Source organism: Sinisalibacter lacisalsi, from assembly GCF_014640115.1.
In the GTDB taxonomy this organism is placed as follows: Bacteria; Pseudomonadota; Alphaproteobacteria; order Rhodobacterales; family Rhodobacteraceae; genus Sinisalibacter; species Sinisalibacter lacisalsi.
The window spans coordinates 223,361-333,908 of sequence record NZ_BMGI01000004.1; the positions used below are offsets into that span (position 1 = coordinate 223,361).

The 110,548-nt window shown below is 67.4% G+C and carries 107 protein-coding genes and 3 tRNA genes (2 of these 110 cut by a window edge); 61 read left to right on the forward strand and 49 right to left on the reverse strand.

The features are described from left to right. Positions 1 to 209, forward strand: the 3' portion of a protein-coding gene (locus tag IEW01_RS13030; protein WP_188528385.1) for a DUF7742 family protein. Its footprint begins 76 nt before the window's first position; the window shows 209 of its 285 coding nt (coding positions 77-285); its start codon lies beyond the left edge, outside the window; its stop codon occupies positions 207 to 209. A 66-nt stretch (positions 210 to 275) separates the two neighbouring features. On the opposite strand, the gene IEW01_RS13035 is transcribed toward IEW01_RS13030, so the two are convergent. Further along, positions 276 to 614: a TraR/DksA family transcriptional regulator gene (locus tag IEW01_RS13035; protein ID WP_188528387.1), complete on the reverse strand. Its 339-nt coding sequence runs from the start codon at positions 612 to 614 to the stop codon at positions 276 to 278. 81 nt (positions 615 to 695) lie between these two features. On the opposite strand from IEW01_RS13035, the gene cysE reads away from it, so the two are divergent. Both cysE and IEW01_RS13045 read left to right on the forward strand, forming a co-directional pair. Further along, complete coding sequence (cysE, locus tag IEW01_RS13040; protein WP_188528389.1) at positions 696 to 1,505, forward strand: serine O-acetyltransferase; 810 nt, start codon at positions 696 to 698, stop codon at positions 1,503 to 1,505. 396 nt (positions 1,506 to 1,901) lie between these two features. After that, positions 1,902 to 2,486, forward strand: coding sequence for a Tll0287-like domain-containing protein (locus tag IEW01_RS13045; RefSeq protein WP_229738250.1), 585 nt, complete (start codon positions 1,902 to 1,904; stop codon positions 2,484 to 2,486). A 54-nt stretch (positions 2,487 to 2,540) separates the two neighbouring features. On the opposite strand, the gene IEW01_RS13050 is transcribed toward IEW01_RS13045, so the two are convergent. The 4 genes from IEW01_RS13050 to IEW01_RS13065 all read right to left on the reverse strand — a co-directional run bounded on the left by IEW01_RS13050 (position 2,541) and on the right by IEW01_RS13065 (position 7,168). Next, complete coding sequence (locus IEW01_RS13050; RefSeq protein ID WP_188528391.1) at positions 2,541 to 3,887, reverse strand: pyruvate dehydrogenase complex dihydrolipoamide acetyltransferase; 1,347 nt, start codon at positions 3,885 to 3,887, stop codon at positions 2,541 to 2,543. A 13-nt stretch (positions 3,888 to 3,900) separates the two neighbouring features. Beyond that, positions 3,901 to 5,292 (reverse strand): pyruvate dehydrogenase complex E1 component subunit beta, encoded by a 1,392-nt coding sequence (locus IEW01_RS13055; RefSeq protein ID WP_188528393.1) that lies wholly within the window; start codon positions 5,290 to 5,292, stop codon positions 3,901 to 3,903. A gap of 19 nt (positions 5,293 to 5,311) precedes the next feature. Next, the gene (gene pdhA, locus IEW01_RS13060; protein WP_188528395.1) at positions 5,312 to 6,301 is read right to left on the reverse strand and encodes a pyruvate dehydrogenase (acetyl-transferring) E1 component subunit alpha; all 990 of its coding nucleotides are present in this window, start codon (positions 6,299 to 6,301) and stop codon (positions 5,312 to 5,314) included. A 153-nt stretch (positions 6,302 to 6,454) separates the two neighbouring features. After that, positions 6,455 to 7,168, reverse strand: coding sequence for a nitroreductase family protein (locus IEW01_RS13065; protein WP_188528397.1), 714 nt, complete (start codon positions 7,166 to 7,168; stop codon positions 6,455 to 6,457). A gap of 348 nt (positions 7,169 to 7,516) precedes the next feature. Between IEW01_RS13065 and IEW01_RS13070 the strand changes: the two genes are divergently transcribed. After that, on the forward strand, positions 7,517 to 7,993 hold the full coding sequence (locus IEW01_RS13070) for an MmcB family DNA repair protein (RefSeq protein ID WP_188528399.1): 477 nt from the start codon (positions 7,517 to 7,519) through the stop codon (positions 7,991 to 7,993). Here the strand turns inward: IEW01_RS13070 and IEW01_RS13075 are convergent. After that, positions 7,947 to 8,168: a DUF6324 family protein gene (locus tag IEW01_RS13075; protein WP_188528401.1), complete on the reverse strand. Its 222-nt coding sequence runs from the start codon at positions 8,166 to 8,168 to the stop codon at positions 7,947 to 7,949. The two genes, IEW01_RS13070 and IEW01_RS13075, sit on opposite strands and share 47 nt — an antisense overlap. A gap of 105 nt (positions 8,169 to 8,273) precedes the next feature. Here IEW01_RS13075 and IEW01_RS13080 point away from each other — a divergent pair. Next, a tRNA-His gene (locus tag IEW01_RS13080) sits at positions 8,274 to 8,350 on the forward strand. A 79-nt stretch (positions 8,351 to 8,429) separates the two neighbouring features. Here the strand turns inward: IEW01_RS13080 and IEW01_RS13085 are convergent. Then, positions 8,430 to 9,686: a M24 family metallopeptidase gene (locus IEW01_RS13085; protein WP_188528403.1), complete on the reverse strand. Its 1,257-nt coding sequence runs from the start codon at positions 9,684 to 9,686 to the stop codon at positions 8,430 to 8,432. Positions 9,687 to 9,757: 71 nt separating this feature from the next. Then, complete coding sequence (locus tag IEW01_RS13090; RefSeq protein ID WP_188528406.1) at positions 9,758 to 10,012, reverse strand: hypothetical protein; 255 nt, start codon at positions 10,010 to 10,012, stop codon at positions 9,758 to 9,760. A gap of 202 nt (positions 10,013 to 10,214) precedes the next feature. Between IEW01_RS13090 and IEW01_RS13095 the strand changes: the two genes are divergently transcribed. Next, entirely contained in the window at positions 10,215 to 10,916 is a 702-nt protein-coding gene (locus tag IEW01_RS13095) for a tetratricopeptide repeat protein (RefSeq protein WP_308418952.1), read from the forward strand. A gap of 366 nt (positions 10,917 to 11,282) precedes the next feature. On the opposite strand, the gene IEW01_RS13100 is transcribed toward IEW01_RS13095, so the two are convergent. Next, on the reverse strand, positions 11,283 to 12,269 hold the full coding sequence (locus IEW01_RS13100; RefSeq protein WP_188528407.1) for a cyclodeaminase: 987 nt from the start codon (positions 12,267 to 12,269) through the stop codon (positions 11,283 to 11,285). Beyond that, a complete protein-coding gene (gene eutB, locus IEW01_RS13105) occupies positions 12,259 to 13,263 on the reverse strand; it encodes a hydroxyectoine utilization dehydratase EutB (RefSeq protein WP_188528761.1) in 1,005 nt (334 codons plus the stop codon). Before eutB ends, IEW01_RS13100 begins: the two co-directional genes overlap by 11 nt. 227 nt (positions 13,264 to 13,490) lie before the next feature. Between eutB and IEW01_RS13110 the strand changes: the two genes are divergently transcribed. After that, entirely contained in the window at positions 13,491 to 14,675 is a 1,185-nt protein-coding gene (locus IEW01_RS13110; RefSeq protein ID WP_188528410.1) for a M24 family metallopeptidase, read from the forward strand. A gap of 55 nt (positions 14,676 to 14,730) precedes the next feature. On the opposite strand, the gene IEW01_RS13115 is transcribed toward IEW01_RS13110, so the two are convergent. Then, positions 14,731 to 15,039, reverse strand: a complete 309-nt coding sequence (locus tag IEW01_RS13115; RefSeq protein ID WP_188528412.1) for a DUF6476 family protein — start codon at positions 15,037 to 15,039, stop codon at positions 14,731 to 14,733. Here IEW01_RS13115 and IEW01_RS13120 point away from each other — a divergent pair. The 6 genes from IEW01_RS13120 to IEW01_RS13145 all read left to right on the forward strand — a co-directional run bounded on the left by IEW01_RS13120 (position 15,038) and on the right by IEW01_RS13145 (position 19,379). Further along, on the forward strand, positions 15,038 to 16,072 hold the full coding sequence (locus tag IEW01_RS13120) for an RluA family pseudouridine synthase (RefSeq protein ID WP_188528414.1): 1,035 nt from the start codon (positions 15,038 to 15,040) through the stop codon (positions 16,070 to 16,072). The genes IEW01_RS13115 and IEW01_RS13120 overlap by 2 nt on opposite strands. A 147-nt stretch (positions 16,073 to 16,219) precedes the next feature. After that, entirely contained in the window at positions 16,220 to 17,116 is an 897-nt protein-coding gene (gene rpoH / locus IEW01_RS13125) for an RNA polymerase sigma factor RpoH (protein WP_188528416.1), read from the forward strand. A 72-nt stretch (positions 17,117 to 17,188) separates the two neighbouring features. Then, positions 17,189 to 18,187, forward strand: coding sequence for a Gfo/Idh/MocA family protein (locus IEW01_RS13130; RefSeq protein ID WP_188528418.1), 999 nt, complete (start codon positions 17,189 to 17,191; stop codon positions 18,185 to 18,187). Positions 18,188 to 18,255: 68 nt separating this feature from the next. Beyond that, complete coding sequence (locus tag IEW01_RS13135; protein ID WP_188528420.1) at positions 18,256 to 18,702, forward strand: baeRF12 domain-containing protein; 447 nt, start codon at positions 18,256 to 18,258, stop codon at positions 18,700 to 18,702. 17 nt (positions 18,703 to 18,719) lie between these two features. After that, the gene (locus tag IEW01_RS13140) at positions 18,720 to 19,091 is read left to right on the forward strand and encodes a DUF4389 domain-containing protein (protein WP_188528422.1); all 372 of its coding nucleotides are present in this window, start codon (positions 18,720 to 18,722) and stop codon (positions 19,089 to 19,091) included. An 18-nt stretch (positions 19,092 to 19,109) separates the two neighbouring features. After that, positions 19,110 to 19,379: a DksA/TraR family C4-type zinc finger protein gene (locus tag IEW01_RS13145; protein WP_188528424.1), complete on the forward strand. Its 270-nt coding sequence runs from the start codon at positions 19,110 to 19,112 to the stop codon at positions 19,377 to 19,379. 61 nt (positions 19,380 to 19,440) lie between these two features. Here the strand turns inward: IEW01_RS13145 and IEW01_RS13150 are convergent, their stop codons facing one another. After that, a complete protein-coding gene (locus IEW01_RS13150; protein WP_188528426.1) occupies positions 19,441 to 21,276 on the reverse strand; it encodes a M3 family oligoendopeptidase in 1,836 nt (611 codons plus the stop codon). A gap of 315 nt (positions 21,277 to 21,591) precedes the next feature. On the opposite strand from IEW01_RS13150, the gene IEW01_RS13155 reads away from it, so the two are divergent. The 5 genes from IEW01_RS13155 to IEW01_RS13175 all read left to right on the forward strand — a co-directional run bounded on the left by IEW01_RS13155 (position 21,592) and on the right by IEW01_RS13175 (position 28,356). After that, positions 21,592 to 23,271 (forward strand): TadE/TadG family type IV pilus assembly protein, encoded by a 1,680-nt coding sequence (locus tag IEW01_RS13155; RefSeq protein WP_188528428.1) that lies wholly within the window; start codon positions 21,592 to 21,594, stop codon positions 23,269 to 23,271. A gap of 35 nt (positions 23,272 to 23,306) precedes the next feature. Beyond that, the gene (locus IEW01_RS13160) at positions 23,307 to 23,825 is read left to right on the forward strand and encodes a TadE/TadG family type IV pilus assembly protein (protein WP_188528430.1); all 519 of its coding nucleotides are present in this window, start codon (positions 23,307 to 23,309) and stop codon (positions 23,823 to 23,825) included. A 7-nt stretch (positions 23,826 to 23,832) separates the two neighbouring features. Beyond that, a complete protein-coding gene (locus tag IEW01_RS13165) occupies positions 23,833 to 24,453 on the forward strand; it encodes a TadE/TadG family type IV pilus assembly protein (RefSeq protein ID WP_229738252.1) in 621 nt (206 codons plus the stop codon). Between the two features lie 100 nt (positions 24,454 to 24,553). Continuing rightward, positions 24,554 to 25,465, forward strand: a complete 912-nt coding sequence (locus IEW01_RS13170; RefSeq protein WP_188528434.1) for a pirin family protein — start codon at positions 24,554 to 24,556, stop codon at positions 25,463 to 25,465. A 545-nt stretch (positions 25,466 to 26,010) separates the two neighbouring features. After that, a complete protein-coding gene (locus IEW01_RS13175; RefSeq protein WP_188528436.1) occupies positions 26,011 to 28,356 on the forward strand; it encodes a choice-of-anchor F family protein in 2,346 nt (781 codons plus the stop codon). A gap of 161 nt (positions 28,357 to 28,517) precedes the next feature. Here IEW01_RS13175 and IEW01_RS13180 read toward each other — a convergent pair whose 3' ends face one another. The 7 genes from IEW01_RS13180 to IEW01_RS13210 form a co-directional block, all read right to left on the reverse strand. After that, positions 28,518 to 28,937: a hypothetical protein gene (locus IEW01_RS13180; RefSeq protein WP_188528438.1), complete on the reverse strand. Its 420-nt coding sequence runs from the start codon at positions 28,935 to 28,937 to the stop codon at positions 28,518 to 28,520. A gap of 436 nt (positions 28,938 to 29,373) precedes the next feature. Then, positions 29,374 to 30,633 (reverse strand): hypothetical protein, encoded by a 1,260-nt coding sequence (locus IEW01_RS17785; protein WP_188528440.1) that lies wholly within the window; start codon positions 30,631 to 30,633, stop codon positions 29,374 to 29,376. A 651-nt stretch (positions 30,634 to 31,284) separates the two neighbouring features. Continuing rightward, positions 31,285 to 31,359, reverse strand: a tRNA-Glu gene (locus IEW01_RS13190). Between the two features lie 91 nt (positions 31,360 to 31,450). Next, the gene (gene recJ / locus IEW01_RS13195; protein WP_188528442.1) at positions 31,451 to 33,199 is read right to left on the reverse strand and encodes a single-stranded-DNA-specific exonuclease RecJ; all 1,749 of its coding nucleotides are present in this window, start codon (positions 33,197 to 33,199) and stop codon (positions 31,451 to 31,453) included. A gap of 106 nt (positions 33,200 to 33,305) precedes the next feature. After that, on the reverse strand, positions 33,306 to 33,869 hold the full coding sequence (locus IEW01_RS13200; RefSeq protein ID WP_188528444.1) for a cysteine hydrolase family protein: 564 nt from the start codon (positions 33,867 to 33,869) through the stop codon (positions 33,306 to 33,308). Next, the gene (glpX, locus tag IEW01_RS13205) at positions 33,866 to 34,846 is read right to left on the reverse strand and encodes a class II fructose-bisphosphatase (RefSeq protein ID WP_188528446.1); all 981 of its coding nucleotides are present in this window, start codon (positions 34,844 to 34,846) and stop codon (positions 33,866 to 33,868) included. The genes IEW01_RS13200 and glpX overlap by 4 nt, the downstream gene beginning before the upstream one ends. 289 nt (positions 34,847 to 35,135) lie before the next feature. Then, positions 35,136 to 36,428, reverse strand: coding sequence for a homoserine dehydrogenase (locus IEW01_RS13210; RefSeq protein WP_188528448.1), 1,293 nt, complete (start codon positions 36,426 to 36,428; stop codon positions 35,136 to 35,138). A 365-nt stretch (positions 36,429 to 36,793) separates the two neighbouring features. On the opposite strand from IEW01_RS13210, the gene IEW01_RS13215 reads away from it, so the two are divergent. The 8 genes from IEW01_RS13215 (at position 36,794) to IEW01_RS13250 (ending at position 44,673) form a co-directional block, all read left to right on the forward strand. Then, positions 36,794 to 37,657, forward strand: a complete 864-nt coding sequence (locus IEW01_RS13215) for a LysR family transcriptional regulator (RefSeq protein ID WP_188528450.1) — start codon at positions 36,794 to 36,796, stop codon at positions 37,655 to 37,657. A 181-nt stretch (positions 37,658 to 37,838) separates the two neighbouring features. Continuing rightward, entirely contained in the window at positions 37,839 to 38,255 is a 417-nt protein-coding gene (locus IEW01_RS13220) for a hypothetical protein (RefSeq protein ID WP_188528452.1), read from the forward strand. A gap of 94 nt (positions 38,256 to 38,349) precedes the next feature. Then, positions 38,350 to 40,332, forward strand: a complete 1,983-nt coding sequence (gene dnaG, locus IEW01_RS13225) for a DNA primase (protein WP_188528454.1) — start codon at positions 38,350 to 38,352, stop codon at positions 40,330 to 40,332. Positions 40,333 to 40,451: 119 nt separating this feature from the next. Beyond that, a complete protein-coding gene (rpoD, locus tag IEW01_RS13230; protein WP_188528456.1) occupies positions 40,452 to 42,455 on the forward strand; it encodes an RNA polymerase sigma factor RpoD in 2,004 nt (667 codons plus the stop codon). A 108-nt stretch (positions 42,456 to 42,563) separates the two neighbouring features. Next, positions 42,564 to 43,304, forward strand: a complete 741-nt coding sequence (locus IEW01_RS13235) for a DUF2971 domain-containing protein (protein WP_188528458.1) — start codon at positions 42,564 to 42,566, stop codon at positions 43,302 to 43,304. Between the two features lie 123 nt (positions 43,305 to 43,427). Next, the gene (locus tag IEW01_RS13240; RefSeq protein WP_188528460.1) at positions 43,428 to 43,697 is read left to right on the forward strand and encodes an HlyU family transcriptional regulator; all 270 of its coding nucleotides are present in this window, start codon (positions 43,428 to 43,430) and stop codon (positions 43,695 to 43,697) included. A gap of 160 nt (positions 43,698 to 43,857) precedes the next feature. Continuing rightward, positions 43,858 to 44,154, forward strand: coding sequence for a hypothetical protein (locus IEW01_RS13245; RefSeq protein ID WP_188528462.1), 297 nt, complete (start codon positions 43,858 to 43,860; stop codon positions 44,152 to 44,154). Between the two features lie 102 nt (positions 44,155 to 44,256). Next, complete coding sequence (locus IEW01_RS13250; protein WP_188528464.1) at positions 44,257 to 44,673, forward strand: secondary thiamine-phosphate synthase enzyme YjbQ; 417 nt, start codon at positions 44,257 to 44,259, stop codon at positions 44,671 to 44,673. A 7-nt stretch (positions 44,674 to 44,680) separates the two neighbouring features. Here IEW01_RS13250 and IEW01_RS13255 read toward each other — a convergent pair whose 3' ends face one another. Continuing rightward, positions 44,681 to 44,884, reverse strand: coding sequence for a dodecin family protein (locus tag IEW01_RS13255; RefSeq protein WP_188528466.1), 204 nt, complete (start codon positions 44,882 to 44,884; stop codon positions 44,681 to 44,683). Positions 44,885 to 45,112: 228 nt separating this feature from the next. Between IEW01_RS13255 and nrdR the strand changes: the two genes are divergently transcribed. Together nrdR and ribD are read left to right on the forward strand one after the other, a co-directional pair. Then, a complete protein-coding gene (nrdR, locus tag IEW01_RS13260) occupies positions 45,113 to 45,583 on the forward strand; it encodes a transcriptional regulator NrdR (protein ID WP_085527176.1) in 471 nt (156 codons plus the stop codon). Continuing rightward, the gene (ribD, locus tag IEW01_RS13265; RefSeq protein WP_368855198.1) at positions 45,580 to 46,671 is read left to right on the forward strand and encodes a bifunctional diaminohydroxyphosphoribosylaminopyrimidine deaminase/5-amino-6-(5-phosphoribosylamino)uracil reductase RibD; all 1,092 of its coding nucleotides are present in this window, start codon (positions 45,580 to 45,582) and stop codon (positions 46,669 to 46,671) included. Before nrdR ends, ribD begins: the two co-directional genes overlap by 4 nt. A gap of 10 nt (positions 46,672 to 46,681) precedes the next feature. Here the strand turns inward: ribD and IEW01_RS13270 are convergent, their stop codons facing one another. The 5 genes from IEW01_RS13270 to kynU form a co-directional block, all read right to left on the reverse strand. After that, complete coding sequence (locus tag IEW01_RS13270; protein ID WP_188528468.1) at positions 46,682 to 49,003, reverse strand: Hint domain-containing protein; 2,322 nt, start codon at positions 49,001 to 49,003, stop codon at positions 46,682 to 46,684. Positions 49,004 to 49,282: 279 nt separating this feature from the next. Further along, a complete protein-coding gene (locus tag IEW01_RS13275) occupies positions 49,283 to 51,499 on the reverse strand; it encodes a xanthine dehydrogenase family protein molybdopterin-binding subunit (protein WP_188528470.1) in 2,217 nt (738 codons plus the stop codon). Positions 51,500 to 51,501: 2 nt separating this feature from the next. Next, on the reverse strand, positions 51,502 to 51,969 hold the full coding sequence (locus IEW01_RS13280; RefSeq protein WP_188528472.1) for a (2Fe-2S)-binding protein: 468 nt from the start codon (positions 51,967 to 51,969) through the stop codon (positions 51,502 to 51,504). 95 nt (positions 51,970 to 52,064) lie between these two features. Next, positions 52,065 to 52,901 carry a tryptophan 2,3-dioxygenase gene (gene kynA / locus IEW01_RS13285; RefSeq protein WP_188528474.1) on the reverse strand — a complete coding sequence of 279 codons (837 nt, stop codon included), beginning with the start codon at positions 52,899 to 52,901 and terminating at the stop codon, positions 52,065 to 52,067. Between the two features lie 132 nt (positions 52,902 to 53,033). Further along, entirely contained in the window at positions 53,034 to 54,224 is a 1,191-nt protein-coding gene (gene kynU / locus IEW01_RS13290; protein ID WP_188528476.1) for a kynureninase, read from the reverse strand. A 121-nt stretch (positions 54,225 to 54,345) separates the two neighbouring features. On the opposite strand from kynU, the gene IEW01_RS13295 reads away from it, so the two are divergent. The 5 genes from IEW01_RS13295 to IEW01_RS13315 all read left to right on the forward strand — a co-directional run bounded on the left by IEW01_RS13295 (position 54,346) and on the right by IEW01_RS13315 (position 58,977). Then, a complete protein-coding gene (locus IEW01_RS13295; protein WP_188528478.1) occupies positions 54,346 to 54,813 on the forward strand; it encodes a methyltransferase family protein in 468 nt (155 codons plus the stop codon). Positions 54,814 to 54,940: 127 nt separating this feature from the next. After that, positions 54,941 to 56,512 carry a Re/Si-specific NAD(P)(+) transhydrogenase subunit alpha gene (locus tag IEW01_RS13300; RefSeq protein WP_188528480.1) on the forward strand — a complete coding sequence of 524 codons (1,572 nt, stop codon included), beginning with the start codon at positions 54,941 to 54,943 and terminating at the stop codon, positions 56,510 to 56,512. 13 nt (positions 56,513 to 56,525) lie between these two features. Further along, on the forward strand, positions 56,526 to 57,959 hold the full coding sequence (locus IEW01_RS13305) for an NAD(P)(+) transhydrogenase (Re/Si-specific) subunit beta (protein WP_188528482.1): 1,434 nt from the start codon (positions 56,526 to 56,528) through the stop codon (positions 57,957 to 57,959). A gap of 148 nt (positions 57,960 to 58,107) precedes the next feature. Beyond that, positions 58,108 to 58,290 carry a hypothetical protein gene (locus IEW01_RS13310; protein ID WP_188528484.1) on the forward strand — a complete coding sequence of 61 codons (183 nt, stop codon included), beginning with the start codon at positions 58,108 to 58,110 and terminating at the stop codon, positions 58,288 to 58,290. 129 nt (positions 58,291 to 58,419) lie between these two features. Beyond that, a complete protein-coding gene (locus tag IEW01_RS13315) occupies positions 58,420 to 58,977 on the forward strand; it encodes a helix-hairpin-helix domain-containing protein (RefSeq protein ID WP_188528487.1) in 558 nt (185 codons plus the stop codon). A 6-nt stretch (positions 58,978 to 58,983) separates the two neighbouring features. Here the strand turns inward: IEW01_RS13315 and IEW01_RS13320 are convergent, their stop codons facing one another. Continuing rightward, complete coding sequence (locus IEW01_RS13320; protein WP_188528489.1) at positions 58,984 to 59,526, reverse strand: pseudouridine synthase; 543 nt, start codon at positions 59,524 to 59,526, stop codon at positions 58,984 to 58,986. Positions 59,527 to 59,720: 194 nt separating this feature from the next. On the opposite strand from IEW01_RS13320, the gene IEW01_RS13325 reads away from it, so the two are divergent. Continuing rightward, positions 59,721 to 60,884: a type III PLP-dependent enzyme gene (locus tag IEW01_RS13325; RefSeq protein ID WP_438810825.1), complete on the forward strand. Its 1,164-nt coding sequence runs from the start codon at positions 59,721 to 59,723 to the stop codon at positions 60,882 to 60,884. A 15-nt stretch (positions 60,885 to 60,899) separates the two neighbouring features. On the opposite strand, the gene IEW01_RS17710 is transcribed toward IEW01_RS13325, so the two are convergent. Next, positions 60,900 to 61,694, reverse strand: coding sequence for a pentapeptide repeat-containing protein (locus tag IEW01_RS17710; RefSeq protein WP_229738255.1), 795 nt, complete (start codon positions 61,692 to 61,694; stop codon positions 60,900 to 60,902). A gap of 147 nt (positions 61,695 to 61,841) precedes the next feature. Between IEW01_RS17710 and IEW01_RS13335 the strand changes: the two genes are divergently transcribed. From IEW01_RS13335 to IEW01_RS13345, 3 genes are all read left to right on the forward strand, one after another. Next, positions 61,842 to 63,128: a DUF3422 family protein gene (locus IEW01_RS13335; RefSeq protein WP_188528493.1), complete on the forward strand. Its 1,287-nt coding sequence runs from the start codon at positions 61,842 to 61,844 to the stop codon at positions 63,126 to 63,128. Positions 63,129 to 63,277: 149 nt separating this feature from the next. Further along, positions 63,278 to 64,447: an acetylornithine deacetylase gene (gene argE / locus IEW01_RS13340; RefSeq protein WP_188528495.1), complete on the forward strand. Its 1,170-nt coding sequence runs from the start codon at positions 63,278 to 63,280 to the stop codon at positions 64,445 to 64,447. Beyond that, complete coding sequence (locus IEW01_RS13345; RefSeq protein WP_188528497.1) at positions 64,444 to 65,790, forward strand: NAD(P)/FAD-dependent oxidoreductase; 1,347 nt, start codon at positions 64,444 to 64,446, stop codon at positions 65,788 to 65,790. Before argE ends, IEW01_RS13345 begins: the two co-directional genes overlap by 4 nt. Positions 65,791 to 65,803: 13 nt before the next feature. Here IEW01_RS13345 and IEW01_RS13350 read toward each other — a convergent pair whose 3' ends face one another. Both IEW01_RS13350 and moaA read right to left on the reverse strand, forming a co-directional pair. After that, positions 65,804 to 66,100, reverse strand: coding sequence for a DUF2934 domain-containing protein (locus tag IEW01_RS13350; RefSeq protein WP_229738256.1), 297 nt, complete (start codon positions 66,098 to 66,100; stop codon positions 65,804 to 65,806). Positions 66,101 to 66,158: 58 nt separating this feature from the next. After that, positions 66,159 to 67,172, reverse strand: a complete 1,014-nt coding sequence (gene moaA, locus IEW01_RS13355; RefSeq protein WP_188528499.1) for a GTP 3',8-cyclase MoaA — start codon at positions 67,170 to 67,172, stop codon at positions 66,159 to 66,161. An 82-nt stretch (positions 67,173 to 67,254) separates the two neighbouring features. Between moaA and IEW01_RS13360 the strand changes: the two genes are divergently transcribed. Then, positions 67,255 to 67,719, forward strand: a complete 465-nt coding sequence (locus IEW01_RS13360; protein ID WP_188528501.1) for a D-galactarate dehydratase — start codon at positions 67,255 to 67,257, stop codon at positions 67,717 to 67,719. Between the two features lie 11 nt (positions 67,720 to 67,730). Here IEW01_RS13360 and IEW01_RS13365 read toward each other — a convergent pair whose 3' ends face one another. The 3 genes from IEW01_RS13365 to glmU are packed head-to-tail and all read right to left on the reverse strand — an operon-like array spanning position 67,731 to position 71,648. Beyond that, positions 67,731 to 68,411 carry a DNA alkylation repair protein gene (locus IEW01_RS13365; protein WP_188528503.1) on the reverse strand — a complete coding sequence of 227 codons (681 nt, stop codon included), beginning with the start codon at positions 68,409 to 68,411 and terminating at the stop codon, positions 67,731 to 67,733. Further along, positions 68,408 to 70,234, reverse strand: coding sequence for a glutamine--fructose-6-phosphate transaminase (isomerizing) (glmS, locus tag IEW01_RS13370; RefSeq protein ID WP_188528505.1), 1,827 nt, complete (start codon positions 70,232 to 70,234; stop codon positions 68,408 to 68,410). Before glmS ends, IEW01_RS13365 begins: the two co-directional genes overlap by 4 nt. Positions 70,235 to 70,292: 58 nt before the next feature. Further along, complete coding sequence (glmU, locus tag IEW01_RS13375; RefSeq protein ID WP_188528507.1) at positions 70,293 to 71,648, reverse strand: bifunctional UDP-N-acetylglucosamine diphosphorylase/glucosamine-1-phosphate N-acetyltransferase GlmU; 1,356 nt, start codon at positions 71,646 to 71,648, stop codon at positions 70,293 to 70,295. Positions 71,649 to 71,743: 95 nt separating this feature from the next. Between glmU and IEW01_RS13380 the strand changes: the two genes are divergently transcribed. Together IEW01_RS13380 and IEW01_RS13385 are read left to right on the forward strand one after the other, a co-directional pair. Continuing rightward, positions 71,744 to 72,406: an HAD-IA family hydrolase gene (locus IEW01_RS13380; RefSeq protein WP_188528509.1), complete on the forward strand. Its 663-nt coding sequence runs from the start codon at positions 71,744 to 71,746 to the stop codon at positions 72,404 to 72,406. 31 nt (positions 72,407 to 72,437) lie between these two features. After that, on the forward strand, positions 72,438 to 73,640 hold the full coding sequence (locus tag IEW01_RS13385; protein WP_188528511.1) for a DegT/DnrJ/EryC1/StrS family aminotransferase: 1,203 nt from the start codon (positions 72,438 to 72,440) through the stop codon (positions 73,638 to 73,640). A gap of 85 nt (positions 73,641 to 73,725) precedes the next feature. On the opposite strand, the gene ppsA is transcribed toward IEW01_RS13385, so the two are convergent. The 6 genes from ppsA to IEW01_RS13415 form a co-directional block, all read right to left on the reverse strand. Continuing rightward, complete coding sequence (ppsA, locus tag IEW01_RS13390; RefSeq protein WP_188528513.1) at positions 73,726 to 76,125, reverse strand: phosphoenolpyruvate synthase; 2,400 nt, start codon at positions 76,123 to 76,125, stop codon at positions 73,726 to 73,728. A gap of 146 nt (positions 76,126 to 76,271) precedes the next feature. Beyond that, positions 76,272 to 77,306, reverse strand: coding sequence for a glycosyltransferase family 2 protein (locus IEW01_RS13395; protein ID WP_188528515.1), 1,035 nt, complete (start codon positions 77,304 to 77,306; stop codon positions 76,272 to 76,274). Between the two features lies 1 nt (position 77,307). Continuing rightward, the gene (locus tag IEW01_RS13400) at positions 77,308 to 78,015 is read right to left on the reverse strand and encodes an FkbM family methyltransferase (RefSeq protein ID WP_188528518.1); all 708 of its coding nucleotides are present in this window, start codon (positions 78,013 to 78,015) and stop codon (positions 77,308 to 77,310) included. Positions 78,016 to 78,043: 28 nt separating this feature from the next. After that, positions 78,044 to 80,377 (reverse strand): glycosyltransferase family 2 protein, encoded by a 2,334-nt coding sequence (locus tag IEW01_RS13405; protein WP_188528520.1) that lies wholly within the window; start codon positions 80,375 to 80,377, stop codon positions 78,044 to 78,046. After that, entirely contained in the window at positions 80,377 to 81,009 is a 633-nt protein-coding gene (locus tag IEW01_RS13410) for a sulfotransferase (protein ID WP_188528522.1), read from the reverse strand. The genes IEW01_RS13405 and IEW01_RS13410 overlap by 1 nt, the downstream gene beginning before the upstream one ends. Then, positions 81,006 to 82,040, reverse strand: a complete 1,035-nt coding sequence (locus IEW01_RS13415) for a glycosyltransferase family 2 protein (protein WP_188528524.1) — start codon at positions 82,038 to 82,040, stop codon at positions 81,006 to 81,008. The genes IEW01_RS13410 and IEW01_RS13415 overlap by 4 nt, the downstream gene beginning before the upstream one ends. Positions 82,041 to 82,258: 218 nt before the next feature. On the opposite strand from IEW01_RS13415, the gene IEW01_RS13420 reads away from it, so the two are divergent. The 9 genes from IEW01_RS13420 (at position 82,259) to IEW01_RS13460 (ending at position 91,578) form a co-directional block, all read left to right on the forward strand. Beyond that, on the forward strand, positions 82,259 to 83,170 hold the full coding sequence (locus IEW01_RS13420; protein ID WP_188528526.1) for an AAA family ATPase: 912 nt from the start codon (positions 82,259 to 82,261) through the stop codon (positions 83,168 to 83,170). A 76-nt stretch (positions 83,171 to 83,246) separates the two neighbouring features. Beyond that, the gene (locus tag IEW01_RS13425) at positions 83,247 to 84,494 is read left to right on the forward strand and encodes a vWA domain-containing protein (RefSeq protein WP_188528528.1); all 1,248 of its coding nucleotides are present in this window, start codon (positions 83,247 to 83,249) and stop codon (positions 84,492 to 84,494) included. Positions 84,495 to 84,707: 213 nt separating this feature from the next. After that, positions 84,708 to 85,679, forward strand: a complete 972-nt coding sequence (locus IEW01_RS13430) for an XdhC family protein (protein WP_188528530.1) — start codon at positions 84,708 to 84,710, stop codon at positions 85,677 to 85,679. After that, positions 85,679 to 86,686: a molybdopterin-binding protein gene (locus IEW01_RS13435; RefSeq protein ID WP_188528532.1), complete on the forward strand. Its 1,008-nt coding sequence runs from the start codon at positions 85,679 to 85,681 to the stop codon at positions 86,684 to 86,686. The genes IEW01_RS13430 and IEW01_RS13435 overlap by 1 nt, the downstream gene beginning before the upstream one ends. A 107-nt stretch (positions 86,687 to 86,793) precedes the next feature. Next, the gene (locus tag IEW01_RS13440) at positions 86,794 to 87,279 is read left to right on the forward strand and encodes a (2Fe-2S)-binding protein (RefSeq protein ID WP_188528534.1); all 486 of its coding nucleotides are present in this window, start codon (positions 86,794 to 86,796) and stop codon (positions 87,277 to 87,279) included. Further along, positions 87,276 to 87,632 carry a hypothetical protein gene (locus IEW01_RS13445; protein ID WP_188528536.1) on the forward strand — a complete coding sequence of 119 codons (357 nt, stop codon included), beginning with the start codon at positions 87,276 to 87,278 and terminating at the stop codon, positions 87,630 to 87,632. Before IEW01_RS13440 ends, IEW01_RS13445 begins: the two co-directional genes overlap by 4 nt. Positions 87,633 to 87,728: 96 nt before the next feature. Continuing rightward, on the forward strand, positions 87,729 to 90,092 hold the full coding sequence (locus IEW01_RS13450; protein ID WP_188528538.1) for a xanthine dehydrogenase family protein molybdopterin-binding subunit: 2,364 nt from the start codon (positions 87,729 to 87,731) through the stop codon (positions 90,090 to 90,092). Positions 90,093 to 90,105: 13 nt separating this feature from the next. After that, positions 90,106 to 90,888 (forward strand): FAD binding domain-containing protein, encoded by a 783-nt coding sequence (locus IEW01_RS13455; protein WP_188528540.1) that lies wholly within the window; start codon positions 90,106 to 90,108, stop codon positions 90,886 to 90,888. Positions 90,889 to 91,014: 126 nt separating this feature from the next. Continuing rightward, positions 91,015 to 91,578, forward strand: coding sequence for a hypothetical protein (locus IEW01_RS13460; RefSeq protein ID WP_229738257.1), 564 nt, complete (start codon positions 91,015 to 91,017; stop codon positions 91,576 to 91,578). Positions 91,579 to 91,612: 34 nt separating this feature from the next. Here IEW01_RS13460 and IEW01_RS13465 read toward each other — a convergent pair whose 3' ends face one another. Beyond that, entirely contained in the window at positions 91,613 to 92,863 is a 1,251-nt protein-coding gene (locus IEW01_RS13465) for a tetratricopeptide repeat protein (RefSeq protein WP_188528544.1), read from the reverse strand. An 87-nt stretch (positions 92,864 to 92,950) separates the two neighbouring features. Beyond that, complete coding sequence (locus IEW01_RS13470; RefSeq protein WP_188528546.1) at positions 92,951 to 93,550, reverse strand: hypothetical protein; 600 nt, start codon at positions 93,548 to 93,550, stop codon at positions 92,951 to 92,953. Positions 93,551 to 93,794: 244 nt separating this feature from the next. On the opposite strand from IEW01_RS13470, the gene infC reads away from it, so the two are divergent. Beyond that, a complete protein-coding gene (infC, locus tag IEW01_RS13475; RefSeq protein ID WP_229738258.1) occupies positions 93,795 to 94,289 on the forward strand; it encodes a translation initiation factor IF-3 in 495 nt (164 codons plus the stop codon). Positions 94,290 to 94,375: 86 nt separating this feature from the next. Here the strand turns inward: infC and IEW01_RS13480 are convergent, their stop codons facing one another. Then, the gene (locus IEW01_RS13480; RefSeq protein ID WP_229738259.1) at positions 94,376 to 95,182 is read right to left on the reverse strand and encodes a ferredoxin--NADP reductase; all 807 of its coding nucleotides are present in this window, start codon (positions 95,180 to 95,182) and stop codon (positions 94,376 to 94,378) included. A 249-nt stretch (positions 95,183 to 95,431) separates the two neighbouring features. On the opposite strand from IEW01_RS13480, the gene IEW01_RS13485 reads away from it, so the two are divergent. Continuing rightward, positions 95,432 to 95,893, forward strand: a complete 462-nt coding sequence (locus IEW01_RS13485) for an Lrp/AsnC family transcriptional regulator (protein ID WP_188528550.1) — start codon at positions 95,432 to 95,434, stop codon at positions 95,891 to 95,893. Positions 95,894 to 95,902: 9 nt separating this feature from the next. On the opposite strand, the gene IEW01_RS13490 is transcribed toward IEW01_RS13485, so the two are convergent. Continuing rightward, entirely contained in the window at positions 95,903 to 96,406 is a 504-nt protein-coding gene (locus IEW01_RS13490) for a Hint domain-containing protein (protein ID WP_188528552.1), read from the reverse strand. A 150-nt stretch (positions 96,407 to 96,556) separates the two neighbouring features. Here IEW01_RS13490 and IEW01_RS13495 point away from each other — a divergent pair. Both IEW01_RS13495 and tig read left to right on the forward strand, forming a co-directional pair. After that, a tRNA-Leu gene (locus tag IEW01_RS13495) sits at positions 96,557 to 96,641 on the forward strand. A 344-nt stretch (positions 96,642 to 96,985) separates the two neighbouring features. Then, positions 96,986 to 98,317, forward strand: a complete 1,332-nt coding sequence (gene tig, locus IEW01_RS13500; RefSeq protein WP_188528771.1) for a trigger factor — start codon at positions 96,986 to 96,988, stop codon at positions 98,315 to 98,317. A 196-nt stretch (positions 98,318 to 98,513) separates the two neighbouring features. Here the strand turns inward: tig and IEW01_RS13505 are convergent, their stop codons facing one another. The 5 genes from IEW01_RS13505 to rpsF form a co-directional block, all read right to left on the reverse strand. Beyond that, positions 98,514 to 99,017 carry a lytic transglycosylase domain-containing protein gene (locus tag IEW01_RS13505; RefSeq protein ID WP_188528554.1) on the reverse strand — a complete coding sequence of 168 codons (504 nt, stop codon included), beginning with the start codon at positions 99,015 to 99,017 and terminating at the stop codon, positions 98,514 to 98,516. 93 nt (positions 99,018 to 99,110) lie between these two features. After that, complete coding sequence (locus tag IEW01_RS13510; protein ID WP_188528556.1) at positions 99,111 to 100,319, reverse strand: cytochrome P450; 1,209 nt, start codon at positions 100,317 to 100,319, stop codon at positions 99,111 to 99,113. 115 nt (positions 100,320 to 100,434) lie between these two features. Further along, complete coding sequence (gene rplI / locus IEW01_RS13515) at positions 100,435 to 101,055, reverse strand: 50S ribosomal protein L9 (protein ID WP_188528558.1); 621 nt, start codon at positions 101,053 to 101,055, stop codon at positions 100,435 to 100,437. Between the two features lie 11 nt (positions 101,056 to 101,066). Further along, positions 101,067 to 101,294, reverse strand: a complete 228-nt coding sequence (rpsR, locus tag IEW01_RS13520; protein ID WP_109810786.1) for a 30S ribosomal protein S18 — start codon at positions 101,292 to 101,294, stop codon at positions 101,067 to 101,069. Positions 101,295 to 101,311: 17 nt separating this feature from the next. Then, entirely contained in the window at positions 101,312 to 101,680 is a 369-nt protein-coding gene (rpsF, locus tag IEW01_RS13525; protein ID WP_188528560.1) for a 30S ribosomal protein S6, read from the reverse strand. 238 nt (positions 101,681 to 101,918) lie between these two features. Here rpsF and IEW01_RS13530 point away from each other — a divergent pair, with 238 nt between their 5' ends. From IEW01_RS13530 to IEW01_RS13555, 6 genes are all read left to right on the forward strand, one after another. Beyond that, entirely contained in the window at positions 101,919 to 102,542 is a 624-nt protein-coding gene (locus IEW01_RS13530; protein ID WP_188528562.1) for a hypothetical protein, read from the forward strand. Positions 102,543 to 102,632: 90 nt separating this feature from the next. Then, the gene (fabD, locus tag IEW01_RS13535) at positions 102,633 to 103,574 is read left to right on the forward strand and encodes an ACP S-malonyltransferase (protein ID WP_188528564.1); all 942 of its coding nucleotides are present in this window, start codon (positions 102,633 to 102,635) and stop codon (positions 103,572 to 103,574) included. Between the two features lie 78 nt (positions 103,575 to 103,652). Next, positions 103,653 to 104,390 carry a 3-oxoacyl-[acyl-carrier-protein] reductase gene (gene fabG / locus IEW01_RS13540; protein ID WP_188528566.1) on the forward strand — a complete coding sequence of 246 codons (738 nt, stop codon included), beginning with the start codon at positions 103,653 to 103,655 and terminating at the stop codon, positions 104,388 to 104,390. A gap of 196 nt (positions 104,391 to 104,586) precedes the next feature. Then, entirely contained in the window at positions 104,587 to 104,820 is a 234-nt protein-coding gene (locus IEW01_RS13545) for an acyl carrier protein (protein ID WP_188528568.1), read from the forward strand. 215 nt (positions 104,821 to 105,035) lie between these two features. After that, entirely contained in the window at positions 105,036 to 105,692 is a 657-nt protein-coding gene (locus IEW01_RS17715; protein ID WP_229738260.1) for a HigA family addiction module antitoxin, read from the forward strand. Between the two features lie 107 nt (positions 105,693 to 105,799). Then, positions 105,800 to 106,807, forward strand: a complete 1,008-nt coding sequence (locus IEW01_RS13555) for a fatty acid desaturase (RefSeq protein WP_188528570.1) — start codon at positions 105,800 to 105,802, stop codon at positions 106,805 to 106,807. 134 nt (positions 106,808 to 106,941) lie between these two features. On the opposite strand, the gene serS is transcribed toward IEW01_RS13555, so the two are convergent. Continuing rightward, positions 106,942 to 108,234, reverse strand: coding sequence for a serine--tRNA ligase (serS, locus tag IEW01_RS13560; protein ID WP_188528572.1), 1,293 nt, complete (start codon positions 108,232 to 108,234; stop codon positions 106,942 to 106,944). Between the two features lie 143 nt (positions 108,235 to 108,377). Beyond that, positions 108,378 to 109,700, reverse strand: coding sequence for a pentapeptide repeat-containing protein (locus IEW01_RS13565; protein WP_188528574.1), 1,323 nt, complete (start codon positions 109,698 to 109,700; stop codon positions 108,378 to 108,380). Positions 109,701 to 109,823: 123 nt separating this feature from the next. Here IEW01_RS13565 and yajC point away from each other — a divergent pair, with 123 nt between their 5' ends. Further along, positions 109,824 to 110,156: a preprotein translocase subunit YajC gene (gene yajC, locus IEW01_RS13570; protein ID WP_188528576.1), complete on the forward strand. Its 333-nt coding sequence runs from the start codon at positions 109,824 to 109,826 to the stop codon at positions 110,154 to 110,156. Positions 110,157 to 110,188: 32 nt separating this feature from the next. Next, positions 110,189 to 110,548, forward strand: partial view of a protein translocase subunit SecD gene (gene secD, locus IEW01_RS13575; protein ID WP_188528578.1) — the beginning only. The gene runs 1,302 nt beyond the window's last position; only the first 360 of its 1,662 coding nucleotides appear in the window; the start codon lies at positions 110,189 to 110,191; the stop codon falls past the right edge of the window.

The window sequence follows — 110,548 nt, forward strand, 5'->3', positions numbered from 1 at the left end:
CGCTCGTCGCCCGCATGCTGCGCGAGGCCGAGGCGGCGGACCGTTATCGCCTCGCCACCGGGCGGGCGCATCCGCTTTGGGGCAGCGGCAGCCTGATGTCGGCGGCGCTGGCGCGGCCGCGGGCGCATGAGCCCTATCTCGACGAGCCCGATTATGCGGCGTGCATGGCGATGGTGTTCGAGGCGCTCGTGGCCCGGGCCGGCGCCTGAGAGCCGGTCGATGGCCGGTGAAGGCCCCGCCGCTGCCGGCCTGCGCCGTAGCCTCGGGCGACCCCGTCAGCCGCGGGCGCAGGAAATGCAGGTTGGCATCGTCGGGTCGAGATCGAGGCGTTTTGGCGCGATTTCTTCGCCGCAATCGGTGCAATACCCGAATTCATCCTCGTCCATCCGGGCGAGCGCGGCCATGATCCGGCTGCGCCGGGCCGCGCGCCGGGCCTGCGTCGCCTTCGCCATCGCCTGGCCCTGCAGGGCATCCATCCGGCTCAGCCGCCCGACCGATTGCTGATCGAGTTCCACCGTCTTTCTGCCTTCCGCACCAAGGGCTTCTCCGGCCTCGATCTCGGCCAGTTCGGCCTCCAGCCGGGTGCGGTAACGGGCGAGGGAAATGGCTTCCATGGCATCGTCTCACGGCTTTGCGTTTGGAATTCCGAGTCTATCTGTCATACATGGGGGTGGCAACGAGACAGGAGGCCCGCCATGGCCAAGACGCGCACGAAACCCGTTCTTGTCGATCCGGTATGGGATCGGATCTCCGCAGAAGCGGAGGCGGCGGTGTCTCGCGAGCCGCTCATGGGCGGGCTGATCCATTCCTGCGTGCTGCATCACGCGACGCTTGAAAAGGCGCTGTCATACCGGATTTCGGCCAAGCTTTCGTCGAACGAGATGTCGATGCTGGTGCTGCGCGAAGTGGCCGACGAGGCCTATACCGCCGATCCCGGCCTCGCCGAGGCGGCGCGCGCCGATCTCATGGCGGTGCTCGACCGTGACCCGGCCACGCACCGGCTGCTCCAGCCGATCCTCTACTTCAAGGGTTTCCAGGCCATGCAGGCCTACCGCGTGTCACACTGGCTCTGGCAGGACGGGCGCCGGGATCTGTCCTATTTCCTGCAGATGCGTGCGAGCGAGGTCTATGGCATCGACATTCACCCCGGCGCACGGATCGGCCGGGGGATCATGATCGACCACGCCCATTCGATCGTCATCGGCGAAACCGCCGTTGTCGGCGATAACGTCTCCATGCTGCACTCGGTCACCCTCGGTGGCACCGGCAAGGAGGACGGCGACCGGCACCCGAAGATCGGCGACGACGTGCTGATCGGGGCCGGGGCCAAGGTGCTTGGCAATATCTCGGTGGGATGCTGCTCGCGCATCGCGGCCGGCTCGGTGGTGCTCGAAGACGTGCCGCCCGCCACCACCGTCGCCGGCGTGCCGGCCAGGGTCGTGGGCAGCGCGGGTTGCGAACACCCCGCCTCGGAAATGCGCCAGACCCTCGACGGCGGCTGCTGACCCCCGCTATCGGCCATTCTCCGCCCATCGGCTCACGGCCGCGTGACATCCCGGGCAAACTCGCCCAAGGTCGCCGGCATTGGCAGTTTGGGAGTGCGTCATGCTTCGTATGTGGATCGCCACCGTGGCCGGGTTCTCGGCCCTCTTCGTGATGGCGATAGTGGTCGTCTGACCGCGCATCATTCGTCCTGCCGGGGGCCGGAGACGGCCTCCGACGGGACCAACGGCCCAACCGCCGCCCGGCATCCCCCCCCCCCCCATCGTTGACTTAGAAAACATCTGGCGAAAGATCGCTTGCGCAATAAAATTACGCATTGCCCTCTTCGCGGTGTCATGAAGCCGTGGCAATCTCTCCTTACGCGAATGCGATTCGGCGATAACAAGATGGAGAGATTCATGAAGGTAATGACTTTGCGCGCGGCGATGTGCAGCGCCGCGCTTGCGCTGGCGGCCCCGGCGATGGCCTCGGACGCGGATGTCGAGGCGTTGAAGGCGGAAGCCGCCGGGCTGATGAAGGAGTTCGGCGATACCCTGCGCGGCGAACTGGTGGCGGCGATGCAGGCCGGTGGGCCGGTCAACGCGATCTCGGTCTGCAACGAGGAAGCCCCGGTGATTGCCGCCTCGATCTCCGATGCCTCGGGCTGGGACGTGGGCCGGTCGAGCCATCGCCTGCGCAACCCGCTGAACGCCCCCGACGCTTTCACCGCCGCCGCAATCGACGATTTCGTTGCGCGCGAAGCGGCCGGGGAGGCGGTCGACAGCCTCGTCAGCGCCGGAATCGTGGAGGAAGACGGCGAGCGGGTGTTTCACATGGTCAAGGCGATCCCGACGGGCGAGCCCTGCGTGGCCTGCCACGGCGGCGACAACGTGAAGGAGGAGGTCGTGGCCGCCCTCGCCGAGATGTATCCCGAAGACACCGCGCGCGGGTTCTCGCCGGGGCAGATGCGCGGCGTGTTCACGCTCTCGAAGGTTCTCGACTGACAAAAAAAGCCCCGGCCGCGAGGCCGGGGCTCGTTTTCCTTCGCGGCGCCCGGGTCAGGCGAGCATGGTCAGCGGGTTTTCGAGGTTGTCCTTGATCGCCGCGAGAAGCTCGGCACCGAGCGCCCCGTCGATCACCCTGTGATCGACCGAGAGCGTCACGCTCATCACCGTCGCGACGCCGATATCGCCATCTTCCTTGACCACGGGCTTCTTCACCCCCGCGCCGATCGCGAGGATCGCGCCATGCGGCGGGTTGATGACGGCATCGAAATTCTCGATGCCATACATGCCGAGGTTGGAGATCGCGAAGGACCCGCCGATGTATTCGTGCGGCGCGAGCTTGCGGTCGCGCGCCCGGGTGGCGAGGTCTTTCATCTCGGCCGACAGCGCCGACAGGCTCTTTTGCTCGGCATCCTTGATCACGGGCGTGAACAAGCCGCCATCCACCGCCACGGCCACCGCCACGTCGGAGGGCGTCAGCTTCAGGATCCGGTCGCCGGCCCAGACCGCGTTGGCCATCGGCACCTGTTGCAGCGCCAGCGCGCAAGCCTTGATGATGAAATCGTTGACCGAGAGCTTCACGCCGCGCGCCTCGAGCTTGGCGTTGAGCTGGCCGCGGAAGGCGAGCAACTCGTCGATCAGGATGTCGCGGCGCAGGTAGAAATGCGGGATCGTCTGCTTGGCCTCGGTGAGGCGGACGGCCACCGTCTTGCGCATGCCGTCGAGCTTGACCTCCTCGTAGTCGCGGCCCTCGTACATCTTGATGACCTGCGCGGCATCGGGGCCGGCGGGCATTGCCGACGGCGTCGGCTTCGCGGCAGCGGGCGCTTCTTCCTTCGCCGGGCGGGCGCTTGGCGTCGCGGCTTCCACGTCGGCCTTCACGATCCGCCCGCGCGGCCCGGACCCTTTCAGATCGGCCAGGTCGAGCCCCTTGTCGGCGGCGATCCGGCGCGCCAGCGGCGAGGCGAAGATGCGCGCGCCGCTGTCGTCTTTCGGCGCGGCCGGGGCGGCGCTGGCAGCGGGCCTGGCCTCGGTCTTGTTGGCTTTGCCTTCGTCTTCGGCCTTGTCGTCTTTTTCCTCGGCTTCGGACGTGTCGTCCTTCTCCTCGGGTTTCGGCTCTGCCTTTGCCGCCGGGGCCTCGATGTCGTCGGCGCTTTCGCCTTCCTCGACCAGAACCGCGATCGGGGTGTTGACCTTCACCCCCTCGCTGCCCTCGGCCACGAGGATCTTGCCGACGATACCCTCGTCGGCCGCCTCGAATTCCATCGTCGCCTTGTCGGTCTCGATCTCGGCGATGAGGTCGCCCGCGGACACGGTGTCGCCCTCCTTGACGAGCCATTTCGCCAGCGTGCCTTCCTCCATCGTGGGGGAGAGCGCGGGCATCAGGATTTCGGTCGCCATCTCGTCCTCCTCCTCAGCGGTAGGTTACTTGTTTCACGGCCTCGAGCACTTCCTCGACCGAGGTGAGCGCGTGTTTTTCGAGGTTCGCCGCGTAGGGCATCGGCACGTCCTTGCCGGTGACGTTGATCACCGGGGCGTCGAGCCAGTCGAAGGCCTCCTGCATCAGCACCGCCGAGATATGGTTGCCGATCGAGCCGACCGGCCAGCCCTCCTCCACGGTGACGCAGCGGTTGGTTTTCTTCACGCTCTTGATCACCGCGGCGGTGTCCATCGGCCGCAGGGTGCGCAGGTCGATCACCTCGGCGCTCACGCCGTCTTCGGCCAGCTTCTCGGCCGCCTTCAGGGTGTATTCCATGCCGATCCCGAAGCTCACCAGCGTCACGTCGTTGCCCTCGCGCCAGATCCGCGCCTTGCCGAAGGGGATGGCGTAATCGTCAAGCTCGGGCACTTCGAAGGAATGGCCGTAAAGCAGTTCGTTTTCGAGGAAGATCACCGGGGTATCGCCCCGGATCGCTGTCTTGAGCAGGCCCTTGGCGTCGGCCGCCGAGTAGGGCATGGCGACGTGCAGACCCGGAATGTGGGCATACCACGCGGCATAATCCTGGCTGTGCTGCGCGGCGACGCGCGCGGCGGCCCCGGAAGCGCCGCGAAACACCACCGGCACGCTCATCTGCCCGCCCGACATGTAGCGCGTCTTGGCGGCGGTGTTGATGATCTGGTCCATCGCCTGCATCGCGAAGTTGAAGGTCATGAACTCGACGATCGGGCGCAAGCCTCCCATCGCCGCGCCGGTGGCGAGGCCGGTAAAGCCGTGCTCGGTGATCGGCGTATCGACCACCCGCTTGGGGCCGAACTCGTCGAGCAACCCTTGCGAGACCTTATAGGCACCTTGGTATTCAGCCACCTCCTCGCCCATCAGGAACACGTTCTCGTCGGCGCGCATTTCCTCGGCCATGGCATCGCGCAGCGCCTCGCGCACGGTCATCTCGCGCATCTTCGTGCCCTCGGGGATCTCCGGGTCGTCCGGCACGGAAGGCGCCGGGGCCTGGCCGCCGGGGCCGGCTTCGTCCGCCACCTTCGCGGGCGCCGGGTGGCCCGCGCCCTGTTCATGCGTGGAGGCGTGGGCCTTCTCGACCGAGGCCGCGGCCTCGTCGGCGCTTTCGCCTTCCTCGACCAGAACCGCGATCGGGGTGTTGACCTTCACCCCCTCGCTGCCCTCGGCCACGAGGATCTTGCCGACGATCCCCTCGTCGGCCGCCTCGAACTCCATCGTCGCCTTGTCGGTCTCGATCTCGGCGATCACGTCACCGGCGGAGACGCTGTCGCCTTCCTTGACGTTCCATTTCGCCAGCGTGCCCTCTTCCATCGTCGGGCTCAGCGCGGGCATGAGAATTTCGGTTGCCATGTCTGTGTCTTCCCTCGGATCAGGCGTAAATGTCGGTCCAGAGCTCGTCGAGCGCGGGCTCGGGGCTCTCGCGGGCGAACTCGGCGGCCTCGTTGACGACCGCCTTGATCTCCTTGTCGATCGCCTTCAGCTCGTCCTCGTCGGCGTGCTTGCCCTGCAGCAGCAGCTCGCGCACGTGCTCGATCGCGTCCTGCGTCTCGCGCACCTTCTGAACTTCCTCGCGGGTGCGATACTTCGCCGGGTCCGACATCGAGTGGCCACGGTAACGGTAGGTTTTCATCTCGAGGATGTAGGGGCCCTTGCCCGCGCGGGCGTGGGCAACCGCGCGTTCCCCCGCTTCCTTCACCGCGAGCACGTCCATCCCGTCGACCGCCTCGCCGGGGATGCCGAGGGCCTCGCCGCGGGTGAAGAACTCGGGCGTGGAGGAGGAGCGGCTCACCGAGGTGCCCATGGCGTACTGGTTGTTCTCGATCACGTAGATCACCGGCAGATCCCACAGAGAGGCCATGTTGAACGCCTCGTAGACCTGGCCCTGGTTCACCGCGCCATCGCCGAAATAGGTGAAGGTGACGCGGCCGTTCTCGTTGTACTTGTCGGCGAAGGCGAGGCCGGTGCCGATCGGCACCTGCGCCGCGACGATGCCGTGGCCGCCGTAGAAGTGCTTCTCGACCGAGAACATGTGCATCGAGCCGCCCTTGCCCTTGGAATAGCCGCCCTCGCGCCCGGTCAGTTCGGCCATCACGCCCTTCGGGTCCATCCCGGCGGCCAGCATGTGGCCGTGATCGCGGTAGGAGGTGACGCGCTTGTCACCCTCTTCCGCCGCGGCCTCGAGCCCGACCACGACGGCCTCCTGGCCGATGTAGAGGTGGCAGAACCCGCCGATCAGGCCCATGCCGTAGAGCTGGCCGGCCTTCTCCTCGAATCGCCGGATCAGCAGCATCTCGCGGTAGTGATGCAGCAGATCTTCCTTGGATGTGTTTGATTTTTTTCTGCTTTTGGCGGTGGCCATCGGCATCCTCCTCACCGGCACGTGAATTGGTTTAATGTTAAACTATTAATTACACGAAATCGCCGCCGGATGCGAGGGGGTTTTGCCGGGCGCGGCATCGCGGCGGTGCGCAGCCGAAACCTTGCGGGCCGTGATGCGCCCCGGCCGGGGGTGTCAGTCCGCCCGCGCCGGCGCGCCCTCGTGGACGGCGAGAATCTCGTCCAGCGGCTTTTTCAGCTTCGCCACCGCCGGCACGGTGGCATGATCCGCCGGGTGCCCGACGGCGAGGATCATCACCGGCTTTTCCGAGGCCGGACGCCCGAGCACGCCGTTGAGAAAGCGCATCGGGTTCGGTGTGTGGGTGAGGCAGGCCAGCCCGGCCTGGTGCAGCGCCGCGATCAGGAAGCCGGTGGCGATCCCGACACTCTCGGGCACGTAGTAGTTCTTGAACCGGGTGCCATCGTCGAACGCGCCCCAGCGCTGGGCGAAGATCACGATCAGCCAGGGCGCGATCTCGAGGTGGGGTTTGGCGGCGTCGGTGCCGAGCGGTTCGAGCGCTTTCAGCCACTCGTCACCCGCCGCGCCATCGTAGAACCGCTTTTCCTCTTCTTCCGCCTCGGCGCGGATGCGCGCCTTGAGCGCCGGGTCCGAGATCGCGGCGAAGAACCACGGCTGGTGGTTGGCCCCCGAGGGCGCGCGCCCGGCGGTGGCGACGGCCGTCTCGATCACCGCGCGCGGCACCGGGCGGGGCGAGAAATCGCGCACCGAATGGCGCTTCTTCATGTGCTCGAAAAACGCCTCGACCCGCGCGCGCATCTCGTCGTCCGACAGCGCGAAGCGGTCGGGTAGGGGGAGTGGCTCGTGGGGCAGGTTCTTGCGAGAAAACATCGCGCCTCCGGGATGATCCCCGGAAGGCTAGAATGTGGCGGGACCGCGCGCAACCGTGGAGGCAACTAAATTCCCGAGAGCCTGCATGTACAGGTGGGCGCCAGGTAACCGAACCAGGGTCCGGACAGAGCCAGCTCCCTCGAGAGTCTTTAAGGCCACTGGAATTGGACCTCGTCACGAGAAGGGCAGACCGCCAATCCGCTATCTAGGCGTGATGAAGCCGGTCCGCAAGCCGCCGCCTCTTGAGTTCAGGAATGCCTCGGGGGCTGCCCCCCACTCCGGCGCGGGTGGTGAATCCCGCCGCGGGGCGCTCTGGACAAATGTTCACGACTTGTTCATGTTCACCCCATGCAGGACCAGACCCTCCAGCCCGGCCAGATCCTCGCCCGCGGCGTCGCGCGCCACCTGCGCCAGCACGATTTCGTCTCGATCGAGGAATTCGTGCCCGTGCGCGGCCTCAGGATCGACGTTTTCGCGCTCGGGCCGGGCGGCGAGTTCTGGGTGATCGAATGCAAATCCTCGCGCGCCGATTACGCCGCGGATTCGAAATGGCATGGCTACCTGGAATGGTGCGACCGCTATTTCTGGGCGGTCGACGCGGCCTTCCCGAGCGAGCTTCTGCCCGCCGAGACCGGGCTGATCATCGCCGACGGCTTCGATGCCGAGATCGTCCGCATGGGGCCGGAGACTCGGCTTGCGCCGGCCCGGCGCAAGAAGCTCCTGCAGAAGTTCGCCCGCGATGCGGCGCGCCGGTTGCAGGGGTGGCGCGATCCCGGGGTCAGCGTCCTTTCGGACCCTTCTTCGCCGAGCCGCCCTTCGCGATGACGCGCGCCTGCTGGGCGGCCGCTCGGATCTCCTCGGCGATTTCCTCGGCTTCCTCGGGGTCGAAATCCATCGGCAGGTCGATGCCGGTGCCCTCGACGTAGATCCGCACCATCCCGAGGCTGGTGGGGCCGATCTGTAGGTTCGCGCTGATATCGCTTTCGCTGTCGATGCCCATGCCGGCCTCCCTGTCGCTCCCAGCGAGGGTTACGCGCGGGGCGTGCGATTTTCAAGACCGCACCTCTTGCAAAGCCCGTATCGCGGCGGTAAATGCGAGCGGCGTGCCGCCTTAGCTCAGTTGGTTAGAGCGCTGGATTGTGGATCCAGAGGTCCCCCGTTCGAGCCGGGGAGGCGGTACCACCACCCCCCAAAAATGTCGGTCTGGTCGAAACGGCTCGTGAGATCCGCTTCGGCGGCGCGGCGTGGTGGCGTGCCGCACCTATTCGAGCAGCGCGTCCTCGAACGGAAACCGCGACAGCAGCTCGACGCCCGTCTCGGTGATCAGGACCTGCTGTTCGAGCTTGACCCCTTCCGCGCCGCCCGCCTCGCCGATGAAGCTTTCGACGCAGAGGGTCATGCCCGGAAGGATCTCGCCGTCATAGCCGGCGTCGGGGAAGTCGCCCCGGTGGTATAGATAGGGATATTCCCCGGTCATCCCGCAGCCATGGGCCGAGAGGTAATAGCGGTGCACGTGGTATTTTTCGGGGATGTCCCAGGCCGCGTCGGCATAGTCGCGGAAGGACATGCCCGGGCGCAGGATGCCCATGTTATGATGCACCTGTTCATGCGCGATCCGGTACATCTCGCGCTGCAGCGGCGTCGGCTTGCCCGGCCCGGCGTGAAACGTGCGTGAGAAATCCGAATAATAGCCGTGGCAGCCGACGACATCGGTGTCGAGCGCGATCAGCTCGTTCTCGCCGATGAGCTTGTCGCCGGTTTCCTGGAACCACGGATTCGTGCGGGTGCCCGAGTTGAGCAGGCGGGTTTCGACGTAATCGCCGTTCTGCGCGATGATCGACCGATGCAGGACCGACCACAGTTCGGCCTCCGTCAGTCCGGGCCGGATCGCGGCGCGCAATTCGGCCACGCCGCGTTCGGTCGCCCGCAGCGAGGCGTTGACGCATTTCATCTCCTCCGCCGACTTGATCGCGCGGGCCATCTCGACTGGCTCCTGCGCGTCGACGAGGTGGATGCCGGCGTCCGAAAGCGCCAGCGCCGTGCCGCCGTTCATCCGCTCGATCCCGACCTTCGGACGGTTGCCGACGAGGCCGCGCAGGGTTGCCGCCATGTCGTTCGCCCACCGGCGCTCCCGGTCGGCGATGTCGGGGCCGGCGGCGACGAAGCTCGCGGTGACGGCCGGGCGCACCTCGTCGATGGTCTCGAGGCCCTCGGCCAGGTGCAAGGCGCCGGTGAATTCGTAAAGGATTGCGCGGTCCGCCGTCATCACCAGGTAGCGCGCGGGGCCGTTGCGCATCGAGAAAACCTGCATGTTGCGCGCGCCGGTGGCGTAGCGGATGTTGACCGGGTCCATCAGGATGACCGCATCTATCCCGCGTCTGGCCATTTCCGCGCGCACGCGGCCCTGGCGCCAGGCCCGCACCGCGGCAAGATCAATGTCCGCGTCCTCGGGGCTGCGGTCGAACTGGACGAGGCCGGCAAGATCGCCGCGGTCGGCGTGCCAATCGAGCTGGGTCATGTCGGGCATCCTTGAATGGCCGGTCTTGCGGCAAGGTTACAGGAAGGCCGGGCCGCGGGAAACGCCGGAAATCACCCCGGGTCGGCGCCCCGCATCGCGGCGACGAGTCCCGGGCAGGCGGCTTCGAGCGTGGCGATGTCGAGCCGACGGCCGGCGAGATCGACCGCCGTCAGCCGGTCGCCCTCGGCGAGCAGCACCGCCGCCGGTGTCTTGCCGAACCGGCCCGTCACGCCCCCCGGCCAGGCGCTCACCTCGCGGACGCGCTCGCAGAGCACGGCGATCCGGATGGGGCCACGGATGCGGGGTGGGTCGAGGTGCAGGGTCATGTCGGCCTCACGAAAACGGCCCAGGCCAGCCGGATGAAGGGGCCGAGCAGCGCGACCGGCACCAGGTGCAGCGCAAGTTCGCCCCGGCGCGCCGTCAACGCCCGCCAGACAACCTGAATGGACCGCGCACGTGGCGGTACTGGAAACAGGCGGGGGCACGCGATAGGGTTTGAGGGCCGATCGCGACTGTAAGGGAAAGCCCATGATGAAATCCATCCGCTGCGCCGTTGTCGCGCTGATGATCATGCCCGCAATCACTGCGGCGCAGGACTTCGATGTTGGCCTAGAAGCTGCAAGAGCTGGTGATTATGCTACCGCGCTGCGTGAGTGGAGGCCGCTTGCTGAGCAGGGCTATGCGGTGGCACAATATAACCTTGGGTACATGTACCGCAACGGTCAAGGCGTACCACAAGACTACGCCGAAGCCATAAAATGGTATCGCTTAGCCGCCGAGCAGGGCGATACCGACGCGCAGTACAACCTTGGGAACATGTACCGCAACGGCCAAGGCGTACCGCAGGACTACACCGAGGCAGTGAAATGGTATCGCTTGGCCGCCGAGAACGGAGAAGCATGGGCTCAGTACAATCTCGGTGTCAGTTACTTTTCGGGTCAAGGCGTGCCGCAGGACTATGCCGAGGCAGTGAAGTGGTATCGCTTGGCCGCCGAGCAAGGCGAGGCTGTCGCACAACGCAACGTCGGGGTCATGTACTACAACGGCCAAGGCGTGCAGCAGGACTACGTCATTGCTCACATGTGGTTGAATGTCGCCGCAGCAAATGGCGCTGAGAACGCGCGGGCGGGCCGCGACCTTGCCGCAAGCGAGATGACCTCCGAAGCCATAGCCGAAGCCCAAAAGCGCGCCCGGGTGTGTATGGAGTCAAACTATCGGGACTGCGACTAGGGCACCGGCGGTACGGTTTCGCGGGAACCGGGCGCGACCGAAGCCGGCTTCACGGTGCGCGTGACCCAAGGCAAGGGGTGGTGTGGTTGCCAAAGACCGGCGCCGATGGTCGTCACGCAAGCGACAAAAGGTGGAAAATCAGGTGGATACAGGAAACCTGATGCACGTCTTGCTCAGGGAGGCCCGCGAAGAGGCCGACCGACGGCGCGCGGATCAGCCGGGATGCCGCCACGGCCGATCACGCGCCCGAGACCATCGCGCGCGAAACCTTCGAGGCGCGCAAGGCGGAGTTCACGCGCCACGCCCGCGCCCAAGGCAAGTATCAGCAGCGCCAACAGGATCCCGCCGACGCCGGGCGGCGCGTCGTCAGGCGTGGATGATCGTGCCCGCGCTGCCCAGTATCCTGGCCACGTGGGTGGCGATCGCGGTATCCTGCGCGCCGGTGCCGGTGAGGTCGCAGATGGTGATATCGGCGGGCGAGCGGCGGCCGGGTTTCGCGCCTGTGACGATCTCGCCCAGTTCCGGCGGGGTGACGCCCGCGAACAGCCCCGCCGCCCGCGCCGCTTCCAGTTCGCCCGACACCTCGCACTGGCTCACCCGGTCGCAGACGTAGAGATCGGCGGCCAGAAGCGCCTGCGGGGCGATCTCGTTCTTGCCCGCCTGGTCCGAACCCATTGCGGTGATGTGCAATTCGGGATGCAGCCAGTCGGCCTCGATGACCGGTTCGCGCGCGGGCGTCGTGGTGACGACGAGTTGCGAGCGGCGCACCAGCGCCGCCGGGTCGGTCGTGACCTCGACCTCGACACCGAGCCGCGCCTGAAGATCGGCGGCGCAGGCGGCGGCCTTGCCGGGATCGCGCCCGTGCACCAGCACCCGGGCGAAGGGGCGCACCAGATGCGCCGCCTCGATCTGCAGCCGCGCCTGCACCCCGGTGCCGATCACGCCCGCCGTCGTCACCTCCTCCGGCGCGAGGTGGCGCGCGGCCACCGCGCCGGCGGCGGCGGTTCTGAGGTCGGTGAGGTAGCCGTTGTCGAGAAACACCGCCTCGACCAGCCCGGTCCTGGCCGAGAACAGGATCATCAGCCCGTTGAGCGAGGGCAGGCCGATCTTCGGATTGTCGAAGAACCCGGGCGAGACCTTGATCGCGAAACCGTCGAAGCCGGGGATGTAGGCGGTCTTGACGTCGACCTCGCCGTTGGCCTCGGCCAGTTCCATCGACAGGATCGGCGGCATCACCACCTTGCCCGAGGCGAGCGCCGCGAAGGCCCGTTCGATCACGTCGACGGTGGTGAGATCAAGCCCCACGGCCGCGCGCAATTGGTCCTCCGTCACGATGCGGATGTCATGTGCCATGGGGTTTTCCTTTAAGCAGCCGGTCGCCCAGTGTCACGTCCTGCCCGGTCACGATCCGGGTGAAACGGTCCATGTCGAGATTGCGCCCGGTGATGATCGTCGCGGCGGGGCCGGTGAGCGCCAGCTTGCCCGACAGAATGGCGGCGAGGCCCACCACGCTCGCGCCCTCGGCAACGAGACAGTCTTCGAAATAGAGCGCCTGCATCGCGTCGCGGATCTCCTCTTCGGTGACGAGCACCACCTCGTCGAGCAGGTCGCGGCAGAGGGTGAAGGTGAGCCGGTTGTCCAGCCCGATCCCGCCGCCGAGAGAATCGGCAAGGCTTTCGACTTCTTCCACCTCCACCGGACGCCCGGCCGCCAGCGACGCCCGCATCGCGGCCCCCCGGTCCATCGAGATGCCGACAACCCGGATCCCGGGCTTGATCGCCTTGGCCGCCAGTGCCACGCCGGCCGCCAGCCCGCCGCCGGACAGTGGCACAAGGAGCGTTTCGAGGTCGGGCCGGGCTTCGAGCAACTCCAGCCCGATCGTGCCTTGCCCGGCGATCACCCTTGGGTCGTCGAACGGCGGGATCTCCACCAGCCCCTCGGCCTCGACAAGCCGGCGGGCCTCGATCTGGGCCTCGTCCTGGGAGCCGCCGCCGATCTGACACTCCGCCCCGAGCGCGCGGATACCGTCGACCTTCGCCTGCGGCACGAGCCGCGACATGCAGACCACCGCGCGCATCCCGCGGAGCGCCGCGGCATAGGCCACGCCGCGGCCGTGGTTGCCGGTGGAGCAGCAGGTTACCCCGGCAACGCCGTCGGGCAGGCTCATCACCGCGTTCAGCGCGCCCCTGAGCTTGAACGCCCCGATCGGCTGGGCCAGTTCGAGCTTGAGAAGGAAATCCTGCCCCGACCGCATCGACATGTAGGGCGACGGCACAAGCGGCGTGGCGTCGGCCCGCCCGCGCAGCACCGCCCGTGCCGCGAGGATGTCGGCCAGCGTCGGGCTCACCCCCACATGCCCAGGTCAGGGGCCGGGACCGCCGTTCTCATCGCCATTCCTCCCGCACAGAATCGGATTGACGGAGGCCGCGCCACTCCGCCAATGTCGTTCACATCACCACGACGCGGTTTTGCAGGGCAAGGAAAAATCTTGTTTTGCGGGGGTTCAAGCGCCGGCGCGGCGGGGTTTCGAGAAAACCTTTGCGCCTGAGCCGTGCGGCGCCCCCGGAGGACTTATTGGACAGCTTTCGTGCCCCGTTCAGCGCGTCCGAGTATGCGCGCCGCCTCGAAGCCGCGCGCGCGGCCATGGCCCTCGCCGGGCTCGACGCCCTCGTCGTCACCGACCCCTCCAACATCGCCTGGCTCACCGGCTACGACGGCTGGTCGTTCTACACCCACCAGGCGGTGATCCTCGATCACGCGGAAGATCCGATCTGGTGGGGCCGGATGCAGGATACCAACGGCGCGCGGCGCACCGTCTGGATGGGGGCCGACAGGATCCTCGGCTACGCCGACCATTTCGTGCAATCCACCACCTGCCACCCGATGCAGGAACTGGCGCGCCACCTCGTGGAACGGGGCTTTGCGACCGGCCGGGTCGGGGTGGAGAAAGAGAACTACTACTATTCCGCCAAGGCCCATGAGGTTCTGGGGGTCAGCCTGCCCGACGCGCGGCTTGCCGACGCCACGGCGCTGGTCAACCGGTGCCGGGCGGTGAAATCGGATGAAGAACTCGGCCTCATGCGCAAGGCCGCGGCGATCTCCGATCACGTGATCCGCACGGCCATCGAGGCGGCCGTGCCGGGGCTGCGCAAGAACGCGCTCGTGGCCGAGATCTATTCCGCGATGATCACCGGCGTCGGCGAGGATTGGGGCGATTACCCGGCCATCGTGCCGATGCTGCCCTCGGGCCCCGACGCCGCCGCGCCGCACCTGACGTGGAACGGCGATCGGTTGAAGGCGGGCGAGGGGACCTTCTTCGAGATTTCCGGCGCGTATCGCCGCTACCACGCGCCGCTCTGCCGCACCGTCTTCCTCGGCCGCCCGCCGCAGGACATGCTCGACGCCCACGCCGCGCTGCTGGAGGGGCTCGAAGCCGGGCTCGATGTCGCCCGCGCCGGCAACCGCGCCTGCGATATCGCCAACGCGCTGGGCCGGGCGCTCGAGAAGGCGGGGATCGAGCGCTCGGCGCGCTGCGGCTACCCGATCGGCCTGAGCTACCCGCCCGACTGGGGCGAGCGCACGATCAGCCTGCGCACGTCCGACGACACGATCCTGGAGCCCGGCATGAGTTTTCATTTCATGCCCGGGCTCTGGGTGGACGACTGGGGCATCGAGACCACCGAGTCCCTCGTGATCCGCGAAGATGGTCCCCCCGAGGTGCTCGGCACCGTCCCGCGCCAATTGTTCGTGAAGGACTGAGCTATATGCCGGGCGCGCCGGGCTGGTTGCGGTGCGGGCCATGCGCCCCGCGACGCTACTCGGCCGGTGCTACGGTGATTTCCTGCCGCAAGGTGGTGCCGTCCAGCCCGTAGATCAGGATCCGCCCGTCGGTGGTGACGACGCCGAGCCAATCCGGCCCCCGGGTGATCGCGCTGGCCTCGGTGCCCGCGGGCAGGGCGATGGTTTCCGGCAGCGGCACGGTGCCCGCCGCGTTGAAGCGCATGACAACCACGCTCACAAGCACTATGAAGCCGGCGATCATCGTCACCGTCAGCGTGGTGACCAACCATTTCAGATAGCGCACCAGCGGTGCCTGTCCTTCGGGGATCGGAGCCTCGTCCATGCCTGTGCCTTCCCTCGTTCGGGTGACCATCGCGGAAAACCCGCCTGCGCGTCTTGATAAGGCGCTGGCGCGCGATGTGCCAGAGGCGGCGGCGCTCAGCCGGTCGCGGCTGGCGCGGCTCATCGCCGATGGCGCGGTGCGGCGCGACGGCGCTGCGGTCACCGATGCCAAGGCGCGAGTGGCGGCGGGCGAGGTATTCGAGATCACCGTGCCGGTGGCGGAGGAGAGCCATATCGGCGGCGAGGAGATCGCGCTCGACATCGTCCATGAAGATGCGTCCCTGATCGTCGTCAACAAGCCGGCGGGCATGGTGGTGCACCCCGCGCCGGGCAGCCCCGGCGGCACGCTGGTCAACGCCCTGATCGCCCATTGCGGCGAGAGCCTTTCGGGCGTCGGCGGCGAGAAGCGCCCCGGCGTGGTGCACCGGATCGACAAGGACACCAGCGGGCTGCTCGTCGTCGCCAAGACCGACGCCGCCCACCACGGTCTGGCCGCGCAGTTCGAGCGCCACAGCGTCGAGCGGCATTACCGCGCGGTGGTGCATGGCGTGCCCGACCGGGGCGATCCGCGCCTCAAGGGGGTGCGCGGGGTGAGCTTCGAGCCCGGCGGCGTGGTCAAGATCACCACCCAGCTCGCCCGCCACAAGACCGACCGGCAGCGCCAGGCGGTGGTCTGGTCGGGCGGGCGGCACGCGGTGACGCGGGCGCGGGTGGAGGAAACCTTCGGCAGCCCCGGCGCGGCGGCGCTCGTCGATTGCTGGCTCGAAACCGGCCGCACGCACCAGATCCGGGTGCACATGGCCCACGTCGGCCACGGGCTGATCGGTGATCCGGTCTACGGCGGGCGGCGTAAACTGTCACACAAGGCGCTGGGCGAGGCGGCGGTGGAGACGGCGCGCAGCTTTCCGCGCCAGGCCCTGCACGCGGCGACGCTCGGCTTCGTTCACCCCGAGACGGGCGAGGCGCTGCGCTTCGAGGCGGCGCTGCCGGACGACATGGCGGCGCTGATTGAAACACTGCGCAATTCGGCGTGATCCCCCTGTCGGGGCGACGGAAAAAGGTTCATACTTCGTTCAAGTTCCTGGGGCAAAAGAGCGGTGCTCTTGACGCACGCTAACATGACCCCATATTAATGTTAAGCCTCGCAACATTGAGGCGGACGAGGGAGACCGGGAGATAACATGAGCAACTACAAGAATTTGCCGGCACCCACCCCGGAAGGGGGGCTCAACCGGTATTTGCAGGAAATTCGCAAGTTCCCGATGCTGGAGCCGGAGCAGGAATACATGCTGGCCAAGCGCTGGGTCGACCATGAGGATTCCGGCGCGGCGCACCAGTTGGTCACCAGCCACCTGCGCCTCGCGGCCAAGATCGCGATGGGCTATCGCGGCTACGGTTTGCCGCAGGCCGAGGTGATCTCGGAGGCGAACGTGGGCCTGATGCAGGCGGTCAAGCGGTTCGATCCCGAGCGCGGCTTCCGGCTCGCGACCTACGCGATGTGGTGGATCCGCGCCTCGATCCAGGAATATATCCTGCGCTCGTGGAGCTTGGTGAAACTGGGCACGACCAGCGCGCAGAAGAAGTTGTTCTTCAACCTGCGCAAAGCCAAGGCCCGGATCGGCGCGCTCGAGGAGGGCGATCTGCGGCCCGAGAACGTGGCCCAGATCGCCAATGACCTCAACGTCACCGAGGCCGAGGTGATCTCGATGAACCGGCGGATGTCGGGCGGCGACGCCTCGCTCAACGCCACGATCTCGGCCGACGGCGATTCGACGATGCAGTGGCAGGACTGGCTCGAGGACGAAGACGCCGACCAGGCCACCGATTACGAGCAGCGCGACGAGCTCGAAACCCGCCGCGCCCTGCTCGCCGAGGCGATGGGCGTGCTCAACGACCGCGAGAAAGACATTCTCACCCAACGCCGGCTCTCCGACGCGACGGTGACGCTGGAAGACCTCAGCGCGCAATACGGCGTCAGCCGCGAGCGCATTCGCCAGATCGAGGTGCGCGCCTTCGAGAAGCTGCAAAAGAAGATGCAGAGCCTCGCCGCCGAGAAGGGATTGCTCGAAAGCGCCTGACCCTTGCGCAAGTGATTGAAGCCGAACCCGCCGGGGCCTATGCTCGGGCGGGTTTTGTTTTGGGAGGCACCAATGGCTGATGCGCTGCGCTGGGGAATTCTGGGAGCGGCCAACTTTGCCGCGGGACACATGGGGCCGGCGATCCACGCCGCCGCCGGCAACAAACTGGTGGCGCTGGCGACATCGAACGCCTCCAAGGCCGCGCCGTTCGAGGCCTTCTGCCCCGGACTCGACGTTTTTCTCGATTACGACGCGATGCTGGAATGGGACGCGATCGACGCGGTCTATATCCCGCTGCCCAACCACATGCACGTGGAGTGGACGAAGAAGGCGCTCGCGGCGGGCAAACACGTGCTCACCGAGAAGCCCATCGCCATGGTTTCCAGCGAAATCGACGAGCTGATCGCCTTGCGTGACCAGACCGGGCTGCTGGTGGCCGAGGCCTTCATGATCGTGCATCACCCGCAGTGGCAACGCGTGCGCGAGATCATCGCCAGCGGCGAGATCGGCCGGGTGGCGCATGTCGATACCGCGTTCTCCTATGATAACCGCGAGGATACCGACAATATCCGCAACCGCCCCGAAACCGGCGGCGGCGGCATCCGCGACATCGGGGTCTACACCTATTCCTCGGTGCGTTTCGCCACCGGGGCCGAGCCGGTGGCGCTGTCGGCCCGGCTCAAGCGCGAGAACGGTGTCGACACCTGGGCGCAGGTGGTCGGCGAGATGGAGGGCCCCGGCGGGCGCTTCACCTATTCGGCGATGACCTCGATGCGCCTGCCGCCGCGCCAGGAGGTGGTGTTCCAGGGCGATCTGGGTTCGATCACCGTCAGCGCGCCGTTCAACGCCGGCGTCTTCGGCGAGGCGCAGGTGGCGGTGCGCGACCTCGACGGCACCATCCGCACCGAGCGCTGGCCGACCGAGAACCAGTATGTCCGGCAAGTGGAAAACTTCGCCCGCAGCGTGCGTGAGGGCGCGCCTTACCCGTGCCCGCTGGAGTTTTCCAAGGGCACGCAAGCGATGATCGACATGGTCTTCGCCAATGCGACCGAGATTGCCGGCCCGGGCTGACCGGCATCAAGGCGTGGCTTGAAGCGGGGGTGTAAAGTTCCCACCTATCCCGATGAAAGGGGAGCGTCATGAAACCGATCAAAACGCTGGTTCTGCTTGCCAACGATGGCCGTGCCCGGCTGTTCGAAAACGCCGGGGTGGGCAAGGGCTTGACCGAGCTGGAAGACATGTCGGCCGAGATGGTGGTGGGTGATGGGGTCGAGTTTGCCGACCGTCCGGGGCGCAACAGCGCCGCGCCGGGCATGGGGCAGCACGCCTTCGACACCGCCGAGGCCGAGCATGACCAGGCCCAGGACGCCTTCGTGAAAACCGTGCTGGGCGAGACCGAAGCGCGCTTCGCCGAGGGCGGCTATGACCGCTTCGTGATGGTGGCGGCACCGTCGACGCTGGGGGTGCTGCGCGCGGAAATGACCGCGACGCTCAAGGATGCGCTCGCGCTCGATGTCGACAAGGATTATCTCAAACTCAAGCCCGCCGAGGTGGTGGACCGCCTCGCGGATCATATCGTCCTTTAACCGTGATGGAGGGTCAGATGGCCCAGAAGCCTTCGAAAAAACCGAAAGACGAAAAAGACGACGCCGAGCCCACCGTGCTCGAAGAGCCCGGGCGGACGCCGGAGAGCGACGAGATCGACTGGGGCGAAGACGAGAACAATGTCTGGCTGAGGGGGCTTTGGATGCTCCTCTTCGCAGTGTTCTTCGCGCTCGCCGAGGCGCTCCTGTGGTTGCTGGCGGTGGTGCAGTTCTTCTGGATGCTGTTCGCCAAGTCCCGCAACAAGCCGATCGCCGATTTCGGCGAGGACTTGGCCGATTGGGTCGAGCGGATCACCCGGTTTCAGACCGGCGGCAGCGAAGACAAGCCCTTCCCCTTCGCCAAGTGGGGCAAGGCGGACAAGGCAGACTGAACGCGCGAGGATATTTCGATGGCCGGAGGATGGACACGCGACGGCGCGGTGAGCGAACAGATCGAGGCCTCGATCAGCGAGGAACTCGAACGCCTGCGCGCGCGGCGCGGCCCCACCGGCGAAAGCGCGCTTGAATGTGTCGAGTGCGGCGAGCCGATCCCCGAGGCGCGCCGCACCGCGCTGCCCGGCGTCAAGCTGTGCATCGACTGCCAGCAGGAGCGCGACTCAGCCTTCAAGTCCCGCCCCGGCATCAACCGGCGCGGCTCGAAGGACAGCCAGCTCAAGTAGACCGGCCCGCGCAAGGCCAGGTCCACCCGGCTTTGAAACCGGGTGGACCGCGTTGCGCGGATCAGTCTTCCATCGCCTCCAGCTCGTCGATCATGCCCGAGATCATCGACAGCCCCTTGTCCCAGAACTTCGGGTCGCTGGCGTCGAGGCCGAAGGGGGCGAGCAGCGCCTTGTGGTGCTTCGAGCCGCCGGCCTTCAGCATCTCGAAATACTTGGCCTGGAAATCGGCGTCTCCCTCTTCGTAGACGGCGTAGAGCGCGTTCACCAACCCGTCGCCGAAGGCATAGGCGTAGACGTAGAACGGCGAGTGCACGAAGTGGGGCACGTAGGCCCAGAAGGTCTCGTATCCGTCCATGAAATTGAACGCCGGCCCGAGGCTCTCGGCCTGAACGCTCATCCACAGCGCGTTGATGTCGTCGGGGGTGAGTTCGCCACCACGCCGCGCCGCGTGCAGCTTGCACTCGAAATCGTAGAAGGCGATCTGGCGCACCACGGTGTTGATCATGTCCTCGACCTTGCCGGCGAGCAGAACCTTGCGCTGGGCGTCGTCCTTCGCTGTGGCCAGCAGCTTGCGGAAGGTGAGCATCTCGCCGAAGACCGAAGCCGTTTCGGCCAGCGTCAGGGGTGTCTGGCTCAACAACTCGCCCTGGCCCGCCGCGAGCACCTGGTGCACGCCGTGGCCAAGCTCGTGGGCGAGCGTCATCACGTCGCGCGGTTTGCCGAGGTAGTTCAGCATCACGTAGGGGTGCACGTCGGTGACGGTGGGATGGGCGAAGGCGCCGGGGGCCTTGCCGGGCTTCACGCCCGCGTCGATCCAGCCCTTGTCGAAGAACGGCGCGGCGAGGCTGGCCATCTCCGGGTCGAACCCGGCGTAGGCGTCGAGCACGGTGTCGCGGGCCTCGTCCCAGCCGATCAGCCGGGTTTCATCCATCGGCAGGGGGGCGTTGCGGTCCCAGACCTCGAGCACGTCGAGCCCCAGCCACTTGCGCTTGAGCTCGTAATAGCGGTGCGAGAGCCGCGGGTAGGCGGCCACGACCGCGTCGCGCAGGGCCTCGACCACTTCCGGCTCGACATGGTTGGCAAGGTGGCGCCCGGTCTGCGGCGTGGGCATCTTGCGCCAGCGATCCTCGATCTCCTTCTCCTTGGCCAGCGTGTTGTGGACGCGGGAGAAGAGTTTGACGTTTTCGCCGAAGACGCGGGCCAGCTCGCGCGCCGCCGCCTCGCGCTTGCCGCGGTCCTGCTCGGTGAGCAGATTCAGCGTGGCTTCGAGCGACATCTCCTCCTCGCCCTCGGGGGTGAAGGTCAGGCCGGCGATGGTTTCATCGAAAAGCTTGTTCCAGGAGGCGGCGCCGACCGAGGATTGATCGTGCAGAAACTTTTCCAGCTCGTCGGACAACTGGTAGGGCCGCATCGCCCGCAGCCTCTCGAACACCGGCCGGTAGCGCGCCAGATCGGCGTTCGCGGCGATCAGCGCATCCAGCGTCTCATCGGGAAGGCGGTTGAGCTCGAGTGTGAAAAAGACAAGCGGATTTGTATAATCCGTGACTTTTTCCTGCAGGTTTTGCAGGAATTGTGCACGTTCCGGGTCTGTCGTGAGTTGGTAGTAGCGCAGGCCCGCGTAGCTCATCAGCCGCCCGGCGACGAGGTCGATCTCTTCGTAGGCGCGCACGCAGCCGAGCAGCCCTTCGCTGTCGAGTTCGGCCAGCTTGCCCTCGTAGCGCGCGGCGAAGGCCTTGCAGGCCTCCTCGACGCGGGCGAGGTCGCGGGCCACTTCGGGCGCGTCGGGCGCGGTGTAGAGGTCGGTCAGATCCCACTCGGGCAGATCGCCGAAGGCGCCGGGCGCTGCGGCCTCGGCGTTGGCGTCGCAGACGGGGAAGGGAAGGGAAGGGGCGCGCATGTCATCTCCTCTTGATCGCATCGTCCAGACATAGGGGCGCCGGCGGCGGGCCTCAATCCCCAGTGGAGGGCCCGATGGGCCGGGCGCGTCGAAATGGCAGGAAAATCTTAACACCTTGCGCAAAAGCAAGGCGGATTGTCCGCGCCGCTGGGGCAATCGTGCGCTGGCCGGGCGGCCGTCGGCCTGGCCGCGCCAATCCGCCACAAAAACCCCGATTTTGCCTCAATTCGGCCACGCTGATCGCGTTCAAAAGGGTCGGATTATCAGGCGCGGAAACCCGAGCGCCGCTCGGCTGTGCAGAAAAGAGAGGCCGACATGGACCGGCTCGACAAAATTCAGACCCAGGCCCCCACGCCCCGACAGACGGCGCGCGCGCGGTTCCTGCGCTCGGAAGACGGCTCGTTCATCATCTTCGGGTTGATCATCTTCGTGTTGATCCTCACCGTGGGCGGGATGGCCGTCGATTTCATGCGCTACGAGGCGCAGCGCGCGCGGCTGCAAAGCACGCTCGACCGCGCCGTGCTGGCGGCGGCCAGCCTCGAGCAGGAACTCGACGCGCGCGACGTCGTGCTCGACTATTTCAACAAGGCCGGGCTCGGCGCGCATATTTCCCGCGATGATATCGCGGTGACCGAACGCCCGCACTCCCGGCGGGTCGAGGCGAGCGCTTCGATGAAGGTCAATTCGACCTTCCTCAACTTCGCCGGCATTTCCGAACTGACCGCCCCGGCATCGGGCGCGGCGGAAGAGGCGACCTCGCTGACCGAAATCTCGCTGGTGGTGGACGTGTCGGGCTCGATGGGGTGGAACTCCTCCTCCGGCCGGACCCGGATCGAGGAACTCCGCCGCGCGGCGAAAAAATTCGTCAACATCGTGATCTGCGATCCGTCGCGGCCCGACGCGACGACCGATTGCGTCGTCGAGCCGGACACGGTCACCGTCTCGATCGTGCCCTATGCCGAGCAGGCGCTGGTCGGCGAGGGGATCCTGTCGAAGTTCAACGTGACCGACGAGCACACCTATTCGTCCTGCGTGACCTTCGCCAGCGATGATTTCAACAGCACCGCGATCACGCCGGACACGCCGTTGCAGCGCACCGGGCATTTCGATCCCTGGCGCGGGTCGAGCAGCACCCCGCGCGACTGGACCTGCGCCACCGATTCCTGGCGCGCCTTCACGCCGGTGAATGGCAATCTCGCTGAGCTGCACGACCGGATCGACGCGCTCGGCGCCTCGGGCAACACCTCGATCGACGTAGGCGCCAAGTGGGGCGTGGCCCTGCTGAACCCGGCGATGCAGCCGATCACCGAGGGTCTGGTAGCGGACAACATCGTCGCAGAGGTTTTCGAAGACCGCCCGATGCCGCCCACGCGCCGCGGGTTGCAGAAACTCATGGTTCTGATGACCGATGGCGAGAACACCGGCCAGCATTACCTTCATGACGGGTTCCGCGAGGGCCCCTCGCCGGTATATCGCGACATCAGGAGCGATGGCACGCTCGGCAACAAGTACTCCGTGCACTACCTCTACAACGGAACCGACTGGTATTACTGGGATCACGACGGCAGCTGGCAGGATCATCCCTACGGCACCGGCACCTACGAGGAATGTGTCTGGAAATACAGCTGGCAGACCGGGTATTATCAGGACTGCAACGAGGTTGACGAGGGCAACGGCGCCCAGCAGCTCGACTATGTCGACCTGTGGCGGTGGAAGACCTGGTCCTGGTACGAGCGGTTCTCCTGGTTGCCCGAGCAAGGTTCCTATCACGGCCGCAACGTGAAGGATGCGCGGCTGGCCTCGATCTGCGACGCCGCGAAGGCCGAAGGCATCACGATCTACACCATCGGTTTCGAAGCGCCGAGCGCCGGCCGCACCGCCTTGCGCAACTGCGCCTCGAGCCCGGCGCACTACTTCGACGCGAACGGCCTCAACCTGGCGGATGCCTTCTCGGCCATCGCCCGCGAGATCGCCAAGCTCAGGCTCATCAACTAGGGATCATGACCATGCTCAGGGCAGGAGCAGAAATAATGAAAAGCCTGAAAAAGGCGTTCAAACGGGAAGACGGATCGGCGACGATCGAGTTCGTCATCCTGTTCCCGGCGATCCTCACGCTGTTCTTCTCGGCGTTCGAGGTGTCGATCTACCTGACCCGCTCGGTGATGCTCGAGCGCGCCGTCGATCTCAACGTGCGGCTGCTCAGGCTCGGCACGCTGGAGCCGGCCACGCAGGACGAGCTGAAAAGGCGCATCTGCGAGGATACGCTGATCTTCCGCGATTGCCCGAACGCGATCATGGTGGAGCTGCGCGAGATCTCGACCGATAGCTGGCAAATGCCCGATACCGGGCTGGTCTGCGTCGATCGCGAGGAAGAGGTGCAGCCGGCGGTGACGTTCAACTTCGGCCGGCGCAACGAGGTGATGCTGGTGCGCGCCTGCGCCGTGCTCAACCCGTTCTTCGGCACCACCCCCTTCGTGATGGACCTGCCGCGCGATCCCTCGGGCGGGCACATGATTACCGCTGTCTCCACCTTCGTGAACGAGCCTTGAGGAGGACATGATGCGCACCCTCGCCACCTTCTCCGCCTCTCTCGTCTCCCGCATCCCCGGCCCGTTGCGCCGCTTCGCCGCGCGCGACGATGCGAGCCTGTCGGTCGAGGCGGTGCTGATCCTGCCGCTCCTGCTGTGGAGCTTCCTCGCGGTCTATTCCTTCTTCGATGTCTACCGCATCAAGGCGCTGGCGCTGAAGGCGAATTACGCGATCTCCGACGTGCTTTCGCGCGAGACCAACGTGATCGACATGAATTACATCATCGGCGCCGAGCGGCTCTACGAATACCTCACCCGCTCCGACGACGGCGCATGGCTGCGCGTCACGGTCGTGCATTGCACCGCCGATTGCGGCGAGAGTTACCGGGTGCTGGAGCGCGACTGGTCGCGCGCCACCGACAACCTCGAGACCTATTCGAACGACGACATCATGGCGAAGCTGGAGCCGATCATCCCCTGGGTCGCGGCCGGCGAGCGGGTGATCATCGTGGAAACCGCGATGCAATACCAGCCGCCGTTCTCGCAGGCGCTCACCGGGGTCGGGCCGCGGATCCTGACCGACGTGGTGATGACCCGGCCGCGTTTCGCCCCTCAGCTGTGCTTCGACGGCGTGGGCTGCGGCGTCTGATCCCTGTGCATCCGCGCACAAGCCATGCGCCGCTGCTCACCATCGCGACGATTGCCCGGCGGATGCCGCGCGCCTACCTTGGGGGCAAAGGAGGCGCATCATGTCTGTCCGACCCATCGTTTCGACCAATTCCGCAACGCCCACGCTCGAAGGCGCCGGCGTGAAGCTTCACCGAGCCTTCGGCTTCCACGAGCCCGAGGCCTATGATCCGTTCCTGCTGTTCGACGATTTCCGTGGCGAAACCCCGGATGACTACATCCGCGGCTTCCCGTGGCACCCGCACCGGGGGATCGAAACCATCACCTACGTCCTCGCGGGCGAGGTCGAGCACGGCGACAGCCTTGGCAACCGGGGCACCCTCGGTGCCGGCGACGTGCAGTGGATGACGGCCGGCTCCGGCATCATGCACCAGGAGATGCCCAGCGGAAACACGCGCGGGCAGATGCATGGTTTCCAGCTCTGGGCCAACCTGCCGTCCAGCCTGAAGATGACCACGCCGCGCTACCAGGACATCAAGGGGAGCGATATCCCCGTCGTCGTCGATGACGATGGCACCGCGGTGCGGGTGATTGTGGGCGCGTTCTGGGGCCAGAGCGGCCCGGTCGACGGCATCGCCGCCGATCCGCAATACCTCGATATCTCCGTGCCCGCCGGGCGCAGGAAGACCTTTAAGGTCGACACCTACAAGCGCACCTTCGCCTATGTTTTCGAAGGCGCCGCCGCCTTCGCCGACGCCAGCCGGCCCGAGGGGGTGCTGCTGGAGAAGGAGGTGATGGGCGAGGAGGTCAACATCCGCGACATGTCGGGCAACCGCACCGTCGTCCGTTTCGGCACCGGTGACGAGATCACCGTGCAGGCCGGCCCGGAGGGCGTGCGCTTTCTGCTCGTCTCGGGCGCCCCGATCCGCGAGCCGGTGGCCTGGCACGGGCCGATCGTTATGAACACGCGCCAGGAGATCATGGCGGCGGTGAACGAACTGCGCAACGGCACCTTCATCAGGCCCGCGCACTGAAATCTCCCCCAGGGTGACCAACCCCCGCACAGGGCCGCGCCAGCCGCGGCCCTGTTGCGTTCGGCTCCCCGCCGGATCCCGGTTTGCCCGCAGTCTCGATCTTGTCGACAGCCGAGCCGGGCACGCTGGCCGTACCGGCCTGATTCTCTGCCTTGGTCACCGGCGATGGTATCCTTTCGACGGGGAGGCGAGGCGGTCTCGTTGATCGGCATTCGGGACAGGGTGGTCCAACCGGCGGCCATTGTTGCAATACGATCACAACCGTCGCGAATTCCGCAGCTTTTATATGCGGAATTCCGAATACTCGCTGGCGGCACTGGCACGGTGGATATCGTTAGTGATACGATAGTCGCAAATGAGCAATGTGGTTTCACTCGGGTCACAATCATCTCGAAAGGTTCACGAGAAAAGATCACTCCTCAGGGCGTCCAGACGACGCCGGGGGCATCGCGCCGCGTGCCGGGTCGAACCCGCTGAGGTGGTGTCTCCAGTCTGACAGGAATTACGGGGAGCGGCGTTTCAGCCGCAGGGAAATGGAGAATAAAATGTCGCGTGGTGTGAACAAAAAACTCGCAACGGCTGCGCCGATCGCTATGATCGCTGCGCTCGGGGCGCCCGCCTTCGGCGGGTTGCTGGATGACGACGTCCTGATCGAGACTTCGGGGGACGGCATCGTCTACGTGGACACGACAGAAGGCGTCGTCGAGCCCGGCATGAAGGCGGTGACCTTCACCTCTACGCGGGTGCCCGGACCAAACCCGCCGAAGTGGCTTTATCTCGATCCGTTCGAGAACATCGTTACCGACTACACCACGATTGGCAGCCGCGGTGAAACCACCAACTGCATCATGGCCAGCAACGAGAATTTCTGCGACTCGGCACCGGCTTCGGGCAAGCGTATCAAGACGCACCTCTACGGCCCCGGCCCGTTCGACGCGCTTCTGAGCACCACGCCAAGCACGGACTACCCGTTGGTGGATTACTTCACCTTCGGCAAGATTTCGAACTTCACAGCGGCGCGGATCACCGGCTTCACGATCGAACTCCTGGATGCCGACGGCAACCCGATGAGCGACCGGGCGGCGGCGGAAGCCGTGTTGTTCAACCTCGATCCCACGCTCCACGAGTCGCTCGCGCCGACGATCCATGTGGTTCACGGCCTGTTCGGCAACGGTGGACAGGAGGCCGCTACCGGCTTCTTCTCCGGCGATGACGCCAGTTTCGACCTCACCGCGTCGTCCGACGTGCTGGACCTTGGGTCGATCCTGATGACCGAAGACTCGGATGGAGACGGCTCGATCGACACGGTCTATGCCGACAACTTCGGCACCGCGATGCTCAATGACGCGAACGCGCCTGACGGCGTATTCTGGGACGAAACCCCCAACGTCGCGGGGGATGAAGATGCCCTGCTGACGTGGTACCACGTCGGCAACGATACGTGGTATTATGGCAACCTCGGCACGGCCGATACTCCAGCCAACGCCGCCGCACTCGACGCAAGGCTCGCCGCCATCGCGGCGGATCTCGGCGTGACCGTTCCCGACCTGGGCTACACCGCCGGCGGCGATCCCGTGCCCGCCGCGATCGTTGACGCAATGGAAGGTGACGAGTTGTTCTCCGTCGGCAAGATCGAAGACCTGCGCAACGCCAACCTCAACTACACGATCACCGTCGGCAACGTCGAGGAAGGCCAGTTCACCGTTCGCATCGCGCCGCGCTTCGCGCCCATCGTGGAGCTTACCGACACGCTCTACCAGTTCGGCGTGGCGGGTGCGCTCGATGCGGCCAACATCCCCTACCTCGGCGCTGACCCGACTTACATTGCGGATATCGCAACGCTTGAGGGCCTGCCGGTGGCCGACGCCCAGCTCTACCTCGAGCGGCTTGGCTACAGCTTCCTCGGCGCGCAGCGCAATATCGGCTACGAGATGGCCAGCCAGTCCATCGGCAACATCCTGTTCGGCTCGTCGCTGGCCAACGGCAGCGCCTACGGCGCATCGTTCGGCACGATGTCGTCGAAGAACGGCGAGATCGTCGATGCCGGCGCGAACTGGGCGATGGCCGGATCGCTCGAAGGTTTCGTGGCGGTTGCGGGCAGCATGGGGTCTGTCGCCGACACGCCCAACTCGATCGGCTACGACTTCAACGGCTACACTGCCACCGCCGGTCTCAGCACCATGCTGTTGAACGACAATGTCGAAGCCGGCGTGGCGTTCAGCTTCGGCAAGACCGACGCCACGATCAACGACAACCGCGGCAGCCTCTCGCAGCAGAGCTTCGGCGGCGCGGTGTTCGGCCGCGGCGCGTTCGACAATGGCGTGAAGCTGAACGGTGTGATCGGCTACCAGATGGGCGACATCGAAAGCATCCGCAACATCGATACCCCGGTCTTCACCGGCACCGCGACCGGCACGAACCCGGCCTCCGACCTGTTCTTGGCGGTTTCGGGTGAGTGGATGGCCTCGATGGGCAGCTTCCAGGTCGGCCCGATGGCCTCGCTCGAATACCATCACATCTCGACGGATGGCTTCACCGAAACCGGTGCCGGCCTCTACAACGTCACGATGGACGGTTTCACCAGCGATGTGTTCACCGGCAACCTCGGGCTGAAAGGCAGCGTCGATCTTTCCGACAGCTTCTCCATCTTCGGCCACGCGGCCTACGCGATGATGAGCAGCGATGATCTCGCCGTTCCGTTCCAGTTCGGTTCCGTTCTCAACGGCACCACCTTCGTCGATGGCGCCTCGGCCAACTGGTTCGATATCGGCGCCGGTGCGAAAGCGAAGATCGGCGAGGCGGGCAGCCTCGCGCTGGAATACCGCGGCGCACTGTTCAGCAACGATTATAGCCGCCACACGGTGCGCGCCTCCTTCGAAGTGACCTTCTGAGGCCACGCACCCGGGCCCGTCGGCCAAAGTGAAAACATGAATGCGCGAGGGGGTCCTCGCGCATTCTTTTTTTTGCTCCGTGTGAAACGCGCCGGATCGCGGGCGATCAGGTCACGCGGTGATGCCGCATGCCCCTGAACCGGCGCCTGGCCTGGGTGTCGTCACTTGCCGCGACGGGATGTGCCGCCCCCAGCCTTGCCGCCTTTGCCTTTTGCGCCCTTGCCGCCAGCCGATGCGCCGGCTTTGGCGGTGCCGCCGGCGGTGCGGGGCGAGAAGCCCTTGGCGCCGGAGTTGGTGCCCGCGTCGAGCTTCATCTCGCCGCGCATTTCGTCCTGACCGGGTGTGCCGACGCTCTTGAGCTGATTATCGTCATGGTTCTTGGACAGGAGAACATCGCCCTCCGAGGCCCAGGGGTTGTTATGGGCTGCAAGGGACGGGGTGCCCAGGAAAGCGAGGGCTGCGAAGGCTGCAACAAGGGTTCGTGTCTTGTGGTTTTTCATTCTCGTCTGTTCTCCTGCTCGATCTGACGGTTTGCGGCGCATGGCCTCAGTGATCGCCAAATCACCTTGAAATTCGGGCATGAATGTGACGGCACGACGCGTCGTACCGAGACAAACTGTCGCAGGCTAAAAGACAGGGAAACGCGTCGCGCCAGAACGCGGGATCGTCCGGCTTCGCCGCCCGAGATTCAGGGCCGTGCCTGGCTCATTCGAAATCCGGAGTATGATTATGCGTGAGCCGGCCATGAAATTAAGCCGCTCATGAGCCCATTGGTGCCGCGAAAAAAGTATTCTATGTGTCGTCTTGCGTCGTTTCCAGATCGAATATGCGGGTAAACTGATTTCGGCTTGATGCCTGACGCTGATGCAGATTATATCGCTGAACTATTCAGCCGGCTTTTCAAAATTAAATATTCATTAGCGCGCAAGCCCGGCATATGAAAAAAGGTCTTCTCTCGCACCACGCTGCGGCCGAGGGCGCGGGAGGCGCCGTGATATTCAGCGCCTCCCAATGATGTTACAGGTCTTCCGGCAAAACCGGGACTTCGTACTCGTGGATGTAGTTGATCACCACCCGCGAGTCGTCGGCGGCCTGTGTGAAGGCGCCGATGGTGCCGTCTTCGACGTCGTCGTCGACACTGTTGAAAATCGTCTCGTAAACGTCGATTTCCTGCTCCAGCCAGCTTCCATCATCCTGTTTGACCAGGATCGTGGTCTTGACGCCGTCGTAGGTAGCGACCCGATCGTAAGTGAACTCCGAGAAATCGACGCCCGAATACTGAACGTCCGTCCCTTCGACCACGCTCGGTTCAATGCCCAGGATCAGGTTGACGTAGGCGATCTCGTCCGTGGAGAATACGCCGGTCTTGTCGGTCGCACCTGCAAGGAAAGTCGCTGCAGCTTCCAGATCCTCGACGGTTTTCACGCCGTCGGCGAGGAACAGGCTGTTCACCACCGGGTTATTCACGCCCTCGATCGTTCCCGTTTCCATCAGGGCGACATAGATCGAGAGGTTTTCGAGCGGCGAGTCGATCGTGCTCGTTTGACCGTCAACCGTGACGACGAGCCGACCAGCGGGATCGAAAGAGATCGCATCCGCGCTATTGAGGAGTGCGACCACTTCCTCGCTGCGGCCCTCGAGAACATCGTCCGGAGCGCGGCTGATGTTCAAGCGCCCGATCTCGACCTCCTGGACCAGTGTCTCATCGAGAACGTGGCCCTCTTCGTCGAGCGGGACAAGGCTTCCATCCTCGGCGACAGGTTGAACGAAACCGTCGTCGTTCAGGATCGGAATGCCCTGATCGTCACGCAGGATGACGTAGAGATCCCCGTAGAGGTCGCCACCGCCGCCAGCATCCGGCGGAGAACCGCGATCCGCGGAACCTCCCGGTGTGCCAGCCCAATCGGGACGATCGGAATCTGTCTCGCCGCCGCCGCCAGAGTCGGCCGGTTTTCCTCCCTTGTCATCGGGACGTCCGCCGCCGGTGGGTGATGTGCCGCCGCCATCGTCGCTGCTGCCAGCACCGCCTTGGCCTGCACCTTGGCCGCCGCCGCTACCTTCGCCGCTGCCGCCGCTACCCTGGCCGCCGCCTCCGGCTTGGCTGCCGCCGCTGCCCTGGCCGCCACCATCGCTGCCCTGGCTGCCGCCGCCGCTGCCCTGGCCGTTGCCTTGTGCAACCGCGAAGTCAACGGAGACCAACGTCAACGCGCTAGCCGCCACGCAAGCCAGCAACGCCGTCTTCACTGATGGCCTGATCAGGTTTTTAATAGGTGACATTATTTTCTCCAATCCAAAAAGAGTGACACTCTGCCTGGACTGCGCTCAGCCGAATTTTCGAGTCCCAGCCAAAGAAATTTTTGAGACTCAGACAGAGATTCGATTGGCAATTAATCATAGTCTTTTTCCACCAGAAAAGATAGCGGTCACGCCAGGCGCCGATTGACGCGGGCCGGCAAACCTCGTGAAGACCGACCGCGGCAATAAAAATGTCGGCGGGCGAAGTCGGGGAGATTTCATGCCCTCGCCCCTTCTTTCATCGAGAATTGGATTTACCGCCGCCCTGAGCTTTTTGAGGATCTGTGATGGCTGGGAAACAAGAGAAGCCCGAACAGATCGTATCGATGCTTCGGCAAATCGAGGTTTCACACGGGCAAACAGTGAGGCTGGCCGAGACGTCACGCCTGCCGTGCCAATGGCCGGCCCCGATGCACGCAGCGCAAGGCGCGGAAAGACCGGGCTGATTGAAGCGCGATTTCTCCGCGAAGTCGCGTTGCGCAACCCCGGGGGATTTCGACTTCCACCAACCACGTCTGGCCCTGCCTGATGTGGCCGTTCGTGGCCGTCGGCCAAACTGCTTTCAGCCGGATCCATCGTTGGCAATGGGCCGCCAAGTTCTGCAAATCAGGGGAAAAGGGGGATGGAGAACCGTGGCAGCCCGTAGGGGAATCGAACCCCTCTTTCCAGGTTGAAAACCTGGCGTCCTAACCGATAGACGAACGGGCCACTCTGTCGGTGCGGCGGTTTCTAGGGAAAGGCCGGGGGGAGGGCAAGAGGATTCTTCGGCCGCCGGAGAAAAAAACACGCTTTCGCGCGGTCAGGCCGGGGCGGCGTCCTCGAGCCGGAGCTGCGGCATCGTGCGGCCGTTCCAGTGGTTGAGTTCGAGCCGCCCGGCAAGGTGGAACCGCGCGCCGCCGTGGCCCGCGAGCGCGGGGCCGAGGGGGGTGTCGAAGGCGCCGAAGGCGATCGCCTCGAGCCTTGCGCCGAGGCCGTCGGAGAACGCGATCTTGAGGTGGTTCTGGCCCACCGGCTTGGCGAAATCGATCACCACGTCGGGAAAGGCGTAGCGCGGCGCCGGCGCGCCCGCGCCGAAAGGCCCGGCGGCCTCGATCTGCTCGATCAGTTCCACCGTCGCCGCGCCCGGCATCAGGATCCCGTCGAGATCGAGCGCGCGTGGCCCCATCTTGCCCGCGCCCTGGCGCGCGAGGAGGTCTGAAAGCCGCGCCATCGCCGGTTCGAGCTGGGCGCGCGTCAGGCTGAGCCCCGCCGCCATCCGGTGGCCGCCGCCCCGCGTTATCAGCCCTTCCGCCGCGAGTTTCTGCACCGCCGCACCAAGATCGACGCCGTTGATCGAGCGACCCGAGCCCTTGCCCTCGTCGGCCTCGAAACCGATCACCACGGCGGGGCGGTGGGCGGCTTCCTTCAGCCGCGAGGCGACGATGCCGACGACGCCGGGGTGCCAGCCATCCGCCGCCGCCCAGACCAGCGGCGCCTCGAAACCGCGCGCCTCGGCCTGCGCCAGTGCGCCGGCGAGCACTTCCGCCTCGATCTCGCGCCGCTCGCTGTTGAGCGCGTCGAGCCGTTCGGCCATCGCGCGGGCCTCGTTGGGGTCGGTGGTGGCGAGCAGCCGCGCGCCGAGATCCGCGGCCCCGATCCGGCCACCGGCGTTGACCCGGGGGCCGAGCAGGAAGCCGAGGTGATAGGGCGCGGGCGCGGTGTTCATCCGTGCCACGTCCCCCAGCGCCACCAGCCCCGGGCGCGCGCGCCGCGCCATGATCTTCAGCCCCTGCAACACCAGCGCCCGGTTCGCCTCCACCAGCGGCGCCACGTCCGCCACCGTGGCCAGCGCCACGAGGTCGAGCAGCGCGATCAGGTCGGGCCCCGTGCGCCCGGCTTCGCGCAGCCGGCGCCCGGCCTCGACCAGAAGCAGGAACACCACCCCGGCGGCGCAGAGATAACCCGGCGCGCCCGCCTCGTCCTGCCGGTTCGGGTTCACCACCGCGAGCGCGGGCGGCAGGGTCTCGCCGCCGAGGTGATGGTCGAGCACCACCACGTCGGCGCCTTTGGCTACGGCCGCCGCGATCGGCTCGTGGCTCAGCGTGCCGCAATCGACGCAGACGATCAGCGTGTGGCCATCGGCGAGCATCTCCATCGCCGGCACGTTGGGGCCGTAGCCTTCCTCGATCCGGTCGGGGATGTAGAGCGTGGGCGCCTGGCCGAAGCCGCGCATCCAGTCGATCAGCAGCGCCGCCGAAGCGCCGCCGTCGACGTCGTAATCGGCGAAGATCGCCACCCGCTCGCCCTTGTCGATGGCGCTCAGCAGCCGGTCGGCGGCGGTTTCCATGTCTTTCAGGCTGCGCGGATCGGGCAGGGTGTCGCGGATCGTGGGGGCAAGGAAGGCCGCCGCTTCAGACGGGTCGACGCCGCGCCGCGCGAGCACGGCGGCCACCGCGCGGGGCAGGCCGGTGGCCTGTTCCAGCGCCTCCGCGTAACGGGCAAGCTCGACCGAGGGGCCGGCCCAGCGGCGCCCGGTGAGGGAGGTTTCAACGTCGAGAAAGGCAGACATGGACAATCTCTACGGGGCGCGGGCGCAGAGGTCCAGTGGCGCGCGCGCCGGGCCGGGGCAGGTGGCGGGGAGCGGCGGGCCCCCCCCGCGACCCGCCGGTGCCGGCTCACGGCGCCTCTGACAGCATCTCCGTCACGCCCACCACCTCGGCGAACTCGCCGTGCAGATGGTCGAGCGCGGCCTGGTGGATGAACTTCGGATCGGCCTTGCCACCGTCGCGCCAGCTCGTATCGGCGTTCTGGGCGAAGGCGGCGCAGGCGTCGTGCACCAGCTCGACCGAAAACCCCAGGTTCGCCGCCATCCGCGTGGTGGTGGAAACGCAGTGCGGCGTGGTCAGCCCGCAGATCACCAGCGCCTCGACGCCATCGGCGCGCAGGCGCTCCTCCAGCCCGGTGCCGATGAAGGCGGAGTTGACGCTCTTCTCGAACACCGGCTCGCCGGCTGCGGGGGCGACGGCGGGGTGAAAATCGACCTTGCCGAAGGCGGGGTTGAGCGGGCTTTGCGGCTCCACCGAGAGATGGCGCACGTGGTAGACCTGCGCCCCCGCCGCGCGCCAATGCGCCAGCAGCCGCCCGGCGTTTTCCTCCGCCTGGGGATTGTTGCGTGCGCCCCACCAGGCATCAGCGAAAGCGACCTGGATATCGACCAGAAGCAGCGCGCGGGCGGTCATATGTCCACCCGGTTCGTCGGGTTGCGGTAGGTGATCCGGCGCAGCGAGCCGGACTTCGAGCGCATCAGCAGCGTCTCGGCCTCGATCCAGCCCGGCTCGTGCTTCAGGCCGGCGACGATCGAGCCATCGGTCACGCCGGTGGCGGCGAAGATCACGTCGGCGGTCACCATGTCGTCACGGGCATAGATCCGGTCGAGATCGGTGATGCCGGCTTTCCGGGCGCGGCCGCGCTCGTCGTCGTTGCGGAAGGTCAGCCGGCCCCACATCTGCCCGCCCATGCACTTGAGCGCCGCGGCCGCCAGAACCCCCTCCGGCGCGCCGCCCGAGCCCATGTACATGTCGATCCCGGTGCGCTGCGCCTCGGCGGTGTGGATCACGCCGGCCACGTCACCGTCGGTGATCAGCCGGATCGCCGCCCTGGTCGAGCGGATCTCGGCGATCATTTCCTCGTGCCGGGGGCGCTCCAGCACGCAGACGGTGATGTCATCGGGCTTGCAGCCGCGCGCTTTGGCCAGCGCCTCGATGCGCTCGGACGGGCTCATCTCCAGGCTCACCACGTCGCGCGGGTAGCCCGGCCCGATCGCGAGCTTGTCCATGTAGACGTCGGGCGCGTGCAGCAGCGTGCCGCGCGGGGCGAGGGCGATCACGGTGAGCGCGTTCGGCATGTCCTTGGCGGTCAGCGTCGTGCCCTCGAGCGGATCGAGCGCGATGTCGACCTCGGGGCCGTTGCCGTTGCCCACCTCCTCGCCGATGAACAGCATCGGCGCCTCGTCGCGCTCGCCCTCGCCGATCACCACCACGCCCTTGATGTCGAGCAGGTTGAGCTGGTCGCGCATCGCGTTCACAGCGGCCTGGTCGGCGGCCTTCTCGTCGCCGCGGCCGACCAGTTTGTAGGAGGCGACCGCGGCGGCCTCCGAGACGCGGGCGAGGCCGAGCGAGAGCATGCGGTCGGCGAAAACGACGGGGGAGGCGGTCATGGGATCATCCTTCGAGGGTTACGGGCTGCCCCTCGATAACAGCGCGGCGTGACCCGGCCAAGACAGGCGGCGGACAGTTTGCGCTACCAGACCGGCTAATCCGCAGTTTGCCCGGAGTCAGGGCCGTCCGGACCGGGATCGCCGTGCGCCCCGGCCTTGCCGCACGGCCGTGACGACGACCGGGCCTGCCCCTTCATCCTGGCAAAAATACCTCGGGGGGTGAATTGGCCGCAGGCCAAGAGGGGGGCAGCGCCCCCCTCCGGGTCGGCCCGCGCCAGCGGGACGAAACTCAGACTTCCTCGATGCGGATCGCCACGGTCTCGCCTTTGACCACCGGGGTCTTCGCCAGCCCCTCCATCGCGGCGTCGATCTGGGCGCGCGAACACCTGTGGGTGACGACGATCACCGGCGCCACCGTGTTCTGGTGGCCGTGCTGGCGCATCCGGTCGATCGACACGCCGGCCTCGCCGAGCGCGGCGGCGACCTTGGCGAGCGCGCCCGGTTTGTCCTCGAGTTCCATCCGCAGATAATAGGCCGCCGGCACCGCGGCGGTGGCGGGCTTGGCCGGCACCAGGCGCGAGGCGGGCATGCCGAAGGTCGAGATGTCGAGCCCGCGCGCGAGGTCGACCACGTCGCCCATCACCGCGCTGGCGGTCGGGCCCTCGCCCGCACCGGCGCCGCGCATCACGATCTGGCCGACGCTGTCGCCCTCGATCACCACCATGTTGGTGCCGCCCTCGAGCTGGCCCAGCGGCGAGGCGGCGGGCACGAGACAGGGACTCATGCGCTGCTCCAGCCCGCGCCCGGTCATCTGCGCCACGCCGAGCAGCTTGATCCGGTAGCCCATCTCGGCGGCTTCCTCGATGTCGCGCAGCGAGATCTGCTCGATCCCCTCCAGTTCCACCGCGTCGAAGTTCACCTGGGTGCCGAAGGCGATCGAGGCCAGCAGGCTCAGCTTGTGGCCGGCGTCGATCCCGCCCACGTCGAGCTGCGGGTCGGCTTCGAGGAAGCCCAGCTTGTGGGCCTCCTCGAACAGCGCGTTGTAGCCCTGGTGGGTGGCTTCCATCCGGGTGAGGATGTAGTTGCAGGTGCCGTTCATCACCCCCATCACCTTGGTGATCTCGTTGCCGGCGAGCCCCTCGGTGAGCGCCTTGATCACCGGGATGCCACCGGCCACGGCGGCCTCGAAGCGCAGCACGGTGCCGGCCTTCTCCGCCGCGGCGGCGAGATCCTGCCCGTGATGGGCGAGCAGCGCCTTGTTGGCGGTGACCACGTGCTTGCCGCTGGCGATGGCGGCCTCCACGGCGGCCTTGGCGGGGCCGTCGGAGCCGCCCATGAGTTCCACCAGCACGTCGATATCGTCGCGCCGGGCCATGGCGACGGGATCGTCCTCCCAATCGTAGCGGGCGATGTCGACGCCGCGATCCTTGTCGCGCGAGCGGGCCGAGACGGCGATGATCTCGATCGGCCGCCCGGCGCGTGCTTCCAGCAGCTTGGCGTGTTTGCGCACGATCTTCACGACGCCCACACCCACGGTGCCGAGGCCCGCGATCCCGAGGCGGAGGGGGTTGGTGTCAGGCATGGGGGTGCTCCCGTGTTGGCTGTCTCGCGCTCCAGATAGCGAAAGGGGGCCGGGGGCGCAATCGGATGGCGGGCCGGCGGCTGGCGAAATCCCGGGCCGGGCGCTCGCCGGACTCGGCATTTCGCCCGCGGACGTTGACACGGGCTTGGAGCGCTGACTAGAAATTGGGCATTCCCCTGATTGATGCCGCCGCATGTACGGCGGCGAACCGGCGGGGACATGTATCACCCTGCCGGTGCGTGGCGGGGCGCCCTGACGAACAGCGGCGCAGAAAAGTTCAAGGTTTCAATGGCTGGAGCGATGTCGCGGGATGCGTTTCATCCCGACGTCTCGCGGTTTGTGGGCGAGGTTGAGCGGAACCAACTATGGAAACGAACTGGGACGACCTGAAATACCTGCTCGCCGTGGCCGAGCACCGAACCCTTTCGGGCGCGGCCGAAAGCCTCGGCAGCAATGTGACGACCGTTTCTCGCCGGGTGAAGCGGCTCGAGGAGGAGGTCGGCTGCGTACTGATGGAGCGGTCCGGCGAGGGCTGGCGGCCGACGGCGATGGCCAAGAGCCTGATTGCGACGGCGCGGACGATGCGGGCGGCGATGATGACGGCGGAATACAGCCTCGCGCGGGGGGCGCGGGACCTGTCGGGGCAGGTGATGATCAGCAGCAAGCCCTTCGTCAACTCGCTCGCGCTGGTGCCGGCGGTGCCGGCCTTCCTCGCCGACAATCCCGCCCTGGAGGTGCAGCTCGATTACACCACCAAACCCTACAGCCTCGCGCGGGGGGAGGCGGATCTCGCGCTGCAATACCCCGAACCCTGCGAGGGCCGGCTGGTGCGGCGCAAGCTGGCCACCTTCCGGATCGGGATCTACCGCCCCCCCGGCGCAGGCCCGGCGCCGGGCTGGCTCGGGCTCAGCCGGACGATGCAGGGCAACCCGTTCATGCAGCATGCCCACAAGCATCTCGCGGGCGCGCCCGCCGCGCGGTTTCATTCGCTTCTCAGCCTCGCGGACGCGATGCGGCTCTGCGGGCTTGCCGGGCCGTTGCCCACATGCGTGGCCGGGCTGCATGACGATCTCGAACCGATCCAGCGGCCCGACGACTTCGGCGAGGGCCATATCTGGCTGGTCTATCATGAAACGCGGCGCGACGATCCGCGCATCGAACGGGTGATCTCCTGGCTCGAGGGCATATTTCCCAACCCGCGGGGCTGCGTCTGCGGCCTTTGCGACTGATCCTGCGGCGAGGGGCCGGGCGGGGCGTGCGTTTTCGTTGAACCGGTCTGGCGAACTTGCACATTCCTTGCGGGACTTATCCGTGCCACGGTTCCCTCAAGGGTTGCAAAAAACCACGGCTCCTCGGGGCCGGTAAGCAGGATCGAGGCAGGTCATGACGATTTCGTTTCAGGATGCATTGATGAGCGCCCGCCTGGGGCTTGGCGCCTTCGCGGCGGTGGTCGCCTTTCTGAGCATGTTCCCGGCGGCGATGCCGGCGGGGTATGAGCACCTTGTGCCCGGTCCCGACGCCATGAGCGGCTTCTTTCTCGTCGCGCATCACGTCGGCAACCTGTTTCTCGCCATCTGCGCGGTATGGCTGATGTCGGGGCGGTGCACGCGCGGCGGATCGCTGCTTTCGATCGCCCTGCTCAGCTTCTACGTCTACCTCGTGCGCGTCTCGTTCGACCCGCCGCTGGGCGTGCTGGTGGCGTTTTCGGCCCTGGTGCTGGTCATTCTCGCCTATATCGCCTGGCGGATGACGTCGGCCGCCTCGATCATGGTCTGCCGTCATCGCGGGCGGTCGGCCTCCACCGGCGAGGTGGACGACCGCGCCTGACCGCAGTCCGCGCCTTGCCCGCGTCCGCCCCGCGAGCGGGCCGCCGCCGTTCAGGCGGCTGGACAGTGCCCGGCCGCCCACCCATATTCGCATCATGTCGCTGCCACCCGGATTCCTTGACGAACTTCGCACCCGCACCTCGCTCGCACAGGTGGTCGGGCGCAAGGTGTCGTGGGACATGCGCAAGTCGAACCAGGGCAAGGGCGACATGTGGGCGCCATGCCCGTTCCACCAGGAAAAGACCGCGAGTTTCCACGTCGACGACAAGAAGGGCTATTATTACTGCTTCGGCTGTCACGCCAAGGGCGACGCGATCTCCTTCGTGCGCGAAACCGAGAATGTCGGCTTCATGGAGGCGATCGAGATCCTCGCGCGCGAAGTCGGCCTGCAGGTGCCCGAGCGCGACCCGCGGGCGCAGGAACAGGCCGACCGGCGCAGCGAGCTGCAGCAGGTGGTGGAGCAGGCGGTGCAGTTCTACCGGCTGCAACTGAAAACGGCGCAGGGCGCGGCGGCGCGCGACTACCTCGACAGGCGTGGCCTTTCGCAGGAGGCGCAGGCGCGCTGGGGAATCGGCTTCGCCCCAGATGCTCGGCACGCGCTGCTCGGGCATTTCCGCGACAAGGGGGTGGAAGAGGCGCTGGTGGTCGAGGCCGGGCTGGCGATCAAGCCCGACGATGACGATGCCCGCACCCGGCGCGACGGCGGAAAGCCCTACGACCGCTTCCGCGGCCGCATCATCTTTCCGATCCGCGATGCCCGCGGGCGGGCGATCAGCCTCGGCGGCCGCGCGCTCGATCCGAACGCCCGGGCGAAATACCTCAACGGCCCCGAGACCACGCTGTTCGACAAGGGCCGGGCGCTGTTCAACCTCGACCAGGCCCGCGCGGCGGCCGGCAAGGGCCAGCCGCTGATCGTCGCCGAGGGCTACATGGACGTGATCGCGCTCTCGGAGGCCGGGTTCACCGCCAGCGTCGCCCCGCTCGGCACCGCGATCACCGAAGACCAGTTGCGGCTGATGTGGCGGATCTCGCCCGAGCCGATCATCGCGCTCGACGGCGACGAGGCGGGGCTGAAGGCGGCGATGCGGGTGATCGACCTTGCGCTGCCGCTGATCGAGGCCGGGCAGAGCCTGCGCTTCGCGCTGATGCCCGAGAAGATGGACCCCGACGACGTGATCAAGGCCGAGGGGCCGGCGGCGATGCAGGCGCTGCTCGACGCCGCGTTGCCGATGGTGCGGCTGTTGTGGCGGCGCGAGACGGAAGGCAAGGTGTTCGACAGCCCCGAGCGCCGCGCCACCCTCGACCGCGATCTGCGCAGCGTGATCCGGCGCATCACCGACGCCTCGATCCGCTCGCATTATGGCAGTGAGATCAACCGGTTGCGGCGGGAGTTGTTCAGCCCGCCGCGGTCTGGGCCGGGCGGGTTCACGCGCGGGCCGTGGCGCAAGGGGCCGCCGCCGGCGCTCAGCGAAACCAAGACATCGCTGCTCGCGACCGCCTCCGGCGAGGTGGAGGAGGTGCTGCGCGAGGCGGTGATCCTCGCCACGCTGATCACCCATCCTGGCCTGCTCGAACGGTTCGAGGCGGCGCTGGAGCGGATCGACATGGCCACCGACGATCACCGCGCGCTGCAGCGGATGCTGCTCGCCCATGCCCACGATCCCGCCGCCGATCTGCGCGCCCGGATCGAGGCCGAGGCGGGGCCGCACCTCGTTGAAAAGCTGTTCGGGTTCAACCATGTGCGGATCTCGCCGGCGCTGCGGCGGCCCGATGACAGCGAGCTTGCCGCGTTGTGCCTCGCCGAGGAACTGGCCAAGCTCGAAGCCAACCGCGGCGCGCGCCGCGAGGTCGCCGAAGCCGAGGGCGATATCGACGCGCTCGCCGACGAGGGGCTGACCTGGCGGCTGGGCGAGGCGGCGCGCGCCCGCGAGGCCGCCAGCCGGGGCGGCGCCGGCGAAGACAAGACGCATTACGACCGCGCCGATAACGGCGTATTGATCGCGAGGGAGGAAAAGGATCGGCTGGAGGCGCTGCTGCGCGAGATCGGTTTTGCGCGGGATGGCCGCGAGCCGCACTGATCTCGCCTTTTGCCCTTCAAACGCGTAATCAAAGCCACCATATGAGAATGCGAATCACTGATTCGTTGAAAAACTCCGCCGAATCACGCCACTCTGGGTGCACGAGCAAGGAAGATCGCATGGCCGTCAAGGAAAACGACGATACCAAGGACACCGAGCAGGAGGACGAGCCGGTCAACCCCGACATGGACCAGGCCGCGATCAAGAAGATGATCGCCGAGGCCCGCGACAAGGGTTACATCACCTACGACCAGCTCAACAACGTCCTGCCGCCCGACCAGGTTTCGTCGGAGCAGATCGAGGACGTGATGTCGATGCTCTCGGAGATGGGCATCAACATCATCGAGGACGAAGAGGGCGAGGAAGGCGAAGACGACAAGGGATCGACCGAGATCGTCACCACGTCTTCGTCGCGCGAGGTCACCGTCTCCGCGTCGGAGACGGAGAAGCTCGACCGCACCGATGACCCGGTGCGCATGTATCTGCGCGAGATGGGCTCGGTGGAACTGCTGTCGCGCGAAGGCGAGATCGCCATCGCCAAGCGCATCGAGGCCGGGCGCAACACGATGATCGCCGGGTTGTGCGAAAGCCCGCTCACCTTCCAGGCGATCACGATCTGGCGCGACGAACTTCTGAACGAAGACATCCTCCTGCGCGACGTGATCGACCTCGACGCCACCTTCGGCCGCTCGCTCGAAGGCGAAGACGACGAGGACGGTGTCGTCGGCGGTGTCGCGACCGAAACCAAGGAAAGCCAGGCGCCCAGCAAGACCTCGGACGAGCCCGAACTGGATGCCGACGGCAACCCGATCGCCAAGGACGATGACGACGACGACGAGGACGAGCAGGCCAACATGTCGCTCGCCGCGATGGAGGCGGCGCTCAAGCCGCGGGTGCTGGAAACCCTCGATCGCATCGCCGCCGATTACACCAAGCTTTCCGATATCCAGGATCTGCGCATGAGCGCGACCCTGAACGAGGACGGCACCTTCTCGGCCAAGGACGAGGCGATCTACCAGAAGCTGCGCGCCGAGGTCGTCCTGCTGGTCAACGAGCTGCACCTGCACAACAACCGCATCGAGGCGCTGGTCGACCAGCTTTACGGCATCAACAAACGGATCATGTCGATCGACTCGGCGATGGTGAAACTGGCCGACCAGGCCCGGATCAACCGCCGCGAGTTCATCGAGGCCTACCGCGGCTACGAACTTGACCCGACGTGGCTCGACCGCATGGGCGAACGGGCCGGGCGCGGCTGGCAGGCGCTCGTCGAACGGTCGTCGGACAAGATCGCCGAACTGCGCGCCGAGATGGTGCAGGTGGGCCAGTATGTCGGCGTCGACATCCCCGAGTTCCGCCGCATCGTGCAGCAGGTGCAGAAGGGCGAGAAGGAGGCCCGCCAGGCCAAGAAGGAGATGGTCGAGGCCAACCTGCGGCTGGTGATCTCGATCGCCAAGAAATACACCAACCGCGGCCTGCAGTTCCTCGACCTGATCCAGGAAGGCAACATCGGCCTGATGAAGGCGGTCGACAAGTTCGAGTATCGCCGCGGCTACAAGTTCTCGACCTACGCGACATGGTGGATCCGGCAGGCGATAACCCGGAGCATCGCCGACCAGGCCCGCACCATCCGCATCCCGGTCCACATGATAGAGACGATCAACAAGCTGGTGCGCACCGGCCGCCAGATGCTGCACGAGATCGGCCGCGAACCGACGCCGGAGGAACTGGCCGAGAAGCTGCAGATGCCGCTCGAGAAGGTCCGCAAGGTGATGAAGATCGCCAAGGAGCCGATCAGCCTCGAAACCCCGATCGGCGACGAGGAAGACAGCCAGCTCGGCGATTTCATCGAGGACAAGAACGCGGTGCTGCCGCTCGACTCGGCGATCCAGGGCAACCTCAAGGAAACCACCACGCGGGTTCTCGCCAGCCTCACGCCGCGCGAGGAGCGCGTGCTGCGCATGCGCTTCGGCATCGGCATGAACACCGACCACACGCTCGAAGAGGTCGGCCAGCAATTCTCGGTGACCCGCGAGCGCATCCGCCAGATCGAGGCGAAGGCTTTGCGGAAGCTGAAGCATCCGTCGCGGTCGCGGAAGCTGCGGAGTTTCCTGGATCAGTGAAGCCAAAGAATGGACTGTTTGTATCACTACTGCAGGAACGACGTATTTCACGCCATAATCTCCAACCGATCGATTCGGCTGTCTTCACTAAGCCTTTCCAATGACACTTTGGAGGGGCGTTGGCTGAAGGGGCTGTTCGAGAAGGAATGTGTCACGCGAGGCTTCACAAGCGGTCAAACAGCTGAGCTCTTGGATGCGCTGGATTCGCTGATTGAGATGATAGACAGCCTTGGTTTTTGTCTCAGTGAGGAACCGGATTTGTTGAGCCAATGGCGCGGATACGCCGATGATGGCTATGGTGTGAGTATCGGTTTCTCCAAAGCTTTCCTCTCAAAGAATGTAGATGCTTTGGGCGCAGACATGCCCGGATACACCCTGAAGAAGGTCGGCTATGGAGAACTCCATGGCGAAGGCGCTTTGGAGACCGTGTTTGAACATTTAGAGAAAGCAAGAAGTGACGGTCTTTTTGAAAGGATAGGATTACTGAATTTTCCTCAAGAGGAACATGAGAAAGAATCCCTTTTAAAAAGGCGTGTTGCCGCGAAGATTCCGTTACTTTTATTGATTGGAGATTTGTTTGCTGTGAAAAATCCCGCATTCAGAGAGGAAAAGGAATGGCGTTTGGTTTCGCTTAGCGGCGGTGCTTTTTCTGACTCGAAGCAGTACCATACTCGGAGAGATGGTCTTGTTCCGTTTCGGGGGTACGCACTCCCAATTGATGAGAACCCAATTGGAGAATTGGTTCTAGGGCCGCGTAACAATTCAAGACCATCCGACGTAAGGAATTTCCTGGAGTCTTTTGGCTTCATGAATGTCGGGATAAAAAAATCATCGGCCAGCTATCGCTAGCTGAAGTAGGAAAACGAGGCCCCCCCCAAGGCCGGGCGAGACCCTCCGCCCCCGCGTGATATTTGATTCCCGGCCTGTTGCGCCTATGCTCCACCGCTGAGCGCAATCAAACCCGGAGGCTCCATGTCCCTCTTATCCAAACTCTTCGGCGGCGGATCGGCCCCCGAGCCGGAACCCGAAACCCACGCGGGCTTTCGCATCTATCCCGAGCCCGAAAAGGAAAGCGGCGGCTATCGCCTCGCCGCCCGGATCGAGAAGGAGATCGGCGGCGAGACCCGGACGCATCATCTCGTCCGCGCCGACGTGTTCAGCGACCGCGACGAGGCCGCCGCGGCGGCCCTGCGCAAGGCCAGGCAGTTGATCGACCAGTCGGGCGAGGGGCTTTTCGGCTGACCTGCCCGGCGAATGTGGCGCGCAGGACACGAGGGCTACCGGCCGGTCCGCTGCGACGCATTTGCACTTATCCACAGGTCCGGGCTGGTGTAGGATGCGGCTCGGAAAGGGCCGCCAAGAGAGCCCGCCACGAGGCAATTGTATCGAGAGGAATGTTCCAATGGCCGAGACCAAAACGACTGCTGCCAAGGCCGCAGCCAAGGAAAAAACCAAGACGCCGCTGACCCCGGAACAGAAGGCCGAACGCGCCGCGCGCCGGAAAGCCGCGAAAGTGATCGGGTTCACCACGTTCCGGCAGGAGTGGCGCGCCGCCAATCCCGAGGGCACCAAGGAACAGCGCAAGGCCGCCTGGGATGCCGCCCGCAAGGACGCGGTACGCAAGGCTTCGCGGCTGGTGCGGTCGCTCGAAAAGGGCGGCGTGAAGCTGGTGCAGGCTGAAGAGCCCGCCAAGGCCTGACGTATTCGGGGCGACCGTCCGGGCCTGCCCCGGACGGTCGCCCCGCTATCGCGCGCGCGGGATGCCACCATTACGCCGGCGCGGCGAAGGGCAGGGCAGGCGATGCACAGGATCTTTCGGATCGAAACACGCGGGCCGGGGCTGCACGAGTTCACCGGCGACGTGGCCCGCTTCGTGGCCGATGCCGCGGTCGATGAGGCGCTGCTCACGCTCTTTGTGCGCCACACCTCCGCCTCGCTGGTGATCCAGGAAAACGCCGATCCCGACGTGCGCGCCGATCTGGCCGATTTTCTGCACCGGCTGGTGCCGCCGAGCGACGATCCGGCGATGGCCTATATCCGCCACACCTGCGAGGGCCCCGACGACATGCCGGCCCATATCAAGGCCGCGCTCCTGCCGGTGTCACTCGCCATTCCGATCATCTCGGGCCGGATGGCGCTGGGCACCTGGCAGGGGATCTACCTGTTCGAACATCGCGCGCGGCCACATCGTCGCGAGGTGGCCGCGCTCATTCGCTGATCCGTGCTCAGTCGTCGAGCACGAAGGTCACCATCAGGTTGACCTGGTATTCGGTGATCTCGCCGTCGGCGACGCGCACCTGGTGTTCCTTGACCCAGGCCGAGCGGATGTTGCGCACGGTTTTCGAGGCGCGGCGAATGCCTTCCTGCACGGCGTCTTCAAAGCTTTTCGTCGAGGTGGCGGAGATCTCGGTTACGCGGGCAATACTCATGTTGTCCTCCTATGAGGTCGTTGCCCGCGCATTATCGCACCCTGCGGCGGCTGCGGATAGCTCTGTGCCGGGGCTCGGCTGTTTCCAGCCGCCGCGCGCGCGGCCCATCTGTATCTTGTGGTGCGTTTTAATGGCTACACAAGACACGGGTGAAACCCTATAGTGCCTGTGGATAAGTGGGCAGAGACCCGCATTTCCGGGGAAACAGGCAAGAAGAAGGGGACCGGCATGCGCTGCCCGTTTTGTGGAAACATCGATACCCAGGTGAAGGATTCGCGGCCCGCCGAGGATCACGTGGCGATCCGGCGACGGCGGTTCTGCCCGGCCTGCGGCGGGCGCTTCACCACCTACGAGCGGGTGCAATTGCGCGATCTCGTGGTGATCAAGTCGAACGGACGGCGCGAGGATTTCGACCGCACCAAGCTGGAACGCTCGATCCGGATCGCGCTGCAGAAGCGTCCCGTCGAGCCCGAGCGCGTCGACCAGATGATCTCGGGCATCGTGCGGCGGCTCGAAAGCATGGGCGAGACCGACATCTCCTCCAAGGCGATCGGCGAGATCGTGATGGAGAGCCTGGCCCGGATCGACACCGTGGCCTACGTGCGTTTTGCCAGCGTTTACAAGAACTTCCAGGAAGCCGATGATTTCGACCGTTTCGTGAGCGAGCTTCGCCCCGAGGTCGCTCCCGGCGACGAGTGACCGACGCGCGCTTCATGAGCCTCGCGCTTGCCCTCGGGCGGCGCGGGCTGGGCGCCTGTTGGCCGAACCCGGCGGTGGGCTGCGTGATCGTGGCCGGTGGCCGGATCGTCGGGCGCGGCTGGACCCGGCCCGGCGGGCGCCCCCATGCCGAGGTGGTGGCGCTGGCGCAGGCGGGCGCGGCGGCGCGCGGCGCCACGGCCTATGTCTCCCTCGAACCATGCGCCCATCACGGCAAGACACCGCCCTGCGCCGATGCGCTGGCGGCGGCGGGCGTGGCCCGGGTGGTGGTGGCGCTCACCGATCCCGACCCCCGGGTGAACGGGCAGGGCCTCGCGCGGCTGCGCGCCGGAGGTGTCGAGGTGGTCGAGGGCATCGGGGCCGAGGCGGCAAGGGCCGATCAGGCCGGGTTCCTGCTTCGGGTGACCGAGGGCCGCCCGATGGTGACGCTCAAGCTCGCCGCCTCGCTCGACGGGCGGATCGCCACCGCGAGCGGCGAGAGCCAGTGGATCACCGGCCCCGAGGCGCGCCGGCTGGTGCACGCGATGCGGATGCGCCATGACGCCGTGATGGTGGGGGCGGGCACGGTGCGCACCGACGATCCCGGGCTTACCGTGCGCGGCCTCGGTGCGCGCCGCCAGCCGGTGCGGGTGGTCCTGTCGCGCGGGCTCGACCTGCCGCTCGATGGCCAGCTGGCGCGGACCGCGCGCGAGGTGCCGCTATGGATCCTGCATGGCAGCCGGGCCGCGCCCGAGCGCATCGCGGCCTGGCAGGAGACGGGCGCGCGGCTGTTTGCCGTTCCGGTGTCGGCCGGGCAGCTCGACATCCGCGCCGCGCTCGCCATCCTGGGCGCGCAGGGGCTGACCCGGGTGTTCTGCGAAGGCGGCGGCTCGCTCGCCGCGGCGCTGCTCTCGGAAGGGCTGGTCGACGAGTTCGCGGGCTTCACCGCCGGGCTCGCGCTCGGCGCCGAGGGGCGCCCGTCGCTGGCGGCGATGGGGATCGACCGGCTGGGCGATGCGCCACGTTTCGCCCTCGTCGAAACCCGCGCGATCGGGGCTGACGTGATGCACCTGTGGCGGCGGCAGGGCTGAGCCCCGGCCCTCAGGCGACCTCGATCAGACGCGCCTCGTAGCCTCGCAGAACCGTCCGGGCAGTCTTGCCGTAGCCGCCGGGGTTGCTGCGCAGCTCGGGAAACAGCCGGAACAACTCCTCGCGCGCCGGGCCGTCGATCGCCGCGAGGCCCTCCATGCCGGGGTGAAAACTCTCGCAGGGCGCGCCGTTGGCCCAGACCACCTCGTGCCGGTCGAACAGCATGTGGTAATAACGCACCCGCGCCATCTCGACGACGGTGATGCTGGTGCCGTTCACCAGGTGCTTGGCCGGCACCATCACCTCGGAGGTGTCGAAGTAGAGCACGGCGTCGCTGCCGGCGTAGAGCATGCGGTGCTGCGGCGAGACGAGCAGGGGGCGATCGTTGCCGAAGGCGCCGCGCGCGAAGCGGATCGGCGCGAGGCTGTCCTCGCCCGCCACCTCGCTCGCGCCCACCCAGCGCAGCGGTTGCGGGCCGTGGTCGCGGGTGAGGACGAAATCGCCGGGGCGCAGATCCTCGATCGGGCGCGGCCCGAACGGGGTTTCGATCAACGTGCCCCGGGTGAAGCAGATGATGATGTTCTCGATGTTGGAGAAGCTGACCGTGGTGCCGTCGGCGAGCGAGGCGGAGCCGGTCTCGGGGTCGGTATAGGTGATCGAGCCCCAGTCGATCAGGCCGGAGAAATCGAGCGTGTCGCCGTCGGTTTCGCCGTCCTCGTCGCCGTCGATCACGATCGTCGCGCCGGGGCCGCCGAGGGCGGTGGCGGGATCGAGGCTGAACAGATCGTCGCCGGCGCCGCCCGAGGCGGTATCGCCCGCGCCGAGGGTGATGGTATCGTCGCCGGCCTCGCCGAAGAGCTGGTCTGCGCCCGTGCCGCCGGTGATCTGGTCGTCGCCGGCGCCGCCCCAGATCACGTCGTCGCCGGCGCCGCCGTCGATCACGTCGTTGCCGGCCGCGGCGTCGGGGCCGAGGATCATCGCGCTGTCGGCGAGGTCTTCGGTGAGGCCGCCGGGGGAGGTGACGGTGCCCGAGATCACCTGCTGGCCCGCGTTCTCCCAGTGCCGCACCTCGATGGTGTAGGACACACCTTCCTCCAGGGTGACCTCGCCCGAGCGGGTCGTGGCGGCCTGGTGGTAATCGTTGTTCATGTAGCTGGCGGTGGAGCCGTCCTGGTTGGTCCAGGTCAGCGGCGTGCCGTCGGCGTCGAGGATACGGATCGTCGAGCCGTCGTCGGAGGTGGTGGCGAAGGTGTAGACGCCGGTTTGCGTGGGCTGCAGCGTCGAGGTGTAGACCACGCCGAAATCGCTCGGATCGCCGCCGCTGCCGCGCGCGTCGTTGACCAGCTGGGTGCTGTCGAAGCCCTGCGTGGTGCCGGTGCCGGCGAGGGTGCCGCTCTCGGCGTCGAAGGCCTGGCCGCTGGCGCTGGTGAAATCGTGGTTCCAGACCTCGTAGGCCCACAGCCCCGGGTCCGAGGGCCCGTCGCCATAGATCACGTCGTCGCCCGAGCCGCCCGAGATCACGTCATCGCCCGCGCCGCCGGTGACGGTGTCATTGCCCGCGCCGGCGAAGATCGTGTCGTTGCCGCCATAGCCGAAGATGTTGTCGTCGCCCGCGCCGATGGTGTCGCCGTCCGGGTCGCCGGCGTAGCTGGCGTCGAGCAGGTCGTCGCCGGCGGTGCCCTCGACGATCCCGTCGGAATAGAAGGGCTCGCCGTTGGCGAAGGTGAAGCTGCTCACCCCGTCGGGATCGCCGGTGGCGAAATCGGTGTTCTCGTAATCCGCGAGGCTGGCGGCATCGCCCGAGCCGGGCAATTCGTAATCGTTCGCCCCGCCATCGGTGAAGCCGGTTTCGGCGACCTGGCTGTAGCCGGTCGTCCATTCGATCTGTTCGTAGATGAACTCGAGTTCGAAATCGCCGCTGCCGGTCGAGGTGATGACCACCTGGAAGGAGTTTTCTCCCGAGCCGAAATAGGGCCTGACGCTGTCCCAGGTGACGGTGACGGTGCCCGCGACCGGGTCGAGGTCCCAGTAGATCTCGCCGCCCGAGTTGATGTTCACGTCGCTGAAGAAGGGGGCGATGGTCGGGGTGTTGACGGAGGAGAGGTTGGCGGTCTGGTAGGCGGTATTGGCCGAGCCGAAGGTGATGTTGCCGTTCGAGTTGACGTAAAGCGAGGTGTAGGAATTGCCGAAGAAGTCGATCCCGCCGCCGCCGAAAACGGAGGTGATATCGACGTTGACCGAGCCGTCGTCGTTGTTGCCGATCTTCGGGGAGGAGGAAAACACGCCTTCGCCGTAGCCCGCAGGCCCGCCGAGACCGGAGTTCATCGTTGCCATGGCTGGATCTCCCGCGAAAGGGCGGGCACATGGCCCGGCCCAGGTGGCGGCAGGCGGGAGGGCAGCGGCATGAGGCCGCGCACGCGCATCCGATGGACGCGTTCAAAAACCCTGAGAGTCTGGCAAAAATCCAGCACCATCAAACCACTCTGCCTCGTTCGCCGCCGGTTATCGTCCGGTCGTGCGCGATCAGTGTAACAGGCAGAGACGAAAAGGCGAGCGGTTTTCCCGCTCGCCTTGAAATGGTCATGGATTCCGCGCAGTTAGGTCACGATCGCTTCAGCTTGCGAAGTCGAAATCCCGCCGCAGCGGCAGCGTTCGGGCGCGCTTTCCGGTGAGGTCGAACAGCGCGTTGGCAAGGGCCGGAGCGGCGGGCGGGGTGCCCGGTTCGCCGACGCCCTGTGGCCGGTCGCCGGACGAGAGCAGGGCCACCTCGAAGCGCGGGGTGGTCGGCATCCGCAGCGCCTCGTAGTCGGGGAAGTTGCCCTCCACCGCCGCGCCGCCCTCGAAGGTGATCTCGCCATGGATCGCGGCCGAAAGGCCGAAGACGGCGCCGCCGGTGAGCTGTGCCTCGACGTTGGCGGGATCGAGCACGAGGCCCGGATCGGCCGCGATCCAGCAGCGGGCGAGCCGGATCAGCCCGTCTTCCTCCACCACCTCGACGACTTCCGCGACAGGCGTGCCGAAGGAATAGGTGAAGGCCACGCCGCGGCCGACGCCCTGCGGTTTGTCGCCGCCCCAGCCGGAGATTTCCGCCACCTTTTCCAGCACGTCCGCCGAGGGCCCGTGCTCGGGCCGGATATGGGCGAGGCGGAATTCCACCGGGTCGGCCCCCGCCGCGTGGGCCAGCTCGTCGATGAAGCTCTCCCAGAAGAAGGCGTTCTGCGAATTGCCCACCGCGCGCCAGTAGCCCACGGGGATCGCCACGTCGGCGGCGAAGCCGCGCACCCGGATGTTCTCGGCCGCGTAGGGCTGGTCGGCGGCGCCCTCGGTGATGGTGCGGTCGGGCGGGGTGTAGGAGAGGCCCATCATCCCGCCGATGGTCTGGCCCATGATCGAGGGGCTGGCGAGATCGGCCGCCAGACGCGCGATCCGGCCATCCTCCAGCGTCGCCGACATCCGCGCCAGCGCGCCGGGGCGGTAATGGTCGTGGCGCATGTCTTCTTCGCGGCTCCATGTCACCGCCACCGGCACGCCCGGCAGGGCTTGGGCGATCCGCGCCGCGATCACGCCGAACTCCACGTTGGCGCGCCGCCCGAAGCCGCCACCCATGATCGTGGTGTGCACGGTCACCGCCTCGGGCTTGATGTCGAGCGCCTTGGCGGTGTCGTTCTGCAGCATGATCGGCGCCTGGTTGCCGGCCCAGAGCTCGACCGCGCCATCGCTGAACAGCGCGGTGGCGGTCATCGGCTCCATGGTGGCATGGGCGAGGTAGGGCGCACGGTATTCCACCGCGATCTCGCCCCCCGCGCCCACGTCCCCCGCCTCGCGGCCGGTGATGTTGGGCTTGTCGTCGAAGGCCTGCGCGATCCGCTCGAACACGGCGTCGGTGGTCTCGGGGTAGGGCGCGGGGCCCCAGTCGATCTCCACCGCCTCGGCGGCCTGCATCGCCAGCCAGGTATTGCTGGCGACCACGGCGATGCCATCGCCGATGTCGATCACCGCCTCGACCCCCGCCATGGATTCGGCCGCGCTGGCATCGAAGCCGCGCATCTCGCCGCCCTGGTGCGGGTTGCGGCGCACGGTGGCGAAGCGCATTCCCGGCAGCCGGATATCGGTGGCGAAGCTGGCGGTGCCGGTTGCCTTGGGCACCTGGTCGAGCCGGGGCTGGCTCTTGCCCAGCAACACCCAGTCGGCGCGCCGCTTGAGGCGGGGGGCATCGGGCGGCGTGAGGCGCGCGGCGTCTTCGGCAAGCGCGCTGTAGGCCAGCCTGCGCCCGTCGGTCGTCACGATCTCTCCCGCCTCGGCGCGGAGCTGGTCGAGGCCGAGGCCGAGGCGCTCGGAGGCCGCGAGCAGCAGCACCTCGCGCGCCGCGGCGCCGGCTTGGCGCATCTTGTCGAAGGCGTCGACGGTCGAGGTGGAGCCGCCCGTGACCTGCAGCCCGAGGATCTTGGGCACTTGCCCCATCACCGCGGCGCCGATCCCCGAGGGCGGTCCGTCATGGTATTCGCGCCCCACCATCAGCGCGCCGTTGGCATAGGCCTCGCCCGGGGGGCCGTGCTCGACGTGGATCTGGTCGAGCGGCACTTCGAGTTCCTCCGCCGCAAGCGCGGCGAGCGTGGTCTGCACGCCCTGGCCCATCTCGGCGCGTGGCACGATCACGGTGACGCCGCGGGCGTCGATCACCACCCAGGGGTTCAGCACCACGCCGTCGGTGTCGATCCCCGGCGCTTTCGGATCGCGCATCACCTGGTAGGTGCCGAAGGCGACGCCACCGGCGACGGCGACGGAGCCCACGAGGAAGGCGCGGCGGGTGAAGGTTCTCAGCTTGCCCATGGTCAGCCCTCCGCCTGCATCATCTTCGCCGCGTCGTGGATCGCGGCGCGAATGCGCGGGTAGGTGCCGCAGCGGCACAGGTTGCCCCACATCGCGTCGTCGATCTCTTCGTCGCTCGGGTCGGGGTTGTTGGCGAGCAGGTCGGCCGCCTGCATGATCTGGCCCGACTGGCAATAGCCGCATTGCGCCACGCCGTGGGCGACCCAGGCGCGCTGGATCGCCGCCATGGCGTCGGGCGTGCCGAGGCCCTCGATGGTGATCACCTCGCCGTCCACCACTTCGAGCGGCAACTGGCACGACCGCTGGGCCACTCCGCCGACGTGGACGGTGCAGGCGCCGCAGGCGGCCACGCCGCAGCCGAACTTGGTGCCGGTCAGCCCCAGCGAGTCGCGCAGCACCCACAGGAGCGGCACATCGCCGGGCAGATCGACCTCGTGGGTCTCGCCGTTGACGGTCAGGCTATAGCTCATGCGTGTTCTCCCTGAATGCTCTCCCCGAATATATCGCACCGGGGCCTGCTTTCATTACGCGACGTGGCGCAAAGCCGATCAAACCTGCGCGAGTCTCACAACTCGGTGCGCAGGTGCCACAGTTCGGGGAACAGCTCCACCTCCAGCATCCGGCGCAGGTAGCTCACGCCGCCGGTGCCGCCGGTGCCGCGCTTGAAGCCGATCACGCGCTCGACGGTGGTGACGTGGTTGAAGCGCCAGCGGCGGAAGTAATCCTCGAAATCCACCAGTTTCTCGGCCATCTCGTAAAGCTGCCAATGGGTTTCGGGATCGTCATAGACCACGCGCCAGGCGGCGATCACGCCGGGGTGCGCTTCGTGCGGGCGGGCAAGATCGCGCGCCGTGACTTCCGGCGGAATCTCGATCCCGGCGCGGGCGAGGGCGGCCAGCGCGGTATCGTATAGCGAGGGGCGGGCCAGTTCGGCGCTTAGTTTTTCGTGGATGTCGCGCCGGTGCTCATGCGGGCGCAGCATCGCGGCGTTGCGGTTGCCGAGCGTGAACTCGATCAGCCGGTATTGCCAGGACTGGAAGCCGGAGGATTGCCCCAGCGCCTCGCGAAAGGTGGTGTAGTCGGAGGGCGTCATGGTGCGCAGCACGTCCCAGGCGCTGTTGAGCTGCTCGAAGATCCGCGCCACCCGGGCGAGCATCTTGAAGGCGGGGCCGAAGCGGTCTTCGGCCAGTGCCGTGCGGGCGGCGGCGAGTTCGTGCAGTGCCAGCCGCATCCAGAGCTCGGAGGTCTGGTGCTGGACGATGAACAGAAGCTCGTCATGCGCCTCCGACAGCGGGTGCTGGGCGTCGAGGATCGCGTCGAGCCCAAGGTAATCGGTGTAGGACATGCGCCCGTCGAAGCGCATCTGGGCTCCGTCGTCGGCGGGATCGTAAGGGGTGGTCATGGTGTTTCCTCTCGTGAACGGTTGGGGCGGCGGGATGGACCCGGCGTCAGCCGTTCAGACAGGTGCACATCGCCATCCGGCGCCACAGCGCCACCCAGGCCGCCGGGCGGCAGAGCGGGGGCAGGGCGCGGCTCACGTCACCGCCGCGCGTTCGCGGTAGTCCGGCCGGTCCCACAGCCGGTGTTCCATCACCTCCGCGATCACCTTCACAGCGCGGTCGATGTCGGCCTCGTCGATGTAGAGCGGGGTGATGCCGAAGCGCATGATGTCGGGGGCGCGAAAGTCGCCGATCACGCCCCGGTCGATCAGTGCCTGCATCGCGGCGTATCCTTCCTCGAAGCGGAACGACACCTGGCTGCCGCGCGCCTCGGGATCGCGCGGCGAGGCCAGCGTGAGCCCGTCGCAGGCGGCTTCCACCCCCTCGATGAAGCGCTCGGAAAGGGCGATGGCGCGGTCGCGCAGCGCCTGCATGTCGACGCCGTCCCAGATGTCGAGGGCGGCGTCTAGGGCGGCCATCTGGATCACCGGCGGGGTGCCCACGCGCATCCGCTCCACGCCCTCGCCGGGGCGATAGGCGAGATCGAAGGCGAAGGGGGCCTCGTGCCCGAGCCAGCCCGACAGCGCCGGGCGGGCGGTGTCGGCGTGGCGGGGGTTGACGTAGATGAAAGCGGGCGCGCCGGGGCCGCCGTTGAGAAACTTGTAGGTGCAGCCCACCGCGAAATCAGCCTGCACGCCGGCGAGATCGACCGGCAGCGCGCCCGCCGAATGGGCCAGATCCCAGATCACCAGCGCGCCGACGGCATGGGCGGCGCGGGTCAGCGCCGCCATGTCGTGCTTGCGCCCGGTGCGGTAATCCACCTCCGTCAGCATCAGCACGGCGAGGTCGTCGTCGATGTGGCTTGCCACCTCCTCGGGGGCCACGGTGACCAGCTCGTGGCCCTTGTCGAGCGCCGAGATCAGCCCCTCGGCCATGTAGAGATCGGTGGGGAAGTTGCCCCGGTCGGACAGCACCTTGCGCCGGCCCGGGTTGAGCGCCAGCGCGGCGGCGAGGGCCTGGTAGACCTTGATCGACAGCGTGTCGCCCAGCACCACGCTGCCGGGCTCGGCCCCGATCAGCCGCCCGATCCGGTCGCCGAGTTCGCGCGGCTGGGCCATCCAGCCCGCCTTGTTCCAGGCGGTGATGAGCATCTCGCCCCATTCCGCCTCGACGGTGCGCGCCACCCGTCCGGCCGCCGCGCGGGGCAGGGGGCCGAGCGAATTGCCGTCGAGATAGACCATGCCCTCGGGCAGTTCGAACATCCGTTTTGTCGCCGCGAAATCCATCTCGCCTCCCCTCGTGTTGCGCGCTTAGGCTAGCGTGCAATGCGGCAGGTGCAAGCACCGGCGCAAGGGGGGATTGCCATCGCAACTTTCCTCGCGCTAAACCGCGCCTTGGGAAACAATCTTGCGCGAGGGGTTTCGGGTGCTCAAGTGGATCGATATTCCTCCCGCGTGGCTCGCGGCGGGCATCGCCGCGACATGGGGGATCGACCGGCTGTTCCCCGGGCTCGCCACCGGGCTGGCCTGGGTGGAATGGCTCGGCGCGGCGCTCGCCCTTACCGGGGTCGGGGCGATGGCGCTTGGCGCGTTCGAGCTTGTCCGCCACCACACCACCTTCATCCCGCGCCGCCTGCCCACGGCTTTCGTGCGCCAGGGCATCTACCGGATCAGCCGCAACCCGATCTACCTCGGCGACGCGCTGGTGCTGGCGGGTGCGGCGCTGTGGTGGGACGTGTTGCCCGCGCTCCTGCTGGTGCCCGGCTTCGTCGCACTGATCAACGGACGCTTCATCCTCGGCGAGGAGGCGGGGCTGGTCGCCCGCTTCGGCGCCGAGGCGGAAGCCTGGTTTGCCAGGGTGCGCCGCTGGATATGACGCAGCGGGGTGAAAAATGGTCGCAAACCCCTCGATTGGGTCGAAATCGCGCCGGGCTTGGCGTAAACCTCAGTGAAATTTCCGGTCGCGGGATTCTCCCCACCGGTTCAGAAGGAAGGAAGACATCGTGAAAATCGGGGTTCCGAAGGAAACAATCGCCGGTGAAAGCCGGGTTGCGATGACGCCGGAATCGGCGGTGCAGCTTCAGAAGCTGGGGCACGAGTGCCTGATCGAAAAGGGTGCGGGCATGGCGGCGGGCTTTGCCGACGACGACTACGAGGCCGCCGGGGTGACGGTGGTGAAAACCGCCGCGAGCCTGTGGAAAGAGGCCGACGTGATCGCCAAGGTGCGGGTGCCGACCGACGCCGAGATGAAGCGGCTCACCAAGGACAAGACGCTGATTTCGTTCTTCAATCCCGGCGGCAACGCCGAGGGGCTTGAACTGGCCAGGGACAAGGGTGCAAACGTCATCGCGATGGAGATGGTGCCGCGCATCAGCCGCGCCCAGAAGATGGACGCGCTCTCGTCGATGGCCAATATCGCCGGTTACCGCGCGGTGATCGAGGCGGGCAACAACTTCGGCCGGTTCTTCACCGGGCAGGTGACCGCCGCCGGCAAGGTGCCGCCCGCCAAGGTGCTGATCGTGGGCGCCGGTGTCGCCGGCCTTGCCGCGATCGGCACCAGCGTGAGCCTCGGCGCGATCACCTACGCCTTCGACGTGCGCCCGGAAGTGGCCGAACAGGTCGAATCGATGGGCGCCGAGTTCGTCTATCTCGATTTCGACGAAGACACCGAGGATGGCTCCGCCACCGGCGGCTATGCCTCGGTGCAGTCGGAAGAGTTCCGCGAGGCGCAACTGGCCAAGTTCCGCGAGATCGCCGCCGACATGGATATCGTCATTACCACCGCGCTGATCCCGAACCGGCCCGCGCCGAAGCTGTGGCTGAAAGACATGGTCGACGCGATGAAGCCGGGCTCGGTGGTGATCGACCTTGCCGCCGAGCAGGGCGGCAACTGCGACTACACCGAGAAGGACGAGAAGGTCGTCACCCCCGGCGGCGTGACCGTGATCGGCTACACCGATTTCGCCTCGCGCATGGCCACCCAGGCCTCGACGCTCTACGCCAACAACGTCCGCCACATGCTGTCCGACCTGACGCCGGAAAAAGACGGCCAGATCGTGCATGACATGGACGACGACGTGATCCGCGGGGCGACCGTCGCCTACCAGGGCGAGATCACCTTCCCGCCGCCGCCGCCGAAGGTGAAGGCGATCGCGGCAGTCAAGCGTGAGGCGCCGAAGGAACTCACGCCGGAAGAGAAACGCGCCAGGGAGGTGGCCGAGTTCAAGGCCCAGACCCGGCAGCAGGTGACGCTGATCGCGGTGGGCGGCATCGCGCTGCTCGGGGTGGGCCTCGTCGCGCCGCCCAGCTTCATGCAGCACTTCATCGTGTTCGTGCTGGCGGTCTTCGTCGGCTTCCAGGTGATCTGGGGGGTCAGCCACAGCCTGCACACGCCGCTGATGGCGATCACTAACGCGATCTCGTCGATCATCATCCTCGGCGCGCTGATGCAGATCGGCTCGGGTGCCCCGCTGGTGATGATCCTCGCCGCGATCTCTGTGTTCATGGCCGGGATCAACATCTTCGGCGGCTTCCTCGTCACACGGCGCATGCTTGCCATGTTCCAGAAATCCTAAGGAGGCCGGGCAAATGGAAATCGGTTTCACCACCGCCGCCTACATCGTCGCGGCCGTTCTGTTCATCCTCGCGCTCGGCGGGCTCTCGGGGCAGGAAAGCGCCAAGCGCGCGGTCTGGTATGGCATCGTCGGCATGGCGCTTGCCGTCATCGCCACGCTGATCGGCCCCGGGGCCGGGCTCTGGGGCGTCTCGCTGGCGCTGATCCTCGCCGGTGGCCTGATCGGCACCGTCATCGCCAAGCGCGTGCAGATGACCGAGATGCCGCAACTCGTCGCCGCGATGCACTCGCTCGTCGGCCTCGCCGCCGTCTTCGTCGGCTTCAACGCCGACCTCGAACTGACCCGCGTTCTGGCGATGGACGAGGCCGCGAAGAAGGCGCTCGACGGTTTCGCGGCCGCCGTGGCCAAGAAGGACGCGGTCGAGCAGTCGATCCTGCGGGTCGAGCTGTTCCTCGGCGTGTTCATCGGTGGCGTCACCTTCACCGGCTCGGTGATCGCCTTCGGCAAGCTCGCGGGCAAGGTGAGCTCGGCGGCGGTCAAGCTGCCGGGCGGGCACGTGCTGAACGCCACCGCCGCGATCCTCTCGGTGGTGCTGCTGGTGCTCTACCTCAACGGCGCCGGGATCTGGACGCTGATCGCGATGACGCTCTTGGCCTTCTTCATCGGCTATCACCTGATCATGGGCATCGGCGGCGCCGACATGCCGGTGGTGGTGTCGATGCTGAACTCCTACTCGGGCTGGGCCGCGGCGGCGATCGGCTTCTCGCTCGGCAACGACCTGCTGATCGTCGTCGGCGCGCTGGTCGGCTCCTCGGGCGCGATCCTGTCCTACATCATGTGCAAGGCGATGAACCGCTCGTTCATCAGCGTGATCCTCGGCGGCTTCGGCGGCACCTCCGGCCCGGCGATGGAAATCGAGGGCGAGCAGGTGGCGATCGACGCCGAGGGCGTGGCCGCCGCGCTGAACGACGCCGACCAGATCATCATCGTGCCGGGCTACGGCATGGCGGTGGCGCAGGCGCAGCAATCGGTGGCGGCGCTCACCGCCAAACTGCGCGCCAAGGGCAAGAACGTGCGCTTCGGCATCCACCCCGTCGCCGGCCGCCTGCCGGGGCACATGAACGTGCTGCTGGCCGAGGCCAAGGTGCCCTACGACATCGTGCTGGAGATGGACGAGATCAACGACGATTTCTCCTCGACGGACGTGGTGATCGTGATCGGCTCGAACGACATCGTGAACCCGGCAGCGCAGGAAGATCCGAACTCGCCGATCGCCGGTATGCCGGTGCTGGAAGTGTGGAAGGCGAAACAGGTGTTCGTCTCCAAGCGCGGCCAGGGCACGGGCTATTCCGGCATCGAGAACCCGCTGTTCTACAAGGACAACACCCGGATGTTCTACGGCGACGCGAAAGCCTCGATGGACAGCCTGCTGCCGATGATCGACTGATCGGCGCGGATGACGACGAACGGGCCCTGCCGGCAACGGCGGGGCCTTTCTCGTGATCAATGCCTGCACGGACCGCGATCAAAGAAATGTATATACAAACGACATATAAAAGCGTAACAACGTAGATACCGCCAAGGAGGCACGTCATATGCCAAAGCACGCCAAGAGCAAGAAGGACGCCCAACTGATCATTCGGATTGGCAAGGCCGACCGCGATGCTTTTGTGCAGCTTTGCGACGAGCTCGATACCAGCGCGGCCCGTGAAGTGCGCCGGTTCATCCGGGCATTCCTTGCCGAGCACGCGGCAGATGAACCCAAAACGAAAGGATAAGACATGGCGAATAAAGCCAAGATCAAAGACCTCAAGCGCGAAGTGAAATCCCGCAAGGCGAAAGTCGCGCGGCAGGAGAAGAAGCTCAAAGTGGCCAAGAAGGCCCTGAAAAAGGCGGCCTGAGGCCGTTTGCGCGGGCCGGATCGTCCGGCCCGCGCGCATGTGATGGAGACGTGCATGAAAACGTTACTCGATATTCCCGGCATCGGTCCGGGCCTGAAAACCCGGCTGGGTGAACTCGGGATCAATACCCTTGCCGATCTCGCGTCGGCTGATGCGGCCCTGTTGACCTCTGTTCGCGGGGTGACACTGGCGCGCGCCGAATCCTTCCGCGCTGCCGCTGCCGAGCTTGCCGCAGCGCCGGCGCAGGAACAGGCCGAGCCGAAACCCAAGGCCAAGGCTGAGAAAAACGCCAAGGCGGAGAAAAAGGCCAAGGACAAGAAGGCCAAGGCGGAGGCTGAGAAAAAGGCCAAGGCGGAGAAGAAGGCCAAGGAGAAGAAGGCCAAGGCTGACAAGAAAGCCAAGGAGAAGAAAGCCAAGGCCGACAAGAAAGCCACGGAGAAGAAAGCCAAGGCCGACAAGAAAGCCACGGAGAAGAAAGCCAAGGCCGACAAGAAGGCCAAGGAGAAGAAAGCCAAGGCCGACAAGAAGGCCAAGGCCAGCAAGAAAAAAGCCAAGAAGAAATAGCCCGGCTCAGGCTTCGCGCCAGTCTCCCGGGGCGAGGCCGTCGAGCGCCCAGTCGCCGGCCCGCCAGCGCACCAGTCGCAGGGTTGGAAAGCCGATCGCCGCCGTCATCCGCCGCACCTGCCGGTTGCGGCCCTCGCTGATGGTGATCTCGATCCAGGCGTCGGGCACGGATTTGCGGAAACGCACCGGCGGCACGCGGTCCCAGAGATCGGGTGGGGCGATCAGCCGGGCCTTTGCCGGGCGGGTGGGGCCGTCCTTCAACACGACCCCCCGGCGCAGCGGCGCGAGGTCGGCCTTGTGAGGGGCGCCTTCGACCTGGACGAGGTAGGTTTTCTCCAGCTTGTGGCGCGGGTCGGCGATGCGGGCCTGCAAGCGGCCGTCGTCGGTGAGCAGGAGCAGCCCCTCGCTGTCGCGGTCGAGCCGTCCGGCGGGGTAGACGCCGGGCAGGGCGATGTAGTCGGACAGCGTCGCGCGCGGGGAGGGGCTTTTCGCATCGGTGAATTGCGATAGCACGCCGAAAGGTTTGTTGAACAGGATGAGCCGGGCCATGTGCCTGCCATACGCGCCCGGCGAAAATTTTTCACCCCCTCGCGCAATTTCTCTTGCGGGAATCAGGCCGCCGCCGCATATGCGCGGAACAGACGCCAACGCACGCGCCTCTGGCCAGCCCAACGGGTCCGCGTTTATGCAGCGACGGTAACGTCTTCATCGGAACCTTGGGGCCTTGCCCCTGTCTTGTGGAGATGCATATGCCCCATGCTGCCCCCGGCGCCTTCGCGCCCGAATCCCGCCTTGACTCGGCCCTCGCCACGATGGCGGTCGACCGGCCGACGCTGGTGATGAATCCCGACCGCGTCGAGGCGCAATACCGCGCGCTGAAGGCGGGGCTCGGCTTTGCCCATATCCATTACGCGGTGAAGGCCAACCCGGCCGCCGAGATCGTTGCCCGGCTGGTGGCGCTGGGATCGCATTTCGATGCCGCCTCGCGCGGCGAGATCGAGCTTTGCCTCGGCCAGGGCGCCGACCCGGCGAGGATCTCCTTCGGCAACACGATCAAGAAGACCGCCGACATCGCCTTTGCCCACCGGGCCGGGATCACGCTGTTCGCCGCCGATGCGGGCGAGGAGCTGGAAAAGATCGCCGCCCATGCGCCGGGCGCGGAAGTCTATATCCGGGTGCTGGTGGAGAACTCCGAGGCCGACTGGCCGCTCAGCCGCAAGTTCGGCTGCAAGCCGGCGATGGTGCCCGCCCTGTTCACCCAGGCCCAGGCGCTCGGGCTGAAGCCGCTGGGCCTGTCGTTCCACGTCGGCTCGCAAACGCGCCGGGCCGAGATGTGGGCGCCGGTGCTCGACGATGTCGCCCGGATCTGGCGCGACCTCGAAGCCCGCGGGCACGCCCTCACGCTGCTCAACATCGGCGGCGGGTTCCCCGCCTTCTACGGCGATCCGGTCGACACCCCCACCACTTACGCCGACCGCGTGATGGCGCTGGTTGCTGAGCGCTTCGGCGCCGTGGCGCGGGTGATGGCGGAGCCGGGGCGGGGCATGGTGGCCGAGGCGGGGGCGATCATCGCCGAGGTGGTGCTGGTCGCGCGCAAGTCCGACGATGACGCGCACCGCTGGGTCTATCTCGATATCGGCCGATTCTCGGGGCTGGCCGAAACCGAGGGCGAGGCGATCCGCTACCGGATCGAGACCGGGCGCGACCATGATCCGCACGGCCCCTGCATCCTCGCCGGCCCGTCGTGCGATTCCGCCGATGTGCTCTACGAGAAACGCCCGGTGCACCTGCCGGTGACGCTCGCCGCCGGCGACAGGGTGGTGATCCGCAACGCCGGCGCCTACACCTCGAGCTATGCCTCGGTGGGGTTCAACGGCTTCCCGCCGCTCGACGTGGTGGTGCTCTGAGCCGGCGCGGCGCGCTCAATCGTCGTCGATCTCGGCGGGGTCGAGCGCGCAGCCCGGGCTCTGCCCTGTTACCGGAGCAAAGCCCGGGGGCAGGGTGGTGCCGGCATCGGCACAAGCGCGGGCAAGCTGGCGCGCGCTGAGGCCGGCGGCGCGGGCAAGCACCGCGCCGCGCAGATCGGCGCCGTCGAACTCGGCGCCCTTGAGCCGGGCCTCCTCGAAATCCGCGCCGCGCAGGTCGGCCCCCTTGAAATCGGCGCCGCGCAGGTCGGCGGCCTCGAAATCGGCCCCCGCGAGCATCGCGCCCTCGAGATCGGTGCCGCGCAGGCTGGCATCCTCGAAATCCATGTCCGCCAGCGTCAGACCCTTGAGATCGGCGCCGTCGAGCCGCATGGATTCGAGCGAGATCGAGAACCGCGCGAGCAGGTCCATGTCGGCGAGGAAGGCCAGCACCCGGCCGGCGCGGTCGCGGTCGACGAGGCGCAGCGCCGCGAGGGTCTGGGCCCGCCCGATCGCGGTGACGCGGGCCTCGGCCTCCGGCCCGGCGGCCGCGTCGAGCACCAGCGCGCTGATCCGGTCGACATATTGCTGCAGGGCGGCCTCGGCGGCACGCTCGTTGGCGAGGTGCTGCTGCCCGGCGTTGATCAACACCGTCGCGAAGCCCACGACCAGCGGCACCGCGAGCAGCGACAGCCAGTCCCACAACGTGCGGCCCTCGAAGCCGAGCCAGCCCGGGCGGCGCCAGCGCCAGAGCGCCGCGAGGGTGAGGGCGACGGCGGCGAGGCTTGCAAGGGTGATCAGCGTCGGGGTCATGGGTGGTCCTGTCCGTCGCGCGATGAAACCATGCCGGCGCCGCGATGTCAGCCTTTTTGCGCGCCTGCGTCGCATCGCGGGGCGGCGCGGGATGTGGCAAAGCGGCTGGGCTTGGGCTATTCAGGGCCGAGACGAGAGGGCGAGGCTATGGCGACGATACAAGACCACGAGTTGCGCTATGCGCTGGCCAACGAGCTGCACGCGCGGCCCTTCCCGGCGCTGAGCGCGCCCTGTTTCGCCGCCTATCTCGCGGTCAAGCGCCCCACCGATGCCGCCGGGCGCGACCGGGCGGAGGACGTGGCGCACCTGCACGCCCTTCTCGACCGCTTTGGCGCGGCGCATCCGCCCGAAGGGGCCAACCACTTCTTCGGCGAGATTGGCAAGTATCGCCTCAAGTGGGAGCAGCATACCGAGTTCGTGACCTACACGATCTTCGGAGACGGCAACGCCGCGCGGCCCTTCGATCCGGCGGTGTTCGACGTCTTCCCGGCCGACTGGCTGGCGGCGGCGCCCGGCGTGCGGATCACCTCGGCGCTGATCCGGGTGGAGGAGCGCCCCGCCGAGGAGGCGATGCGCGCCAGGATCGACGAGTGGTTCGTGGCCGAGAGCGTGGCCGCCTCCAGCGTGCTCGATGGCGCGGCGGTGATCGCGGGGGATTTCCGCATAGATGCCGGCGGGCACATGCGCTTTGCCGTCTTCGTCAGCCCCGGCATCACCGAGCGGCGGGTGGGCCGGATCGTGCAGCGGGTGAGCGAGATCGAAACCTACAAGACGATGTCGATGCTGGGGCTGGCGCGGGCCCGCGCGATCCAGGGTCGGCTCGGCGAGATCGAAGACGAACTGTCGGGCATGGTCAGCGGGCTCGGGCGGGCGGATGTCTCGCACGAGACGGAATTGAAGGACCTGCTCCAGGTTTCGGCCGAGCTGGAAAGCCTGCATGCGCAAACCTCGTTTCGCTTCGGCGCCACGGCGGCCTACGAGGCGCTGGTGAGCGACCGGGTGCGGGTGATGCGCGAGGAACGCTGGGACGGGCGGCAGACCTGGCACGAGTTCATGATGCGCCGCTTCGATCCGGCGATGCGCACGGTGAAGAGCGCCGAACGGCGGCTCGAGGCGATGGCCGACCGGGCGATGCGGGCGGGCGACCTGTTGCGCACGCGGGTCGACGTCGACCGCTCGGGGCAGAACCAGAAACTGCTCGAAAGCATGGACCGGCGCGCGCAACTGCAATTGCGCCTGCAGGAAACCGTCGAGGGGCTCTCGGTGGTGGCGATCAGCTACTACGCGGTCTCGCTGCTGGCCTACCTGGTCGTCCCGCTCGCGGCGCGGTTCGGCATCGACAAGGGGTGGGCCACGGCCGGACTGGTGCTGCCGGTGGTGCTGGTGGTCTGGCTTTCCGGCCGGGCGGTGAAGAAGCGGCTCATTCACAAGTGACGCGGGCGGGCGGGGGCGCGAAATCCGTACGGATTTCGTCCCGGTTTCCGCACGGAAACCGCCTTCGTTTTCCGCCGCGGAAAACGCGCCCGGCCTTGACGCTCCCGCCCCGCCCCGGCACCCTCGCGGCGAAAACCCCGGAGCACCCCATGCACAAAGACCTCACCGCCCGCGAGATCCTCGAAAAACTGATCTCCTTCCCCACCGTGAGCCGGGACAGCAACCTTGCGCTGGTCAACTGGGTCGAGGATTACCTCGCCGCCCACGGCGTGCGCGCCACCCGGGTCTACAACGACGACGGCACCAAGGCGGCGCTCTATGCCAACATCGGCCCCGAGGTGGAAGGCGGGGTGGTGCTGTCGGGCCATACCGACGTGGTGCCGGTCGACGGCCAGGCCTGGGACACCGATCCGTTCGAGCTGGTCGAGATCGATGGCCGCCTCTACGGCCGTGGCACCTGCGACATGAAGGGGTTCGACGCCATCGCGCTCGCCGCCGTGCCCAAGGCGCTCAAGGCCGGGGTGAAACGGCCGCTGCAGATCGCGCTTTCCTACGACGAGGAGGTGGGCTGCCTCGGCGCGCCGCGGATGATTGCCGAGATGGCGGCGCATCTGCCCAAGGCGGCCGCCGCGATCATCGGCGAGCCGTCGCAGATGAAGGTGGTGAACGGCCACAAGGGCGGCATCGGCATCGCCACCCACCTGCGCGGCTACGAGGTGCATTCGTCGCTGATGCACACCGGCGTCAACGCGGTGATGGAGGGGGCCAAGCTGATCGACTGGGCCAACCGGATGAACGCCGAGAACATGGCGCGCGCGCCGGGGCCGATCGACGCGCTGTTCGAGCCGCCGTGGACGACCTGCCACATCGGCACCATCGCCGGCGGCACCGCCGACAACATCACCGCGCGGGATTGCCACTTCGTCATGGCGTTCCGCTGCATCCCGTCCGAAAGCGTCGAAAGCTGGCAGGCGCGCTATCTCGAGGCGGTGGCCGAAGTCGAGGCGGGGATGCGCGCGGTCCATCCCGAGGCGCGGATCGACACCACCGTGCGGTTCCAGGTGCCGGGGCTCCAGCCCGAGCGCGACAGCGCGGCCGAGGCCCTGGCGCGGCGCATCACCGGCGACAACGCCCCCAACGCGGTGAGCTATGCCACCGAGGCCGGGCAATTCCAGGAGGCGGGCTATTCCGCCGTCATCATCGGACCGGGCAACATCGCCCAGGCCCACCAGCCGAACGAATGGCTGAGCCTCGCGCAGTTCGAGGCCGGCATCGACTTCGTCGACCGGATCATCGAGCACCTCTGCGAGGAGGCATGACGCCGTTTCCGATCTCGGCCGAGCAGCCGGCGTCGCATACCGGCGATCTGCCCGACCGCGCCGACGTGGTGGTGATCGGCGGCGGCGTGATCGGGGTGAGCGCGGCGCTGTTCCTCGCCCGGGCGGGCGTGTCGGTCGTGCTGGTCGAGAAGGGACGGATCGCGGGCGAACAATCGAGCCGCAACTGGGGCTGGATCCGGGTTCAGGGCCGCGATCCGGCCGAGATTCCGATCGCGCAGGAGGCGCAGGCGCTCTGGCCGCAACTGGCCGCGCAGGTCGATACCGACATCGGGTTGACGCAGGGCGGCGTGGCCTATCTCGCCCGCGATGAGGCCGAGAAGGCGCGTTTCGCCGACTGGTTGCGGCTGGCCGAGCCTTACGGCGTGAGCAGCCAGTTGCTGGACGGTGACGGCGTGACGCGGCTCCTGCCCGAGGCCGCGCGCCGCTGGCCCGGCGCGCTCTGGACGCCAGCCGACATGCGCGCCGAACCCTTCGTCACCGTGCCGGCGCTGGCCCGGCTTGCGGCGAAAGCCGGGGCGGTGATCCGCGAAGATTGCGCCGCGCGGCTGCTCGATCTCGAGGGGGGCCGGGTGGCCGGGGTGATCACCGAGCGCGGCCGCATCCGCGCCGGCGCGGTGGTGCTGGCGGGCGGGGCGTGGTCGTCGCTGTTCCTGCGCCGCCACGGCATTTCGATCCCGCAGCTTTCGGTCCGCGCCACCGCGATGCGCACGGCGGCGCTGGGCGAGGTGTTCCAGGGCGGGGCGGTCGACCACCGGATGGCCTTTCGACGCCGCGCGGACGGCGGCTACACCCTGGCGCCGGAGGGGTTCCACGAGCTCTACATCGGCCCCGACGCCTTCCGCGCCTTCGCGCGTTACCTGCGGCAGATGTTCAAGGATCCGTTCGGCACCGCGCTGCGCCCCGTCGCCCCCCGAGGCTACCCCGATGGCTGGGCGACGCCGCGGCGCTGGCGCGCGGACCGGCCCTCGCCGTTCGAGCGGATGCGGGTGCTGAACCCGGCCCCGAACATGGCCAAGGTACGCGAAACCGCGCGCGCCTTCGGCGAAACCTTCCCCGAACTCGGGCCTGTGGAGATCGAAAGCGCCTGGGCCGGGATGATCGACACGCTGCCCGACGTGGTGCCGGTGGTCGACCACGCGGCGCAGATCCCCGGCCTCACCATCGCCACCGGCATGTGCGGCCACGGCTTCGGCATCGGCCCGGCCTTCGGGCGGATCGTCGCCGACATGGTGCAGGGAAAGCCGCCGGGGCACGATCTTGCGCGCTTCCGGCTCGCGCGCTTCTCCGATGGCAGCCCGCTGGAACTGGGGCCGAACCTCTGAGGCCCGGGGCGCGTCAGCCCTTGGGGGGCGCCTTGCGTGCCGGTGCCTTCTTCGCCGGTGCTTTCTTCGCGGCGGCAGGCTTTTTCGGTGCAGCCTTGGCTTTTGCCTTCGGGGCCGCCTTCGGCTTCGCGCCGGTCAGCGCCGCTTCGGCGCGGAACCAATAGGCTTGATCCTCTCCCTCGGGCGCGCCGTCTTCGAGCCACATGTGGTAGGCGGCTTCGCGAATCTCTTCGTCGGTTACCTTGCGTTTGGGCATCGGAATGGCCTCCGGGTTAGGTGATTTGCCGCTTACAAGCATGACGCGAATCATGGCTTCGGGCAAGCTAACCCCGCCGGATTGCGGCGATGTGACAGGATCTGCCGAAAATCTAGCCGCCGGTATGGCTCATGTGCCGCGGCATCTGGCCATCCGCGCGCTGGCGCGAATAATCGAAGTCGTGCCCCTTCGGCTTGTGGCTGATCGCATCGCGAATCGCGGCCACGAGCGGCGCGTCATCGTCGGGGTGATCGCGCAGCGGCGCGCGCAGGTCGGCGCGGTCTTCCTGCCCGAGGCACATGTAGAGCTCGCCGGTGCAGGTCATTCGCACCCGGTTGCAGCTTTCGCAGAAATTATGCGTGAGCGGGGTGATGAAGCCGATCTTCTGCCCGCTTTCCTCCAGCCGCACGTAGCGCGCCGGGCCGCCGCTGCGTTCGGCCAGCGGCGTGAGGGTGAAGCGCGTCGCCAGACGCTCGCGCAGATCGGTGAGCGGCCAGTATTGATCGATCCGGTCCTCTTCCTCGCCGAGATCGCCCATCGGCATGACCTCGATCCAGGTCAGGTCCATGTCGCGCTCGGCGCACCAGTCGGTGAGCGTGAACAGTTCTTCCTCGTTGAACCCCTTGAGCGCCACCGCGTTGATCTTGACCCGAAGCCCGGCGGCCTGCGCCGCCTCGATCCCGCGCAGCACCTTGGCCAGATCGCCGCGCCGGGTGATCTGGGAGAACTTGGCCGGATCGAGCGTATCGAGCGAGACGTTCACCCGCCGCACCCCGGCGGCGTAGAGATCGTCGGCGAATCGCGCAAGCTGCGAGCCGTTGGTGGTGAGCGTGAGTTCGTCGAGCGCGCCGCTTTCGAGGTGCCGCGTCATCCCTCGGAAGAAGGTCATGATATCCTTGCGCACGAGTGGCTCGCCGCCGGTGATGCGCAGTTTGCGCACGCCCAGCCCGATGAAGGCCGTGGACATCCGGTCAAGCTCTTCGAGCGACAGCAGCTCCTTTTTCGGCAGGAAGACCATTTCCTCCGCCATGCAATAGGAGCAACGAAAATCACAGCGGTCCGTCACCGAAAGGCGCAGATAGGTGATGGGCCGCTGGAACGGATCAATGAGTGCGCGCGTTTCCATAGTGAAACACTAGGGTTTTATGCCGCGGCTCGCAAGCCATCGTGGCATTGTTCACGTCTTCTTTTGCGCCTAAGCTTTCCGCATGAAACGATTGCTCATCCTCGCGGTTCTGCTCTCGGCCTGTGCCGAGATGGCCCCGCGCGACGCCGACATGGCGCCGCCGGAGGGGATGACGCGGCCGATGCCGCGGCCCGATGCGGGCGCACCGCCGGCGGGGGCCAACACCGCCGACGCCTTCGACACCAGCACCGAAGCCGAGCGCGCCGCGGCGATGGCAGAGAGTGCGCCCGACGCGGAAGCGCGGCTCGGGCGCACGGTGGCCAGCCTCGGCAGCCCGGCCGATCCCGGTTTCTGGCTCGAAACCCCGCTCACCGACCGGGTCCGCCCGGGCCGCGTGGTCGCGGTGGCGAGCGGCGCCAGCGTCCAGGTTGAACTCAGGCCGATCGACGCGCCGCCGGGCGCGGGCAGCCGGATTTCGCTGCCGGCGCTCAGGCTGCTGAACGTCGGGCTGACTGGGCTGCACGAGTTGGACGTTTTCGCGCGCTGAGGCGCACCCGGTCAGGCGGGGAGGTGTTTCGCCGCCTCCTTGCGGGCGAAGGGCTTCATCCTGTCACCGTATTCGGCAAGGAAGGCGCGGGTGCGCTCGGGGTCGTGCTTGGAGAGATCGCGCAGCCACCAGGCCACCGCCTTCTGGATGAACCATTCGGGATCGTCGACGTAAGCCCCGGCCCATCCCAGAACGCGGTCGCGAATCGCGAGATCGGCGGGCTTGGGGTGGTTCTGCCGGGTCCAGGGCAGGGTGATGACGAGCGCGGCGCGGCGGGTCCACATGTGGTCGGCCCGGGTCCAGGCTTCCACCTCGTCGATACGTGACGGATCGGCCACCAGCCGCTTCTGTCCGGCGATGCAGGCGTGATCGGCGATCGCCCAGGCATCGAACTCGGGCACCCAGGAGGCGATCAGCGCCCAGGCGGCGGCGTCGGGGCGCAGCCGGGCCTGGGTGAGCAGCTTGGCCGCCGCGATCCGCGCCTCGTGGACATCGGTTTTCCACAAGGCCTCCGCCAGCGCCACGCGGGCGGGCACATCGAGCACCTGCCGCCATGCGGTGGTGAGATCGTTGATCACCGGGTTGGGCACGCCGAGGTAGCGGCGCGATGCCTTGTGGTAGGCCGCAGCACCCGCGGCCCGCTCGGGATCGGCCCGCGCTTCCAGCTCTGCCAGCGCGGCCTCTGGGGTCATTCGACGGTGACCGACTTGGCGAGGTTGCGCGGCTGGTCGACGTCGGTGCCCTTGGCGACGGCGGCGTGGTAGGCGAGGAGCTGCGCCGGCACCGCGTAGAGCACCGGCTGGATGAATTCCGGCGCGTCGGGCATGGTGATCGCCTGCCAGACCTCGTCGCCGGCCTGCGCGATGGCGCGCGCGTCGGAGATCAGCAACACCCGCCCGCCGCGCGCCATGACCTCCTGCATGTTCGACACGGTCTTCTCGAACAGACCGTCATGCGGCGCCAGCACCACCACCGGCGTGGCCTTGTCGACCAGCGCGATGGGGCCGTGCTTGAGTTCGCCGGAAGGATAACCTTCGGCATGGAGGTAGCTGATTTCCTTCAGTTTCAGCGCGCCCTCGAGGGCGAGCGGAAACATCTGGCCCCGGCCGAGGAAGAGCACATCGTGGGATTCGGCGATGGCTTCGGCGGCGGTGCGGATCGCATCGTCGACGGCGAGCGCATGGCTGAGCAGGCCGGGCAGTTTGCGCAGCGCGGCGAGCAACTCGGCCACGCCGCCGGCGTCGAGCGCGCCGCGGGCCTGGGCCGCCTTCACCACCAGCACCGCAAAGGTGGCGAGCTGGCAGGTGAAGGCTTTGGTCGAGGCCACGGCGATCTCGGGGCCGGCATGGATCTGCACCGCCACGTCGGCCTCGCGGGCAATCGAGCTTTCGGGCACGTTGACCAGCGCCAGCGTGCGGATGCCCTCGCCGGTGGCGAAGCGCAGCGCCGCCAGCGTATCGGCGGTTTCACCCGACTGGCTGACGAACACCCCGAGCGTGCCCTCGGGGAAGGGCGGCTCGCGGTAGCGGAACTCGGAGGCGACGTCGATATCGACGGGCAGGCGGGCGTAGCGCTCGAACCAGTATTTCGCCACCAGCCCGGCGTAATAGGCGGTGCCGCAGGCGACGATCGAAAGCCGCTGGATGCTGGCGAAGTCGATGCCCTCCAGGTCGAGCGCCACGGCGTCGCCCTCGGGGGTGAGGTAGGCGTCGAGCACCTTGCCCACCACGGTGGGCTGTTCGGCGATCTCCTTCATCATGAAGTGCCGGTGGCCGCCCTTCTCGATCCGGGCCGCGTCCATCTGGATGCGCCGCTCGGCGCGGTTGGCGAGCGCGCCTTCGGCATTGTAGATTGTCGCGCCGGCGCGGGTGATCACCGCCCAGTCGCCCTCTTCGAGATAGGTGATCCGGCTGGTGAGCGGGGCGAGCGCGATGGCGTCGGAGCCGACGTACATCTCGCCCTCGCCATGGCCGATGGCGAGCGGGCTGCCCTTGCGCGCGGCGATCATCAGATCGCGTTCGCCCTCGAACAGGAACAGGAGCGCGAAGGCGCCTTCCAGCCGGGACAGCGTGGCGCGCACGGCCTCGACCGGCGCCAGCCCATCGTCGAGGAAGGACTGCGTCAGCATGGCGACGGTTTCGGTGTCGGTGTCGCTTTCGGGGGCCATCCCGCGCGCCGCCAGTTCGTCGCGCAGGGCGTGGAAGTTCTCGATGATGCCGTTGTGAACCACCGCCACGCCACCGGCGCGGTGCGGGTGCGCATTGGCCTCGTTCGGCGCGCCGTGAGTGGCCCAGCGGGTGTGACCGATGCCGGCGAGGCCGGGCAGCGGCTCGTGCACCAGCCGGTCGGAGAGGTTGACGAGCTTGCCGACGGCGCGGCGACGGTGCAGCGCGCCGGCGGCGTTCACTGTGGCGATCCCGGCGCTGTCATAGCCGCGATACTCAAGCCGCTTCAGCGCCTCGACGATCGCGGGCGCGGCTTCGTGTTCGCCGAGAATGCCGACAATTCCGCACATGGTCTTTCCACCTCAAACCTGGTTCGTTACGTGCATGTAATTGCACTTTTCAAACATTTCACTTCGCGGACTTGGCTTTTTCCTTGGCCGCCTTCATCTTTTCATACATCCGGCGCCAGAACCCTTCCTTGATCTCGAGCCGCGCGCGGCCGATCGCCATGGCGCCCGCGGGCACGTCGCGGGTCACCACGGTGCCGGTCGCCGTCATCGCGTCGTCGCCCACACGCACCGGGGCGACGAGCATGGTGTCGGAGCCGATGAAGGCGCGCGCGCCGATGTGGGTGTGGTGCTTGAACACGCCGTCGTAATTGCAGGTGATCGTGCCTGCACCGATGTTGGCCGCGGCGCCGACGAAGGCATCGCCGATATAGCTGAGGTGGTTGACCTTGGCGCCCTCGGCGATCTCGGCGTTCTTGATCTCGACGAAATTGCCCACCTTGGCGCCCTCGGCCAGTTCCGCGCCGGGGCGCAGCCGGGCGAAGGGGCCGACCTGCGCGTCGCGGCTCACGTGGCAGCCTTCGAGATGGCTGAAGGCGCGGATGCGCGCGCCGGTTTCCACCGTCACGCCGGGGCCGAACACCACGTTGGGCTCGATCACCGCGTCGCGGCCGACCCAGGTGTCCTGCGCGAAAAACACCGTCTCCGGCGCGATCAGCGTCACCCCGTTTTCCAGCGCCTCGGCGCGCTTGTGGGCCTGGAACAGCGCCTCCGCCCTGGCCAGTTCGGCGCGGGTGTTGATGCCCAGCGTTTCCGACTCGTCGCAGCTCACGGCGGCGGCGGAAAGCCCGCGCGCCCGGGCGATCTCGACGATATCGGTGAGGTAGTATTCGCCCGAGGCGTTGTCGTTGCCGACCGCCTCGATCAGCGCGAACAGCGTCGCGGCATCGGCGGCGACGACGCCGGAATTGCACAGGCTGATCGCGCGCTCGGCCTCGGTGGCGTCCGAGTATTCGACGATGCGGGTGAGCGCGCCCTCTTCCACCACGAGCCGGCCGTAGCGGCCCGGATCGGCGGCCTCGAAGCCCAGCACCACCACGTCGGCCCCGTCCGCGCGCGCCTTCAGCATCGTCTCCAGCGTCTCGGGCCGAATGAAGGGCGTGTCGCCGTAGAGCACCACCGCGTCGCCCTCGAAGCCGTCGAGCGCGGCCCGCGCCTGCGCCACCGCGTGCGCCGTGCCGAGCTGGTCGGCCTGTTCGACCACCGCGATCTCCTCGTCGATCGCCTGCGCCGCATGCGCGACGCTGTCGAACCCGTGGCCCGCCACCAACACCACGCGCTCGGGCTCCAGTCCCCGGCCCGAGGCCAGCGCATGGGCGAACAGGGGCGCGCCGCCCAGCTCGTGGAGCACCTTGGGCTGGTCCGATTGCATCCGGGTGCCCTGTCCGGCGGCGAGAATGATGAGGCTGGTGGGCATGATCTGCTCTTTTCAGACGGTCGCGCCCGTTTTAACCCAGCGACACAGCGCTGCAAGGAAAAGGCGCGGGCTCATTGGGATAGGCGGGAAGGCGCATGCGCACGGTGATCTTCGACCTCGACGGCACTCTGGCCGATACCTCAGGCGATCTCGTCGCCGCCGCCAACGCCTGTTTCGGCGATCTCGGCCTGGGCGATCTGCTCGATCCCGCCGCCGACGCGGCCACCGCCTTTCGCGGCGGGCGGGCGATGCTGCGGCTCGGCTTCAGCCGGGCCGGGCAGGGCGGCGAGGCGGAGGTGGACCGCGCCTTTCCCCGGCTGCTCGATCATTACGCGGCGCATATCGACGTGCACACGAAGGTCTACCCCGGTGCGGTCGAGGCGCTGGAGGGGCTCCGGCGGGCGGGCTACCTGCTCGCCGTCTGCACCAACAAGCCCGAGGGGCTGGCGGAAACGCTGCTGTCGCGGCTGGATTTGCGCGGCTACTTCGGCGCGGTGATCGGGGCCGACACCCTGCCCACCCGCAAGCCCGACGCCGCGCCCTACCGCGCCGCCGTCGCCGGGGCGGGGGGCGAGCTGGCGCGCTCCTACCTGCTCGGCGACACCGAGACCGACCGCGAAACCGCGCGCGCCGCCGGGGTGCCTTCGGCGCTCGTCACCTTCGGCCCCTCCGGGCGCGGCGTCGAGGCGCTGCTGCCCGAGGGGCTGCTCGACCATTACGACGATCTCGCCGGCCTCACCCGCCGCCTGATCGGTTGACGCCGCCCGCGCGCGCCCGCAGTCTCACGCCATGACGCAAGAGATATTCACCGGCAATTTCACCCAGACCGATCCGCTGCCGGCGCAAGCGGAGGCGGCGGCGCTGGCGGTGATGCGCTCGGGCCGGCTGCACCGCTACGCCGAGGCGCCGGATGCGCCGTCGGAGGTGTCGCGGCTGGAGCGCGCGTTCGCCGACTGGGCGGGTGCGCGCTATGCCCTCGCCGTGGCCTCGGGCGGCTACGCGCTCGCCACGGCGCTGCGCGCGCTCGGTGTGGGCCCGGGCGACAAGGTGCTCACCAATGCCTTCACCCTCGCGCCGGTGCCCGGCGCGATCGCCAGCCTCGGCGCGGTGCCGGTGTTCGTCGGCGTCACCGAGGCGCTGGTGATCGACCTCGAGGATCTCGCCGCCAAGGCCGGCGAGGCGCGGGTGCTGCTGCTCAGCCACATGCGCGGCCACATCGCCGACATGGACCGGCTGATGGCGATCTGCGACGCGGCGGGCATCGCGGTGGTGGAGGATTGCGCCCATACCCTCGGCGCGCGCTGGAACGGCGTGCTTTCGGGCCGTCACGGCGTGATCGGGGCCTATTCGACCCAGAGCTACAAGCACATGAACTCGGGCGAGGGCGGGCTGCTCGTCACCGACGACGCCGAGCTTGCGGCGAAGATGGTTCTGCTTTCGGGGAGCTACATGTTCTACGAGCGCCACGGCGCGGCCCCGCCGCCCGAGGCCTTCGCGGCGGTGAAATACGACATGCCCAACATCTCGGGGCGGATGGACAACCTGCGCGCGGCTGTGCTGCGGCCGCAGCTGGCCGAGCTCGATGCGCGCTGCGCGGGCTGGAACGCGCGCTACCGCGCGGTGGAGGCGGGGCTGCGCGGCACGCCGGGGCTCACGCTGATCGAGCGGCCGGAGGCGGAAGATTACGTGATGTCGTCATTCCAGTTCCTCCTGCTCGACTGGGTCGAGGCGGCCGTGCGGGCGGTGCTGGATGGCTGCGGCGCGCGCGGGGTGCAGCTCAAATGGTTCGGCGCGCCCGAGCCGCAGGGTTTCACCTCGCGCTACGGCCATTGGCACTACGCGGCGCACGACGCGCTGCCGCGCACCGACCGGGTGCTCGCGGGGCTGATCGACATGCGGCTGCCGCTCGCCTTCAGCCTCGACGACTGCGCCCTGATCGCGCGGATCATTTCCGAGGAGGTGACCAGGGTGGCCGGCTCAAGGCAGGAATGACGCCACGTTCCGGCCGCGTTGCCGGTGACGGCAGGCGGGCCGGGGCGCGCGCCCCGGCCCCACGCGGGCGCGCGCCCGCGTCGCCTCAGCCCTTGGCCTTCTCGGCCTCGGCCACGTTTTCCTTCACCGCGATGAAGCTGTCGGGGGTCACCGAGATCGTGTCGATCCCGGCTTCGACGAGGAACTTGGCGAAGGTCGGGTTGTTCGACGGCGCCTGGCCGCATAGGCCGACATAGCTGCCGGTCTTGTGCGCCTTGTCGATCACCGTCGAGATCATCCACTTCACCGCCTCGTTCGATTCGTCGAACAAATCGGCCAGCGTGCCCGAATCGCGGTCCACCCCCATGGTGAGCTGGGTGAGGTCGTTCGAGCCGATCGAGAAGCCGTCGAACCGGTCGGCGAACTGCTCGGCGAGGATCACGTTGGCGGGGATCTCGCACATCACGTAGATCTCCAGCCCGTTCTCGCCGCGCACGAGGCCGTGGCGGGCCGAAACCTCGAGCACCTTGTCGGCCTCTTCGAGCGAGCGGCAGAACGGGATCATGATCACGACGTTGTCGAACCCCATCTCCTCGCGCAGCTTCTTGATCGCCTTGCATTCGAGCGCGTAGCCCGGTTCGTAGCTCTCCGAGTAGTAGCGCGAGGCGCCGCGGAAGCCGATCATTGGGTTTTCTTCCTTCGGTTCGAACTGCTTGCCGCCGACAAGCTCGGCGTATTCGTTCGTCTTGAAGTCCGACATGCGCACGATGACCTTGTTGGGATAGGCCAGCGCCGCGATCCGGCTGAGGCCGCGCGCGAGCGTGTCGATGAAGAATTGCGACTTGTCGTCGTAGCCCTTGGTCAGTTCCTCGATGAAGTCGCGGTCGCTTTGCTTTTTCACCTTGTCGAAGTGGATCAGCGCGAGCGGGTGGGCGATGATCGCGTTGTTGATCACGAATTCCATCCGCGCGAGCCCGACGCCGTCGATCGGCAGGCGCCACCAGCGCGCCGAGGTCGAGGGGTTGGCGAGGTTGAGCATGATCTTGGTCTTGGTCTCGGGAACGTGGGTGAGATCGAGCTCTTCTACCTCATACTCGGCAAAACCCTCGTAGATCAGCCCCTCGTCGCCCTCGGAGCAATCCACCGTGACGTCTTGCATGTCGTGCAGCACGTGGGTGGCGTTGCCGGTGCCGACGATCGCGGGCACGCCCAGTTCTCGGCTGACGATGGCGGCGTGGCTGGTGCGCCCGCCGGAATCGGTGATGATCGCCTTGGCGCGTTTCATGATCGGCACCCAGTCCGGGTCGGTCTGGGTGGTGACGAGGATCGCGCCGTCGGTGAACTTGTCGATGTCCTTGACGTCTTCGATCAGGCAGATCGTGCCGGTGGCCACCGCCGCGCCGACCGAGAGGCCCTTGAGCAGGATCTTCTCGTGGCTGGTCACGCTGAAGCGTTTCATCGCGCCGGCCTGCACCCGGCTCTGCACCGTTTCGGGCCGGGCCTGGACGATGTAGATGCCGCCGTTCACGCCGTCGCGCGCCCATTCCATGTCCATCGGCTGGCCGTAGTGGTCTTCGATCGTCTTGGCGTAGCGCGCCAGTTCAACGATCTCCTCGTCCGACAGCACGAAGGCTTCCTTCTCGGCCTTCGAGGTGGGCACGTTCTTGATGTCGCCGCCTTCGAGCCCGGCGTAGATCATCTTCTTCTCTTTCGCGCCGAGCTTCTTCTCGATGATCGGCGTCACGTCCTTGCGGTCGAGGAAGGGTTTGTAGACCTGGTATTCATCCGGCGTCACCGCGCCCTGAACCACGTTCTCGCCCAGCCCCCAGGCGGCGTTGATCAGCACGGCATGGGGCCAGCCGGTTTCGGTGTCGATCGAGAACATCACGCCCGAGCCGCCGATATCGGAGCGCACCATCAGCTGAACGCCGATCGACAGCGCCACGTCGAGGTGGCCGAAGCCCTGCACGTTGCGGTAGGAAATCGCCCGGTCGGTGAACAGCGAGGCAAAGCACTTGCGGCAGGTCTCCAGCAGGGCCTTTTCACCCACCACGTTGAGGTAGGTTTCCTGCTGTCCCGCGAAGGAGGCGTCGGGCAGGTCTTCGGCGGTGGCCGAGGAGCGCACGGCGACGGAAGGGTTGTCACCGCCCACCCGGCGGCCAAGCTCGTGATAGGCCTCAACGATGGCCTTGCGGCTGGCCTCGGGGAATTCGCCCGCGATCACCGCGGCGCGCACCTTCTTGCCGGCCTCGGGCAGCGTGATCTTGCCATCGTCGAGTTCAGACATGGTTTCTTCGATCACGTGATGAAGATCGTTGGCCTCGATGAAGGCGCGGAAGGCGTCGGAGGTGGTGGCATAGCCCGGCGGCACCTTGATGCCGAGCGGTTCGAGCTGCGAGACCATCTCGCCGAGCGAGGAGTTCTTGCCGCCGACGAGGGCGACATCTGCGCGCCGGAGCTCTTCGAACCAGATGAGCTGACGGATGTCTTGGGAGGCTGTGGCCATGATTGCGGTCCTTTCTGTGAAAGTTGCCCCGTGCCTAGCCTGTTTCGCGCCCCCGGGCTTTGACCCGTATCAAGGTTTGAGCGCAATGGACGGATTGCGCCACCCGCGTGCCGATCGGGGTGTTTTCGCCCCCCGGTCGGCGGCCCTCAGCCGGTCGTCGGCGGGCGGGTGAAGGCGAACAGCCGGCGGGCCTCGTCGGGCGGGACGACGCGGGCCGGGGGGGCGAGCAGCAAGCGGCCGAAAAGCGCGCGGTTCGGCTCGTCGGCCATCAGCGCGGCGAACCGCGCCTTGCGCCAGGCCACCGCCTCGGCGTGCAACCGGGCCAGCACCGGATCGGCGCGCAGCCGCGCGAGGTGCGGCGCGCGCAAGCCCTCGGCGGCCCGGATCGAGCTGTCCTCGACCTGGCACCAGTTGCGCTCGGTCCAGTAATCGAGCCCCAGCGCCTCGCCGCCATGCACCGCGCGGCCCCGGTCGCGCTTGACGATGTAGCTCTCCATCGCGCCGAGCGGGTAGTGGTTGAGCTGGGCGAGGCGGTAGTTCCTGCGTCCGAAGGGCGAGAAGATCTGGCCCCGGCGAAAGCGCGGCTCCAGTTCGCGGCCCTCGCCGTCGAACCAGCGGGCGGTGTCGGCGGCCTCGGTGGGGGCGCGCGGGCGGTGCACGCCGAGCTTGCCGTAGGCCCCGGCGTTGCGGAAAAGCGTCTTGAACATGAAGGCGCGCCAGGGCCAGACCATGACCTCCGGGGCGGCGCGGGTGAATTGCTCGGTGATCGGCCGGTCTTCATAGTCGCGCCGCCCGCAATTGCCGAACAAACGCCAGGTGAGGGTGATCGCATCGGCCACGGGCAGGGCGGCGCGGAGGGCGGTAAGGCTGTGGTCGCCGACATGGATGTTGACGAACTCGTCGATGTCGAGCGTCATCAGCCAGTCGGCGCCGCGCACCAGCGGGTGGGTGTCGGCCCGTTTCATCGCGGCGAACTGCACGCCGCCCTCGTGCGGGCCGGGGTTGGGCAGGTGCACGATCTCGCCCAGGTCCGCCAGCCGGTTCAGCATCGCGTCGGTGCCGTCGTCGCAATCGTTCGACAGCACGAGGAAATCGGTGAAGCCGACGCCCTTGTGATGGGCGAGCCATTCGATCAGGAAGGCGCCTTCGTTGCGCACGGTGAGCACGGCGGTGGCGCGCATCTTACCAATCTCGCCGGAATGTGACGACTTTCTTGTTCGAGGTCTTGGGGAAAAAGGTCAGACCAGCGGCTTGGAACGCATCGAAAACCGCTTGCACCCCGGCCTTGCCGATCCACTGCGGATGCAACTCCACAACCCCAAGGCGGACGGTGGAAAGATCCATCAGCGGCACCAGATCGGCCTCGGCGCCCTCGATATCGCAAACCACGACACTCGGCGCGATCGCTTTCATCTCGGTCTTGATGTTGAGCACGGACACCTCGTGGCGGGCGACGACCGGGCTCGTTTCGCCCGCCGGGTTTTCGTCGAGCGAAGAGGCGGAAAAATGCGCGCGTTCGTAGAACGTGGTCTTGCCCTTGCGTGCGCCGAGCACCGCGTTTTTCAAGATCACCCGGCCGGATACCTCGTTGAGCGCATGAACCCGCTCGATATAGGGAATCATCGAAGGATTGGCCTCGAAAGCATGAACCTTGCTGGCCTTGCACGACCGCGCCATCAGGGTCGACATGAAGCCGATCCCGGCGCCGATCTCCAGTGCCACGTCATCGGGCTTCACCAAGGCGCGCACCGCGTTTGCCTCGCGTTCCTCGTATTGGTTCGTTTTCAGGAGTCGGCGGGTTCGTTGAGAGATGAATCGCTCATCGTCGGGAAAGCGCAGGCCCCGGCAGCGCAAAAACTGCGTCTGGGGCTGTTCGGCGGATGTGTTCATGCTCTGGATCCTTCGAAGTGCAGGGCGGTCAGCTCTCCATGTCGAGCGCCAGCGCGAAGGCGACGCGTTCGAGCTCGGTCAGATCGGTGCCGATCGCCTGGGCGTAAAGCTCCTGGAATTCGGGCATGGCGTGCAGTTCGGCGGCCTTGGCCTTGTGCCATTCCACGCCCGCCTCGTGCAGCCGCTTGACCTGCGCGTCGGCCATCAGCCGCGCCATCTCGGCGCGCAGGCGGGGGATGTTGCGCTGGATGGTCACGTCCTTGTTGCCGCCCCAATCCATCCGCACCCAGTAATTCAGCCCGATCGAGCGGTCGACGTGCAGCGCCCGGCCGCGCTGGCGCTTGACCAGGAAGCTTTCGGCCGAGCGCAGCGCGTAGTGGTTGAGCTGGAGCATGTCGTAGCCGATGGTCTTGAGATCGGAGCGCCAGCCCTTCTCGTGATAGGTTTCGGTCATCTCCTGCCCCGAGCCGTTGACCCATTTCATCTTCGGCTTCATCGCCGGGTCGAGCTTGTTGGGCCGGTGGCAGGACAGCTTGGCATAGGCCCCCATGTTGCGGGTCATGGTCTTGAAGCCCCAGGTGGTGTGGGGCTTGGGGCAGTATTTCGGCGCCGCGCTGTCGAACTGCTCGATCACCAGCCGGTCCTCGAACCGCTCGATGCCGTTGTGGCCGAACAGCCGCCACGTCATCGCCACGTTGGTGGCGTCGGGCACGCGGTCGAGAAAATCGGCGAGGGTGCCGTTGCCGACGCGGATGTTGATGAATTCGTCCACGTCGATGTGGATGACCCATTCGGCGTTCCGGATCACCGGCTCTTTCAGCGACTTGTTGAGCGCGTGCTGCTGGGGCGAATTGCCCTTCCAGTCGTTGTTGTAGCGGTGCTGAACGATGCCAAGCTCCTGCAGCCGGTCGAGAAGCTCGTGCGTGCCGTCGGTGCAATCGTTGGTGTAGATCAGGAAGTTGTCGACGCCGATCTGGCGGTGATAGGCGATCCATTCGAGGATATAGGGCGCCTCGTTCTTCATGCAGCCGACGATGACCTTGCCGCTGCTGCCCTCGGGCAGATCACGCGCCGGCAGCTCCGCGAAGGCCTCCGCCGGGTCTTCCTCGTTGACCCGGCCGAGCCGGTTGTGCGGCGCGAAACGCCCGCCGCGCAGGTGAAAGAAGTTCTCCTTCGCCCGGTCCGAGAGGATCTTCTCGGCGGTGGGGGTCAGGCCCTCTGCGTCGGAGGCTTTCTTCACCCCGGCCCCGGCCTGGGCTTTTTTCGCCTTGCGCGTGGCATCGTCGATCCGCGGCAGGAAGGCGGCGGCGTATTGCGTGGCGCGGAAGCCTTGCCCCGGGTCGGCCTCGGCCCAGGTGCCACGCGCGCGGTCGCGTTTCAGGCTCGCCTCGGTGAGCGCGGGGTGGGCCTTCACCAGCGCCCGGTTGTCTTTCTCGAACCGCTTGGAAAAGGCCGAAAGGCGGGCCGCGGGGATCGGCTCGCCGGGAATGGCCACTTCGCCCAGAAGCGTCTTCCACAACGGCCGCGGGATGACCCGGCCGGTGCCCAGCAGCTTGACGAACACGCCGTTGAGCGCCCGCCACCGCGCCAGCGTGGCGGCCGAGGGCAGCGGCGCGGGCGGGGCCGGATCGGCCTTGCCGATATTGCCCTCGATCCCCAGCATCCCGCGCAGCTCGTCGATGATCTCGCCGGACTGGAAGCGGTCCGGCGCGTAGGGCCGCAGCACCACCTTGCCGGCGCCGAACACCTCTTCCCAGCGCGCGACGAGGCGAGCGTAATCGAGCCAGTGCGGCACGCCCTGCAACTCGGGAAAATCCTGAAGCGCCGGGCTGATCCGGGCCCAATCCTTTAACGCGGCGGCGCGCCAGTCGGCGGCATCGGTGAGCGCAAGCTCCTGATCGAGCGAGGCGGTGCGCCCCTCCTGCACCGCCTGCGCATAATGGCGCAGGAGCACGCGGGCCTGCTCGTCGACATGGGCGAGGATCGTGATGTCGTCCGAGACCGTGCCCAGCAGCGCCTTGAGCCGCTCAAGTTCGGAGCGGTTGGGCAGGGTGGCGAGCTGGTGGGCCGAGAGCAGCACAACCTCCGGCGCATGGCGCGCCACTTCCGCCTGCAGATCCTGCGTCACCACCCGCCTCAGCCGCTCCTGCGCCGCTGTCGCCGCGAAGCCGCGGGCAAAGCGCAAAGGGTCGACATGGCCCGGGTCCGACACCGCCATGTAGAGCCTGGTGTGGTTCTTGCGCCCCGCGCCGCCGGCGAAGAGTACGCCCTTTTGCAACAGCTGGCCGCGCTTGTCGTCGAGCACGGCCTGAAGCCGGGCCGCGCCGCAGTGGGGCAAACCGATATGCAGGATGATCCGCATCAAGCCTCGCCTTCGCCGGGGTGGTTCTCGTTCCTGTTCGCGGTGCCCCACCACGGCAGCTCGATGCCGAGGAAGGCCGCGATCTTCGCCTGCGCCTCGGGATCTTCCACGTCGTATTCCATGAAGTCCTCCGCGCCCGCGAAGACCTGCCGGCAAAAGGCCGTGTGGCCTTCGATCCAGCGTTCCAGCTCGCCGGGCTTCTTGCCGTAGCCTTCCGGCAGGCCGGGCACCGCATGGATCGGCAGACGGCGCTTGCCGAGGTTCGACCAGCGCCGCATGCTGTCGGCGTGTTTCGCCGGGTCACGGTGCGAGAGGATGAACTTCGCGCCGGGGTAGAGCGCGCGGATCGCCGCGAGCAGCGCCCAATCGGTCTGCGGCCAGAGGTTCTTGCCGTCGCGCACCACCTCGATCTCGGTGAAGGCGTTGAAGTCGGTGAGGTAGTGCAGCGGATCGCCGCTGTCGAACCAGCCCTGGTACATCAGCTTGCCGACGAAGCCGCGCCGGCTGCTCTGGCCGGGGCGGATCTTCCAGTCCGCCACCCGCATCCCGGCGCGTTTCAGCGCCTCGCCCAGCGTCGTGGTGCCGGATTTAGGCAGGCCGAGGTTCACCACCCTGAGATCGTCGGGGATCATGCCGGCGCCTCCCCGATCAATTCCATCAGCGCCAGTTCCGCCGGGCTTTCGTGCGGCAGGGCCAGAAGCCGCGTGCGCAGCGCCTGGTAATCCGGGTCGGCCATCAGCCGGTCGCGGGTGGCGCGGTGGGCGGCGACGGCCTCGGCGTGCAGCGCCGCGACCTCCTTGTCGGCCATCAGCCGCTTCATCTCGGCGCGCAGCCGGGGCAGGTAACGGTGAATGCTCTTGTCCTCGATCGCCGGGTCGTTGCGTTCGCGCCAGTAGGAGTCGTCGAAATTGCGGTTCTCGCGGTTCACGTCGCCGCGATCGTTCTTGACGAGGTAGCTGTCGAGCGAGCGCAGGGCGTAGTGGTTAAGCGTGGCAAAATCGCGCGCGCCCCGGGCGGGGAACTTGCGGATCCGCCGCTTGTTGCCGGCGACGCGGAATTTCCACGGCACGTCGCGCCCCGATCCGTCGGTCCAGGCCGGGCGCGCGTCCTTTTTCAGCCCGTCCTTCATGAAGGGCCGGTGCGCGCCGTAATACTTCACCGGAAAGCCCCTTCGGATCAGCGTCTTGACCTCCTGCGCCGTCTCGGCGCACCAGATCTCGGGGTTGTGCGAGCGGGTGAACTGCTGGATCACCGGGCGATCCTCGTAGGCTTCGATGCCGCCGTTGGCGAAGAACTGGAAGGTGACCGAGATCGCGTGCGGGTTGCCGCAGGCGTCGATCAGCTCGGGGATCGTGCCCTCGCCGACATGGATGTTCAGAAACTCGTCCACATCGGCGATCCAGACCCAGTCCGCCTCCAGCACCAGCGGCTGTTTGCGCGCATCCTTCAACGCCTCCATCTGGTAGTTGCGCCCCTCGGCGGGGTTGGGCAGGTGGGTGACCACGCCCAGCTCGGCGAGCCGGTCGAGCAGACGGTCGGTCGCGTCGCTGCAATCGTTGGAATAGAACAGGAAATCGGTCACCCCGATCACCCGGTTGAAGGCGATCCACTCGATCAGGAAAGGTCCCTCGTTCTTCACGCAAGTTACGGCGGTGATGCGCATGGTCACGCCCCCGCCCGTTTTTTGCCGCACATGAACATGGCTCCGCCTGATACCCGCTTGCCCGCCCCGGTCTGACGCCGGATTGTTGACATAACGTGTGCCAAGCCCCGGCGGAAAAATCAATCTTTTCGCAATTGGATACAAAACCACCCCGCTCCGGGGGCTTGACCCGGCGCGCGCCTCCATGTCCCATGAGGTCGCGTCAGGGAGGCAGCGCGATGACCACGATACCCGACAGCATCGAGGGTGTGCAGGAGATGCTCGCAGGCGAGAACTACGTCGCGGGCCGGGCGCTCGCCACGGTGGCGTTCCTCGCGCTCAGGCTCGGCCGGCCTCTGTTTCTCGAAGGCGAGGCGGGTGTGGGCAAGACCGAGATCGCCAAGGCGCTCGCCGCCGGGCTCGGCCGCCGCCTGATCCGTCTGCAATGCTACGAGGGGCTCGACGCGGCGTCTGCCGTCTACGAATGGAACTTCCCCGCGCAGATGGTGGCGATCCGCACCGCCGAGGTCACCGAGGGCACCGACCGGGGCGCGCTCACCGACGAACTCTTTTCCGACCGGTTCCTGATCCGCCGGCCGCTGCTGGAAGCGATGTCGCCGCAACCGGGCGGCGCGCCGGTGCTGCTGATCGACGAGATCGACCGCACCGATGAGCCCTTCGAGGCCTTCCTGCTGGAGGCGCTCTCCGACTACCAGGTGACGATCCCGGAACTCGGCACGGTGAAGGCGCCCGAGCCGCCGATCGTGATCCTCACCTCCAACCGCACCCGCGAGGTGCACGACGCGCTCAAGCGCCGCTGCCTTTACCACTGGGTCGATTACCCCGGCTTCGAGCGCGAGATGGAAATCCTCGCCGCGCGCTGCCCCGAGGCCGCGGAGCAACTCAGCCGCGAGATCGTCGCTTTCGTGCAGCGGTTGCGCACCGAAGACCTGTTCAAGCGCCCGGGCGTGGCCGAAACCATCGACTGGGCGAAATGCCTGCTCGCCCTCGACGTGATCGCGCTGTCACCGGAGGTGATCGCCGACACCATCGGCGCGATCCTGAAATACCAGGACGATATCCAGCGGCTGGCGGGGAGTGAGGCGGTCCGCATCCTCGACGACAGCCGCAAGGCGCTGGAGCAGGCGTGATGCCCCTTCATCCTGGCAAAAATACCTCGGGGGTGCGGGGGCAGAGCCCCCGCGTGGCCGGGACGGCGCGCTAGCGATGGCACTTCCCCCGCTCGACCTGCCCGACAACCCCCGGCTCACGGCCAACCTCGTGCATTTCGCCCGGGCGCTCAGGGCCGCCGGGCTGAAGGCTGGGCCGGGCAAGGTGATCGAGGCGGCGCGGGCGGTGGCGGCGGCGGGCTTCACCGAGAAGGTCGATTTCTACTGGACGCTGCACGCGGTTTTCGTCTCGCGGCCCGAGGAACGGCGGGTGTTTGCCCAGGTGTTCCGGCTGTTCTGGCGCGATCCGCGCTACATGGAGCACATGATGGCGCTGATGCTGCCCTCGGTGCGCGGGGCGCAGGAGGAGCGCGCGGCGCGGCCGGGCGAGAAACGCGCCGCGGAGGCGCTGCTCGACGGGCTGGAGCAGAATCTGCCCGAGATCGCGGGCGAGGAGGGCGGCACCGAGATCGAGGTGGATGCCACGCTCACGATGTCGTCGGAGGAACGCCTGCGCAGCCTCGATTTCGAGCAGATGTCGAATGCCGAGATGGCCGAGGCGCGGCGGATGCTGTCGCGGCTCGAACTGCCGGTGAAGCCGCTTGCCTCGCGCCGCACCCGCCCGGCGCGCCTCGGCCGGATGCCGGACTGGCGCAGCACCATGCGCGACGCGGCCCGCCGGGGCGGCGAGCTGCGCGACTTCGCCACGAAGGCGCGGCGGACCCGCTGGCCCAACCTCGTGGTGCTGTGCGACATTTCCGGCTCGATGAGCGCCTACAGCCGCATCGTGCTGCATTTCCTGCACGCGGTGGCCAACCGCAAGGGCCAGGGATGGGCGAAGGTGCATGGCTTCACCTTCGGCACCCGGCTGACCAACATCACCCGCCACCTCGCCACCCGCGACGTTGACGCGGCGCTGGCGGCGGCGGGGGCGGAGGCGCAGGACTGGGAGGGCGGCACGCGGATCGGCGACTGCCTGCACGCCTTCAACCGCGACTGGTCGCGCCGGGTGCTGGGGCAGGGGGCGGTGGTGCTGCTGATCACCGACGGGCTCGACCGCGACAATCCGGAGCGGCTGGCGCGCGAGATCGAGCGGCTGCAGCTGTCGTCTCGCCGGCTGATCTGGCTCAACCCGCTTTTGCGCTGGGAGGGCTTCGCGCCGAAGGCGGCGGGGATCCGGGCGATGCTGCCCCACGTCGACGCCTTCCGCGCCGGCCACAACATCGCCTCGCTCGAAGCCCTCGCGGAGGCGATCTCGCGGCCCGACGACGCGGGCGAGAAGGCGCGGCTGATGGCTTTGCTCTAGGGTCGCATTGGCTGGCGCCAATCCGACCCGGGCGAGGGGGCGCTGCCCCCGCGCACTTCTGGACGATCCGGCGTCAGCCGGATCGGTAACCCGGCAGGCGTTTCGGTGGCGAAACGCCGAGAGGGACCGAGGTATTTGCGGACCCAAGAAGACCGGGGCTTGCACAGGTGGGGGCGGCTCTGCCACCTTTCCGGGACGGATTTGGAGGCGCGCATGAGCGAGACGTTCGACAAGATACCCGAGACCGCGCTGGCGTGGCATCGGGAGGGCCGCGGCGCGGTGCTGGCGACGGTGGTGCAGACCTGGGGCTCCGCGCCCCGGCCCGTCGGCAGCCAGCTCGTGGTTTCGGGCGCGGGCGAGATCGAGGGCTCGGTTTCGGGCGGCTGCGTCGAGGGCGCGGTGGTGGTCGAGGCCGGCGAGGCGCTGGCCGCGGGCGAGAGCCGGGTGCTGACCTACGGCGTTTCCGATGACAGCGCCTTCGCGGTGGGGCTGGCCTGCGGCGGCACGGTGCGGGTTCTGGTCGAGCCGGTGGGGCCGCAGATTCCGGAGGCGATGCTGGCCGAGCTGGTGGCTGCGCGCGCGGCGCGCCAGCCGGTGGCCTACGTGGTCGATACCGCCACCTGGGAGCGGCGGCTGGCCGGCGCGGGCGCGTTCGCCGACCGGTTCCGCGCCGATCGTTCGAGCTTCGAGGAGGATGGCGCGACTTTCGTGGCCGTGCACAACCCGCCGCTGCGGATGATGATCGTGGGCGCGGTGCACATCGCGCAGGCGCTGGTGCCGATCGCGCGGCTCGCGGGCTACGACCCGGTGATCGTCGACCCGCGCGGGGCCTTCGCCGCAGCGCACCGCTTTCCGGGCGAGGAGATCCACGAGGACTTTCCCGACGAGGTGTTCCCCGAGCTTGGCCTCGACGCGCGCACCGCGGTGGTGACACTGAGCCACGACCCCAAGATCGACGACCCCGCGATCGAGGCGGCGCTGGGCTCGGAGGTGTTCTATCTCGGCTGCCTCGGCTCGACGCGGACCCATGCCAAGCGGGTGGAGCGGCTTGAGGCGCGCGGCTTCAACGCGGCGCAGATCGCGCGTATCCACGCCCCCGTGGGGCTCGATATCGGCGCCAGGAGCCCGGCCGAGATCGCGATTTCTGTGATCGCCGAAGTGACCCAGCGGCTGAGGCAGGGCTGATGGAGTTCGGTCCGGTTGCCCCCGTCGATGCGCGCGGCGCGGTGCTGGCCCACAGTGTCGCGCTGCCAAGCGGCAAGCTGCGCAAGGGGCGGGTTCTGACCGCCGAGGATGTCGCGGCCCTGGCGGCGGCGGGCGTGGCGCGGGTGACGGTGGCGCGGCTCGGCCCCGGCGATATCGACGAAGACGCGGCGGCGGCGGCGCTGGCGCGCGCGCTGGTGCCCGATCCGGAAGCGGTGGGGCTGCGGCTGGCCCGGGCGCATACCGGCCGGGTCAACATCCATGCCGAGGGCATCGGCCTCGCCCGGCTCGACGTGGACCGGCTGCATGCCGTCAACGCGGTGTCGGAGCTGATTTCGCTCGCCACCGTCGCGCCCTGGACGCGGATGGCGCCGGGCGGGCTGGTGGCGACGATGAAGATCATTCCCTACGGCATCGACGCCGGGCTGGTGGCGCAGGCCGAGGCGGCCGGGCGCGGCGCCCTGGCGCTGGCCCCGATCCGGATCGGTGAGGCCGCGCTGATCGTGACGACCCACGCGGCGGGCTCGACCGAGGAAACCGGGAAGGGTCACGCCGCGATCGAGGCGCGGCTCGAGGCGCTGGGCATGCGGCTGGCGGGGGTCACGCAAGTGGCGCACGACGTCGACGCGCTCGCCGCCGCCATCGCCGCGGCGCAGGCGGGCATGGTGCTGGTGCTCACCGCCTCGGCCACGTCCGACCCGCGCGACGTTGGCCCCGAGGCGCTCCGGCGCGCAGGCGGGCGCGTGACCCGCGTCGGCATGCCGGTCGACCCCGGCAACCTGTTGTTCTACGGCGCGCTCGCCGATGGCAGGCCGCTGATCGGGCTGCCCGGCTGCGCCCGCTCGCCGGCGCGCAACGGCGCCGACCGGGTGCTCGAACGCCTCGCCGCCGGGCTCGACCTCACCCCGGACGAGGTGGCCGCGATGGGCGTGGGTGGGCTGTTGAAGGAGCCGCCGGGACGGCGGCAACCGCGGGAAAGCTCACGCTAAAGCGTTCATATTCAACAGGTTGAATGAAAATTTCCGAAAAAACATTTGGGCGAATCCGCGCCTTGGTGCTTAACTCGCTGCAAAACAGGATTTCCAGGGAGGACAACATGGCCCAGGTCAGCATGACCGTGAACGGAACGCCCGTGTCTGGCGAGGTCGAGGGGCGCACGCTGCTGTCGACCTTTCTGCGCGACACGCTGGAGCTTACCGGCACCCACGTGGGCTGCGATACCGGCCAGTGCGGCGCCTGCACGATCCACGTCAATGGCGCCTCGGTGAAGAGCTGCAACATGTTCGCGCTCGAGGCCGATGGCGCGGCGGTGACGACGATCGAGGGCATGGCCAATGCCGACGGGTCGCTCGGCACGATCCAGCAGGCGTTCCAGGATCATCACGGGCTGCAATGCGGCTTCTGCACGCCGGGCATGGTGATGACCGCGGCGGCGCTGCTCGAGGAGAACCCCAAGCCCACGGAGGCGGAGATCCGCAGTTATCTTTCGGGCAACCTGTGCCGCTGCACGGGCTATCACAACATCGTCAAAGCAATCCTGGCAGCTTCGGGCCAGGAGGTTGCCAAGGAGTTTGCCGCATGATCCGGGCGGCAACGCTCGCGCTCGCCCTGAGCGGCCTTGCCGCCGCCCCCGCGCTCGCGGAGGGCTGGTCGATCACCAAGCTGGGCACGATGCCGAGCGAGCAGATCTGCATGGACAAGGCCCGCCTCGTCATCAACCGCTACATTTTCGCCAACGGCGGCGGCAACACCGGCGAGGACTCCTGGTCGCTCTATGCCTACAACCTCGAACCGGGCGGGCAGGATATCGTCATCATGTGCCCGATCGGAGGCGGTGGCGCGGTCAACGCGATGCTGGTGATACAGAGCGAGTCCAGCGGCGACGACCGGAGCTGGGCGGCGCAGGAACTCGTCGCGATCTGGAACAGCAACTAGGCGCGGCGGCGCGTGTCCGCGCCCGTGCGCGGACACGCGGATAACCATGATCGACGGGGCCCCGGAAGGCCCCGCGCAGAAAACAGGGAGGATGAAATGCCCGCAGACGGAGGCATCGGCGCGCCGAACAAACGGCGTGAAGACGTGCGGTTTCTCACCGGCAAGGGCCGGTATACCGACGACATCAACATGCGCGGGCAGGCCTATGTCTGGTTCCTGCGCTCGAACGTGGCGCATGGCCGCATCACCTCGATCGACACCGCCGCGGCCGCGGCCATGCCCGGCGTGATCCGCGTCTTCACCGGGGCGGATTTCGAGGGGGTGGGCAGCATCCCTTGCGGCTGGCAGGTGACCGACCGGCACGGCGAGCCGATGCAGGAGCCCGCGCATCCGGTGCTCGCGCAGGGCAAGGTGCGCCATGTCGGCGATCCGATCGCCGCCGTGGTCGCGGAAACGGCGGAGCAGGCCCGCGACGCGGTCGAGGCGATCGAGGTCGAGATCGAGGAACTGCCGGCGGTGGTCGACATGAAGGCGGCGCTCGAGGAGGGCGCGCCCAAGGTACACGACGATCTGACCTCGAACCTCTGCTATGACTGGGGCTTCGTCGAGGAGAACCGCGAGGCGGTGAACAAGGCCTTCGACGAGGCGGCCCACGTCACCACGCTGGAGCTGCGCAACCAGCGCCTCGTCGCTAACCCGATGGAGCCCCGCGTGGCGATCGGCGATTACGCCGCGCACAACGACGAGAGCACGCTTTATACCACCTCGCAGAACCCGCATGTGATCCGCCTGCTGATGGGCGCCTTCGTGCTCGGCATCCCCGAGCACAAGCTGCGGGTGGTGGCGCCCGACGTCGGCGGCGGCTTCGGCTCGAAGATCTTCCACTACGCCGAGGAAGCCTTCTGCACCTTCGCGGCCAAGCAGCTCAAGCGGCCGGTGAAATGGACCTCGACCCGCTCGGAAGCCTTCATGACCGATGCGCACGGGCGCGATCATGTCACCAAGATCGAGCTGGCGCTGGACAAGGACAACAACTTCACCGCGCTGCGCACCGAGACCTATGCCAACATGGGCGCCTACCTCAGCACCTTCGCGCCCTCGGTGCCCACCTGGCTGCACGGCACGCTGATGGCGGGCAATTACCGCACGCCTCTGATCTACGTGAACGTGAAGGCGGTGTTCACCAACACCGTGCCGGTCGACGCCTATCGTGGCGCCGGGCGGCCGGAGGCGACCTACCAGCTCGAACGCGTGATCGACAAGGCCGCGCGCGAGCTGGGCGTCGATCCGATCGCCTTGCGGCGGCAGAACTTCGTCACCGAGTTCCCATATGCCACGCCGGTGGCGGTGGAATACGACACCGGCGATTACGTGGCGACGATGGACAAGCTCGAGGAGATCGCCGATCTCGCCGGCTTCGAGAAACGGCTGGAGGAGTCGAAGGCGAGCGGCAAGTTGCGCGGGCTCGGCGTCAACTGCTACATTGAGGCCTGCGGCATCGCACCCAGCCATCTCGTCGGCCAGCTCGGCGCGCGGGCGGGGCTTTACGAGAGCGCCACGGTGCGGGTGAACGCCACCGGCGGCCTCGTGGTGATGACCGGCAGCCACAGCCACGGGCAGGGGCACGAAACCGCCTTCCCGCAAGTGGTGGCCGAGATGATCGGGATCGACCCGAACATGATCGAGATCGTCCACGGCGACACCGCCAACACCCCGATGGGCATGGGCACCTACGGCTCGCGCTCGCTCGCGGTGGGCGGCTCGGCCATCGTGCGCGCGACCGAGAAGATCATCGCCAAGGCCCGGAAGATCGCGGCCCACCTGATGGAGGCGAGCGAGGGCGATATCGAGCTGAAGGACGGCCAGTTCACCGTCGCGGGCACCGACAAGTCGGTGGCCTGGGGCGACGTGACGCTGGCAGCTTACGTGCCGCACAACTATCCGCTCGAGGATATCGAGCCGGGGCTGGAGGAAACCGCGTTCTACGATCCGAACAACTTTACCTATCCGGCGGGCGCCTATGCCTGCGAGGTCGAGGTCGACCCCGAGACCGGCAAGGTCACGATCGAGCGTTTCGCGGCGGCCGACGATTTCGGCAACATCGTGAACCCGATGATCGTGTCGGGCCAGGTGCATGGCGGGCTCGGGCAGGGGATCGGGCAGGCGCTGCTCGAACAGGCGGTGTATGACGAGAACGGCCAGCTGCTCACCGGCTCCTACATGGATTACGCCATGCCGCGCGCCGATGACGTGCCGTTCTACGCGATCGACCATTCCTGCGCCACGCCCTGCACCCACAACCCGCTCGGGGTGAAGGGCTGCGGCGAGGCCGGGGCGATCGGCTCGCCGCCCGCGGTGGTCAACGCCGTGGTCGACGCGCTGCAGCGCGCCGGCAGGAACGTGACCCATATCGACATGCCGCTCTCGCCCTCCCGGGTGTGGGAAGCGATGAACCAGTAAGGAGGACGAACAGATGTATGCATTCGATTTCGAACGGCCCTCCACCCTCGATGAGGCGGTCGCGGCGCTGGGCGCCGAGGGCGCACAGGCGCTCGCCGGCGGGCAGACCCTGATCCCGACGCTCAAACAGCGGCTGGCGATGCCGGAGACGCTGGTTTCGCTCACCGGCCTTGCCGAGTTGAAGGGGATCAGCGCCTCGGGCGGTGTGCTCACCGTCGGCGCCGCCAGCACCCATGCGGAGGTGGCGCGGCAGACGGATCACCCGGGCCTCGCCGGCCTCGCCGGCGGCATCGGCGATCCGCATGTGCGCAACCGGGGCACCATCGGCGGCTCGGTCGCCAACAACGATCCTTCCGCCTGCTACCCCGCCGCCGTGCTGGGTTCGGGCGCGATGGTCGTCACCAATGCCCGCGAGATCGCCGCCGACGATTATTTCACCGGCTTGTTCGAGACCGCGCTGGAGGAAGGCGAGATCATCACCGCGCTGCGCTTCCCGATCCCCGAGAAATCGGCCTACGTGAAGTTCGAGCAACCGGCCTCGCGTTTCGCGCTGGTGGGCGTCTTCGTCTCGAAGAGCGAAGGCGGGGTGCGGGTGGCGGTTACCGGCGCCTCGGAAGAGGGCGTTTTCCGCTGGAGCGAGGCCGAGGCGGCGCTGGCTTCGGATTTCTCGCCCGCCGCGCTCGACGGGCTTTCGGCCTCGGCCGAGAACCTGATTGGCGATATCCACGGCTCGCCCGCATATCGCGCGCACCTGATCGGGGTGCTGACGAAACGGGCGGTGGCGGCGGCGGCCTGATCCCGCCGACGACCCGAAAGCAAGGCCCCGGGGCAATCCCGGGGCCTTTTGGTGTTGTGGCATGTCATGGCGCCGTTGCCCGCCATGGGATAGACTTTCCCTGTTCACATCCAAAGAGGGATGACCATGTCCGACCGCGGAACCACTTATATCGACGTCCCCGAAGCCGTCGGGGTGTTTGACGATTTCAAATCCATGCAGGCCGCGATGTATGATCTCATGATCGCGGGCTTCAGCCGCTATGACATCTCGGTGCTCGGCAGCGACGAAGCCGTGCGCGAAAAGCTCGGCTCTGCCTTCTGGCAGTCGAAGGATCTCGAAGACGACCCCGACGCGCCGCGCGCCGCCTTCGTCTCGGAAGAGGCGATGGGCGAAATGGAAGGCGCGATCGTGGGCGGGTTCCTGTTCCTGGGGTCCTCCATCGCGATGATGGCGCTGCTGGGGCCGGCCTCGACGCTGGCCGCATCTGTGGGCGTTGCCGCGATCGGCGGGGCGCCGGGCGCGGTGATTGGCACGCTCCTGGCGCGCCGGGCCGACAAGGGGCATCGCGACTACTACAAGAAGCAGATCGAGAATGGCGGGATCCTGGTCTGGGTGCGCACGGTGAACGAGGAGAAGGAAAAGCTCGCCACCGAGATCATGCAGCGCCACTCGGGCCGCGACGTGCACATGCACGGCTGGAGCGAATAGGCCCGCGTCCGGCCGGCGATGATCGCGGGCGGCTCTAGTCTCGGCCCGCGAGAATAGCGCGCATCGCCGCGCGCGAGCCGCCGCCGATCACGCCGTCGATCGGCCCGCTATAGGTTCCCGCCGCCTGCAGCAGCCGCTGCAGCGCGCGCGCGGTTTCATCGTCCCAGGTGCTGGCCATCCGGCTCGCGGGCCAGCCGTCGCCGGCTTCGAGCGCGCGGATGTAGAACGCGGCGGCGCGCCCGGGATCGCGTTTTTCCGCGGCCCGTTCGTAGACCTCGCCGATGTAGGAGAGCGCCTCGACGCGCCCGGCCATGCGGGCCTTGTGGAACCAGCGCAGCGCCGTGACCGGATCGCGGGGCACGCCGTGGCCGAGCAGGTGGAGATTGCCGAGCGCGAGCATGGATTGCGCTTCGCCGGCCTCGGCGGCGCTTGCATACCACCGGGCCGCCGCGCCGGCGTCCTGCGGTGTGCCGATCCCGTTTTCGAGCATCCACGCGAGGTTGCCCATCGCCACCGGTTCCCCACCCTCGGCGGCGGCGCGGTAGAGCGCAACGGCGCGGGCCGGATCGCGCGCGACGCCTTCGCCCTGGGCGTGGAGCCAGCCGAGGTTGTTCATCGCCATCAGGTTGCCGGCCTCGGCGGCCTTGCGATACCAGTCCGCCGCAAGGGCGGCATCAGCCGCCATGCCGATCCCCATTTCGGCGGCCCAGCCCAGCTCGAACTGCGCTTGCGGCAGGCCCAGCTCGGCGGCGCGGCGATACCAGCGCAACGCCTGCACCGCGTCCGCCTCCACCCCGAGCCCGCCGGCATGGGCCCAGCCCAGTTCGAAGGCCGCATCGGCCACGCCGGCACGGGCGGCTTGCTCAATCGGGGCGATGGCATCGGCGGGGCCGAAGGGCAGGCCGTTATCGTCGCGGTAGAGCAGCCCCAGCCCGAGCCCGGCGCGGGCATGGCCGAGGTCTTGCGCGGCGAGATAGGCTTCGCGCGCCGCCTCCGCCGCGCCTGCGGCATGCAGGGCGCGGGCGTGGTTGTAGGCCATGCGCCCGTCGTCCGGCGGCGCCGCGCGCGCCTGCGCGCAAGCGGTGATGGCGGGGGCGGTGTCGATGGCGGCGAAGTCGGTCCCCGTGATCCCCGCCGGCAGGTCATCGCCGGGGTGAGCGGCGGCGGTATCGCAGGCGAGGGTGGGGGGCGACAGATCCGCGCCGTCCTGTGCGAACAGCGCGGTGGTGGCGAGGGCGGCAGCCAGAAGGGCGCCAACCGGTGCCGTCTTGGTGAACAGGCGCATCGTCTTTCCCCTTGTCGGGGCGAGATTAGCCTTGCGCCGAGGCAGGTGCAACGCGCCCCGGGTGTTCCGGGGCGCGCGCGGGGAGGGTCAGATACCCATCGCCTGCTTGATCTGGTCGATCACCGCCTCGATTTCCTCGGGGCTGTCGCCGGCGCTCTCGACCGCGGATTTGAGCGTGGCTTTCTGGGCTTCGCCGAGGTCGCTCTGGTCGATCATCATGGTGATCTTTTCGGCGTCGAAATTCTCGACGGTCAGCAGATCGGTGATCGACATCGCGCTCTCGGTGCCGGTCTCGGCAGCCTCGGCGGCGGTTTCGCCGGTGGTATCGGCCGTGTCGTCAACCGCATCGCTCATGGAGTCCATGGCGTCGCTTGCCGCTTCGCCGGCCGTGTCCATCGCGCTGTCGACCGCGTCCGAGGCCGCATCGTTCATCGCATCGGTGGCGTCGGAGGCGGTATCGGCCATGGCGTCGGCGGCGTCCTGAGCCGCGCCGGTCGCATCGTCCAGCATGCTGGCGTCTTCGTCGGCCTCGGGCTCAGCCTCGGGTTCGTCGGCCGGCTCGGTGGCCTCCGGCGTCATCACCGGAGTTTCATCCTCGGTCAGATTCCCATCCTGCGTGGCCCACCAAGCATAGCCGCCGATAGCGACGGCGATCAGCAGGATTAGCGTGATCCACGTCTTGTTCATCTTGACTTTCCTTCCTAGTGCGGGTGCACGTCGCGCCCGCTTCCCTCACCTCTTCAGGTGGCCCCGGAGCGCACAAAGTGCAAGAGGAGTCCGATCGGGGGGCGTGATCCGGCAGAAATCGGCTTGAAAGGCGCGGGGCGGCGCTTTACCTTCCGCGTTCGAACACTTGCGAAACCGAAGAAGGAACGCGACCATAGCCCGCAGACCCCATAATGCCCCGCCGACGCGCGACACCGGACCCCGCGTGAACGACCGCATCCGCTGTCCAGAAATCCGGCTGATCGGAGCCGAGGGCGAAAACCTCGGCGTGGTCACGCCCGAACGCGGGAGAGAACTGGCCGAACAGGTGGGGCTCGATCTTGTCGAGATCTCGCCCAATGCCGCGCCGCCGGTCTGCAAGATCATGGATTTCGGCAAGTTCAAGTATGAAACCCAGAAACGCGAAGCCGAGGCGCGCAAGAACCAGAAGACGATCGAGGTCAAGGAGGTCAAGTTCCGCCCGAACACCGACATCCACGACTACGAGGTGAAGATGCGCAACGTGGTGAAATTTCTCACCAACGGCGACAAGGTGAAGATCACCCTGCGCTTCCGGGGCCGCGAGATGGCGCACCAGAACCTCGGGCGCGAGTTGCTCGAACGCGTGGCCGAAGACGTCAAGGAGATCGGCAAGGTCGAGAACATGCCGAAGATGGAAGGCCGCCAGATGATCATGATGATCGGACCTCTGACGCGCTGATCGCCTCGCTTCGTGCGAATGAAAAACCCCCGCCAGCGGCGGGGGTTTCTTGTTGCGGGGGTGTCGCGTCGGCGCGCCTGCTGCGCTCAGTCGACGAAGGCCTTTTCCACCACGTATTCCGCCGGCTCGGAGTTCGCGCCCTCGTTCAGGCCCCAGCCTTCGAGGATGTCCTTCATGTCTAGGTTGAAGGCGAGCGAGCCGCAGACCATGCCGCGGTCGGTTTCCGGATCGAGCTTGTCGATGCCGAGGCCAAGATCGGCAAAAGCCTTGCCGGAGATGAGGTTTTCGGTGATCCGGCCCTTGTGGGCGAAGTCGTCGCGGGTGGTGGTGGGGTAGTATTTCAGCTTGTCGCCGACGAACTCGCCGATCAGCGGATCATTCGGCAGGCTTTCGACGAGCTGGCGGCCGTATTCCAGTTCGGCGGCGTCGCGGCAGGTGTGCATCATGATCACCTCGTCGTAACGCTCGTAGGTGTCGGGCTCGCGCATCAGCGAGGCGAAGGGGGCGATGCCGGTGCCGGTGGCGAAGAACCACAGCCGCTTGCCGGGCAGCAGCGCATCGAGCACCAGCGTGCCCACCGGCTTGGGGCGCAGGATGATCTCGTCGCCCGCCTTGATGTGCTGCAGCCGCGAGGTGAGCGGGCCGTCCGGCACCTTGATCGAGTAGAATTCCAGCTCCTCGTCCCAGGACGGCGAGGCAATGGAATAGGCGCGCAGGAGCGGCTTGCCGTTGTCGCCCATCAGCCCGATCATCACGAACTCGCCCGAGCGGAAGCGCAGCGATTGCGGCCGCGTGCAGCGGAAGCGGAACAGCCGATCGGTGTAGTGCTCGACCTCGGTCACGGTCTGGGCGTCGGGCAGGGTGGGCACGGGCTTGATCTGGGCGTCGGTCACTGTTGGGCTCTCATTATCGCGAAGACGGGGAGGCGGAGCCCGAAGGCTCCGCCCGTTCCGCAATTCTATATAGGAAATACCGCTTTGCGGTCCAGCAACGATGGCGCGACGGATGGTCATAGGCAACCCGGTGGGGCGGGGGCGCTTGATCACGGGTCGGTTTTGGAACATTGTTCCGATTCTGGACGGCGGGTCCGCTCACAGGGAAACACTGTTCCGTTTCGGCGGGGCTAAAGGATGGAGCAAATCATGGCGCAGGGGCTCGACGCGATCGACCGCAGGATCCTCGGCGAATTGCAGGCCGATGCCAGCCAGTCGCTCGACACGATCGCCGAGAAGGTGGGGTCGTCGAAAACCCCGGTCTGGAACCGGATTCGCAAGATGCGCGAGGCCGGCGTGATCGGGCCGCAGACGGTGATCGTGGACGCCGAGAAGCTCGGGTTCGACGCCTGTTTCTTCGTGCTGGTGCGCACCTCCGAGCACGAGGCGGACTGGCAGGCGGCCTTCCTGCGCGCGCTCAAGGCGCGGCCGGAGGTGATGGAGGCGCACCGGCTCGCGGGCGAGATCGACTATATCCTGAAGGTGCGGGTGAAGAACGCCCGCGCCTATGACGCCTTCTACCAGGCGCTGATCTCGGAGGTGAAGATCTTCAACGTCACCGCGCTGCTGTCGATGGAAGAGATCAAGTTCACCACCGCGCTGCCGCTCTGAGCGGGTGTGTCAGGCCGCCGTGCGCGCCGGCATCTTCGCACTCGCGACCTGGAACCGGCCGCCGGCGATCTGCACGAGGTGCTGGGCGTCGTCGAAATGCAGCTGGAACAGCCTGAGCCTGTCCGCGCCGCCGAGCCGGGCGATGTGGGCGCCGTCGGCGAGCCGCCCGGCCTCGACCAGCGCGCTGTGCTTGCCGAACAAGGCCGCGGCCCGCCAGTCGCGCAGCAGCAGCCGGGTCTGCGCCGAGATCAGGAAATCGCGCCCCGCGCCCGCCGGGTCGGTCACCGAGGGGCGCACTCGCAGCACCTGCGCGCGCGGCACGAGGCGGACGACGATCCGGGCGAGCCGGATCGCGCCCCTGTCCCACGTCACGATGCGGTCGCCGGGTTCGAGGAATTCGACGGGCATTTCGCCCTCGGTGGTGAGAACGCCGGTGCCGGTGCCGAAGCCGGACCGGCACGACGAGAGCGGCACGCGGATCGACCGCGCGCGCCCGGGAAACGCCTGGGACATGGGATACCTGCTCAATCTGCCTGTCATCTTTTTTTTCCGACGGTAGCCGAAAAGACGGTGTGCCGCACCGGTTTTTTCGTGGTCCGGCATGCGGGCGCCGTCACAATCCCTCTCGCGCGCGGGCGCGCGGGATGCTAGACCGCGCCGCGTGCGGGTGTGGCGGAACTGGTAGACGCACCAGATTTAGGTTCTGGCGCCGCAAGGCGTGGGGGTTCGAGTCCCTTCACCCGCACCAAGCACGATCCTGCCAAAGGCAGGATCTGTGCCCCGCAGGCGAATTTCGCAGAAATTCTGCCGGGAGGGTGTCCCGCCGATCCTGCCAAAGGCAGGATCTGTGCCCCGCAGGCGAAATCCGCAGGCATACGGCCGAAAGGGGAAGGCGTCCGGGGGCGCATGGATGGCCCGGGCCCCGGTTCGCGCCCGGCCCCGGCGGGCGCCCCGGGTTCTGCCCGCGCTTTGTGCCGGGGGGCATGGATTCCGCGCCTCGCCCCCTTGCGCCGCGCGCCCGCGCCCCATAGAAGGGCGTGAATTTTACCCGGTGTCGCAGGGGCGGCGCCCGACGAGATGAAGGACGAAACCATGTCTGTCACCGAGACCCTGAACGACGGCCTCAAACGCGGCTACCAGCTGATCATCACCGCCCAGGAGCTGGACGCGAAAGTCAACGAGAAGCTCGAGGAGGCCCGCCCCGAGATCGAGATGAAGGGCTTCCGCAAGGGCAAGGTGCCGCTGCCGCTGCTCAAGAAGCAGTTTGGCCAGCGCCTGCTTGGCGAGGCGCTGCAGGAAACCATCGATGGCGCGATGAACACGCATTTCGAAGCGTCCGGCGACCGCCCGGCGATGCAGCCCGAGGTCAAGATGACCAACGAGGACTGGAAGGAAGGCGAGGACGTTCACGTCGAGATGTCCTACGAGAAGCTGCCCGAGATCCCGGATCTGGACCTTTCCGGGCTGACGCTCGAGCGCATGGTGGTCAAGGCCGGTGACGCCGAGATCGACGAGGCGCTGGCCTCGCTGGCCGAGAACGCCCAGAACTTCGAAGACCGCAAGAAGGGCTCGAAGGCCAAGGACGGCGACCAGGTGGTGCTTGATTTCGTCGGCCGCGTCGATGGCGAGGCCTTCGAGGGAGGTGCGGCGGACGATTTCCCGCTGGTCATCGGCTCGGGCCAGTTCATCCCCGGCTTCGAGGAGCAGCTCGTCGGCGTGAAGGCCGGCGAGGAGAAGGAGGTCACCGTGACCTTCCCCGAGGAATACGGCGCCGCCGAACTGGCCGGCAAGGAAGCGGTGTTCTCCTGCACGATCAAGGCGGTGAAGGCCCCGAAAGCGGCCGAGCTCGACGATGAGCTCGCCAAGCGCTACGGCGCCGACGACCTGGCCGCGCTCAAGGCGCAGGTCGCCGAGCGGCTGGAAGCGGAATACACCGGCGCGGCGCGCGCGGTGATGAAGCGCGGGCTGCTCGACAAGCTCGACGAGATCGCCAGCTTCGACCTGCCGCCCTCGCTGGTGGACGCCGAGGCCAAGCAGATCGCCCACCAGCTGTGGCACGAGGATAACCCCGAGGTGCAGGGCCACGATCACGGCGAGGTGGAAACCACCGAGGAACACACCAAGCTGGCCGAGCGCCGGGTGAAACTGGGCCTCCTGCTCGCCGAGATCGGCCGCAAGGCCGAGGTCGAGGTGACCGACGCCGAGATGACGCAGGCGGTGATGAACCAGGCCCGCCAGTATCCCGGGCAGGAACGCGCCTTCTTCGACTTCGTGAACCAGAACGCCCAGGTGCGCCAGCAGATCCAGGCGCCGATCTTCGAGGACAAGGTGGTCGACCATATCTTCGAACAGGCCAACGTGAGCGAGAAAGAGGTTACCAAGGCCGACCTCGAGAAGGCCGTCGAGGCGCTCGACGAGGAGTGATCGCCGCATATTGCGGGAAGGTTTCGGGGCCGCCCTTCGGGGCGGCCCTTTTTCGTGCAGTCAGCGGCGGTGTTCGCAGAAGGTGCGCCTTCGGCGCGCATTTCCTGTGCGCGTTCGGGCCACGCAGGCCCCCGGGGGGCTTTGCCCCCCGGATCCCCCCAAGGTATTTACCGACCCAAGAAGATGGGCGGCATGATCAGGTTCTGAGCCCGGTTTCCTCGAGCAGGCCGAGCCGCTTGGCCTCGTAGTAATAGCCGCGGGCATACCATTTCATTGCCTCGTCCCTGTCGCCGCCCGAGACGATCCAGGCGCCGCGCAGGTATTTGACCGCGTATTTGAGGTTCACGTCGGGATCGAGCAGGTCTTCGGCCGGGCCGCGGTGGCCCATGGTGCGCGCGGTTTGCGGCAGGATCTGCATCAACCCCCAATAGGGGCCGTTGCGCGCACCGGGCCGGTGGCTGCTCTCGCGGACGATCTGGGCGTGGACGAGATCGCGCGGCACATCGTAGTGATCGGCCCACCTGTTGATGGTCCGGCGCAGTTCCGGGGTTTCGTTCGGGTAGAGGTCCGGCTCGGCCCCGCTGGTGGATTTGCTGCCGGTGGTGGACTTGCTGCCGGTGGTGAGCGGCGAGCCGGCGCAGGCGGCGAGGCTGAGCGCGAGGCCGAGGCCAAGGGCGGCGCGGCGGGTGATCTGCGGCATGGGGGGCTCCGGTCTCTTCCAGCTTTCCTGTCCAGCCTGCGCGAGAATCGCGCGCCGGGCCAGCCCGGGTGTTTCGCCTCGGCGCTCCGCCGCCTATCGCGTGGTGACGGGAAAGGCGGTGAAGCCCCGGAACCGGGCGAGGCCGAGGCGGGTGCGCGCGCCCGCCGGGGCCAGGTGCGGAAACCGGTCCACCAGCTTGCCGATGGCGATCCGGCCCTCGATGCGCGCGAGCGTGGCGCCGAGGCAGACATGCGGGCCGGTGATGAAGGCGATCTGGCGGTTGGGCTTGCGCGCGATGTCGACCCGGTCGGGATCGGGGAAGACCGACGGATCGCGGTTGGCCGCGGCGATCGAGGTGTGGATGTAGGTGCCATTCGGCAGGGTGCAGTCTTCCAGCTCGATCTCGGCCCCCGCGCGCCGGTTGCCGATCTGGAGCGGGCTCTCGACCCGCAGGAACTCCTCGACGGCGGTGGTGATGAGGCCGGGATCCTCCTGCAGGCGGCGGTGCTGGTCGGGGTTGTCGAGCAGCGTGCCGACGGCGTTGCCGACGAGGCTGGTGGTGGTCTCATGCCCGGCGTTGAGCAGGAAGATGCAGTTCTGGATCAGCTCTTCCTGGCTCAGCCGGCGGCCCTCGTGTTCGCCGAAGATGAGCGCCTCCAGCACCTCGCCCTGCGCCGCGCCGTCGGGGTTGGCGCGGCGGCGGGTGATCAGATCGTCGAGGATCTCGGCGAACTCGGCCACCGCGGCGTTGCCCGCGGCGAGCCGGTCGGGTGGCACCACCGGGTCGAGCGCGCCGAGGATGGCGACGGAATAGCCGCGCAGTTTCGGGCGAATCTCTTCCGGCACGCCGAGCATGAAGGAAATGATCTCGGTGGGCAGCACCTTGGCGAAATCCTCGATCATGTCGAAATCGCCCATCTCGGCCACGCGGTCGATGAGCCGGTCGACGATGCCGTCGATCAGCGGCTCGAACTCGGCGAGCTTGCGCGGGGTGAAGGCGGCGGCGAGCAGCTTGCGCACGGTGCTGTGGTAGGGCGGGTCGTTGAACACGAGGCTGGTGGTATGGTGCCGGTGCAGCGGGCAATCCCCGAACTTGGCGGCGAACTCGGTGGCCTTGTCCGACAGCATGTCGCGCGACTGGTAGACCTTGAGCACGTCGGCGTAGCGGGTGAGGAAGACCGAGCCATCGGCGTTGCGGTGCACCGGGCGCGCCGCGCGCAGGCGGTGCAGCGTGGGGTAGGGGTCGGCGATGAAATCCGGGCCGATCCGGTTCAGGTCGAAATCCGTCGTGGTGCTGGTCATGCGCGCGTCCTCCCGGAGCGAAGGTAGGCGGCGGCGCACCCGGCGGGCAAGGGGGTATGAAAAACGCCGCGCGAGGCGGGCCCGCGCGGCGTTCGATCCCTGGCAGGGGCGAAGATTACTCTTCCTTCGCCTCTTCGGAGTCCTCTTCGACGGCCTCGGCGAGATCCTCGTCTTCCGAGGTGGCCGCGCCGATATCCTCGAACAGCTCGGCGATCTCGAAATCGGCCGCGGCCTCTTCCTCGGCCGCGAGTTCCTGGATCGACTTGCCCGATGCCTGAAGCTCGGCCTCTTCCGGCGAGCGGGCGACGTTCAGCTCGATCGTGACCATCACCTCGGGGTGCAGGTGCACCTCGACCTCGTGCAGGCCCAGCGTCTTGATCGGCTGGCGGATCAGCACCTGCTTGCGGTCGATCGTGAAGCCTTCCTCGGTGGCCACCATCGCGGCGTCGCGGGTGGTGACGGAGCCGTAGAGGTTGCCGCCGTCGGAGGCGGAGCGAATCACGATGAACTGCTGGCCGCCGAGCCTTGCGGCGAGCGCGTCGGCTTCCTTCTTGGTTTCGAGGTTGTTGGCCTCGAGCTGCGCCTTCTGCGCCTCGAACTGGGCGATGTTGGCCTTGGAAGCGGTGAGCGCCTTGCGTTGCGGCAGCAGGTAGTTGCGGGCGAAGCCGGACTTGACGTCGACGACATCGCCCATCTGGCCAAGCTTGGCCACGCGTTCTAGCAGGATGACTTGCATGGGTGCTCTCCTTACTTCACGGCGTAGGGCAGAAGCGCAAGGAAGCGGGCGCGCTTGATGGCGCGGGCAAGCTCACGTTGCTTCTTCGACGACACGGCGGTGATCCGGCTCGGCACGATCTTGCCGCGCTCGCTGATGTAGCGCTGCAGCAGCCGGGTGTCCTTGTAATCGATCTTCGGCGCGTTGTCGCCGGAGAACGGGCAAACCTTGCGGCGGCGGAAAAACGGTTTCGTAGCCATGGGTTGATCTCCTTCTCTCAGCGGTCGCGGCGTTCGCGGCGGTCACCACGGTCGCCACGTTCGTCGCGTTTCTGCATCTGCACCGAGGGGCCTTCCTCGTGTGCGTCGACCTTGATCGTGAGGACCCGCATGACATCGTCGTGCAGCCGCATCAGGCGTTCCATCTCCTGCACCGCGGCGGAAGGCGCGTCGGTCCTGAGGAAGGCGTAGTGGCCCTTGCGGTTCTTGTTGATCTTGTAGGCCATCGTCTTGACGCCCCAGTACTCGGACTCGACGACGGTGCCGCCATTGTCCTTGAGCACGGTGCTGAAATGTTCGACGAGGCCCTCGGCCTGCGCGTTGGAAAGATCCTGACGCGCGATCATGACATGCTCGTAGAGCGCCATGCTTTCTCCAGTTCTGTTCAGGCGCGCTTCAAAGGGCGGGCGGATCCTTCCGCGCCCACCCACGAGAGGCGTCGCGGTTCATCGTCTTGCGGAAGGACGGGGCCTTATACACCCTGCGCCGCGCGATGCAAGCGCCCCGGCAATCGCGTGGATTTCGCGAAAATTCCGGCGGGGGGCCGTATTCCCGCCATGATTGGGCGGGACAACCGCAGGTGGATGGACACAGAAGGGGCTCACGATGACCTTTTCAACGGAAAACATGGCGTTCGACGCCCGCCCGATGGCGACCGCATGCGCGGCCGGCGCGGTGGTGGACGAAACGCACTGGGGTTACACGATCTGCGACGGTATCGCGGCGGGGCGGGTCAACCGCAGCGTCGCTGCGGTCGGGCGTTTCCTCGGCGTGATCCTGCTGATGGCCGCGCTTGGCCTGTGGGTGCTGCCCGACGCCGCGCACAGCCCCGACCTGCTGACCATGAAGCTCGCCGCCATGGTGATGTTCACGGTCGTCGGCGGCACGCTGTTCTGGACCGGGCGGGCGGCGCGCGACCTGGAGGTGCAGGTCGATATGCTGCGCGGCGAGCTGCGCATCGGCCATCGCGGCTTTCGCGACGGGTTCCGGGTTTCGAACCTCCTGCGGTTCGATCAGGTCGCCTCGGTCTACCTGCTGCGCTCGAAGGATCGCAGCCAGCCGACCCGGATGTTCCTTCGGCTGGCGGGGCAGGACGGCGCGGTCGAGATCGCGCGCGGCCCCCAGGCCTCGCTCGAGGCGCTGCGCCTGCGGCTCACCCGCGATCTCGCGCGCCCGGCGCGCCAGCCGGCCGAGCGTCCGATCCGGCGCCCCGGCATGGTCACCGCCTGACGCCGCCCTGCCGTTTGCGGCTTGCCGGACGCTTCCCTTTTTGCCCGCGCCGCGCTATCCCCGTCGCCGAAGCTGAACGAGGGAGAGGGCATGAGCCGCGCATTCGTATTTCCGGGGCAGGGAGCGCAGGTTATCGGCATGGGCCGGGCGCTGGCCGAAGGCTGGGCCGAGGCCCGGGCGGTGTTCGACGAGGTCGATGACGCATTGGGCGAAAAGCTCTCGGCGTTGATCTGGGAGGGCGAGCAGGACGCGCTGACCCTTACCGAGAACGCCCAGCCGGCGCTGATGGCCACCTCGCTGGCCGCGATGCGGGCGCTCGAGGCCGAGGGTGTGACGGTGGACGCCGCCGCTTTCGTCGCCGGGCACTCGCTTGGGGAGTATTCCGCGCTCGCCGCCGCCGGGGCGCTCACCGTGGCCGATACCGCCCGGCTGCTGCGCACGCGCGGGCGGGCGATGCAGAAGGCGGTGCCGGTGGGAGTCGGTGCGATGGCGGCGCTGCTCGGGCTCGATTTCGAAACCGTGACGCAGATCGCCGGCGAGGCGGCCGAGGGCGAAGTCTGCCAGGCCGCGAACGACAACGACCCCGGCCAGGTGGTGGTCTCCGGCCACAAGGCGGCGGTGGAACGCGCGGTGGAGCTGGCCAAGGCGCGCGGCGCCAAGCGCGCGCTTCTGCTGCCGGTCTCCGCGCCGTTCCACTGCGCGCTGATGCAGCCCGCCGCCGAGGCGATGGAGGAAGCGCTGGTTGGGGTGCGGATCGTCGCCCCCAAGGTGCCGCTCGTCGCCAATGTGCGCGCCGAGGCGGTCACCGATCCCGACACCATCCGCGCGCTGCTCGTCGAGCAGGTCACCGGCTCGGTGCGCTGGCGCGAGAGCGTGCTGTGGATGGGGGCGCAGGGCGTCACCGAGGCCTGGGAGATCGGCGCGGGCAAGGCGCTCTCGGGGATGATCCGCCGGATCGACCGCGAGATCGGCGTGCGCAACATCGGCACGCCCGACGAGGTGATGGCAGCGGTCGAGGCGCTGAACGGATGACCCGGCGCCCGGCGGCGCGCGCCGCCGGGTCACCGCCCCGCGCGGGGCGGTATCGCGAAACGTGAAAAGGGAAACGACATGTTCGATCTGACAGGAAAGACCGCGCTCGTGACCGGTGCCTCGGGCGGCATCGGCGGGGCCATTGCCAGGGCGCTGCACGGCGCGGGCGCCACGGTGGGGCTTTCGGGCACGCGGGTGGAGCCGCTGGAGGCGCTCGCGGCGGAGCTCGGCGAGCGCGCCCACGTGCTGCCCTGCAACCTCTCCGACCCGGCCGAGGTCGACGCGCTGCCGAAGGCCGCGGCCGAGGCGATGGGGGGGCTGGATATTCTCGTCAACAACGCCGGCATCACCCGCGACCAGGTGTTCATGCGGATGTCGGACGACGACTGGCAATCGGTGCTCGACGTGAACCTCACCGCCACGATGCGGCTCTGCCGGGGCGCGATCCGGGGGATGATGAAGGCGCGCTGGGGGCGGATCGTGAATATCTCCTCGATCGTCGGCGCCACCGGCAACCCCGGCCAGGCCAACTACGCCGCCTCCAAGGCCGGGCTGGTCGGGATGACCAAGTCGATCGCCTACGAGGTCGCCTCGCGCGGGATCACCGCCAACTGCGTCGCCCCCGGCTTCATCGCCACCGCGATGACCGACAAGCTCAGCGACGACCAGAAGGCCAAGATCAACGGCCAGATCCCGGCCGCGCGCATGGGCAGCCCCGAGGAAATCGCGGCGGCGGTGCTCTACCTCGCCTCGCAGGAGGCCGGTTACGTCACCGGCGCCACGCTGCACGTCAATGGCGGCATGGCGATGTTGTGATCGCCGCGGCGGGCGGGGCATTCCGCCGCCCGGTTGCGCCCCCGGACAAATCATTTGCCCCCGGGGTTGTTTGTGCTAAAGGGAGCGCAGATTTTGGCCTCCCTGTGGGGCTGCTTCGGGCGACCCGGGGCAACGTAGCGGTCCGCAAGGGCCAAAAAGAACAGGGCCAAGAGCCTGAAAACTGTGAGGACCTAACATGAGCGACGTCGCAGATCGCGTTAAGAAAATCGTTGTCGAGCACCTCGGCGTGGAAGAGGACAAGGTGACGGATTCGGCCTCGTTCATCGACGACCTCGGCGCCGACAGCCTCGACACCGTCGAGCTGGTGATGGCTTTCGAAGAGGAATTCGGGATCGAGATCCCCGACGACGCGGCCGAGGGCATCCAGACCTTCGGCGACGCGGTGAAGTTCATCTCCGACGCCGCCTGACACAGGCCGGTCGGCAGAACATGAGAACGGCGTCCTTCGGGGCGCCGTTTTTCGTGCGCGCAGGCATTGAGTCCCGCGGGTCTGCGGGGATGGCCGGAACGATGTTCCGGTTTTCGCCCGCGTCCCGGTCCGCGGTTGCGACCGGCCGTTGGCCTTCGGGCGGACATTTCGCCGCCCGCCGCGCTATCACGCCTCCAGCAATCAGGGAGGCCCGCATGGCCGAAGACATCGCAAAAGATCCCGTCGCCGTTTCGCCGCAGGAGGTGTCGCGCTGGCTCGAGGCCGGTGAGATCGTGCTCGTCGACGTGCGTGAGACCAAGGAATACGATCACGAACACATCTCCGGCGCGCTGCTGCTGCCGCTGTCCAGTTTCGAGGCGGACGTGTTCCCGGTGCTCACCGGCAAGCCCGTGGTGCTGCATTGCGCGATCGGCAAGCGCTCGGCGGCGGCGGGGCGGATGCTGATCAAGGCGGGCCATGCCAGGGTGCTGCACATGGACGGCGGGCTGACCGCGTGGAAAGCGGCGGGGCTCGGCGTGGAAGAGGCGATCGACCCGCCCGGCGAGGCGGACAACGTCGCGCCGCTGTTTCTCTGCCCGACCCCGGGTGCGGTGCTGCGCGAGGAATACCTCGCCCCCGCCGGGCTGACGGCCGAGGCGCTCGCGGGCGCGATCGGGGTGGCGGTTTCCACCCTGACCCGGTTCATGGCGGGCGAGCGGGCGGTGGACGCGGAGCTTTCGCTCCGGCTCGCGCGCTACTTTTCCACCGCGTCCGACTTCTGGCTGCAGCTGCAGATCGAGCACGATCTGGAGCGCACCCGGCACGCACTCGGCGAGACGATCCGCGCCGCGATCCGCCCGCGCGCCGCCTGAGCCTCAGCACCCGCTTGCATGGCGGGGGTGGATACAACTAATCTATGGCAAATCTTCGCGAGACCTGCGCCCGGCCAGAAGTCCGGGGCGCTGCCATGGAGCGTGGTATGGAAGCTGGTAAGGAACTGCGACAGGCGCTGCGCGCCTACACCAAGAAAGACAACCGGCTGGCCTATGCGAGCCTGCTGGGCAACCTGGCGGTCTATTTCGCCGCCGTCGCCGTCTCGATCCTCGCGGTCGGGGCCGGGCTCTGGCTGGTCGCGGCACTCGGGGTGATCGTGCTCGCCTTCGCCGGCGTGCGGCTTTACGTGCTGCAGCACGACCTGGGCCATCTGTCATTGTTCGAGACCAGGCGCCAGAACGAGTTCTGGGGTTACGTAGTCTCGCCCTTCACCATGGCCGCCTACCCGCAGATGCGCTACAACCACAACATGCACCACGCCTACGTGGGCGACCTCGACGCGCGCGAGACCACCGAGATCAATACCATGACGCTGCGCGAATGGAACGAGGCGGGGTTCTGGAAACGGCTCTATTACCGGCTCTACCGCCACCCGCTGGTGCTGATCCCGGTGGGCTCGTTCTACACCTATTTCATCGCCTACCGCTGGCCGAAGAATGCCGCCCAGGTGGGGCTGGGCGCGATCCTCGCCCATAACGCGGCGCTCGTCGTCTACTTCGGCCTGCTCTACGCCTTCGCGGGCTGGACCGGCGTGCTCATCGTGGCGCTGGCGATCTGGCTGGGGGGGATGCTCGGGGTGTTCCTTGTCTATCTCCAGCACAATTTCGAGGGCACATGGTGGGATCGCCGCCCCGACCTCGACCCGTCGCGCGCCGCGATCCAGGGCGGCTCCTGCCTCGATTTCGGCTGGTGGTTCGACGAGGCCGTGGCCAATATCACCAAGCACGACATTCACCACCTCGTCGCCGCGATCCCCTCCTACCGGCTGCGCGGGGCGCACCGGGAACTGGAGAAGACGCATCACCTGCGGCGGATCGGCTTTGGCGAGGCGCTGCATGCCTTCACCCTGAAGCTCTGGGACGAGGAGGCGCAGGATCTCGTGCCCTTCCCGAAGGCCACGGCGCGGCGCGGGGTCGTCGCCCCGGCGGAATAGGCGGGGGTGCAGGAGGGGGCTGTCCGCCCCCTCTTGGTCCTGCGGACCAATTCACCCCCGAAGGTATTTGCGGACCCAAGAAACGGGGGCCGCGTTAACCTTGATGCGGGTTAACCATGCGGTGCCGGGGGCGGTCAGGCCAGCACGCCCTCGGCGGTGATCCGGGTCTTGCCGCCGATCCAGGGCGCAAGGGCGGCGGGCAGGGTGACCGAGCCGTCTTCCTCCTGTCCGTTTTCCAGCACCGCGATCAGGCAGCGGCCGACGGCGAGGCCGGAGCCGTTCAGCGTGTGCAGGAACTCGGGCTTGGCGCCGGGTTCGGGGCGGAACCGGGCGTTCATCCGCCGGGCCTGGAAATCGCCGGTGGTGGAGACGCTCGAGATCTCGCGGTAGCTGTTCTGCCCCGGCAGCCAGACCTCGATATCGTGGGTGCGGCGCGCGCCGAAGCCGGTGTCGCCCGAGCAGAGCCGGACCGTGCGGTAGGGCAGGCCGAGACGTTCGAGGATGTCTTCGGCGCGGCGCGTCATCGCCTCGTGCTCGGCTTCGCTCTCGTCCGGCCGGGTGATCGAGACCATCTCGACCTTCTCGAACTGGTGCTGGCGCAGCATGCCGGCGGTATCCTTGCCCGCCGATCCCGCCTCGGAGCGGAAGCACTGGGTGTGGGCGACGTAGCGCATCGGCAGATCGCCCGCCTCGACGACCTCGCCGTTGACGAAGTTGGTGAGCGTGACCTCGGCGGTGGGGATCAGCCACCAGCCTTCCTCGGTCTTGTAGCTGTCTTCGCCGAACTTGGGCAGTTGCCCGGTGCCCAGCATCATCTCTTCGCGCACCAGCACCGGGGTGATCGCCTCGGTGAGGCCGTTCTCGTTCACGTGGGTGTCGAGCATGAACTGGGCCAGCGCGCGGTGCAGCCGGGCGACCGCGCCGGAGAGCACGGCGAAGCGCGCGCCGGAAAGCTTGGCGGCAAGCTCGAAGTTGAGCCCCGATTGGGTGGCGGCGAGCTGGTAGTGCTCGACCGGGGTGAAATCGAAGGCGCGGGGCGTGCCCCAGCGGCGGATCTCGACGTTCTCGTCCTCGTCGGCGCCCTCGGGCACGTCATCGGCGAGGATGTTGGGCAGGCCCATGAGCAGCGTGGCGAGGGCGGCGTCTTTCGCCTTGGCCTCGTCGCTGAGCCGCGCGGTTTCGCCCTTCTTCTCGGCCACCAGCGCGCGCAGCCGCTCGAACTCGGCCTCGTTGCCGCTGGCCTTCGCGGCCCCCACCTGCTTCGACGCCTTGTTGGCCTCGGCCTGCGCGGCTTCGGCCTGGGTGATCGCGCTCCGGCGGGCCTCGTCGAGGGCCAGAACCTCGGCCGACACGCCCGAAAGACCGCGCCGCGCCATGGCGGCGTCGAAGGCGTCCGGGTTGTCGCGGATCAGGCGGATATCGTGCATGGTCTTGGCCTTTGCTTGGGTCTGCGCGGGGTGAGGTATGGCAAAAAGCCCGGCCCGGGGGAAGCCGGAAATCGGCCCCGGCAAAGTGTCGGCAAAACTCATGGCAGGCGTATGGAAGGGGCCGGGGCGGTCGGGCGGGGGAGTTAGGCGGTGGGGTTGGATTTGTAGAGGGTCCATTTTGCATCGAAGTCGCGGAAACGCAGGTCGTCGCTCGGCCAATGGGCGGGGGGGCGGAGAATGGCTTCGGGCAGGGTCACCGTGCCATCGCCGAACATGGCGTTGATTTGGTCGGCCGAGAGACGGATGTTCGACAGGTCCACGTTCTTCACCGCCGCGTGGGTCATGACCGCTTTGGTGAAGCTGGTGGCGTGATCCAGTTGTGCCCAGCGGAGGTCTGAGCCTTCTAGATGCGCCCTGCTAAGGTTCGCCCCATCTAGATGCGTCCCGAGAAGAACCGCCTCTTCCAGATGTGCCCCAAAAAGGTCCGCCCCTTCCAGATGGGCCTTGAAGAGGTCTGCCCCTTCCATATGGGCTTTGAAAAGGTCTGATCCCTCCATATGCGCCTTGTTGAGTTTCGCCCCCTCCAGATGCGCCCCGCTGAGTCGGGCTGATTTGAAGTCGAGGTTTGAAAGATCGGCACCTTGCAGGTTTGTGGCGAGAAGATCGAGCCTGAAGCCTTTGTCGCTTTGCCTTGTGTCGGCTGTCTCGCGTTCGATCTGGGTGGCGGAGCGGCGGCCGATCACGGTCAGCGCCGCCTGAATATCGGTGCGGCATTTCAGCGAACGGGCCCAGTCACGGATGGCTTCGAGCGAGGTTGCATCAGTGAGGTCCGTTTCCTGATGGGCATAGGCCGCCTTCGCCGCGTTGTCCTTGTGCTGGACTTCGGGAGCCTCGAAGGCGGCGCGCCAGCGGGCGCGGGGGCTGTCTTCGGCATCCTCAGCCTTGGCGTTCTCCCGCACATAGGCGGTGAGGATTTCCATGATCTGGACGTGATCGCGCAAGGAGTCCTGTGCGATGCGTTCGAGGGCATAGATCGCGCCGATGCGGACTTCTAGGTTTGGTTCGGTGAACTGCCTGCCTTCGGCGTCGTGGAGCACGCGGGTTGCCGCGAGGTTTTCGACCGCCTTGTTGATCCGGTCGGTGATCTGGCTTTGTTCGGCGATATCGGTCTGGCGTTGGGCCACGAGGCTGCGCCAGACGAGGAAGGGGGCGCCGAACACTGCGGCGAGGGCGAGGCCCACGTTGCGGATCGCCTCGCCAGTCATTTCGGTGCCTGCCGATATCGCCTTGTAGACGGAGGCGGCAAAGGCGATGAGCAGGCCGAGCCCGAGAAGCACGAGGATGGCAGCAACCACCTGGATAGCGAAGCCGAGAATACGGCCCCAGGCGCGGTTCTGGTCATAGTCCGGCTTCCACTGGAGCCCGAGCCAGTCGGATAACGATTTCTTGTTGTTTTCGGCACTCATTATCGCCCCTCCACGGGTGCAATCAAACACCGCCCCCGATTGCTTGCCAACCCCAGGGCCCCCATATAGGGTGCGCGCCAATCGAAAGGGGCGGTGTGCCCCGTCTGACAGAGGGATTTGTCGATGTTCGTCTCACCCGCCTTCGCCCAAGGTGCAGCCGCCCCCGGTGGTGGACTGCTCAATTCCATGCTGATCCCGATGATCCTCGTGTTCGGGATCATGTGGTTTTTCCTCATTCGCCCGCAGCAGAAAAAGCTCAAGGACGACGAGAAGATGCGCGAGGCGCTGCGCCGCGGCGACCAGGTGCTCACGCAGGGCGGGATGATCGGCAAGATCACCAAGGTCAGGGATGACGGCGAGCTCGAAGTGGAGATCGCGCAAGGCGTGAAGGCGCGGATGACCAAGGCTGCGGTCGTTCAGGTGATGTCGAAGACCGAGCCCGCGTCCGAGGGCTGAGGCCCTCCGCGCGGCCAGAGGCGAGGCCCCCGATGCTGCAATACCCCCTGTGGAGACGGATCGTCGTGATCGGGCTTGTGCTCTTGGGCCTGTCCGCGGCGATACCGAACCTGTTCTACCCGCGCGTCGAGCTGCATAACGACGCCGCCGCCGCCATCGAGCAATTCGGATCGACGCCGGAGCGCGAGGCCGATCTTTCGGCCTGGCCGACGTGGATGCCCTCCAGCCTCGTCAACCTCGGGCTCGATCTGCGCGGCGGTGCGCATCTGCTTGCCGAGGTGCGGGTGGAGGACGTGTACGAGCACCGGCTCGACGCGCTCTGGCCCGAGGTGCGCGACGCGCTGCGCGATGAACGCGACGCGGTGGGCGCGATCCAGCGCCTCGACGCGCCG

Excerpts from the sequence above, each read along its gene's own strand:
- IEW01_RS13035 (WP_188528387.1), bottom strand. The coding sequence starts at position 614 with ATGGAAGCCATTTCCCTCGCCCGTTACCGCACCCGGCTGGAGGCCGAA.
- cysE (WP_188528389.1), top strand. The coding sequence starts at position 696 with ATGGCCAAGACGCGCACGAAACCCGTTCTTGTCGATCCGGTATGGGAT.
- IEW01_RS13045 (WP_229738250.1), top strand. The coding sequence starts at position 1,902 with ATGAAGGTAATGACTTTGCGCGCGGCGATGTGCAGCGCCGCGCTTGCG.
- IEW01_RS13050 (WP_188528391.1), bottom strand. The coding sequence starts at position 3,887 with ATGGCGACCGAAATCCTGATGCCCGCGCTCTCCCCCACGATGGAGGAA.
- IEW01_RS13055 (WP_188528393.1), bottom strand. The coding sequence starts at position 5,292 with ATGGCAACCGAAATTCTCATGCCCGCGCTGAGCCCGACGATGGAAGAG.
- pdhA (WP_188528395.1), bottom strand. The coding sequence starts at position 6,301 with ATGGCCACCGCCAAAAGCAGAAAAAAATCAAACACATCCAAGGAAGAT.
- IEW01_RS13065 (WP_188528397.1), bottom strand. The coding sequence starts at position 7,168 with ATGTTTTCTCGCAAGAACCTGCCCCACGAGCCACTCCCCCTACCCGAC.
- IEW01_RS13070 (WP_188528399.1), top strand. The coding sequence starts at position 7,517 with ATGCAGGACCAGACCCTCCAGCCCGGCCAGATCCTCGCCCGCGGCGTC.
- IEW01_RS13075 (WP_188528401.1), bottom strand. The coding sequence starts at position 8,168 with ATGGGCATCGACAGCGAAAGCGATATCAGCGCGAACCTACAGATCGGC.
- IEW01_RS13085 (WP_188528403.1), bottom strand. The coding sequence starts at position 9,686 with ATGACCCAGCTCGATTGGCACGCCGACCGCGGCGATCTTGCCGGCCTC.
- IEW01_RS13090 (WP_188528406.1), bottom strand. The coding sequence starts at position 10,012 with ATGACCCTGCACCTCGACCCACCCCGCATCCGTGGCCCCATCCGGATC.
- IEW01_RS13095 (WP_308418952.1), top strand. The coding sequence starts at position 10,215 with ATGATGAAATCCATCCGCTGCGCCGTTGTCGCGCTGATGATCATGCCC.
- IEW01_RS13100 (WP_188528407.1), bottom strand. The coding sequence starts at position 12,269 with ATGGCACATGACATCCGCATCGTGACGGAGGACCAATTGCGCGCGGCC.
- IEW01_RS13120 (WP_188528414.1), top strand. The coding sequence starts at position 15,038 with ATGCCTGTGCCTTCCCTCGTTCGGGTGACCATCGCGGAAAACCCGCCT.
- IEW01_RS13115 (WP_188528412.1), bottom strand. The coding sequence starts at position 15,039 with ATGGACGAGGCTCCGATCCCCGAAGGACAGGCACCGCTGGTGCGCTAT.
- rpoH (WP_188528416.1), top strand. The coding sequence starts at position 16,220 with ATGAGCAACTACAAGAATTTGCCGGCACCCACCCCGGAAGGGGGGCTC.
- IEW01_RS13130 (WP_188528418.1), top strand. The coding sequence starts at position 17,189 with ATGGCTGATGCGCTGCGCTGGGGAATTCTGGGAGCGGCCAACTTTGCC.
- IEW01_RS13135 (WP_188528420.1), top strand. The coding sequence starts at position 18,256 with ATGAAACCGATCAAAACGCTGGTTCTGCTTGCCAACGATGGCCGTGCC.
- IEW01_RS13140 (WP_188528422.1), top strand. The coding sequence starts at position 18,720 with ATGGCCCAGAAGCCTTCGAAAAAACCGAAAGACGAAAAAGACGACGCC.
- IEW01_RS13145 (WP_188528424.1), top strand. The coding sequence starts at position 19,110 with ATGGCCGGAGGATGGACACGCGACGGCGCGGTGAGCGAACAGATCGAG.
- IEW01_RS13150 (WP_188528426.1), bottom strand. The coding sequence starts at position 21,276 with ATGCGCGCCCCTTCCCTTCCCTTCCCCGTCTGCGACGCCAACGCCGAG.
- IEW01_RS13155 (WP_188528428.1), top strand. The coding sequence starts at position 21,592 with ATGGACCGGCTCGACAAAATTCAGACCCAGGCCCCCACGCCCCGACAG.
- IEW01_RS13160 (WP_188528430.1), top strand. The coding sequence starts at position 23,307 with ATGAAAAGCCTGAAAAAGGCGTTCAAACGGGAAGACGGATCGGCGACG.
- IEW01_RS13165 (WP_229738252.1), top strand. The coding sequence starts at position 23,833 with ATGATGCGCACCCTCGCCACCTTCTCCGCCTCTCTCGTCTCCCGCATC.
- IEW01_RS13170 (WP_188528434.1), top strand. The coding sequence starts at position 24,554 with ATGTCTGTCCGACCCATCGTTTCGACCAATTCCGCAACGCCCACGCTC.
- IEW01_RS13175 (WP_188528436.1), top strand. The coding sequence starts at position 26,011 with ATGTCGCGTGGTGTGAACAAAAAACTCGCAACGGCTGCGCCGATCGCT.
- IEW01_RS13180 (WP_188528438.1), bottom strand. The coding sequence starts at position 28,937 with ATGCCCGAATTTCAAGGTGATTTGGCGATCACTGAGGCCATGCGCCGC.
- IEW01_RS17785 (WP_188528440.1), bottom strand. The coding sequence starts at position 30,633 with ATGTCACCTATTAAAAACCTGATCAGGCCATCAGTGAAGACGGCGTTG.
- recJ (WP_188528442.1), bottom strand. The coding sequence starts at position 33,199 with ATGTCTGCCTTTCTCGACGTTGAAACCTCCCTCACCGGGCGCCGCTGG.
- IEW01_RS13200 (WP_188528444.1), bottom strand. The coding sequence starts at position 33,869 with ATGACCGCCCGCGCGCTGCTTCTGGTCGATATCCAGGTCGCTTTCGCT.
- glpX (WP_188528446.1), bottom strand. The coding sequence starts at position 34,846 with ATGACCGCCTCCCCCGTCGTTTTCGCCGACCGCATGCTCTCGCTCGGC.
- IEW01_RS13210 (WP_188528448.1), bottom strand. The coding sequence starts at position 36,428 with ATGCCTGACACCAACCCCCTCCGCCTCGGGATCGCGGGCCTCGGCACC.
- IEW01_RS13215 (WP_188528450.1), top strand. The coding sequence starts at position 36,794 with ATGGAAACGAACTGGGACGACCTGAAATACCTGCTCGCCGTGGCCGAG.
- IEW01_RS13220 (WP_188528452.1), top strand. The coding sequence starts at position 37,839 with ATGAGCGCCCGCCTGGGGCTTGGCGCCTTCGCGGCGGTGGTCGCCTTT.
- dnaG (WP_188528454.1), top strand. The coding sequence starts at position 38,350 with ATGTCGCTGCCACCCGGATTCCTTGACGAACTTCGCACCCGCACCTCG.
- rpoD (WP_188528456.1), top strand. The coding sequence starts at position 40,452 with ATGGCCGTCAAGGAAAACGACGATACCAAGGACACCGAGCAGGAGGAC.
- IEW01_RS13240 (WP_188528460.1), top strand. The coding sequence starts at position 43,428 with ATGTCCCTCTTATCCAAACTCTTCGGCGGCGGATCGGCCCCCGAGCCG.
- IEW01_RS13245 (WP_188528462.1), top strand. The coding sequence starts at position 43,858 with ATGGCCGAGACCAAAACGACTGCTGCCAAGGCCGCAGCCAAGGAAAAA.
- IEW01_RS13250 (WP_188528464.1), top strand. The coding sequence starts at position 44,257 with ATGCACAGGATCTTTCGGATCGAAACACGCGGGCCGGGGCTGCACGAG.
- IEW01_RS13255 (WP_188528466.1), bottom strand. The coding sequence starts at position 44,884 with ATGAGTATTGCCCGCGTAACCGAGATCTCCGCCACCTCGACGAAAAGC.
- nrdR (WP_085527176.1), top strand. The coding sequence starts at position 45,113 with ATGCGCTGCCCGTTTTGTGGAAACATCGATACCCAGGTGAAGGATTCG.
- IEW01_RS13270 (WP_188528468.1), bottom strand. The coding sequence starts at position 49,003 with ATGGCAACGATGAACTCCGGTCTCGGCGGGCCTGCGGGCTACGGCGAA.
- IEW01_RS13275 (WP_188528470.1), bottom strand. The coding sequence starts at position 51,499 with ATGGGCAAGCTGAGAACCTTCACCCGCCGCGCCTTCCTCGTGGGCTCC.
- IEW01_RS13280 (WP_188528472.1), bottom strand. The coding sequence starts at position 51,969 with ATGAGCTATAGCCTGACCGTCAACGGCGAGACCCACGAGGTCGATCTG.
- kynA (WP_188528474.1), bottom strand. The coding sequence starts at position 52,901 with ATGACCACCCCTTACGATCCCGCCGACGACGGAGCCCAGATGCGCTTC.
- kynU (WP_188528476.1), bottom strand. The coding sequence starts at position 54,224 with ATGGATTTCGCGGCGACAAAACGGATGTTCGAACTGCCCGAGGGCATG.
- IEW01_RS13305 (WP_188528482.1), top strand. The coding sequence starts at position 56,526 with ATGGAAATCGGTTTCACCACCGCCGCCTACATCGTCGCGGCCGTTCTG.
- IEW01_RS13310 (WP_188528484.1), top strand. The coding sequence starts at position 58,108 with ATGCCAAAGCACGCCAAGAGCAAGAAGGACGCCCAACTGATCATTCGG.
- IEW01_RS13320 (WP_188528489.1), bottom strand. The coding sequence starts at position 59,526 with ATGGCCCGGCTCATCCTGTTCAACAAACCTTTCGGCGTGCTATCGCAA.
- IEW01_RS13325 (WP_438810825.1), top strand. The coding sequence starts at position 59,721 with ATGCATATGCCCCATGCTGCCCCCGGCGCCTTCGCGCCCGAATCCCGC.
- IEW01_RS17710 (WP_229738255.1), bottom strand. The coding sequence starts at position 61,694 with ATGACCCCGACGCTGATCACCCTTGCAAGCCTCGCCGCCGTCGCCCTC.
- IEW01_RS13335 (WP_188528493.1), top strand. The coding sequence starts at position 61,842 with ATGGCGACGATACAAGACCACGAGTTGCGCTATGCGCTGGCCAACGAG.
- argE (WP_188528495.1), top strand. The coding sequence starts at position 63,278 with ATGCACAAAGACCTCACCGCCCGCGAGATCCTCGAAAAACTGATCTCC.
- IEW01_RS13345 (WP_188528497.1), top strand. The coding sequence starts at position 64,444 with ATGACGCCGTTTCCGATCTCGGCCGAGCAGCCGGCGTCGCATACCGGC.
- IEW01_RS13350 (WP_229738256.1), bottom strand. The coding sequence starts at position 66,100 with ATGATTCGCGTCATGCTTGTAAGCGGCAAATCACCTAACCCGGAGGCC.
- moaA (WP_188528499.1), bottom strand. The coding sequence starts at position 67,172 with ATGGAAACGCGCGCACTCATTGATCCGTTCCAGCGGCCCATCACCTAT.
- IEW01_RS13360 (WP_188528501.1), top strand. The coding sequence starts at position 67,255 with ATGAAACGATTGCTCATCCTCGCGGTTCTGCTCTCGGCCTGTGCCGAG.
- IEW01_RS13365 (WP_188528503.1), bottom strand. The coding sequence starts at position 68,411 with ATGACCCCAGAGGCCGCGCTGGCAGAGCTGGAAGCGCGGGCCGATCCC.
- glmS (WP_188528505.1), bottom strand. The coding sequence starts at position 70,234 with ATGTGCGGAATTGTCGGCATTCTCGGCGAACACGAAGCCGCGCCCGCG.
- glmU (WP_188528507.1), bottom strand. The coding sequence starts at position 71,648 with ATGCCCACCAGCCTCATCATTCTCGCCGCCGGACAGGGCACCCGGATG.
- IEW01_RS13380 (WP_188528509.1), top strand. The coding sequence starts at position 71,744 with ATGCGCACGGTGATCTTCGACCTCGACGGCACTCTGGCCGATACCTCA.
- IEW01_RS13385 (WP_188528511.1), top strand. The coding sequence starts at position 72,438 with ATGACGCAAGAGATATTCACCGGCAATTTCACCCAGACCGATCCGCTG.
- ppsA (WP_188528513.1), bottom strand. The coding sequence starts at position 76,125 with ATGGCCACAGCCTCCCAAGACATCCGTCAGCTCATCTGGTTCGAAGAG.
- IEW01_RS13395 (WP_188528515.1), bottom strand. The coding sequence starts at position 77,306 with ATGCGCGCCACCGCCGTGCTCACCGTGCGCAACGAAGGCGCCTTCCTG.
- IEW01_RS13400 (WP_188528518.1), bottom strand. The coding sequence starts at position 78,015 with ATGAACACATCCGCCGAACAGCCCCAGACGCAGTTTTTGCGCTGCCGG.
- IEW01_RS13405 (WP_188528520.1), bottom strand. The coding sequence starts at position 80,377 with ATGCGGATCATCCTGCATATCGGTTTGCCCCACTGCGGCGCGGCCCGG.
- IEW01_RS13410 (WP_188528522.1), bottom strand. The coding sequence starts at position 81,009 with ATGATCCCCGACGATCTCAGGGTGGTGAACCTCGGCCTGCCTAAATCC.
- IEW01_RS13415 (WP_188528524.1), bottom strand. The coding sequence starts at position 82,040 with ATGCGCATCACCGCCGTAACTTGCGTGAAGAACGAGGGACCTTTCCTG.
- IEW01_RS13420 (WP_188528526.1), top strand. The coding sequence starts at position 82,259 with ATGACCACGATACCCGACAGCATCGAGGGTGTGCAGGAGATGCTCGCA.
- IEW01_RS13425 (WP_188528528.1), top strand. The coding sequence starts at position 83,247 with ATGGCACTTCCCCCGCTCGACCTGCCCGACAACCCCCGGCTCACGGCC.
- IEW01_RS13430 (WP_188528530.1), top strand. The coding sequence starts at position 84,708 with ATGAGCGAGACGTTCGACAAGATACCCGAGACCGCGCTGGCGTGGCAT.
- IEW01_RS13435 (WP_188528532.1), top strand. The coding sequence starts at position 85,679 with ATGGAGTTCGGTCCGGTTGCCCCCGTCGATGCGCGCGGCGCGGTGCTG.
- IEW01_RS13440 (WP_188528534.1), top strand. The coding sequence starts at position 86,794 with ATGGCCCAGGTCAGCATGACCGTGAACGGAACGCCCGTGTCTGGCGAG.
- IEW01_RS13445 (WP_188528536.1), top strand. The coding sequence starts at position 87,276 with ATGATCCGGGCGGCAACGCTCGCGCTCGCCCTGAGCGGCCTTGCCGCC.
- IEW01_RS13450 (WP_188528538.1), top strand. The coding sequence starts at position 87,729 with ATGCCCGCAGACGGAGGCATCGGCGCGCCGAACAAACGGCGTGAAGAC.
- IEW01_RS13455 (WP_188528540.1), top strand. The coding sequence starts at position 90,106 with ATGTATGCATTCGATTTCGAACGGCCCTCCACCCTCGATGAGGCGGTC.
- IEW01_RS13460 (WP_229738257.1), top strand. The coding sequence starts at position 91,015 with ATGTCCGACCGCGGAACCACTTATATCGACGTCCCCGAAGCCGTCGGG.
- IEW01_RS13465 (WP_188528544.1), bottom strand. The coding sequence starts at position 92,863 with ATGCGCCTGTTCACCAAGACGGCACCGGTTGGCGCCCTTCTGGCTGCC.
- IEW01_RS13470 (WP_188528546.1), bottom strand. The coding sequence starts at position 93,550 with ATGAACAAGACGTGGATCACGCTAATCCTGCTGATCGCCGTCGCTATC.
- IEW01_RS13485 (WP_188528550.1), top strand. The coding sequence starts at position 95,432 with ATGGCGCAGGGGCTCGACGCGATCGACCGCAGGATCCTCGGCGAATTG.
- IEW01_RS13490 (WP_188528552.1), bottom strand. The coding sequence starts at position 96,406 with ATGTCCCAGGCGTTTCCCGGGCGCGCGCGGTCGATCCGCGTGCCGCTC.
- tig (WP_188528771.1), top strand. The coding sequence starts at position 96,986 with ATGTCTGTCACCGAGACCCTGAACGACGGCCTCAAACGCGGCTACCAG.
- IEW01_RS13505 (WP_188528554.1), bottom strand. The coding sequence starts at position 99,017 with ATGCCGCAGATCACCCGCCGCGCCGCCCTTGGCCTCGGCCTCGCGCTC.
- IEW01_RS13510 (WP_188528556.1), bottom strand. The coding sequence starts at position 100,319 with ATGACCAGCACCACGACGGATTTCGACCTGAACCGGATCGGCCCGGAT.
- rplI (WP_188528558.1), bottom strand. The coding sequence starts at position 101,055 with ATGCAAGTCATCCTGCTAGAACGCGTGGCCAAGCTTGGCCAGATGGGC.
- rpsR (WP_109810786.1), bottom strand. The coding sequence starts at position 101,294 with ATGGCTACGAAACCGTTTTTCCGCCGCCGCAAGGTTTGCCCGTTCTCC.
- rpsF (WP_188528560.1), bottom strand. The coding sequence starts at position 101,680 with ATGGCGCTCTACGAGCATGTCATGATCGCGCGTCAGGATCTTTCCAAC.
- IEW01_RS13530 (WP_188528562.1), top strand. The coding sequence starts at position 101,919 with ATGACCTTTTCAACGGAAAACATGGCGTTCGACGCCCGCCCGATGGCG.
- fabD (WP_188528564.1), top strand. The coding sequence starts at position 102,633 with ATGAGCCGCGCATTCGTATTTCCGGGGCAGGGAGCGCAGGTTATCGGC.
- fabG (WP_188528566.1), top strand. The coding sequence starts at position 103,653 with ATGTTCGATCTGACAGGAAAGACCGCGCTCGTGACCGGTGCCTCGGGC.
- IEW01_RS13545 (WP_188528568.1), top strand. The coding sequence starts at position 104,587 with ATGAGCGACGTCGCAGATCGCGTTAAGAAAATCGTTGTCGAGCACCTC.
- IEW01_RS17715 (WP_229738260.1), top strand. The coding sequence starts at position 105,036 with ATGGCCGAAGACATCGCAAAAGATCCCGTCGCCGTTTCGCCGCAGGAG.
- IEW01_RS13555 (WP_188528570.1), top strand. The coding sequence starts at position 105,800 with ATGGAAGCTGGTAAGGAACTGCGACAGGCGCTGCGCGCCTACACCAAG.
- serS (WP_188528572.1), bottom strand. The coding sequence starts at position 108,234 with ATGCACGATATCCGCCTGATCCGCGACAACCCGGACGCCTTCGACGCC.
- IEW01_RS13565 (WP_188528574.1), bottom strand. The coding sequence starts at position 109,700 with ATGAGTGCCGAAAACAACAAGAAATCGTTATCCGACTGGCTCGGGCTC.
- yajC (WP_188528576.1), top strand. The coding sequence starts at position 109,824 with ATGTTCGTCTCACCCGCCTTCGCCCAAGGTGCAGCCGCCCCCGGTGGT.